Annotated in this window: 90 protein-coding genes and 7 tRNA genes; 34 read left to right on the top strand and 63 right to left on the bottom strand. The window is 33.1% G+C overall.

The window, feature by feature from the left end:
* Window positions 1-84 precede the first annotated feature (84 nt).
* The 8 genes from CCO88_RS01910 to recA all read right to left on the bottom strand — a co-directional run bounded on the left by CCO88_RS01910 (window position 85) and on the right by recA (window position 4,426).
* Window positions 85-161: transfer RNA gene (locus CCO88_RS01910), tRNA-Arg, on the bottom strand.
* Between the two features lie 4 nt (window positions 162-165).
* Window positions 166-242: transfer RNA gene (locus CCO88_RS01905), tRNA-His, on the bottom strand.
* A 24-nt stretch (window positions 243-266) separates the two neighbouring features.
* Window positions 267-344 (bottom strand) — tRNA-Pro (locus CCO88_RS01900).
* Between the two features lie 46 nt (window positions 345-390).
* A complete protein-coding gene (locus CCO88_RS01895; RefSeq protein ID WP_002791653.1) occupies window positions 391-1,230 on the bottom strand; it encodes a DNA ligase in 840 nt (279 codons plus the stop codon).
* Window positions 1,230-1,892: a glycoprotein CgpA gene (gene cgpA, locus CCO88_RS01890; RefSeq protein ID WP_002839178.1), complete on the bottom strand. Its 663-nt coding sequence runs from the start codon at window positions 1,890-1,892 to the stop codon at window positions 1,230-1,232. Before cgpA ends, CCO88_RS01895 begins: the two co-directional genes overlap by 1 nt.
* Window positions 1,882-2,085, bottom strand: a complete 204-nt coding sequence (locus CCO88_RS01885; RefSeq protein ID WP_002839177.1) for a hypothetical protein — start codon at window positions 2,083-2,085, stop codon at window positions 1,882-1,884. Before CCO88_RS01885 ends, cgpA begins: the two co-directional genes overlap by 11 nt.
* Window positions 2,086-2,150: 65 nt before the next feature.
* Window positions 2,151-3,395 carry a phosphopyruvate hydratase gene (eno, locus tag CCO88_RS01880; RefSeq protein ID WP_002839176.1) on the bottom strand — a complete coding sequence of 415 codons (1,245 nt, stop codon included), beginning with the start codon at window positions 3,393-3,395 and terminating at the stop codon, window positions 2,151-2,153.
* Entirely contained in the window at window positions 3,395-4,426 is a 1,032-nt protein-coding gene (gene recA, locus CCO88_RS01875) for a recombinase RecA (protein ID WP_002779414.1), read from the bottom strand. Before recA ends, eno begins: the two co-directional genes overlap by 1 nt.
* Window positions 4,427-4,535: 109 nt before the next feature.
* On the opposite strand from recA, the gene CCO88_RS01870 reads away from it, so the two are divergent.
* From CCO88_RS01870 to CCO88_RS10575, 4 genes are all read left to right on the top strand, one after another.
* Window positions 4,536-5,399, top strand: a complete 864-nt coding sequence (locus CCO88_RS01870; RefSeq protein WP_002780012.1) for a menaquinone biosynthesis family protein — start codon at window positions 4,536-4,538, stop codon at window positions 5,397-5,399.
* A gap of 11 nt (window positions 5,400-5,410) precedes the next feature.
* On the top strand, window positions 5,411-5,680 hold the full coding sequence (gene fliQ, locus CCO88_RS01865; protein ID WP_002779416.1) for a flagellar biosynthesis protein FliQ: 270 nt from the start codon (window positions 5,411-5,413) through the stop codon (window positions 5,678-5,680).
* A complete protein-coding gene (locus CCO88_RS01860; protein WP_002809719.1) occupies window positions 5,677-6,453 on the top strand; it encodes a UDP-N-acetylmuramate dehydrogenase in 777 nt (258 codons plus the stop codon). The genes fliQ and CCO88_RS01860 overlap by 4 nt, the downstream gene beginning before the upstream one ends.
* 108 nt (window positions 6,454-6,561) lie before the next feature.
* Entirely contained in the window at window positions 6,562-6,735 is a 174-nt protein-coding gene (locus tag CCO88_RS10575; RefSeq protein WP_002779418.1) for a hypothetical protein, read from the top strand.
* A gap of 4 nt (window positions 6,736-6,739) precedes the next feature.
* Here the strand turns inward: CCO88_RS10575 and CCO88_RS01855 are convergent, their stop codons facing one another.
* From CCO88_RS01855 to topA, 6 genes are all read right to left on the bottom strand, one after another.
* The gene (locus CCO88_RS01855; RefSeq protein ID WP_002780011.1) at window positions 6,740-7,501 is read right to left on the bottom strand and encodes a hypothetical protein; all 762 of its coding nucleotides are present in this window, start codon (window positions 7,499-7,501) and stop codon (window positions 6,740-6,742) included.
* 36 nt (window positions 7,502-7,537) lie between these two features.
* The gene (locus CCO88_RS01850) at window positions 7,538-8,302 is read right to left on the bottom strand and encodes a 3'(2'),5'-bisphosphate nucleotidase CysQ (RefSeq protein ID WP_002780009.1); all 765 of its coding nucleotides are present in this window, start codon (window positions 8,300-8,302) and stop codon (window positions 7,538-7,540) included.
* A 73-nt stretch (window positions 8,303-8,375) separates the two neighbouring features.
* Window positions 8,376-9,644, bottom strand: a complete 1,269-nt coding sequence (locus tag CCO88_RS01845; protein ID WP_002779421.1) for a citrate synthase — start codon at window positions 9,642-9,644, stop codon at window positions 8,376-8,378.
* 129 nt (window positions 9,645-9,773) lie between these two features.
* Complete coding sequence (locus CCO88_RS01840; protein WP_002780007.1) at window positions 9,774-10,949, bottom strand: cation:proton antiporter; 1,176 nt, start codon at window positions 10,947-10,949, stop codon at window positions 9,774-9,776.
* On the bottom strand, window positions 10,930-11,766 hold the full coding sequence (locus CCO88_RS01835) for a biotin synthase (RefSeq protein ID WP_002780005.1): 837 nt from the start codon (window positions 11,764-11,766) through the stop codon (window positions 10,930-10,932). Before CCO88_RS01835 ends, CCO88_RS01840 begins: the two co-directional genes overlap by 20 nt.
* A gap of 2 nt (window positions 11,767-11,768) precedes the next feature.
* Window positions 11,769-13,871 (bottom strand): type I DNA topoisomerase, encoded by a 2,103-nt coding sequence (gene topA / locus CCO88_RS01830; protein ID WP_002839175.1) that lies wholly within the window; start codon window positions 13,869-13,871, stop codon window positions 11,769-11,771.
* A 228-nt stretch (window positions 13,872-14,099) separates the two neighbouring features.
* Between topA and CCO88_RS01825 the strand changes: the two genes are divergently transcribed.
* Window positions 14,100-15,359, top strand: coding sequence for an MFS transporter (locus CCO88_RS01825; RefSeq protein WP_002785536.1), 1,260 nt, complete (start codon window positions 14,100-14,102; stop codon window positions 15,357-15,359).
* A 61-nt stretch (window positions 15,360-15,420) separates the two neighbouring features.
* Here the strand turns inward: CCO88_RS01825 and secY are convergent, their stop codons facing one another.
* From secY to rsmA, 24 genes are all read right to left on the bottom strand, one after another.
* The gene (gene secY / locus CCO88_RS01820) at window positions 15,421-16,686 is read right to left on the bottom strand and encodes a preprotein translocase subunit SecY (protein ID WP_002779426.1); all 1,266 of its coding nucleotides are present in this window, start codon (window positions 16,684-16,686) and stop codon (window positions 15,421-15,423) included.
* Entirely contained in the window at window positions 16,686-17,078 is a 393-nt protein-coding gene (gene rplO, locus CCO88_RS01815) for a 50S ribosomal protein L15 (RefSeq protein ID WP_002783551.1), read from the bottom strand. The genes secY and rplO overlap by 1 nt, the downstream gene beginning before the upstream one ends.
* Before the next feature lie 4 nt (window positions 17,079-17,082).
* On the bottom strand, window positions 17,083-17,526 hold the full coding sequence (gene rpsE / locus CCO88_RS01810) for a 30S ribosomal protein S5 (protein WP_002779428.1): 444 nt from the start codon (window positions 17,524-17,526) through the stop codon (window positions 17,083-17,085).
* Between the two features lie 11 nt (window positions 17,527-17,537).
* Window positions 17,538-17,894, bottom strand: coding sequence for a 50S ribosomal protein L18 (rplR, locus tag CCO88_RS01805; RefSeq protein ID WP_002779429.1), 357 nt, complete (start codon window positions 17,892-17,894; stop codon window positions 17,538-17,540).
* A gap of 9 nt (window positions 17,895-17,903) precedes the next feature.
* Window positions 17,904-18,440 (bottom strand): 50S ribosomal protein L6, encoded by a 537-nt coding sequence (gene rplF / locus CCO88_RS01800; protein WP_002779430.1) that lies wholly within the window; start codon window positions 18,438-18,440, stop codon window positions 17,904-17,906.
* A gap of 77 nt (window positions 18,441-18,517) precedes the next feature.
* Complete coding sequence (gene rpsH, locus CCO88_RS01795) at window positions 18,518-18,913, bottom strand: 30S ribosomal protein S8 (protein WP_002779432.1); 396 nt, start codon at window positions 18,911-18,913, stop codon at window positions 18,518-18,520.
* Between the two features lie 9 nt (window positions 18,914-18,922).
* The gene (locus CCO88_RS01790; protein WP_002779433.1) at window positions 18,923-19,108 is read right to left on the bottom strand and encodes a type Z 30S ribosomal protein S14; all 186 of its coding nucleotides are present in this window, start codon (window positions 19,106-19,108) and stop codon (window positions 18,923-18,925) included.
* Window position 19,109: 1 nt separating this feature from the next.
* Window positions 19,110-19,655: a 50S ribosomal protein L5 gene (rplE, locus tag CCO88_RS01785; protein ID WP_002785534.1), complete on the bottom strand. Its 546-nt coding sequence runs from the start codon at window positions 19,653-19,655 to the stop codon at window positions 19,110-19,112.
* 3 nt (window positions 19,656-19,658) lie between these two features.
* Window positions 19,659-19,892: a 50S ribosomal protein L24 gene (gene rplX / locus CCO88_RS01780; RefSeq protein WP_002779437.1), complete on the bottom strand. Its 234-nt coding sequence runs from the start codon at window positions 19,890-19,892 to the stop codon at window positions 19,659-19,661.
* A complete protein-coding gene (gene rplN, locus CCO88_RS01775; protein WP_002779438.1) occupies window positions 19,892-20,260 on the bottom strand; it encodes a 50S ribosomal protein L14 in 369 nt (122 codons plus the stop codon). Before rplN ends, rplX begins: the two co-directional genes overlap by 1 nt.
* On the bottom strand, window positions 20,260-20,511 hold the full coding sequence (gene rpsQ, locus CCO88_RS01770; RefSeq protein WP_002825503.1) for a 30S ribosomal protein S17: 252 nt from the start codon (window positions 20,509-20,511) through the stop codon (window positions 20,260-20,262). Before rpsQ ends, rplN begins: the two co-directional genes overlap by 1 nt.
* A gap of 9 nt (window positions 20,512-20,520) precedes the next feature.
* The gene (gene rpmC / locus CCO88_RS01765; RefSeq protein ID WP_002785533.1) at window positions 20,521-20,706 is read right to left on the bottom strand and encodes a 50S ribosomal protein L29; all 186 of its coding nucleotides are present in this window, start codon (window positions 20,704-20,706) and stop codon (window positions 20,521-20,523) included.
* Window positions 20,693-21,118: a 50S ribosomal protein L16 gene (rplP, locus tag CCO88_RS01760; RefSeq protein ID WP_002779441.1), complete on the bottom strand. Its 426-nt coding sequence runs from the start codon at window positions 21,116-21,118 to the stop codon at window positions 20,693-20,695. The genes rpmC and rplP overlap by 14 nt, the downstream gene beginning before the upstream one ends.
* Window positions 21,119-21,120: 2 nt before the next feature.
* Complete coding sequence (gene rpsC, locus CCO88_RS01755) at window positions 21,121-21,822, bottom strand: 30S ribosomal protein S3 (protein WP_002785532.1); 702 nt, start codon at window positions 21,820-21,822, stop codon at window positions 21,121-21,123.
* The gene (rplV, locus tag CCO88_RS01750) at window positions 21,822-22,229 is read right to left on the bottom strand and encodes a 50S ribosomal protein L22 (RefSeq protein ID WP_002779996.1); all 408 of its coding nucleotides are present in this window, start codon (window positions 22,227-22,229) and stop codon (window positions 21,822-21,824) included. The genes rpsC and rplV overlap by 1 nt, the downstream gene beginning before the upstream one ends.
* Before the next feature lie 10 nt (window positions 22,230-22,239).
* Window positions 22,240-22,521, bottom strand: a complete 282-nt coding sequence (rpsS, locus tag CCO88_RS01745; RefSeq protein WP_002779444.1) for a 30S ribosomal protein S19 — start codon at window positions 22,519-22,521, stop codon at window positions 22,240-22,242.
* A 1-nt stretch (window position 22,522) separates the two neighbouring features.
* Complete coding sequence (rplB, locus tag CCO88_RS01740; RefSeq protein ID WP_002825501.1) at window positions 22,523-23,353, bottom strand: 50S ribosomal protein L2; 831 nt, start codon at window positions 23,351-23,353, stop codon at window positions 22,523-22,525.
* 1 nt (window position 23,354) lies between these two features.
* Window positions 23,355-23,636, bottom strand: a complete 282-nt coding sequence (locus CCO88_RS01735) for a 50S ribosomal protein L23 (RefSeq protein ID WP_002779446.1) — start codon at window positions 23,634-23,636, stop codon at window positions 23,355-23,357.
* Between the two features lie 2 nt (window positions 23,637-23,638).
* Window positions 23,639-24,253, bottom strand: coding sequence for a 50S ribosomal protein L4 (rplD, locus tag CCO88_RS01730; protein WP_002785530.1), 615 nt, complete (start codon window positions 24,251-24,253; stop codon window positions 23,639-23,641).
* Window positions 24,250-24,825, bottom strand: a complete 576-nt coding sequence (rplC, locus tag CCO88_RS01725) for a 50S ribosomal protein L3 (RefSeq protein ID WP_002779987.1) — start codon at window positions 24,823-24,825, stop codon at window positions 24,250-24,252. Before rplC ends, rplD begins: the two co-directional genes overlap by 4 nt.
* Window positions 24,826-24,834: 9 nt before the next feature.
* The gene (rpsJ, locus tag CCO88_RS01720; RefSeq protein ID WP_002779353.1) at window positions 24,835-25,146 is read right to left on the bottom strand and encodes a 30S ribosomal protein S10; all 312 of its coding nucleotides are present in this window, start codon (window positions 25,144-25,146) and stop codon (window positions 24,835-24,837) included.
* A gap of 197 nt (window positions 25,147-25,343) precedes the next feature.
* Window positions 25,344-26,105 carry a pseudouridine synthase gene (locus CCO88_RS01715; RefSeq protein ID WP_002839174.1) on the bottom strand — a complete coding sequence of 254 codons (762 nt, stop codon included), beginning with the start codon at window positions 26,103-26,105 and terminating at the stop codon, window positions 25,344-25,346.
* A gap of 35 nt (window positions 26,106-26,140) precedes the next feature.
* Window positions 26,141-28,171, bottom strand: a complete 2,031-nt coding sequence (locus CCO88_RS01710) for a ribonuclease J (protein WP_002839173.1) — start codon at window positions 28,169-28,171, stop codon at window positions 26,141-26,143.
* The gene (rsmA, locus tag CCO88_RS01705) at window positions 28,146-28,940 is read right to left on the bottom strand and encodes a 16S rRNA (adenine(1518)-N(6)/adenine(1519)-N(6))-dimethyltransferase RsmA (protein WP_002783542.1); all 795 of its coding nucleotides are present in this window, start codon (window positions 28,938-28,940) and stop codon (window positions 28,146-28,148) included. The genes CCO88_RS01710 and rsmA overlap by 26 nt, the downstream gene beginning before the upstream one ends.
* Window positions 28,941-29,024: 84 nt before the next feature.
* Between rsmA and CCO88_RS01700 the strand changes: the two genes are divergently transcribed.
* Window positions 29,025-29,561, top strand: a complete 537-nt coding sequence (locus CCO88_RS01700) for a purine-nucleoside phosphorylase (protein WP_002779357.1) — start codon at window positions 29,025-29,027, stop codon at window positions 29,559-29,561.
* 19 nt (window positions 29,562-29,580) lie between these two features.
* Entirely contained in the window at window positions 29,581-30,651 is a 1,071-nt protein-coding gene (gene rlmN / locus CCO88_RS01695; RefSeq protein ID WP_002839171.1) for a dual-specificity RNA methyltransferase RlmN, read from the top strand.
* A 553-nt stretch (window positions 30,652-31,204) separates the two neighbouring features.
* On the opposite strand, the gene CCO88_RS01690 is transcribed toward rlmN, so the two are convergent.
* A tRNA-Met gene (locus tag CCO88_RS01690) sits at window positions 31,205-31,281 on the bottom strand.
* Between the two features lie 104 nt (window positions 31,282-31,385).
* Between CCO88_RS01690 and CCO88_RS01685 the strand changes: the two genes are divergently transcribed.
* From CCO88_RS01685 to CCO88_RS01665, 6 genes are all read left to right on the top strand, one after another.
* Window positions 31,386-31,473 (top strand) — tRNA-Ser (locus CCO88_RS01685).
* 103 nt (window positions 31,474-31,576) lie between these two features.
* Complete coding sequence (locus CCO88_RS10830) at window positions 31,577-32,146, top strand: hypothetical protein (RefSeq protein WP_223207246.1); 570 nt, start codon at window positions 31,577-31,579, stop codon at window positions 32,144-32,146.
* Between the two features lie 14 nt (window positions 32,147-32,160).
* Window positions 32,161-32,541 carry a glycosyl transferase family 90 gene (locus tag CCO88_RS10825; RefSeq protein WP_228476439.1) on the top strand — a complete coding sequence of 127 codons (381 nt, stop codon included), beginning with the start codon at window positions 32,161-32,163 and terminating at the stop codon, window positions 32,539-32,541.
* Window positions 32,542-32,649: 108 nt separating this feature from the next.
* Window positions 32,650-32,725: transfer RNA gene (locus CCO88_RS01675), tRNA-Ala, on the top strand.
* Between the two features lies 1 nt (window position 32,726).
* Window positions 32,727-32,802: transfer RNA gene (locus tag CCO88_RS01670), tRNA-Val, on the top strand.
* Window positions 32,803-33,032: 230 nt separating this feature from the next.
* The gene (locus tag CCO88_RS01665) at window positions 33,033-33,563 is read left to right on the top strand and encodes a GNAT family N-acetyltransferase (RefSeq protein WP_002789817.1); all 531 of its coding nucleotides are present in this window, start codon (window positions 33,033-33,035) and stop codon (window positions 33,561-33,563) included.
* Here the strand turns inward: CCO88_RS01665 and leuD are convergent.
* The 4 genes from leuD to leuA are packed head-to-tail and all read right to left on the bottom strand — an operon-like array spanning window position 33,543 to window position 38,154.
* Window positions 33,543-34,145, bottom strand: a complete 603-nt coding sequence (gene leuD / locus CCO88_RS01660; RefSeq protein ID WP_002779361.1) for a 3-isopropylmalate dehydratase small subunit — start codon at window positions 34,143-34,145, stop codon at window positions 33,543-33,545. The two genes, CCO88_RS01665 and leuD, sit on opposite strands and share 21 nt — an antisense overlap.
* A 1-nt stretch (window position 34,146) precedes the next feature.
* Complete coding sequence (leuC, locus tag CCO88_RS01655; RefSeq protein WP_072216969.1) at window positions 34,147-35,559, bottom strand: 3-isopropylmalate dehydratase large subunit; 1,413 nt, start codon at window positions 35,557-35,559, stop codon at window positions 34,147-34,149.
* Window positions 35,546-36,622 (bottom strand): 3-isopropylmalate dehydrogenase, encoded by a 1,077-nt coding sequence (gene leuB / locus CCO88_RS01650; RefSeq protein ID WP_002785515.1) that lies wholly within the window; start codon window positions 36,620-36,622, stop codon window positions 35,546-35,548. Before leuB ends, leuC begins: the two co-directional genes overlap by 14 nt.
* The gene (gene leuA / locus CCO88_RS01645; protein ID WP_002799916.1) at window positions 36,619-38,154 is read right to left on the bottom strand and encodes a 2-isopropylmalate synthase; all 1,536 of its coding nucleotides are present in this window, start codon (window positions 38,152-38,154) and stop codon (window positions 36,619-36,621) included. Before leuA ends, leuB begins: the two co-directional genes overlap by 4 nt.
* 346 nt (window positions 38,155-38,500) lie before the next feature.
* On the opposite strand from leuA, the gene CCO88_RS01640 reads away from it, so the two are divergent.
* Complete coding sequence (locus CCO88_RS01640; RefSeq protein WP_002805331.1) at window positions 38,501-39,130, top strand: hypothetical protein; 630 nt, start codon at window positions 38,501-38,503, stop codon at window positions 39,128-39,130.
* A 23-nt stretch (window positions 39,131-39,153) separates the two neighbouring features.
* Here the strand turns inward: CCO88_RS01640 and CCO88_RS01635 are convergent, their stop codons facing one another.
* The 3 genes from CCO88_RS01635 to queF all read right to left on the bottom strand — a co-directional run bounded on the left by CCO88_RS01635 (window position 39,154) and on the right by queF (window position 41,108).
* Entirely contained in the window at window positions 39,154-39,798 is a 645-nt protein-coding gene (locus CCO88_RS01635; protein ID WP_002779366.1) for an outer membrane beta-barrel protein, read from the bottom strand.
* A gap of 413 nt (window positions 39,799-40,211) precedes the next feature.
* Complete coding sequence (locus CCO88_RS01630) at window positions 40,212-40,538, bottom strand: PepSY-like domain-containing protein (protein ID WP_002779367.1); 327 nt, start codon at window positions 40,536-40,538, stop codon at window positions 40,212-40,214.
* A gap of 186 nt (window positions 40,539-40,724) precedes the next feature.
* Entirely contained in the window at window positions 40,725-41,108 is a 384-nt protein-coding gene (queF, locus tag CCO88_RS01625) for a preQ(1) synthase (RefSeq protein WP_002779368.1), read from the bottom strand.
* A 160-nt stretch (window positions 41,109-41,268) separates the two neighbouring features.
* On the opposite strand from queF, the gene CCO88_RS01620 reads away from it, so the two are divergent.
* Window positions 41,269-41,868, top strand: coding sequence for an FAD-dependent oxidoreductase (locus tag CCO88_RS01620; RefSeq protein WP_002779369.1), 600 nt, complete (start codon window positions 41,269-41,271; stop codon window positions 41,866-41,868).
* A gap of 4 nt (window positions 41,869-41,872) precedes the next feature.
* Here the strand turns inward: CCO88_RS01620 and CCO88_RS01615 are convergent, their stop codons facing one another.
* The 6 genes from CCO88_RS01615 to ruvC form a co-directional block, all read right to left on the bottom strand.
* Window positions 41,873-42,754, bottom strand: a complete 882-nt coding sequence (locus tag CCO88_RS01615) for a homoserine O-acetyltransferase/O-succinyltransferase family protein (protein ID WP_002779370.1) — start codon at window positions 42,752-42,754, stop codon at window positions 41,873-41,875.
* Between the two features lie 10 nt (window positions 42,755-42,764).
* Window positions 42,765-42,986, bottom strand: a complete 222-nt coding sequence (locus tag CCO88_RS01610) for a sulfurtransferase TusA family protein (RefSeq protein WP_002839165.1) — start codon at window positions 42,984-42,986, stop codon at window positions 42,765-42,767.
* Between the two features lie 9 nt (window positions 42,987-42,995).
* Window positions 42,996-44,030, bottom strand: coding sequence for a YeeE/YedE family protein (locus tag CCO88_RS01605; RefSeq protein WP_002779372.1), 1,035 nt, complete (start codon window positions 44,028-44,030; stop codon window positions 42,996-42,998).
* Window positions 44,031-44,041: 11 nt separating this feature from the next.
* On the bottom strand, window positions 44,042-45,313 hold the full coding sequence (locus tag CCO88_RS01600; protein ID WP_002806248.1) for an aminotransferase class I/II-fold pyridoxal phosphate-dependent enzyme: 1,272 nt from the start codon (window positions 45,311-45,313) through the stop codon (window positions 44,042-44,044).
* 425 nt (window positions 45,314-45,738) lie between these two features.
* A complete protein-coding gene (gene flgE / locus CCO88_RS01595) occupies window positions 45,739-48,279 on the bottom strand; it encodes a flagellar hook protein FlgE (RefSeq protein WP_002839164.1) in 2,541 nt (846 codons plus the stop codon).
* Window positions 48,280-48,459: 180 nt separating this feature from the next.
* Complete coding sequence (gene ruvC, locus CCO88_RS01590) at window positions 48,460-48,936, bottom strand: crossover junction endodeoxyribonuclease RuvC (protein WP_002779934.1); 477 nt, start codon at window positions 48,934-48,936, stop codon at window positions 48,460-48,462.
* 102 nt (window positions 48,937-49,038) lie between these two features.
* On the opposite strand from ruvC, the gene dnaA reads away from it, so the two are divergent.
* The 9 genes from dnaA (at window position 49,039) to CCO88_RS01555 (ending at window position 56,229) form a co-directional block, all read left to right on the top strand.
* Window positions 49,039-50,361, top strand: coding sequence for a chromosomal replication initiator protein DnaA (gene dnaA, locus CCO88_RS01585; protein WP_002799923.1), 1,323 nt, complete (start codon window positions 49,039-49,041; stop codon window positions 50,359-50,361).
* A 164-nt stretch (window positions 50,362-50,525) separates the two neighbouring features.
* Complete coding sequence (gene dnaN / locus CCO88_RS01580) at window positions 50,526-51,593, top strand: DNA polymerase III subunit beta (protein ID WP_002779379.1); 1,068 nt, start codon at window positions 50,526-50,528, stop codon at window positions 51,591-51,593.
* 31 nt (window positions 51,594-51,624) lie between these two features.
* Window positions 51,625-53,937, top strand: a complete 2,313-nt coding sequence (gene gyrB, locus CCO88_RS01575; RefSeq protein WP_002805333.1) for a DNA topoisomerase (ATP-hydrolyzing) subunit B — start codon at window positions 51,625-51,627, stop codon at window positions 53,935-53,937.
* A 162-nt stretch (window positions 53,938-54,099) separates the two neighbouring features.
* The gene (locus CCO88_RS01570; protein WP_002783511.1) at window positions 54,100-54,477 is read left to right on the top strand and encodes a twin-arginine translocation signal domain-containing protein; all 378 of its coding nucleotides are present in this window, start codon (window positions 54,100-54,102) and stop codon (window positions 54,475-54,477) included.
* A 62-nt stretch (window positions 54,478-54,539) separates the two neighbouring features.
* On the top strand, window positions 54,540-54,911 hold the full coding sequence (locus CCO88_RS10815; RefSeq protein ID WP_223208703.1) for an FAD-binding oxidoreductase: 372 nt from the start codon (window positions 54,540-54,542) through the stop codon (window positions 54,909-54,911).
* Window positions 54,912-54,982: 71 nt separating this feature from the next.
* Window positions 54,983-55,141 carry a hypothetical protein gene (locus CCO88_RS10810; RefSeq protein ID WP_223206638.1) on the top strand — a complete coding sequence of 53 codons (159 nt, stop codon included), beginning with the start codon at window positions 54,983-54,985 and terminating at the stop codon, window positions 55,139-55,141.
* Window positions 55,107-55,607 carry a hypothetical protein gene (locus tag CCO88_RS10805; protein ID WP_223209381.1) on the top strand — a complete coding sequence of 167 codons (501 nt, stop codon included), beginning with the start codon at window positions 55,107-55,109 and terminating at the stop codon, window positions 55,605-55,607. Before CCO88_RS10810 ends, CCO88_RS10805 begins: the two co-directional genes overlap by 35 nt.
* A gap of 76 nt (window positions 55,608-55,683) precedes the next feature.
* A complete protein-coding gene (locus tag CCO88_RS10800) occupies window positions 55,684-55,842 on the top strand; it encodes a hypothetical protein (RefSeq protein WP_002779923.1) in 159 nt (52 codons plus the stop codon).
* Between the two features lie 6 nt (window positions 55,843-55,848).
* A complete protein-coding gene (locus CCO88_RS01555; protein WP_038406297.1) occupies window positions 55,849-56,229 on the top strand; it encodes a c-type cytochrome in 381 nt (126 codons plus the stop codon).
* A gap of 118 nt (window positions 56,230-56,347) precedes the next feature.
* On the opposite strand, the gene CCO88_RS01550 is transcribed toward CCO88_RS01555, so the two are convergent.
* Complete coding sequence (locus CCO88_RS01550; protein ID WP_002779919.1) at window positions 56,348-57,994, bottom strand: cation acetate symporter; 1,647 nt, start codon at window positions 57,992-57,994, stop codon at window positions 56,348-56,350.
* Complete coding sequence (locus CCO88_RS01545; protein WP_002779917.1) at window positions 57,991-58,350, bottom strand: DUF485 domain-containing protein; 360 nt, start codon at window positions 58,348-58,350, stop codon at window positions 57,991-57,993. The genes CCO88_RS01550 and CCO88_RS01545 overlap by 4 nt, the downstream gene beginning before the upstream one ends.
* Window positions 58,351-58,580: 230 nt before the next feature.
* On the opposite strand from CCO88_RS01545, the gene CCO88_RS01540 reads away from it, so the two are divergent.
* From CCO88_RS01540 to CCO88_RS01530, 3 genes are all read left to right on the top strand, one after another.
* On the top strand, window positions 58,581-59,882 hold the full coding sequence (locus tag CCO88_RS01540) for a Na+/H+ antiporter family protein (RefSeq protein WP_002797292.1): 1,302 nt from the start codon (window positions 58,581-58,583) through the stop codon (window positions 59,880-59,882).
* A gap of 133 nt (window positions 59,883-60,015) precedes the next feature.
* Window positions 60,016-64,506, top strand: a complete 4,491-nt coding sequence (gene gltB / locus CCO88_RS01535) for a glutamate synthase large subunit (protein WP_002839158.1) — start codon at window positions 60,016-60,018, stop codon at window positions 64,504-64,506.
* Window positions 64,507-64,515: 9 nt separating this feature from the next.
* Window positions 64,516-65,961 (top strand): glutamate synthase subunit beta, encoded by a 1,446-nt coding sequence (locus CCO88_RS01530; RefSeq protein ID WP_002779389.1) that lies wholly within the window; start codon window positions 64,516-64,518, stop codon window positions 65,959-65,961.
* Here CCO88_RS01530 and CCO88_RS01525 read toward each other — a convergent pair whose 3' ends face one another.
* A complete protein-coding gene (locus CCO88_RS01525) occupies window positions 65,962-66,537 on the bottom strand; it encodes a ribonuclease HII (RefSeq protein ID WP_002779912.1) in 576 nt (191 codons plus the stop codon).
* A gap of 37 nt (window positions 66,538-66,574) precedes the next feature.
* Window positions 66,575-67,222 carry a ferritin family protein gene (locus CCO88_RS01520; protein WP_002779391.1) on the bottom strand — a complete coding sequence of 216 codons (648 nt, stop codon included), beginning with the start codon at window positions 67,220-67,222 and terminating at the stop codon, window positions 66,575-66,577.
* A 150-nt stretch (window positions 67,223-67,372) separates the two neighbouring features.
* On the opposite strand from CCO88_RS01520, the gene ilvD reads away from it, so the two are divergent.
* Window positions 67,373-69,049, top strand: a complete 1,677-nt coding sequence (ilvD, locus tag CCO88_RS01515; protein ID WP_002783498.1) for a dihydroxy-acid dehydratase — start codon at window positions 67,373-67,375, stop codon at window positions 69,047-69,049.
* A gap of 46 nt (window positions 69,050-69,095) precedes the next feature.
* Here the strand turns inward: ilvD and CCO88_RS01510 are convergent, their stop codons facing one another.
* On the bottom strand, window positions 69,096-70,322 hold the full coding sequence (locus CCO88_RS01510) for an HD domain-containing protein (RefSeq protein WP_002806225.1): 1,227 nt from the start codon (window positions 70,320-70,322) through the stop codon (window positions 69,096-69,098).
* Between the two features lie 75 nt (window positions 70,323-70,397).
* On the opposite strand from CCO88_RS01510, the gene queC reads away from it, so the two are divergent.
* Window positions 70,398-71,072 carry a 7-cyano-7-deazaguanine synthase QueC gene (gene queC, locus CCO88_RS01505; protein WP_002779268.1) on the top strand — a complete coding sequence of 225 codons (675 nt, stop codon included), beginning with the start codon at window positions 70,398-70,400 and terminating at the stop codon, window positions 71,070-71,072.
* A gap of 20 nt (window positions 71,073-71,092) precedes the next feature.
* Here the strand turns inward: queC and dsbI are convergent, their stop codons facing one another.
* From dsbI to CCO88_RS01485, 4 genes are all read right to left on the bottom strand, one after another.
* Complete coding sequence (gene dsbI / locus CCO88_RS01500) at window positions 71,093-72,610, bottom strand: disulfide bond formation protein DsbI (protein WP_002839155.1); 1,518 nt, start codon at window positions 72,608-72,610, stop codon at window positions 71,093-71,095.
* A gap of 14 nt (window positions 72,611-72,624) precedes the next feature.
* A complete protein-coding gene (dba, locus tag CCO88_RS01495; RefSeq protein WP_002779270.1) occupies window positions 72,625-72,792 on the bottom strand; it encodes a disulfide bond formation protein Dba in 168 nt (55 codons plus the stop codon).
* Between the two features lie 47 nt (window positions 72,793-72,839).
* Complete coding sequence (locus tag CCO88_RS01490; protein WP_002785494.1) at window positions 72,840-73,706, bottom strand: fumarylacetoacetate hydrolase family protein; 867 nt, start codon at window positions 73,704-73,706, stop codon at window positions 72,840-72,842.
* A gap of 120 nt (window positions 73,707-73,826) precedes the next feature.
* A complete protein-coding gene (locus CCO88_RS01485; RefSeq protein ID WP_002820948.1) occupies window positions 73,827-74,723 on the bottom strand; it encodes an RluA family pseudouridine synthase in 897 nt (298 codons plus the stop codon).
* A gap of 79 nt (window positions 74,724-74,802) precedes the next feature.
* On the opposite strand from CCO88_RS01485, the gene purB reads away from it, so the two are divergent.
* Both purB and CCO88_RS01475 read left to right on the top strand, forming a co-directional pair.
* On the top strand, window positions 74,803-76,131 hold the full coding sequence (gene purB / locus CCO88_RS01480; RefSeq protein ID WP_002785492.1) for an adenylosuccinate lyase: 1,329 nt from the start codon (window positions 74,803-74,805) through the stop codon (window positions 76,129-76,131).
* A 14-nt stretch (window positions 76,132-76,145) separates the two neighbouring features.
* Complete coding sequence (locus CCO88_RS01475; RefSeq protein ID WP_002839152.1) at window positions 76,146-78,515, top strand: ribonucleoside-diphosphate reductase subunit alpha; 2,370 nt, start codon at window positions 76,146-76,148, stop codon at window positions 78,513-78,515.
* A gap of 31 nt (window positions 78,516-78,546) precedes the next feature.
* On the opposite strand, the gene CCO88_RS01470 is transcribed toward CCO88_RS01475, so the two are convergent.
* The gene (locus CCO88_RS01470) at window positions 78,547-79,932 is read right to left on the bottom strand and encodes a cation:dicarboxylate symporter family transporter (RefSeq protein ID WP_002839150.1); all 1,386 of its coding nucleotides are present in this window, start codon (window positions 79,930-79,932) and stop codon (window positions 78,547-78,549) included.
* 117 nt (window positions 79,933-80,049) lie between these two features.
* Window positions 80,050-80,673 carry an FAD-dependent thymidylate synthase gene (thyX, locus tag CCO88_RS01465; protein ID WP_002779278.1) on the bottom strand — a complete coding sequence of 208 codons (624 nt, stop codon included), beginning with the start codon at window positions 80,671-80,673 and terminating at the stop codon, window positions 80,050-80,052.
* A 112-nt stretch (window positions 80,674-80,785) separates the two neighbouring features.
* Here thyX and CCO88_RS01460 point away from each other — a divergent pair, with 112 nt between their 5' ends.
* From CCO88_RS01460 to CCO88_RS01450, 3 genes are all read left to right on the top strand, one after another.
* Window positions 80,786-82,420: a CTP synthase gene (locus CCO88_RS01460; protein WP_002839149.1), complete on the top strand. Its 1,635-nt coding sequence runs from the start codon at window positions 80,786-80,788 to the stop codon at window positions 82,418-82,420.
* On the top strand, window positions 82,407-83,978 hold the full coding sequence (recJ, locus tag CCO88_RS01455) for a single-stranded-DNA-specific exonuclease RecJ (protein ID WP_002839146.1): 1,572 nt from the start codon (window positions 82,407-82,409) through the stop codon (window positions 83,976-83,978). Before CCO88_RS01460 ends, recJ begins: the two co-directional genes overlap by 14 nt.
* Window positions 83,979-84,078: 100 nt before the next feature.
* Complete coding sequence (locus tag CCO88_RS01450) at window positions 84,079-85,110, top strand: type II asparaginase (protein WP_079263971.1); 1,032 nt, start codon at window positions 84,079-84,081, stop codon at window positions 85,108-85,110.
* Window positions 85,111-85,202 lie beyond the last annotated feature (92 nt).

The raw sequence follows: 85,202 nt of genomic DNA, 5'->3' as shown, positions 1-85,202 counted from the left end.
CTCAAGAGGATTCGAACCTCTGACCTACGGCTTAGAAGGCCGTTGCTCTATCCAGCTGAGCTATGAACGCATATAAAAATTTGGTGGTGCGCCCGATAGGAATTGAACCCATAACCTACAGATCCGAAGTCTGTTGCTCTATCCAGTTGAGCTACGAACGCTTAGTGGGGTGAGTGATGGGAATTGAACCCACGACCCTCAGGACCACAATCTGATGCTCTAACCGACTGAGCTACACTCACCATTTTGTATAAATTTATAAAAAATGGTCGGGGTGAAAGGATTCGAACCTTCGGCCCCTTGGTCCCAAACCAAGTGCGCTAACCAGACTGCGCTACACCCCGAAAAAAGTAGGTATTATATCAGAAAAAGAAAACAAAGTCAAGAATTTTAATCCCTTATGCGTAAAAAAACTGGAAAACGCGGTAAGGAATTTTTAGTCAACCCATTAAATTTATAAGTAACAATAGAGCCTATTTTAGGTGGATTTTCCCTATCTTTATCTTTTAAACCACTGCCTATTCTAATCACCCTATCATTTGGCATTTGACAGAGTAAAGCGCCGATTTTACCTTGGAATTTACCCTTACCTTCAGTATAACCTATGACTTTACATTCAGCATCTTCATAAGGTTTTAATTTAAAAGCGTTTTTACTTCTGCCTTTTTCATAAGGAGCAAGATCCTTGCGTATAACTACACCTTCGCCCTTATTTAAGACAATATCTTTATAAAATTCTTTTAAATGCTCTTGATCTTTTATAGGAATTTGCTTTATGATTTTTATATAAGGATTGGGATTTTGTTGCAAATACTGCTCTAAAACCTTAAGGCGGTTGCTTAAAGTACAAGAAGTGAGTTTAAATTCTTCACAAGCATTGGGTACATCAAAAACATTATAAGTAACACTTTTCCAAAGGCTTGAGTCTAGATTATCGCCACGAATTAAAGCTGACACCTCATCAAATTTAGCCCTAGCTATCCAAAGCTCCCCATCAAGCTTAAAGCTAGGAAAATTATAAGTAAAATAAGAAGGAGTATAAATTGGATTATCTTGGCGGGTTTTAAATTTTCCCGCTTCCCAAATTCCTCTGACTCCATCAAGCTTTTCACTCATTAAATAGCCATTAAAATTCTTATTTTGAATTTCTTGTTCACTTATCTTGCTTAAAAGTAAAATATCGCTAGCAAAAGCAAAACTAACACACCATAAAAAAACAAAAATTCTCATCACAATAGATTGATCATATATCCTGTAGCATCTTTTTGGATATTGTAATTATAATTTCCATCCAAATATATCACAAGTCTATAATACCCCTTATGAGAGCCAAAATCTATACGCTTAAAAAGAGAATTACTAATGCGTATGTTTTTAGTAGGATTTACTAGATCTGATTTAAAATCCACTACAATTTTACTAGGATTACCTATGGAAAAATCACTAATAAGCTCATCACTAGTATTGAGTTTGATTTTATTTTTATACACTGCATAAGATATAAAATCATAAATTTTATCAACTTGTAGCGGTATTTCTATATTTGCTGTACCATTGGATTCTTTTTTAGAATCATTACGTTCAGGTATGGTTACTGAAACATCAAAAACTTTTGAAGGATCTGGGCTCTTAGTACGCACAAGAGTATAAGTATCGTGCCAATCAATACTTTTATTGACATCTAAATCGATCTTATCTTCACTTCCGTCTAAATTGATATAATTAAAAGTGATGCTTTTTAAAATTCTTGCACTAGAATTAAATTTAACTTCCTCTTTTTGAAATTCAGGTGGAGCAACCAAGGTTATATTTTGATCTGTCTTGAAAGGATTTTCATCAGCATATAAAAGAGAGGTAAAAATAAAAAATATTGCCAAAATTCTAGTTTTCATTTGGGTATAATCCTTTTAATTCAAAATAATCTTTTTGTGCTTTAGCATTTTGTTCTTTGAGCAAAATAATCTTTTTATTAAGCTCTTCTTTGGTATTTTCTAAGCTTAATAAAGTATCTAAAGAATACTGCCCAAAAAACATATTGCCAAAATAAATCGCTCCAATTACAACAAGAAAAGCCCAAAAAATCATTTTTATAACATGGGTATAAAAACTTTTTTTTCTTGTGCTTTCGTCGTATTCTTTAAGTAAATCACTCAGAGCTTTTCTCCTAAGTATTCATCGCTTTCAAGTTCAATTTCAAGTAAGCGATTGTATTTTGCGGTTCTTTCACCTCTTGCTAGGGCTCCTGTTTTGATTTGTCCTGTATTTAAAGCTACAGCAAAATCTGCTATAAAAGCATCTTCACTTTCGCCACTTCTATGACTCATCACACATTTATAGTTATTTCTTTGCGCTAAACGCACAGTTCTCATAGTTTGGGTAATAGTTCCGATTTGATTTGGTTTAATAAGCACAGCATTTGCCATTTTTTTGATGATGCCTTCTCTTAAAATATCTTCATTAGTTACAAATAAATCATCGCCTACAAGCTGAATTTTATTGCCCAATTTTTCAGTAAGCTTGATCCAGCCCTCAAAATCATTTTCAGCTAAGCCATCTTCGATACTGCAAATTGGATATTTTGCACAAAGTTCTACATAGCGTTCGATCAAATCCTCACTTGAAAAAGCCTTGCCTTCCATGTGATATTTGCCATCTTTGAAAAATTCTGTACTTGCTACATCAAGAGCGATTTTTACACGATTTTCATAACCTGCTTTTTTGATACAAGTCATTAAAAGATCGATAGGTTCTGTGTTGTTAGCTAAATTTGGAGCAAAACCGCCTTCATCACCTAAAGCCGTAGAATGTCCAGAATTTGCGAGTTCTTTTTTTAATATCGCATAAATTTCACAAACTGAACGCAAAGCTTCTTTAAAACTGGTAAAACCGAAAGGCATGATCATAAATTCTTGAAAATCTACATTGTTGTTTGCATGAGCACCGCCATTTATGATATTACACATTGGTACAGGTAAAATGCTCGCATTTGCACCACCTAAGTAGCGATACAAAGGCATTCCCAAAGCAGCCGCAGCCGCACGAGCTGTTGCCATGGATACGCCTAAAGTCGCATTTGCACCTAAATTTGAGTAATTATTTGTTCCATCAAGCTCACGCAAAGTATCATCAAGTTGAATTTGATTAAAAGCATCTAGTCCTAAAATTTCATCTGCAATGCTCTCATTGATATTTGCAACAGCTTTTAAAACGCCTTTTCCGCCAAATCTTTCATCATTATCACGCAATTCTAAGGCTTCTTTTGAACCTGTACTTGCACCACTTGGAACTATAGCTGCACCCATACTCCCATCACTAAGTACAACTTCTGCTTTTACAGTTGGATTTCCTCTACTATCAAGCACTTCATATGCCCTAACATCTTCAATTACTAACATTATTCTTCTCCTTCTTCATCTTCGCTACTGCTAATCATGCCTTCTATACCCATAGAATTTTGAATTTCTTTGGTAATTTCATCAGCTATTTCTGGATTTTCTTTTAAGAAAGCTTTTGAATTTTCTCTACCTTGACCCAATTTTTTATCTTTATAAGAAAACCAAGCACCACTTTTATCTACTATATCAAGTTTTACACCATAATCGATCAATTCACCCTCACGGCTTAAACCCTCTCCAAACATTACATCAAATTCAGCTTGTCTAAATGGAGGTGCTACTTTATTTTTTACTACTTTAACTTTAACACGGTTACCAATAGGCTCTTCATTTTGTTTTAAAGTCGCTACTTTTCTAACATCTAAACGCACTGAAGCATAAAATTTGAGTGCATTTCCTCCTGTTGTTGTTTCAGGAGTTCCATAACCCATAGCGCCAATTTTCATACGAATTTGGTTGATAAAAATCACGGTTGTATTCATTTTATGGACAATTCCTGTAAGCTTTCTTAATGCTTGAGACATAAGTCTTGCTTGAAGCCCTACATGCTGATCTCCCATATCGCCTTCGATTTCAGCTTTTGGAGTAAGCGCCGCAACGCTATCTACAACTATCAAATCTATAGCCCCACTTCGTGCTATGGTTTCAACGATCTCTAAAGCCTGCTCACCAAAATCGGGTTGAGAAATATAAAGATTATCTGTATCTACGCCCAAATTTTTAGCATATTTTACATCCAAAGCATGCTCAGCATCGATAAAGGCACAAACCCCACCCGCTTTTTGACACTCTGCTATAATATGCAAAGTTAAAGTTGTTTTACCTGAACTTTCAGGCCCATAAATTTCAATAATTCTTCCTTTTGGAATTCCGCCTATACCAAGTGCAAGATCAAGTCCTACAGAACCTGTTCCTATGCTATCAATCTGCTCTACTTCCTTATCTCCAAGCCTTAAAATAGTGCCCTTGCCAAAAGCTTTATCGAGCGATTTTAAGGCGGCATCAAGCGATTTTTTCTTATTATCGTCCATTATTTTCCTTAAAAATTGCAAATTTTTAGCTAGAATTTTAACAAAATAAAATTAAATAATAGTTTATTTTGATAGAATAAAAATTATTTCATTAAAAATTAGGAAAGCTATGAAAAAAACAATTACAATCGCACATTCACCCGATGCGGATGATATTTTTATGTATATGGCAATTAAACTAGGATGGATAGGGAATGATTTTGACTATAAAAATACGGCTTTAGATATACAAACTTTAAATGATTTAGCCTTAAAAAATGAATTTGATGCTACAGCGATCTCGTTTGGACTTTATCCTTTAATTACTAAAGAATACGCTCTTTTGCGCACCGCAGTAAGTTTTGGTGAGGGTTATGGGCCAAAACTTATCAAAAAACAAAATACACATTTAAAAAGAAATTTTAAAGTTGCATTAAGTGGCGCAAACACTACCAACGCTCTAATTTTTCGTATGAAATATCCAGAAGCTAGAATCATTTATAAAAATTTCTTAGAAATTGAAAATGCAGTTTTAAGCGGCGAAGTGGATGCAGGGGTTTTAATCCATGAAAGCATTTTAGAATTTGACAGTAGTCTTTGTGTGGAAGCTGAAATTTGGAATATATGGCTAGAACTTGCACAAGAAAATTTACCTCTACCTTTGGGTGGAATGGCTTTGCGTCGCTCTTTGCCGCTTAGCGATGCTATCAAGATAGAAAGAGATCTTACAAATGCTGTAAAAATAGCAAATTCTAATCGCCGCATTTTGGCCCCTATGCTAATGGAAAGAAATTTAATCCGCGTTAATGAGGAAAAACTTGATACTTATTTGAATTTATATGCCAATAAAAACTCCATTTGCATGAGCGAAACGCAATTTAAAGCAGTGGATGTGCTTTTTAAACTGGGATATGATTATAAATTTTATGATAAAATCATACATGCTAAGGATTATCTTATCCCGAGCGAGTATGAAGAATTTAGAAATTCTTAAAAAGGATTAAAATGGATGAAAGCACCTTGGTTGCTCTTGGAGTGCAAACCTTTAAAATCACACTTTTGCTTTCTTTGCCCATGCTTTTAGCGGGGCTTATCGCGGGGCTTATTATCAGTATCTTTCAGGCTACAACACAGATTAATGAAATGACGCTTTCTTTTGTGCCTAAAATCATCTTAGTAGTAATAGTCATCATCTTTTTAATGCCTTGGATGACTACGACAATGATTGATTTTACCGAAAATATTTTAAATCAAATTCCAACTTTTATCAAATGATTATCGATTTTAAGAAATATTCATCTGTAAAGATTGGAGGCGAATTTGAGGTCGAAGTTTTAGAACAAATTCGCGAATTTGATGGCTTTTTAATAGGCGGTGCGAACAATCTCCTTATAAGCCCTAAGCCTAAAAATATAGGAATTTTAAGCGATAATTTTAATTTTATTGAAATTTTAGAGCAAAATAAAGACTTTTTACATCTTCGCATAGGTTGTAAGACAAAAGCAAGTCAAATGTATCGTTTTTCCAAAGAAAATAATCTTTATGGTTTTGAATACCTTAGCAAAATTCCTGGTACGCTTGGTGGACTTTTAAAAATGAATGCAGGGCTTAAAGATGAGTGCATCAGTCAGAATTTAGTCAAAATTGCCACTTCAAAAGGTGAAATTTTACGCGAAAATATTGATTTTAGTTACCGCTTTTGCCCTTTAAATATGCCTTTTTTTTGGGCTGAATTTAAACTCGGTTTTGGTTTTGATAAGATAAAAGATGAGAATTTAAAAAATGCAAGAAACAATCAACCTAGCGGAGCAAGCTTTGGCTCTATCTTTAAAAATCCAAAAGGAGATTTTGCAGGAAGACTCATTGAGGCTGTAGGACTTAAAGGCTTTAGCAAAGGAGATGCGATGTTAAGCGTCAAGCATGCAAATTTTTTGATCAATAAAAAAAATGCAAGTTTTGATGATGCTATTTTTCTTATCGAACTTGCCAAAAAAAAGGTTTTTGAGGAATTTGGCATAAAATTAGAAGAAGAAGTGATTATCATTTAAATTAAATTTCTACTTCTTTCTTTAATATATGTTTTTAAAAAGATAGCATTTTTTAATCAAATTCACGCTACAATCAGACAATTTTTTCTTACGATAAAAGGATAATTCATGCAAATAAATATCAACCTAGAAGAAATGACTAAATGGCAAATCACTTACGAGCTTAAAAGAATTTTATCAAGTCTTGATCCTATAACCGCGCATGAAATCGCAAAGGAATTAAGACAAGAATTTTTAAGCATAGAAGAGCTACAAGATCGCATTAGGCAAATCAACGATTAAATTTTTATTGCACTGTTAAATTTAATTTTTCTAACTCTTTGTTTATAACTTCAGCAAGCATATTTGGCATTTGATTTACAAGTTCTTGATAATTTACCCTAGGATCTTGTGCATGAAGTGCAAAATTTAATCTTACATTTTTTGATGTGAGTATTTTACCATTACTTGTAGAAACAACTTTGAAGTTAATATTAGCTACTGCATTTTTGGTTATTGCAACAAAATAATTTGTGATATTTACATAAAAATCATCTAAATTTACCACCACAAGATAGTCTGTAAATTTGGCATAAATTTGACTTTTGTCTTTTTCTTTTTTTAAAAAAGGAGATACATTAAGCAATTTAGAGTCTTTAGGACTAAAACGAGCTAAAGTTCTTAAATCTTGATAAACACCGTTTGCAGCTGAATTTACAAAATTTAATCTTAAATTATCCACTAAATTTTTAGCAAAAAGAGTAGAAAATTCTTTAGCACTTATGTTAAAACCATCCAAAGCATAGCCAAAATTTTGCCTAAAACTCATAGCTATAGCAAAATCAACATCATTATCTTTACGAATGCTTTCTTTCTTACTCATCAAACTAGAGCTATCAAAAATCCCTTTTTGCTGATCTAAGTTTTGTTTTTCAACATTTTGTTGAAGATCTATGATTTCAAAACTTTCTTGCTGTTCTAGTTTAATGATTTTTTTTTGCGAAAAATTATTTGCAAAAAGACTAGAATTTAACAAAATACTCATAAATAAAATAAGAAAAATTTTCATTTTTATCCTTTAAGATTTTAAAATTATATGCTGTTTTTATGTATATATATTTAAAAAACTTTTTTTAGAAACACAAATAAAAGGCTCGCACTTATAATTTAAAGGGGAATATAAAATCATTTCCTTAGAAAAGGTTCCCATAAAACCACCCTTTTGATTGACTAAAAAATCTCCAGCTGCAATATCCCAACTATTTAACTTCTCAAAACGCTTATAAACCCCTGCTCTACCTTCCAAAATAGCACAAAATTTAAGCCCTGATCCTATGTTAATAGGCGTCAAATTGTGTTTTTTAGCAAAATTTTCATCCTCTTTACTAAGATGATTAACACTTAAAAGAGCTTTAGATTGATTGTCTATAAAATCTTGTTCGCTTATATCTAAAATTTTATCATTTTTATAAACTCTAGTATTTTGATGAGCGTAAAAAATATCGCCTTTTGAAGGATTTTTTATAAGAGCTAAAATAGGTCTATCTTCATGAATCAAACTGATCATAATGCAAAATTCATCACTACCTTTTAAGAACCCACTTGTACCATCAAGCGGATCAATAAGCCAATAACTTTGCAAATTTTTACTTTCTTCCTGACTTAGCAAACCTTCTTCAGATAAAATTTTAATATCTGTTTTTCCTAAAATATCGTTTAAAATTTCATTTGAAGCAAGATCGGCTGATGTTAAGGGGCTTTGATCTTGTTTTTGCCAAATTTGTAGGTTTTTTCTTTCTTTTAAAATAGCTTTAGAGGCTTCATTACTGGCATCTATGGCGGTTTTTAGTAAATTATCGAGTTTAAACATTGTAAGACTTTCAAAATATTCTTTTGAAATTATATAAGAAGTTTGTGTGAAAAAGTTAATTTCACACAATCATTTAAATTTTACTGGTTTCTCCAAGGTAAAGCTGTCTTGGACGAACAATTTTTAGTGTTTCTTGCTCTTTTTGCTCTATCCATTGTGCTATCCAGCCTGGTGTACGTCCGATCACGAAAAGCGTTGCAAACATTTCATTTGGAATTCCTAGAGCTTTTAAAATTAAGCCGCTATGAAAATCTACATTTGGATAAAGATTTCTTTGTACAAAATAATCATCTTGCAAGGCAATCTCTTCTATACGAGTTGCCACCTTAATCAAATTCGTATCAATACCTAACTCATCGATTAATTGATCACGAAGCTTTTTAAGTACTTTTGCACGCGGATCAAAATTTTTATAAACCCTATGCCCAAAGCCCATCAAGCGGAATGGGTCATTTTTATCTTTTGCTCTTTTTATAAATTCATCCACCCTATCAACAGTAGCTATTTCCTCAAGCATTCTAATAACGCCTTCATTTGCACCTCCATGAGCATGACCCCAAAGCGCTCCAATACCTGCTGAAATACATGCATAAGGATGCGCATGAGTAGAACCTACGGCACGAACAGTAGAAGTAGAAGCATTTTGTTCATGATCTGCATGAAGCATAAATACAGTATCGAGTGCTTTTACTTCTATAGGTTTAAGCTCAACATGATCATAAGGATAGGTTCTTAACATATATAAAAAGTTCTCAGTAAATCCACGATCTAAATTAGGATAAGCCATAGGAAAACCATTTTTATAACGATAAGCAGCGGCTACTATAGTAGGAATTTTTGCTACAACTCTAGCAGCCATTTCCATGTACTCTTCTCTAACATTCATATTTAAATGATCAGGATAAAAAGCACTAAGAGATGAAACAGCGCCTTGTAAAACGGCCATAGGGTGAGCATTATCAGGGAAAGAATCAAAAAGACGATGCATACCCTCATGTATATAAGAGCGTTTTTTAAGCTCATATCTAAATGCTTCAAGTCTTTCATTGCTTGGAAGTTCTTTATAGAGTAAAAGATGCACTACATCTAAAAAAAGTTTATTTTCAGCAAGCCATTCTATAGGATAGCCACGGTGCATTAAAACACCCTCTTCACCATCAATATAAGTAATTTTTGATTTACAAGTAGCTGTAGAAGTTAAACCTTCATCATAAGCAAACATTCCTGTTTGTTTATAAAAACTCCCCATATCCACAACACTTGGACCAGTAGTACCATCATATATAGGGAATTCGTAGCTTTTACCATTTCTATTGTCAGTTACAGTAACAGAATTTGACATTTTTGCTCCTTTTTTAATCTTTACTTTTAGTAATTCTAGCTAAAAAAGGCGATTTTCAACTTTTTCATTGTCAATAATTTTAAAATTCATTAACCTTTTTGAGTAAAAAAGTAACCTGTGTTATTTAGATTACTTTTTAATATTTGAAATAAATTTAATCGCACTCATCACAACAATAGCTTCAAATAAAGCTGTTAAAATTAGCGCCGAATAAAGTTCTTCGCTGATAACTTTTCCTGAATATCCTAGCGTAGCAGTAGCGATAAGAAGAGTCAAAGGCATAGAGTGACTCAGTCCAAATAAAACCATATTTTGAAAGCCAATTTTTTTCCAAAAAACACTGGCACACAAAATTCTCAAACCTACCATCACAAACATCAGCAAAATAGCATCAAATACGATTTCATATTCTAAAATCATTTTAAGATCGAAAGTAGTTCCTATATGGATAAAAAAAATCGGAATTAAAAAACCATGCCCAAAACTAGAAAGTTTATGCTCTAAATCCTTTTTATGGTCAAAAAAAGTTGCGATAAAAGAACCTGCAATAAAAGAGCCTAAAACGATTTCAAGCTTTGTAATAATCATAGCCACGATAATCAAAATAAAAATTGCCATACAAAATCTTATATCTTTTTCATTTTTATCTTCCCAAGGCATCAGCACGACTTTAAGTTGGGGATACCACCAAAAAAGCACACCTAAAACTTTAAAACCAAGCAAACAAAGCCCTAAAAATATATTAAGATATAAAATGCTTTGTACTACATCGATAATATTTGTCCCCTCGCGTAAAAAAGCTCCAGCTATGGTTAAAAGCACTATGGAAACAACCTCAGCTAATGTTGCTACTATCATAGCTGTATTAAGCCAGTAACACTCTTTACCAAAGTCCTTATAAAGCAAGGATAAGAGCCCCACGCTCATAACCGGAATAATCAAAACAAACACGAAAGAAAGTTCAAAAACCCATACTATAGCCGATGAAAAAGAATAAAGCAATATGATATAAAAAAAGCTTTTTTTGGCAATTTCTTTATCCATATTAAAAAAAGCGCGCAAATTGACTTCCATACCCGCTATAAACATAAGATAATAAAAACCCACATTAGCTAAAATAGTAAAATTTTCACTCTTACCTATAAAACCAAAATACGCCATAAGTGCGCCCAAAATGATTTCAGTAGCTGAAATCGGTAAGCGCAAAATTTTAGCTATATGTGGAGAAAATAGTAAACATAAAGCTATAACAATAAGAATTTGTAGATCAATTAAACCCTGTGAATCAATGACACTCGGATGCAAAAGTAAATCCCATTTCTTTAAGTTTTACTATATCACGACTTGGTTCTTCACCTTTTGTAGTAAGATAATCTCCTATTACAATAGCACCTGCACCTGCTTTAAAAATTTCATATTGTCTTTCTTGCAATACCACCTCACGACCTCCTGCTACCATAACCACAGTATTAGGCAAAGCTTCTTTAGTATCACTTATAATTTTTAAAGCCTCATCAGCACTTAATTTTGGAACTTGTAGTTTTAAATTTTCATTGGCTATAAAAAAATTAATAGGCGTTGAAAAAGGCTGTAATTCTTGCAAAGATTTTCTAAAACTTAGTCTATCTTCTTCACTCTCACCCATACCATAAATTCCACCACAACAAAGCATAAGTCCTGCTTCTTTAGCGTTTAAATTGGTTTGAAATCTACTTTCCCAAGTATGAGTGGTGCAAATTTGTGGAAAAAATTCCTTAGAAGTTTCAAGATTGTGATTATAAGAAAAAATTCCTGCTTTTTTAAGTTCTTTGAGTTGTTCCACGCTTGCCATACCATTACAGGCAATTAAAAGCAAATTAGGCACTTCTTTTTGCACAGCCTTAGCAGCCTCACAAACATACTCAAGCTTTTCATCATCAAGCCCAAGTCCTGCTGTAACCAAACAAAAACCCAAGGCTTCATTTTTCTTTGCCATTTTTGCTTCTAAAACGATTTGTGAAAGTTCTTTACGACGATATTTTTGAATATCTGTTTTTACATGAGCGCTTTGGGTGCAGTATTTGCAATCTTCAGAACAATTTCCACTGGCTATATTTGAAATAGCACAAAGCATGATTTGCATGATTAATCCTTTATTTCTTTTTTAATTTTGCATTTTAAACATTCTAAGAATGTGCCTTTTTTTAGCTCTTTTATCACTAAATTTTCTCCACATTCCTCACATTTTTCATCGCTTGGTTTATATTTACTTATAAAATTACATTTTGGATAAGCACTACAACCATAAAATTTACCGCGTTTTGAAAGGCGCTCTACTATCTCACCCTCTTTGCAACTTGGACAAGTAATGCCTATGCCCTTTGCTTTAGCCTTGCTAACACTTACTTCAGCTTCATTCTTGCTTTCATTTTTTAAATTTCTTGAGTATTTGCATTTTGGAAAATTTAAACAAGCTACAAATTCTCCAAAACGCCCTTTTCTAATCGCAAGTTCACCACCACAATCAGGGCAATTTTCACCCAATTTAGTCACCGTTTTTTGGCTTGCAATTTTTGTTTTTCCTTCTTCAACCTTCCTCATAAAGGGATAATAAAATTCTTTCAAAGTTTCTTGCCAATTAGCTTTATCTTCTGCAATCTCATCTAAAGTATTTTCAAGATTTGAAGTAAATTTACTATCTACTATATCACTGAAATTCTTTTCAAGCACTTCAGTTACACTAAAAGCGACTTCACTAGGAATGAGTTGTTTTTTATCGATTTTTACATAATCACGGCTTGTGAGTATAGAAATAGTCGGCGCATAAGTTGAAGGGCGACCTATGCCTAAGCTTTCAAGTTTTTTCACAAGTCCAGCTTCGGAATATCTTGAAGGAGGTTCTGTAAAATGTGAGTTCATTTCTAAATTTTGTATTTTTAAATTTTCACCTATTTTAAAATTTGGTAAAATTTTATCCTTATCCATATCACCATAAACTTTATAATACCCATCAAAAAGAATTTTCCTACCACTTATCTTAAACACTGCTCTGTCATTTTTTACAAAAACATTTTGAGTTTGAGAGATAGCAGGATTCATCTGACAAGCTAAAAAACGATTATAGATAAGCGTATAGAGCTTTAACTCGTCTTTATCTAAAAATTTAGCTGCGATTTCTGGAGTAAAATTTAAATTAGTAGGGCGTATAGCTTCATGAGCTTCTTGAGCGCCTTTAGCTTTTGTAGTATAAACATTTGCTTTGGTTGGAAGATAGTCTTTGCCAAAATTTGCTTGTATGAATTTTCTTGCATTTTCTACTGCTTCTTTGGCTAAATTTAAACTATCGGTTCTCATATAAGTAATAACCCCCATCACACCCTCATGAGTATTTACTCCCTCATAAAGTTTTTGAGCTATCATCATAGTTTTTTTAGGGTTAAATCCCAAACGATTGCTTGCACTTTGTTGTAAGGTTGAAGTCATAAAAGGTGGAGGTGGAGCAATTTTTCTTTCTTTGCTTTCTATATCGCTTATAGCATAATTTTCATTTTTACACGCTTCAAAAACAAGCTTTGCACGATCTTTATTTGTAAGAGTAAGCTTTTCTATCTTTGCTTTATCAAATTCGACAAGTTCTGCATTTAAATCCTTTTGAAATATCATATCTATACTAAAATATTCCAAAGGAACAAAAGCACGAATTTCTTTTTCACGATCGACTATGATCTTTAAAGCTGCACTTTGAACACGGCCCGCGCTTAAGCCTCTTTGAATTTTTTGCCCTAGCAAAGGACTTAATTTATATCCTACAATACGATCTAATAAACGCCTAGTTTGCTGAGCATTAACAGAATTCATATCAAGTTTTCTAGGATTTTTTAAAGCATTTTCGATAGCATTTTTGGTAATCTCATGAAAAACGATACGCGGTAAGACATTTTCATCTTTGCCTATAGCTTTTGCAATATGATAGGCTATAGCCTCTCCTTCTCTATCCTCATCGGTTGCTAAATAAATCTCTTTTGCTCCCTTTGCTTTTTCCTTAAGTTCTTTAACTAAAACACTATGATCGCTTGTGATTCTATACTCAGGGATAAATTCATCATTTTCTATTTTTATACCAAAACTTGATTTAGGTAAATCTCTTATATGCCCTTTAGAAGCTATGACTTCATATTCTTTGCCCAAAAAATTGCCTATAGTTTTTGCTTTTGCAGGAGATTCGACTATGATCAAATTTTTTTTCATTTGCTACTGCCTTTGTAAATTTCATTAAAAATACTATTAATAATTAAAGATAAATAATTTCTATAAAAAATTAAAAGCTGAATTTAGCTAAAAATTTTTGAAATTCTACTTATAATGAAAGATATTTTATCTATACAAATGAAAAACAGGAGTATAAATTACAAATAGAAGTAATTTTAAATACAAAAGAAAAATTTTTGAGTATAATAAAACTAAAAAGGTTCAAATATGAAGAAAAAATCTTATAAATTTCACCCCAATGATACAAAATTAGATAAAAAAATAGTTGAGATCACAGAAAAATCAGGCTTTAAAATCGCAGTATTTTCCATGGCGGCAATGACTATGCTAGGAAGCGTGGTAATCTCATCAGCACTGCCTGCAATCAATAGACATTTTGAAGATATTTTAATCCAATCAGGTGCAAATATGCAAACAAATTTTACCCTAGCACATCTTGATATTTTAGTGCGTTTAGTATTAACCCTACCTGCTATTTTCGTTGTGATTTTATCTCCTTTTGCAGGAATTTTAATGGATAAACTGGGTAAATTAAAATTTGTTTTTCCTGCAATGATTGTTTGGACACTTGCTGGAGTAAGTGGTTTTTTCTTAAATAATATCTATGCCATACTCACTTCAAGAGCTATTTTTGGGATGGCAACGGCTTTTATAATGACGGGTGCTTCGGCTTTGCTGGGAGATTATTATAGTCGTGGTGGCTTTAACCGTAGAGAAAATGCCTTAAGTCTTCAAGGCTTTTTTTGTGCGGTAGGTGGTGCAGTGTTTATCTCTATAGCGGGCTTTGTTTCAAGTTATTCTTGGCGCTATCCTTTTTTGGTTTATGGGCTTGGAATTTTAATCACCCTCATAGCCATGATTTATCTTTTTGAGCCAAGAAAATTTAAATTTTACAATCATACAAAGATAGAAGAAAAAACTAATTACTGGAAATTTTTTCCTATTTATTTTATAGGATTTTTTATCATGGTGGTTTATTATATATCCCCTACACAACTTCCTTATTATATAGAAGAGCATCTAGGCTTAGATCCTAAATTTATAGGGATTTCAATGTCAATTTCTGCACTTTGTTATGGTATTTTTTCTCTAAGTTACAAATATATCATGCGTTTTTTAAGTATTAAAATGATTTATATTGCTACTTTATTCATTGTGGGCTGTTCTTTTTTGATACTCTTTTTGATTGATGATTTTATCGCTGTTTTATTTGCTTTAGCCTTGCTTGGAATGGGTGGAGGTATCATGCTTGTAAATAACACTGCTTATCTTTTTTCAATCTGTCCTGAAAATGCACGAGCTAGAGCTTATGGAATTTTAGCTAGTTGTATATTTTTAGGGCAATTCTTAAGCCCGATTATCTCTCAGCCTATAGTAAGACAATTAGGACTTGTTGATGCGTTTTTAATATGGGCTATTTTAAATTTTATAGTTTGTATTGTATTTTTATTTTTAAAACAAAGATGAAAAATCGCTTTTTATAGAAAGTATAAAACACAAGGAGATATCTCCTCCTTGTGTTAAAAGTTTATAAACCTATTGCATTTAAGGTTTGGTATTTATTCATATAAATTTGAGCTTCAATTTTTCTCATTGTATCCAATGCAACTTGAACTACAATCAATACAGAAGTACCTCCAAAATTAAAAGGTACACCCATGAATTTAACCAAAACCCAAGGCAAGGTTGCTACAAGTCCTAAATAAATAGAACCCGATAAAGTAAGACGAGAAGCTACTTCATTAAGATAATTTGCTGTCCCTTCGCCTGGACGAATTCCAGGGATAAAACCCCCTTGTTTTTTAAGATTTTCCGCTATATCCTTAGCATTAAATACTATAGAAGCATAAAAATACGCAAAGAAAATCACAAACAAGAAAGTCAAAACATGAAATAAATAACCATTTGGATTCAAAAAGTCATTGATAGCTTGCAAATACGGATTTGTACTTGTTTGCAAAATAGTCGTAGGAAACATTAAAATAGCGCTAGCAAAAATCGGCGGAATAACTCCACTTAAATTGATTTTAATTGGAATATAGTTCATAATACGCTTATTTTGATTTTGCATTACTACTTTACGCGAGTACGAAATAGGAATTCTTCTTTCTCCAAGCTCTACATATATAATCACGCCAATAGTGATTAAAATCAAAGCAAGGATAACAAAAGCGGTTAAGAAATTCATTTCGCCTGAATTTATCTGTCCTACTGTACCCGAAATAGCCCTTGGAATTCCTGAAACAATACCTGCAAAAATAATCAAAGAAATACCATTTCCTATACCTCTTTGTGTGATTTGTTCACCTATCCACATCAAAAGCATAGTTCCTGCGAGCATAGAAATTGCACAAAGCGCAATAAACATATTTAAATTTTCTATCATTATAGCGCCTGCTCCACCTCTTCCATGTAAACTTTGAAGTCCTATAGCCACACCGATACTTTGAACTAAAGTGATTACTATAGTTGCATAACGGATAATTTGCATATATTTTTGCATACCATCGCGTTCTTTTTTCATTTTACCGATATTTGGGAAAGTAGCTGCTAAAAGCTCCATGATAATCGAAGCAGTAATATAAGGCATAATACCTAAAGAAATGATAGAAAAGCGTTCTGCTGCCCCACCACTAAAAACATTAAATAAACCCAAAGCATTGTTTTGATTATTGTTAAAAAATTCCGCAATCACATCAGCATTGACGCCAGGAACTGGCACATAAGCCAGAACCCTATAAGCAAACAAGAAAGCTAAGGTGATTAAAATCTTATTCGTCAATGCCTTATTCATTATTTTGATCCGGTGACGCTGATATTCTCGTCTTTAATTTTTGATGCTAAGTCTTTTGCACTTGCACCGATTAATTTAATTTTAGTAACAGACTTTGAAATTTTATGAACGCTTTTGATGCTTTCAATTGTAATTTCATTAAGCTCTTTTACGGCTGTGATTTTTTCAACATTAATCACATAAGGTTTTGCGATTTTAGAAGTAAAACCAACTTTTGGTAATCTTCTTTGAAGAGGTTGCTGACCTCCTTCAAAACCTCTTTTTTCATTATAACCCTTTCTAGCGGTTTGACCTTTGCCCCCTTTAGTGGCGGTTTTACCCATTCCACTTCCTTGGCCACGGCCTATTCTTTTGGTTTTATGCGTTGATCCCGCTGCTTTTGTCAAATTCATCTTCTTATCCTTTTAGCATTGTTAAAGCTTTGATTGTAGCACGAACCACGTTAGCTGAGTTATTTGAACCTAAAGACTTAGTTAAGATATCTTTAATACCCGCAAGCTCTACGATAGGACGAGTAGAACCACCCGCGATAACTCCCGTACCTTCGCTAGCTGGTTTAAGTAAAATTCTACTTGCGTTGTATTTTACTTCAACATCGTGAGCAATAGTTGATCCTTTAGTTTTTACTTCAACGATATTTTTAAATGCATCATCAACTGCTTTGCGAATAGCATCAGGAACTTCTTTAGCCTTGCCATAACCAACACCTACTAAACCTTTGCGGTTTCCAACAATAACTAAAGCAGTAAATCTAAATCTTCTACCACCTTTAACAACCTTAGTAACTCTGCCGATATCGACGATTACTTCTTCAAATTCTTCTCTATTATATTTTTCCATCGATTTACCCCTTATAGCCTAATACCATTTTCTCTTAAAGATTCAGCTAATGCTGCAATTACTCCGTGATATACATAACCATTTCTATCAAACACAGCTTGTTCTATTTGCTTAGCTTTTAAAACTTTAGCAAATTCAGTAGCGATTTTTTTAGCACCTTCTTTGTTTGCTTTAACGCCAAGTTTGCGTCCATCTACTGCTGCTAAAGTTACAGCTTTAACATCATCAATCGCTTGGATATAAAGAGTTCTATTTGATTTAAAAACAGAAATTCTTGGGAAGTTTTCACATCCTGAAATTTTTGCTCTAATTCTTTTTTTTCTTTTAATTCTTAAAGTTAGTTTTCTTTTTAGTACATTTGCTCTCATTGCCTATCCTTACTTTTTAGATGTCTTACCAGCTTTGCGGATAATGCGTTCATCAGAATACTTAACGCCTTTTCCTTTATATGGCTCAGGTGGTCTAAATTCACGAATTTGAGCAGCAACTTGTCCTACTACTTGTTTATCACTTCCTTTAATGATAACATTGTTTTTATCCACAGTGATTTCAATTCCTTCTGGAATATCATAGTTGATAGGATGTGAAAAACCAAGGCTTAATTCTAAAACTTTACCTTTTAAAGCAGCTTTATAACCCACTCCGTTGATTTCAAGAGTTTTTGAAAAACCTTGAGTTAAGCCTACAACGATATTGTAAGCTAAAGCTCTATAAGTTCCCCAATATGCTCTACTTTGTCTATCTTCACCTTTAGGAGAGAAAAGAATGTTATTATCTTTAATCTCAACATTTACATTTGCTTTTGTATCAAGCTCTTTTGCTAAATTTCCTTTTTTAAATTTAAGCAAATTTCCTTCTAGTTTAACCTCTACTCCACTAGGGATAGCGATTGGTTGTTTACCTATACGAGACATATTTTTCCTTTTTATTTGTCTAGGATATTTCTACTTTTTTAAAAGAATGGATACCCAATGCCATAAAAAGCAGATTTTTACCAAATGGTACATAAAATTTCGCCGCCAACACCTGCTTTATAAGCTTCATCATTTGCTAAAACGCCACGACTTGTGCTAACTACGATAGTACCATAACCGTTTTTAAATCTTTTAATTTCTTCTTTACCCTTATAAACACGACGACCTGGTTTAGAAACTCTTTTAAGTTCGTTAATAACGCTTTTACCTTTTTCATCGTATTTTAAAACTACATTGATAAATTTCTTTTTATCTTCTTCGATAACATTAAAACTTTCAATATACCCTTTAGCTTGGAAAATTCCAACTAAAGCTTCAACAACTTTAGAATGCAAAAGCTTGGTTGTTTCAAGCTTTCTCATTCCGGCATTGCGAATTCTTGTTAGTGAATCTGAAATTATATCATTTATCATTTTATTTCCTTACCAGCTTGCTTTTTTAAGACCTGGAATCAAGCCTTCATTACCCATTTTTCTTAGGCAAACTCTACAAATTCCAAAATCTCTATAAACCGAATGCGGACGCCCACAAATTTGGCATCTTGTATAGCCTCTTACTTTGAATTTAGGTTTGCGTGCCGCTTTTGCAATCATTGATTTTTTAGCCATCTTACTTTCCTTTTGTAAATGGCACACCGATAAGTTCTAACAACTTTTGTGCCTCTTTATCGTTTTGTGCTGTTGTAACTATAGAAATGTTCATACCATGAGTTCTTAAAATTTTATCATACTCAACTTCTGGGAACATCAACTGCTCATCAAGACCGAAATTGTAATTTCCTCTTCCATCAAAACCATCTCTACTTAAACCTCTAAAGTCTTTCACTCTTGGTAAAGCAATAGAAATTAATTTATCAAGAAAAGCAAACATATTTTCTTTTCTTAAAGTTACCATTACACCTACAGGAAAACCTTCACGCACTTTAAATCCTGCAACTGATTTTTTAGCTTTAGTAATCACAGCCTTTTGTCCTGCTATCAAAGAAATAGTATCTGCAACATTTTGCAATACTTTTTGATCTTTAGCCAACTCACCAGCACCTACGCTGATAACTACTTTTTCGATCACAGGGATAAGCATAGGATTTTTAATATCAAATTCTTTAACCAATGCAGGTTTAATGCTTTGATTATATTTTTCTTTTAATCTCATCATCGCTTACTCCTGAACTTTTGCCACATTGGAAATATCCATTGGCATTTCTTTATTGATAAAACCACCATTTGGGTTTTTCTCACTCGGCTTAATAGCTTTTTTAGCGATTTTACATCCTTCAACTACCACTTTAAGTGTTTTTGGATATACCGCTAAAACTTTACCTGTTTTACCTTTATCATCGCCTGTGATAACCTTAACGCTATCACCTTTTTTGATTTTTAATTTAACCGCCATTATAATACCTCCGGTGCTAGTGAAACGATTTTCATAAAGCCACCATATCTAACTTCTCTGCCCACTGGCCCAAAGATACGAGTTCCGATAGGCTCTCTTTTGTTGTCAAGAATAACCGCAGCATTTTCATCAAAACGAATCAAAGAACCATTATCTCTATGAATTTCTTTTTTAGTTCTAACGATAACCGCTTTTACCACTTGACCTTTTTTAACTTTTCCATTTGGTAAAGCTTTTTTAACAGATGCAACGATTACATCACCTACGGTAGCGTATCTTCTTTTGCTACCCCCTAAAACCTTGATACACATTAATTCTTTTGCACCGCTATTATCAGCAACTGCAAGTCTTGTAAAACTTTGAATCATTACTCAACTCCTGTAGCTAATACAGATTTTAAGCGAAATGATTTTCTTTTAGAAAGTGGTCTACATTCAACCGCCACAACGGTATCTCCCACTTTAGCTTCATTTCTCTCATCATGAATTAGATATTTTTTAAAGCGTTTAACAATTTTTCTATATCTTGGATGAACCACTTTTCTTTCAACCAAAATACTCGCTGTTTTCTCACCTGCGATTTTCACAACAACGCCTTGTATTTCTCTTTTAAATGCCATTTTTTATCCTTATTTTAAAGCGTTAATTGCTGTATTGATTCTAGCAATGTCTTTTTTTACTTGGCTAATCTCTTTTGGATTAGTAAGTTGCATTGTTTTTAGCTTTTGTTTTAAAGTGAATAAAAGCACCTTTTTTTCTTTTAGCATTGTTGCAAGCTCAGCTGCTGTTTTATCTTTAATCTCAGTATATTTCATTTTGGCTCTCTCTTGTAACAAACTTAGTTTTAAATGGAAGTTTATGCATAGCTAAAGTCAATGCTTCTCTTGCCATTTCTTCGCTTACTCCTGCCATTTCATAAATGATACGACCTGGCTTGATATTCATTACCCATTCCTCAACAGCACCTTTACCTTTACCCATACGAGTTTCTAAAGGTTTTTTTGTCAAAGGCTTATCTGGGAAAACTCTAATCCAAGTTTTTCCTTGTCTTTTAACAAAACGAGTTAAAGCGATACGCGCTGCTTCGATTTGGCGTGAGTTAATGCGTCCTGCTTCAGTTGCTTTTAATGCAAATTCACCAAAAGTAAATTCTGTTCCACGATTAGCATAACCTCTGTTACGCCCTTTCATCATTTTGCGATATTTAGTTCTTTTTGGCATTAACATGATTATTTACCCCTTCTTGTGCGTCTTGGCTTTTTAGCTGGAGCACTTTCTTCTGTTTTTTCAGTTTGTAAGCCTTTTTGCAATACTTCACCTTTAAAGATCCAAACTTTAACACCTATGTTTCCATAAGTAGTTCTAGCTTCTGCAAAACCGTAATCGATTTTTGCTCTTAAAGTATGAAGTGGCACACGACCTTCAAGATACCATTCAGTTCTTGCCATTTCAGCACCGCCTAAACGACCAGAAACTGAAACTTTAATCCCTTTAGCACCTGCTTTTTGTGCGCCTTGAATTACTTTTTTCATTGCTCTTCTAAAAGCGATTCTTTTTTCAAGTTGAGTTGCAACGCTTTCAGCAGCAAGTTGAGCTGAAGCACCCGCTTTTCTTTCTTCTTTGATGTTGATATTTACATCTTTACCGATTAAATCTTGCAATTCTTTTCTTAAATTATCAACATCGCTACCTTTTTTACCAATGATAATACCTGGTCTTGCAGCTACAACAGTTACGCGAAGCTTTTTAGCAGTTCTTTCTACTAAAATTTGGCTGATTCCCGCATAATAAAGTTTTCTTTTTAAGAAAGCTCTGATTTTGTAATCTTCACCGATATTTTCCACTAAATTTGCTTTAGTTGGAAACCATCTTGATTCCCAGTTTCTATTAATTCCTAGTCTTAGACCGATTGGATTTACTTTTTGTCCCATTAGCTTTCCTTTTCTGCCGTTACTTTTTTAGTACTTGTTTTTTTAACAGGAGTTTTTTTAGCTACTGCTTTTTTTGCTTCAGTTTTAACTTCCGCTTTCGCTACTTCTACTAAGATATGTGAAGTAGGTTTTCTAATACGGCTTGCACTTCCTCTAGCACGCGGTCTAAATCTTTTTAATACAGCACCAGCATCTACACGACAACTTTTTACCACTACTTCGTTCGCTTCAAAACCGCCGTTTGCTACTGCACTTGAAATTGCATTAGCTATATATTTAGCACCCTTGTTTGGCATAAATTTTAAACTAGCCATAGCTAATTCTGCATTCATCCCCTGAACTTCTCTAGCAATCAATCTTGCTTTAGTTGGAGATAATCTTATGAATTTAATTAATGCTTTACTCATATCTTATCCCTTACTTACCAATTTTCTTTTGCACAGAACCTTTATGGCCTTTAAATGTGCGTGTTGGAGCAAATTCGCCAAGTTTATAACCGATATGATTTTCAGTGATATAAACGGGAATAAAACTTTTGCCATTATGAACATTGAAAGTTAAACCTATCATATCAGGAATGATAGTACTTCTTCTAGACCAAGTTTTAATGGGTTTATTATCATTAGCCTTTTTAGCAGCGATGACTTTTTTCATTACATGATCATCAACAAAAGGACCTTTTTTTAGTGATCTAGCCATCTTACTTTCCTTTTCTTCTTGAAATTATTAGCTTATCGCTAGCTTTTTTACGACGAGTTTTCGCACCTTTGGTTGGTTTACCCCATGGAGTTACTGGATGACGACCTGAATTTTTCTTACCTTCACCCCCACCGTGCGGGTGATCTACTGGGTTCATTGCAGAACCACGAGTTTGTGGACGAATACCTCTGTGGCGATTTCTACCTGCTTTACCGATAGTCACATTTGCCCATTCTTCGTTACCTACTTCGCCTATACTTGCCATACATTCAGCTAGAACTTGTCTCATTTCACCGCTTGCAAGTCTTAAGATAACATATTTTTCTTCTTTACCCATTAATTGAGCATAAGCTCCTGCTGAGCGGATCATTTGACCACCTTTGCCTGGCTTTAACTCAACATTATGAACAATAGTACCCACAGGAATGTTTTTAAGTTTCATTGCATTACCTGGTTTAATATCAAGTCCGCTTTCAGCAGCTGCAACGATATCACCAACGCTTAATCCACGTGGTTGAAGAATATATCTTTTTTCCCCATCTTTATAAGCAATCAAAGCAATTCTACAATTTCTGTATGGATCATACTCGATCGCTTCTACTTTACCTTCTATACCGAATTTACGACGTTTAAAATCAATAATTCTGTAAAGTTTTTTAGCACCCGCTTCTTTATGACGACTTGTAATTCTTCCATAGCTGTTACGACCTGCGTGTGCTGGAAGTTTAACAAGTAGTGAGCGTACACTTGGTTTAGCTGTAATATCTTCAGAACTTAAACCTGTAATATATCTTCTACTTGGAGTATATGGTTTATAAGTTTTAATTGCCATTTTAAGCCTCCGCATTTTCTAAGCTAACACCTTCAGGTAGCTTAACATAGAATTTTTTATAATCGTTTCTTTGACCTAAACGACCTCTAAAACGCTTAACTTTTCCATCCATTCTTAAAGAATTGATGCTTTTTGGAGTTACACCAAAATACTCTTTTAAAACCGCTTTTAAGCCTGTTTTAGTCATTTTTGGCGAAGTTTGAATAACTACGACACCTTGCTCTTGCAAATTCAAACTTTTTTCTGTGTAAAGTATAGTCTTTATATCAGTAATATCTGCCATAATTATCCCTCTTTTGTAATAGATTCTAACGCTGATTTTTCCATAATAACAGCATTAAATACAGATACTAAATAAGCATTTACTTCAGTTACATCAACTACATAGCAATTTGCTAAATTTCTGTAAGCTAAAAGTGTTTTTTCATCTAGTAAATCTTTAACGATTAAAGCATCTTTGACGCCAAGTTTTTTAATCACAGCGTTTGCATCTTTTGTTTTACCACTTTCAATAGCCAAAGAATCAGCAGTAAATAACACACCTTTAGCTGCTTTATCTGCTAAAGCTCTTTCAAGCGCCAATCTTTTTTGTTTTTTATTTACTTTTTGGAAGTAGTTTCTTTCATTTGTTGGACCAAAAGCAACCGCACCGCCTACCCAAACGTTAGTTCTTGTTGAACCCGCTCTAGCACCGCCACGACCTTTTTGTCTCCAAGGTTTTTTACCACCACCACTTACATCACTTCTACCTTTAGTATGAGCTGTATTTGCTCTTAAACTTGCAAGGTAAGATTTTACATACAAGTAAAGATTGTGTGAATTTACTTCCGCATATTTTGAAGGTAAATCAAGTTCACCTGCTTTTTCTAATTTATCATTTAAAACAACTACTTTACTCATTTTGCAATCCTTATTTTACCCATAGCACCATTATAACCTGGTACTGCACCTTTAACTACTAAAATTTTGTTTTCAGCATCATAAGATACAACTTCGTTTTTAACGGTCACTTTAGTATTTCCATAGTGTCCTGCCATTTTCATACCTGGTTGAACACGACCTGGCCATTCTCTATTGCCAATAGATCCGTGGCGTCTGTGAAATCTAGAACCGTGACTTGCTGGACCCCCTGCGAAGTTATGTCTTTTCATAACACCGCTATAACCTCTACCTTTAGTGTTAAAGCTTACTTTTAAAATTTTTGCTTCATTTAATGGAGTTTCATCTAAATCTCCTGCTTCAGTATTTGCTACTTCTAAAGTCGCAAATCTATTGTATTCTGCAGAAAGATTATACTTTTTTTGTTGTCCTGCGACACATTTATTACTTGCTTTACCTTTTGGATATGCTACTAAAGCCTTTCCGCCTTCAACTTCACATACTTTTGCATTTACAACTCTTAGTAAAGTTACAGCGATACTTGGATTAGTAATTGTTCTGCTCATTCCGATTTTTTCTACAATATATTCCATATCTTATCCTTACTTACCCATAGCTCTTACTTCAACGCTTACTTCTGGCGCTAAATCAAGCTTAGTTAAAGAATCAACTGTATCTGGAGTCGCTGCTACTATATCTAGCATACGTGCGTGAATTCTTATTTCAAACTGCTCACGAGAATCTTTGTTAATGTGTGGAGATTTTAAAACTGTATAGCGTTTGATTTTAGTAGGCATTGGTATCGGACCTCTGATATCCGCACCTGTTCTTTTAACAGCTTCTACGATTGCTGCAACTGTTCTGTCTAGTACTCGATGGTCATAAGCTTTTAGCTTAAGCCTAATTCTTTCCATAATATTTCCTTTAAAAAGAACTCGTTAGTTAAAAACTAACCAATTTATAAAAATTGAAATGAGAGTATATAAAATCTTGTTTTCAAAGTCAAGGAATTTGATGAAATTTTTCTATTATTTTCCTTTTAAAAAGGATAAAAATAGAATTTTTAGAATTTAAAAATTATCATTATTTTTTAAATTTTTGTATATAATGGTCAATATCTTATTTCATTAAATTTTAAAAAATCTCTTAATTTTTCATATTCGCCATTTTCTAAATAACGATATTTTCCCGCCTTCAACATACCAAGATCTAAAGCCCCAAAAGCAACACGCTTAAGATCCATGACTTCAAGATCAAAATATCCAAAAAAGCGTCTAAGCTCTCTATTTTTACCTTCATTTATAACCACTCTAAGCTTAGTATAGCCTCCACTTGATCCAAAAATTTCAAAGTCTATAAAAGGAGCAAAACTCATAGAGGTAATTTTAGTTTTTGCATGTGCGCCTTTTTTTTCATTTTTAATCTCAAGTCCATTTTGCATGGCTTCGATGACTTGTTTGCTCACCGTGCCTTTAACTTTAAGGTAGTATTCTCTTTCTAAATCGCTATGCATTAAAGCATCGGCAATCACAGGAGAATCTGTAAGCAAAAGTAAGCCTTCACTTGCATAATCCAGCCTACCTACGCTAAGCCAAGTACTAAATTGTCTTGGCAAGGTATCATATATAGTTTTTCTTCCACGATCGTCTTTTTTACTGACAATTTCACCTTTTTGTTTATGGTAGATTATCACGCTAAATTGCGTTCTTTTTTGTACTCTTTTACCTTTAACAAAAACTTTATCATCAAATTTAACTTCATCGCTTAAAAGGGCAATTTTGTTGTTTATTTTTACTAAGCCTTGTTTGATAAGTTCATCGGCTTCACGGCGTGAATAGCGGGTGTTATGGGATATAAATTTATTAATTCTCATTTGATCTTCCTTAAAAAGGGCGTTTTTGCCCTTTTTTACATTACAAAAATAGTTGGAACTATGGTTGGGTATTTTTTAATCTTTCTAAAGATGTGTTTTCTTAAAACTTGGCGGATTTGATTTTCTAAAAATCTTGGATCATTGAGTACTTCATCTTTAACATTGATGAAAAATTGTCCTAAAACTTCAGCCATATCTTTGCTAAAAGCATGATCGTGTTTGTCAGCTACTAGCCCATAGCTAAATACTCTTGGTTTGTTGATCAGTGTTTTTGTAGCTTTGTCAATTTGTGCGATAATAACTACTATACCACTATCTGCAAGTTTTTGACGATCTATAACTACATCATCGGCGATTTGTTTATTGATTTGATTATCTACAAAAACTTTACCTGTTTTTACGGTTTTTATGCGTTTAACATATTTTTGACAAAGCTCTACTTGATCGCCATCGCTCATGAGATAAATATTTTTTTCAGGAATTCCACATTTTATAGCTGTTTCTTTGTGTTTATTGATATGATTGTATTCTCCATGTACTGGCAAGAAGAATTTAGGCTTAACTAGAGTAAGCATTAATTTTTGCTCTTCTATACTTGCATGCCCGCTTACATGAATTTCGCTAAATTCCTGATACGCTACTTTAGCACCCGCTTTTAAAAGATAATCAAGCACCGCTGAAACACTCGCTTCATTGCCTGGGATAGCTTTAGCTGAAATGATGATTTGATCGCTTGGCTTTATTTTTATAAATTTATGCTCATCTGTTGCCATTCTATAAAGCGCACTCATAGTTTCACCTTGACTTCCTGTGGTTACGATAAGCACTTCATTGTCTTTATACTTGCTAACCTCATCTGCATCAATAAAAATTTTTCTATCGAGCTTAATATAACCTAATTCCATAGTGGTATAAAGATTTCTCTCCATAGAACGACCGATAACACAAACTTTTCTGCCGTATTTTAAACCATAAGTAATAGCTTGATAAACACGGTGGATGTTTGAGCTAAAAGTACTCATGATCACCCTACCCTTAGTGCGTGCAAAAATTTGATCAAAAGTCGGTCCTACAGAACTTTCACTTTTAGTATAGCCTTCTTTGTACGAATTTGTACTATCGCTTAAAAGACATAAAACCCCTTCTTCTCCATAATGTGCCAAACGTCCTAAGTCTGTTGGATAGCCATCCATTGGAGTTTGATCAATTTTAAAATCACCTGTGTGGATAATCGTTCCTGCTTTTGTTTTGATCGCAAGTGCTGAAGCATCAATGATAGAATGCGTGATGTGGATCCACTCTATATCAAATTCGCCTATCTCATAAACACGGCGTTTTTCTACAGGGCGAAACCATTTGCGTTCTGCTTTTAAGCCATGTTCTTCAAATTTGTTTGAAATCATTCCTAAAGCCAAAGGTGTAGCGTAGATAGGAAATTGGAATTCTTTAAAGAAATAAGGCACTGCACCGATATGATCTTCGTGTGCATGAGTGATCACTATACCACGAATTTTATCTTTAATTTTTCTTACATAGTCAAAATCAGGGATAATAATATCTACCCCATGCATAGTTCCATCAGGAAAACTCATACCTATATCTACTATAATTGCATCTTTATTGGTTTCAAAAACACTGATATTTCCACCGATTTCCCCTAAGCCACCTAGTGGAGTGATGCGAATTTTATGCTCGCTAGAATTATTGTATTTTAAAGGATGTAAGCGATTTTCATGTGAAACACGATTTGCCTCTATACACTCAGCAAGCGCGATTTGCCAATCTTCATTTCCAGTAAGTTTAGAAGGGAGATTGCGATTTCTTTTTTTCTTTTTCTCACTTGGTTTTTCTACATTTTCACCCTCTAAAGGTTGAGTATTTGTAGAATTTTTCTTGGTATTTATCTTTTCGTTGTTAGAAAATTCATGAGTTGAATTTTGAGAATTTTCACTGATAGAATCGGCTAATTTTTTTCTACGATTTCTGTATTTATAGCGCTTGTTGTTTTTTGAATTTGAGTTAGGATTGTTTGTATTTTCACTATTTCCTTTGTTGTTTTCGTTCATATTCTTCCTTTACTTTTTCGTAAATTTTAAGGTATGAATCGACGCAAAGTTCATGTGGGCGTAAATTTAAATTGAGTTTTAACTCTTGAAAAAGCTCTGTTAATTTAGCTTTATGAATTTTTAAATTCCCTAATAATTGTTTTCTTGGCGCTTTAAAACAATCTTTCAAAAAAGCTTTAAAAGCATGAATTTCACAGAGATCCTGATAAGCTCTGAATTTAATCATTTTCATCACTGCTGATACTACTTTTGGCGGTGGATTAAAACATTCAGGCTCTACATCAAACAGTATTTCTCGTTCACAAATCATAGCACTTAAAACTCCAAGAGCTGAAAAATCACTTTCTCCACTATGAGCACAGAATTTCAATGCCATTTCTTTTTGAACCATTACTATCAAACCTGAGCAATTTTTATCCTCTAAGGCTTGCAAAATCAAATGACTTGCGACATAGTAAGGTAAATTAGCGACCAAAAAATACTTCTTTTCATCAAAACATGCGAGCTTACTTGCATCTTGATGAAGCAAATTTAATTTTCCACAATCAAGTTCTTTTTGAAATTTCTTACGCAAAATAGGTATAAGATCATCATCTATCTCATAAGCCTTTACATGAGAAACTTTTAAAAGCTCTTGCGTCAAATCACCTAAGCCAGGCCCAATCTCTACTATATTTTCAGTATCTTTGGGTATGGCTTGGATGATTTTTGATAAAATACTTTTATCGTTTAAAAAATTTTGTCCGTAATGTTTTTTTGCTTTCATCATAATAGTTTTTTATTTTAGCTAAAAATTCTTAATTTTAAGCCTTTTTAGCTAAAATTCTTGCTAAATTATTTTTAGGATATGTGAATGATAGTTTGTGCGGGTGGAAATGAAAATTTTTCTTTTGCCAAAACCATAGGTATAGGTTTGGTAGAATCAACCTTTCATTTAACACAACTTTGCTTAAAAGAAAAACCTTCAAAACTTATATTTATAGGAACATGTGGACTTTACGATAAAGGAGAAATTCTAGGAATTTATAAAAGTTCTCATGCTTGTAATATTGAATTTTCTTATATTTCTGATCAATTCTACACTCCTGCAAACATTGAAATCAAACTCAACAATCAAAATGTTTCTCGTGAAACAATCAAAGTCAATTCTTCTAATTATATTTGTCAAAATTCAAAAGCAGCAAAAGAATTTGCAAAACTAGGTTTTTTTGCTGAAAATATGGAAGCTTTTTCGATTTTAAGCGTGGCTAAAAATTTAGATATAGATGCAGAATGCATTTTATGTGCGACTAATTTTTGCAATGAAAATGCTCATGAAGATTTTATAAAAAATCATCAAAAGGCAAAAGAAAAACTAGAAGAATATTTAAAAATTAATCATTATATTTAGCAATCAAAGGAAAGCGATCTTGAAAGAACTCATTAATATCTTAGACTTTTTACCTGAAGAATTGGAAGAAAAAATCAAGCCTATGTTTCGCGTGAAACAAATTTATCAATGGATATATCAAAAATATGCAAATAATTTTTCCGATATGTCAAGTCTACCAAAAGATTTGCGTTTAGAACTTGCGCAAACTTACCATTTCTCTCCTCTTAAATGCGTTAAAAATGAACAAAGCAAAGATGGAAGTATCAAATATCTTTTTGAACTTATCGATGGCTTAAGGATAGAAAGTGTACTTTTGCCTATGAAAGAAGAACAATTTGACGAAGAGGGTAAAAGAATTTCACATACAAGATATACTATTTGCGTTTCTTCCCAAGTAGGCTGTAAAAGTGGCTGTAGTTTTTGCCTTACTGCCAAAGGAGGCTTAAAAAGAAATTTGAGCGCGGGAGAGATAGTCGGACAAATTTTATGGATCAAAAAACAAAACAATATCCCCTATGAGCGTCGTGTCAATATAGTCTATATGGGCATGGGAGAACCTCTTGACAATCTTAAAAATGTTTCCAAGGCAGTTAAAATTCTCTCTCAAAATGATGGACTTGCTATCAGCCCTCGGAGACAAACCATAAGCACAAGTGGTTTAGCAAAGCAAATCAAAGAGCTGGGTGAAATGAATTTAGGCGTCTTGCTTGCCATCTCCCTTCACGCGGTTAATGATGAACTCCGAACCGAACTCATGCCTATAAATAAAGCTTATAATATAGCTGCGATCATGGATGCTGTGCGTGCTTTTCCTATAGATCAAAGAAAAAGAGTAATGTTTGAGTATTTACTCATTGATGGCATTAACGATAAACTTGAACACGCAAAAGAACTGGTCAAGCTTTTAAATGGTATAAAAGCCAAAGTGAATTTGATACTTTTCAATCCTCACGAGGGTAGTATTTATCATCGTCCTAAGCTTGAAAATGCGATCAAATTTCAAGATTTATTAAGCACTAAAGGAGTAACTTGCACCATAAGAGAGAGCAAGGGACTTGATATTTCAGCAGCTTGTGGACAACTCAAAGAAAGGGCAAAAGAATTATGACAGCTTTGGATATTTTTCAAATCATTTTTATATTTGTCGTTGTGTTGATAGGTTTTGTGGGTATGATTTGGGTGATTTCTAAAGATAAAAGCAATCGCTAATTGAATAAATCTTTTATTGAAATTTTAAGATATTTAAATTTATAAATAAAACGATGTGCGCTTTGATAAATTTAAATATCAATCAAATTATAATTTTATGATACTATACTCTTATCAAAAGTCTATTTTAAGTTAATTTTATAATAACAAATTCCCCTTGTGTCTTTAAATTTGATTATTTTTTTGATTATTTCGAGATAAATTTTTAAACATTAATCTTTAAAATACAATAATCAAATTTCTATCTTTTATAAAATATACCTTATCTCAAAACCATCTCTTCAAACAAATTTTATTTCAAGCCATATAAAAGATGGTACAAATTTAAATGCCAAAAATTTAAAATAGAACTTAAATTCTAAGATAAAAACAAATTTATAATTTAAAACTATTAAGATAAAATTTGTAATTAAAATAATTTAAGGGTGATTTTTTAAAAGAAGTTTTAAAAATGGTGTCAAGGGGGAGACTTGAACTCCCGACCTCCGGCTTATGAGACCAGCGCTCTAACCAGCTGAGCTACCCTGACATAATAAATCTTTAAAGATCATTTTACAAAATGAAAATGTAATTATACTCTTTTTTACTAAAATTTTATTTAAAGCTTTTTTAGATATAATTTAATTTTTAATTAGACAGGTGTCCGAGCGGTTGAAGGAGCACGCCTGGAACGCGTGTAAAGTGCAAGCTTTCGAGGGTTCGAATCCCTTCCTGTCTGCCACTATTAACTTTTTAACATTAAAATATTATTGTTTTATTAAAAATTAATTTACTACTTAATAATATTTTTGTAAAATATTATAATTTTTTATATGGACTTCACAATGCTACAATCGAGATTATTTATGAATTTAAAAGGCATCGGAATATCTTTTACACCAAGATATTTTTTTCAAACAAAATTGCATAAAATTTTCAATGAAATTTTAAAATATAATGCTAAAGAGCTAGAAGAAATACGAACTCGGGTTAAGTATTACAATCAAATAAATGATTTTTTTACATTAACAGAAAGAGAAAAAATAGGAAAATTTCCTTTTAAAAATACTTCTTATGCTTTTGATGCTTATGAAATTAGTAAATACTTTAATGATGATTTTTTATGGAAAAAAGAATTTGGTGATGTAAAATATACTTTTAAAGAGCCGGCCATTTGTAAATCAAGACCTTTAGAAAATAATACAAACAACATTTTATTAAAACTTGATAAAAATAGGCATTTTTGTTTTTTAAAAGACAATATAAAATATGAAAATAAAAAAGATATAGCAATTTTTAGAGGTGCTGTATATCAAAAACATAGAAAAGAATTTTTTGATTCTTATTTTGGTAGAACTTTTTGCGATATAGGAGATACTTCAAAACAACCTAGCCAATGGAAAAAAACTTTTTAAACAAAAAAGAACAAATGAAATATAAATTTATAATTTCTTTAGAGGGTAACGATGTAGCAAGCAACTTAAAATGGGCTATGAATTCTAATTCTTTAGTTTTAGCTCCAAAAATAACTTGCGAAACTTGGTTTATGGAAGGAACTTTAAAACCAAATTACCATTTTGCTTTAATTGATAATGATAACTTAACTACAGTAATCGAACATTTTATCAGTCATCCAAAAGATGCGCTAGAAATCATTAATAATGCTCATCAGTATGTTAAGAAATTCTTAGATAAGAAAAAAGAATTTTATATAGGGATTTTAGTTTTGACTAAATATTTTTACTATTCTGGGCAACTCGATCTTAACAAAGATGAATGCAAAAGAGAAATTTTAGAATTAATCAAATAATTTAAAATTCTTTTATATTTTATTTTTATAACTTTTAATAAGAATTTTAAATTTGGTTTTCAGCCAAAAAAAAGTAATATTGCGCTAAAATTTTTTAGAAAATTCTAAGGGGCATTAGCTCAGCTGGGAGAGCACAACGCTGGCAGCGTTGGGGTCAGCGGTTCGAACCCGCTATGCTCCACCATGGTTCCGTAGCTCAGTTGGTAGAGCACTACCTTGACATGGTAGTGGCCGTTGGTTCAAGTCCAATCGGAGCCACCATTTTTCATTTCTTTCAATTTCTTCAACTTTCAAAAAATACCTTAAAAGCACTATATATAAACAAACTAAAGGATTTTTGATTTCAATTTATTGCTTTTGTGTTATAATGATTTTCAATTAATTAAAGTTCTTTTTGGGGCTTTTAAAACTCAATAGGGTTTTTTGAAGAAATAAAACTTACAAAAAATATTAAAGTTAAACACTAGTATTTACATTACAAAAGGATTTTTATGCAAAATTTTGTCATAGAAAAAGCTACACAAAAAGATTTAAATTCCATACTTAACATAACAAAAGACGCTCTAAATTCCATGAAAGCTATGAATTTTAATCAATGGAATGAACATTACCCTAATGAAGAAATTTTTAAAGAAGATATCAAAGCACAAGAGCTTTATCTTTATAAAGAAAAGGATGAGATTCTAGGCTTTATTTGCATCAATGAAAAATTCGAACCCGAATTTTACGAGCAAATCAACTTTAAAAAATCCTACAATAATCTAGCTTTTTATCTGCACCGTTTGGCTGTAAAAGAAAATGCTAAAGGCAAAGGCGTGGCGCAAAAGCTGTTAAATTTTTGTGAAACTTATGCTAAAAATGAAGGAAAATATAGCTTAAGAGCGGATACTCATAGTAAAAATATCCCTATGAATTCGCTCTTTAAAAAATTAAATTTTGAGTTTTGTGGGGCTTTTCATATCCCTTGCTATGAAGATGAATTTTTCGCTTATGAAAAAATCCTAAACCAAAAAGCTTTTTGAGTTTTTCTCATAAGCCTTGATTTGTTCTTCATATTTTAAAGTTAAAGCTATATTATCAAGCCCTTCTAGTAAACAGGTTCTACGAAATTCATCCAAATCAAAAGAAAAAACTTGATCTTTAAAAAATACCTTTTTCTCAAATAAAGAAATTTCTATATTTTTATCTTCAGATTCTTTCAGTTGTTTTATAATGCTTACAACCTCATCTTTAGCAAGCTCTATAGTAAGCAAACCATTTCCTAAAGCATTATTTTTAAAAATATCTGCAAAAGAAGGCGCGATAATAGCTCTTATACCATAATCCACCAAAGCCCAAGGTGCGTGCTCCCTTGAAGAACCGCTTCCAAAATTTTCAAAACTTACCAAGATAGAAGCGTTTTGGTATTCTTTTTTATTGAGATTAAAATCCATATTTAAAACGCTTTCTTTATCGTCTAAATAACGCAAATCATGAAATAAATGCTTACCAAAGCCCTGCTTTGAAACAGCAAGTAAAAATTGCTTAGGGATGATTTGATCTGTGTCGATATTGGCATATTCCAAAGGACAAGCTATACCTTTATGAGTAGTAAATTTTTGCATTTTAAACTCCTAAATATTTTCTATTATCACAAATAACGCCTTCTATGGCACAGGCTGCTGCGCTTGCAGGACTCATTAAGTGGGTGATAGAACCTTTACCTTGTCTGCCTACAAAATTACGATTTGAAGTTGAAGCAACTCTTTGTCCCGCACTTGCTTTATCATCATTCATACCAAGACACATTGAACACCCTGCATATCTCCACTCACACCCTGCTTCGATAAAAATTTTATCAAGTCCTAAATTTTCAGCTTCTTTTCTCACTTGCATAGAACCAGGCACGATTAAAGCTTTAACATCCTTGTGAATTTTACGCCCTTTTAAAATATCCGCAGCTATCTTAAGATCTTCTAAACGCCCATTTGTACAAGAACCTATGAAAACAATATCGATTTTTACCCCTTCTAAGCTTTGATCTTGCTCCAAATTCACATAATCTAAAGCATCAAGTAAAGATTTTTGATCGCTTGGATTGATAAAATCGCTGACTTTTGGAATTCTTTCATTTATAGCAATAACTTGAGAAGGATTAGTTCCATAGCTGATTTGCGGTTGAATTTGGCTTGCATCAAGGACTATACTTTCATCATATTGTGCGCCCTCATCGCTTTTTAAACTTCTCCAATACTCACAATGCTTTTCAAATTCTTCTCCCTTTGGAGCAAATTCTTTCCCTTTTATATACTCAAAAGTAATCTCATCAGGAGCTATCATACCGACTTTTGCTCCAAATTCTATAGCCATATTGCAAAGTGTCATTCTAGCTTCCATACTCAAGCCTTCTATCAACTCTCCACAAAATTCTATAGCATAGCCTGTGCCTTTTGCGGTACCGTATTTTGATATAAGATATAAAATCAAATCCTTAGCATAAACACCCTTTTGAAACTGACCCTTGCATTCTATTTTCATAGTTTTAAGTTTTGCTTGTTTTAAAGTTTGCGTAGCCATTACATGCTCGACCTCGCTTGTGCCTATACCAAAAGCCAAAGCTCCAAAGGCCCCGTGTGTTGCAGTGTGAGAATCCCCACAAACCAAAGTTACACCCGGTAAAGTAAAACCAAGCTCGGGACTTACTATATGCACTATACCTTGATTTTTATCGCCTAGGCCTAAAAGTCTGACTCCAAATTCTTTAGTATTTTGCATCAAAGTCGTAATTTGCTCTTTTGCCATACCTGAACAAGCATCCAAATCTGTGCTTTTAGTCGATACATCATGATCTATAGTTGCTAAAGTCAAATCCGATCTTGCCATTTTACGATTTGCCATTTTAAGACCTGAAAAAGCTTGAGGGCTTGTTACTTCGTGGATTAAATGTCTATCGATATAAAGTATAGGAAGTTCATTTTCCTTTTGATAAACCACATGAGAATCAAACACTTTTTCATATAAAGTTTTAGCCATTGTTATTCTCCTTTAAAATTTCTACTATACAATCTCCCATTTCATCGGTGCTTAAATAAGAATTCGCATTTAAATCCTTAGTCATTTTTCCACGCTCTAAAGCTATGGCTATAGCATTTTCTATATCCCTTGCAGCCTTTTCTTCTTTAAAGCTATATTTTAACATCAAAGCAGCACTTAAAATTTGGGCTATAGGATTGGCTATATTTAAATGAGCTATATCAGGAGCTGAACCACCTGCTGGCTCATAAAGCCCAAAACCTTTATCATTTAAACTCGCAGAACAAAGCAAGCCCAAAGATCCACTTATAGCTGCTAATTCATCGCTTAAAATATCGCCAAAAAGATTAGAACAAAGCATTACATCAAAAGTGCTAGGATTTTTAATAATTTGCATAGCTGCATTATCTACATACATGTATTCTAGCTTGATATCTTCGTATTCTTTTGCAATTTGACCTACTACATCACGCCATAAAATAGAACTTGCTAAAACATTTGCCTTATCAATTAGATGCACTTTTTTATTTCTTATTCTTGCACTTTCAAAAGCAAGGCGTGTAATCCTTTCTATCTCTGCTTTAGTGTAAATTTCAGTATCATAAGCACTTTCTTTGCCCAATTCTTGCTTACCAAAATAAATCCCGCCTGTAAGCTCTCTAACGCACAAGATATCCACACCTTTTTGGATAATTTCATCTTTTAAGGGCGAAGCATGTCTTAAGCTTTCATAAATTTTACAAGGACGCAAATTTGCAAATAAATTAAAATGCTTTCTTAAAGGTAAAAGCGAAGCTCTTTCAGGTCTTTGATCTATAGGTAGATTATCCCACTTAGGTCCTCCTACTGAACCAAACAAAATAGCATCGCTTTGCTCACAAAGCTTTAAAGTCTCATCGCTTAATGCTACCCCATAGGCATCTATACTTGCCCCACCTATCTTCGCTTCTTTTGTTTCTAATTTAAAGCCGTGTTTTTGGGCGACAAAATTTAAAATTTTTAAAGCCTCTTTCATCACTGAAGGCCCTATGCCATCTCCTGGCAAAACTGCTATTTTATAAGTATTCATACTGCTTTCCTTTCTTCAACTTTTAAAGATCGATAAATTGCATTGTAAGCACTGATAAAGGCTTGAGCTGATGCTTCTATAACATCTGTTGAAAGCCCTTTGCCATGAAATTTTCTCCCTTTAAATTCTAAATCCACATCCACTTGCCCTTGTGCATCCACACCTGAACTTTTTGCATTAATGCTATATGCTTTTAAAACAGGGTTTAAGCCTGTGATTCTAGAGATGCAATTAAACACCGCTTCTATGGGCCCATTTCCGGTACAAGCTTCAGTTTTTAATTCTTCTTTTATACGCACACAAACACAAGCTGTTGGGATAGTGCCGCTGATTACGCTTAATTTTTCAAGTACTAATTCATTTTCTTCATCATTTTCATAACTTAAAAACATTAAAGCCTCTAAGTCATAATCATAAACCTGTCCTTTTTTATCCGCAAGGCGTAAAAAACTCTCATAAACTTCATCTAAATTATAAGTTTTTTCATCATATCCTAAATTATCAAGACAAGTTTTAATCATAGCCCTACCGCTTCTTGCAGTCATAAGCATACGATTTTCATGAAGTCCTATGCTGCTAGGGCTTATAATTTCATAAGTTTGTCTATTTTTAAGTACTCCATCTTGATGAATTCCAGAACTATGAGAAAAGGCGTTACTTCCTACTATGGCTTTATGTGAAGGTATGCTTTCATTAGTGATAGCTGAAACTAATTTTGAAGTTTTAGAAATATTTTCACACTTGATATCTGTATAAAAACCTTTTAAATAATCGCTTCTTGTTTTTATCGCCATTACAACTTCTTCCAAAGCGCAATTTCCAGCCCTTTCACCAAGCCCATTCATAGTACATTCTATCTGTCTTGCGCCTTGTAAAATAGCACTTAAGCTATTGCCTGTTGCCATACCTAAGTCATTATGACAATGCACAGAAATAACAGCTTTGTCTATATTGGGTACTTTGTTAAATAAAATTTTGATGATATTAGCAAATTCACTTGGCAAAGTATAACCCACAGTATCAGGTATATTGATAGTTCTAGCCCCTGCTTTGATAGCATTTTCTACCATAAAACAAAGATTATCAATAGGAGTTCTTCCTGCATCTTCACATGAAAATTCCACATCATCAGTATAGTTTCTAGCTCTTGCAATCGCTCTTTGTGCCATAGCTAAAATTTCATCAAAATCTTTTTTTAATTTATCTTGTATGTGCAAAGTTGAAGTGGCTATAAAAGTATGAATTCTAAAAGAATCCGCCACTTTTAAAGCCTCATAAGCGGTATCTATATCTTTATCCAAAGCTCTAGAAAGCGCACAAATGGTTGAATTTTTTACTTTTGAGGCTATATTTTTTACCGCTTCAAAATCTCCTTGTGAAGATACAGGAAAACCTGCTTCTATCACATCAACACCTAAATTTTCAAGCGCTAAGGCAATCTGTAATTTTTGATTTATATTTAAAGAACTGCCTAAGGCTTGTTCACCATCGCGTAAAGTTGTATCAAAAATGATAATTTTATTATTCTTCATATTTTAATCCTTAAAAAACGAGATAAACCGAATGAATTTTATTAAAAATTCAAAAACTTAAAAACAATAGTAAAATAAATAAATTTCAGAAATGATTAAAAAAAATAAAAATTTTAGTTTAGGATGAGTGAGAGTTGCAGCATCAGGTTAAAGTGATTTTCTTTATTTTTTTGCTCTTTGACTTGAATTGAATTTGAATTTTTAAAAACCTGTGTCATTGTCGCCTCCTTCATAAAATTATATAGTTTCGAATTTAGCATATTTTTAGTTAATACACAAAATAAAAATTTACAAATTAAGAAATTTATTGTTATAATTGTAATTTTAAGTAACAAAAAGGATGTTGATGTTAAAAGAGCTTTTAGAAATCAAAAAAGAAATGGAGCCTGTTATCCATGAAGCTAATGTAAAATTAAATGTATTGGCTCGTGAAGTAATAGTTCGTAGAAAAGAGTATGAAATTTACGGACCTATGGTAGATCGTGTCTATCTTGATAATGCAATTTATGTTAAAGTTATGGCAAGTGGGCGCGATGTCAAAACTGATAATGTCCCAATCAAAACAGGTTTTTACATGGTTTTTGTTGCTCCTGAAAAAGAAAGTACAAAAGACATCAAAAATAAACTTAAAGTAGCTTATGAAGGACTTGATAATACATTCATTTCAACGCTCATCCGCTCTTGCCAAAGATTTAAAGAAATCATATCTAAAACCCAAGCTACCCTCTCTAAAGCTTCAAAAATGAATGTTTTAATAAAAACCAATCTAGGAGAAGCAAGCGCGGCTCTTAAATTTAACATCACCATAGAATACACCAAAGAAAACCAAAAATTAACACGCGAAAATACAAAATCGGCAGGAAGTTTTAGAGATACTAGAACTTATATCAATCTTGTAGTAGATAAAAATACTGATTCTCAAATTTGTGAAAAATTGCTAGATGATGTAGAAAGATATTTTATCGGTGGGGGTTGAAATCCTACCGATAAAATACTTCATTAGAATTTGTAAGTATAACCTAAATATAAACCATAATTTGTTTGTCTTGGATCATAAAAATTCGACCCTATAGCTTCTTGGTAATAATTTCTAGTATTGTATTCGATTTGTTCTGCTTTAAAACCTACTTCGATTTCATTAGAAGCGCCTAATTCAAATATAGCACCTATTTTTGCTCCGTAAACAAAACCATCAAAATCTTGAGATAAAGATAATAAAGATGTTTTTAAATCAATACTTGTTTTTGCATAGCCTAAATATCCACCCGCAACAGCTCTTACTCTTTTAAAAATTTCTGGAGTAAAATCATAGCCTAGCAAGAATTTATGTGTGTTAAAATCACCCTCTATTCTAAGATTAGGAGTTCTTATAATATCACTAAATTCATCAGAATAATTATAAGCAGCATACAATCTATGTAAATCATTAAAACGATAACCCATTCTTAAACCTAAAATAGGAATGCTACTAGATAAATCACCATTAAAAACAGCACCGGTTTTATTATGTTTTAAATCCCCTTTAACTTTAGTTTGAACATAAGCTGCATCCGCACCTATAAAAAAACCTGATTCTTCTGCAGCTAAAGCTGAACTTGAAAATAGCGCAATACCCACAATTACACTTAAAAACTTTTTATTCATAATTTTTCCTTTAAATTGGTTTTGTAAAACGCATTATATTATATTATATTGATAATTAATATAGTATTATTTTTGTTACTTTTTTAATTTTTTTCTAAGATATGTAAGTATTCTATGGTTTGAGATTGTTTGCAAATTCGAGACGAATCGGCCTTAAAACGCTTATAAATTTGACTTTTTAAATCATATTTTCCATATTTTTAAAGATTTGTTTTTCAAGGAAAGCAAGCTCAACATAAATCACTTAACATCTAAAAATATTAGACTTTTTGCCTCAACGATAGACAACTAATATCAAAATATATAACTTATATTTAAAAAAATGTGCAATTATAATATAAATTTATCTAAAAAAGAATAAAAAATACAAAGAGTAAATTTACTCTTTGTAAAAAAGTTTCAATCAAAAGTGATTAATCATCAAATTTTTGTCCCAAAAAATTGCCATTGCGATCAAAATAAAGCTCCATAAAATTATTGAGCTTAACCTCATAACCATACTCTTCCCAATCCACATCAACAATAAAAGCACCTGGATGTAGATTTTGAATTTGGCTGTTGATATTTTTTGGTAAGCCATTAAAATAATCTTGTGGTGGCATAGCTTGTTGTGGGTATGCAGGATATGGATGAAGTGGGGCAGGTGCGACTGCAGGAGTTTGAGTCGAAGCAGGGACCATGTTCGCACTTGCAAGAATTGCAGAGCATGCTAGAATAGCAGGGATAATTTTTGTTTTCATTATCTAACTCCTTAAAATGTTTTAACAAGTGTAAGTTTATGTTTTTTGTGTGAAGCGAGCGTGAAAGATAAGATAAAAAATATTTAGAAAATAGCTCTATAAATTTAGAATATTGAAAAAATTTTGAAGCTTTTGCACTTTAAAGCTATTTTTTATAAAGCTTTACATGAATGCAAAAGCTTTATTTCATTTTGGCACTACCATATCACTGCGACATTCTATCACTGTGTGCACATTTCCGCGTGGATTAAAATCCCCTACCACCTTAATCCATTTTGGCTTGAGCTTATCTTTTAAGGTATTATAAATTTCATTGATGCTTGCTTCATGTGAAACATTTCTATGCATAAAAGTATTGATATAAAGTTTTATCGCTTTAAGTTCAACCACAAATTGATCAGGTATATACTCAAGATAAATCGTCGCAAAATCAGGATAACCCGAACGCGGACAACAACACATAAATTCAGGTAAGGTGATTTTTATAATATAATCATTCTTCGCATCATTAGGCCAAATTTCCATATTTTCTACATCAAATTCTTTAATTTCTTTTTCACCATAACGCATGAGCTTTCCTTATTGAAAAATTTTTAGAAAATTATATAAAAAATTACTTTTAGAGCAATTGAAAAATAAACATTTTTAACAAATTGTATAAAAAAGATCGATATTAGATTAAATAAAGCTTTTTATACTAGAATAAGACAAATTTTTAAAAAGGAAAAAAATGAGAAAATCAATTGCAATTATAGGCGGTAGCATCGCAGGACTTAGCGCGGCTTTATTTTTCGCTTCAGCTAAAAATGAAGAACTTGACTTTGATATCACTGTTTTTGATGAGGGTAAAGCAGATTTAAAAGCAGCAGCAATTTACAATGTTCCTTTTTTCCCAAAAGGTGCAAAAGCAGATGAAATTTACACTCATATAAAAGAACAAATTGCTTCTATGCTTGAGGTAAAATATATCGATTCAAAAGTAGTAAGCATTAGTGGAGAAAAAGGCGATTTTACGGTTAATGATGAGCAAGGCTTGGGTATAAAAGCAGATTATATCATCGTAGCAACAGGAGCAAGTAAAAGTGAAATCAAAGGACTTGAAGACTTTGTTATACCTCATGAACTTATGCCAAAGCCAAACAAATTTTGCTTCAAACATCACGGGAGACAGATTATCAAAGAAGGAATTTACGCAGCAGGACTTGCTTCAGGTGTTACGACTATGGTAGCTTGCGCGATGGGAAGTGCCAATGAAGCAGCTTGCGCGATTTTAAGCGATATCAAAGGTGCAGTAAGCGTATATCACGATACCCCTACTACAAGAAATTAAATCATCAAAGCACAAAAGGTGTGCTTTGATACACATCATAATTGAGCCAATTTGCAAAGATGGTGTTCGCATTTGAACGCCAATTGTATTTTATATTGCCCTTTTTATCGTAATAATTTTTAGCTTTTTGTATGAAATTATCTCTTACATATTCTTGGTGTAAAGTATCTTTAAAATACTCTAAATGGCCTAAAATAAAAATATTCTTTTCATCTCTTAACAAAGCCGAGCCAATTTTTTTATTTCTAAGCAAAACTTTCAATTTCCCTTGTTTTTGTAGTGCTAAAATTTGCTCTTCATCCATACTAGAATGTCTTGAATGAGGCATTAAAACCTTTTCATCTAAATTCGTTAAAAGTAAATCAGGTGAAATTTTATCATGCTTATAAATTCCAAAAATTTTCTTATCTAAAGCGATTTTATCTACGCCATGAAAATGTTTTAAAGCAGCCATAGCACCCCAACAAATATACATAGAACTTGTTACATTTTGCTGTAAAAAATCAAAAATTTCTAACAATTCTTTCCAGTAAGCAACTTTTTCAAAATCCATTTGTTCCACAGGAGCTCCCGTAACAATAGCACCATCAAATTTGCGTTTTTTAACCTCATCAAGACCTTTATAAAATTTTTCTAAATGAGTAAAAGGAGTGTTTTTACCTACATAGCTAGTAGTAGCTAAAAGTGTGATATTTACTTGCAAAGGAGAATTTGCAAGTAAGCTTAAAATTTGATTTTCTGTTTCAATTTTTTTTGGCATAAGATTGATGATTAAAATCTCTTGCGGACGGATATCTTGATGTTTTGCCCTCCTTGATCCCATGATAAAAGCATGTTCTTTTAAAAGCTCATAAGCGGGTATATTTTCTGGAATAATAAGTGGCATTTTTTCTCCTTTATTTTTTAATAAGCTTTATTCTCCATTCTGCATCGCCTAAAAGTTCAAAATCAACGATCTCATGTCCTTCTTCAGCAGCCCATTGTGGGATTGTTTCTGTAGCCTGTGTACAATCAAAAAGAATTTCTAATTCTTCACCGCTTTTTAAAGTTTGAACCAAATTCTTTGCTTCAATGAGTGGAAAGGGACAAACCTTTCCTCTAGTATCTAAAGTTACCATATCTTATCCTTATATCTTTTGTGTTGCCTTACGCGTAGGCAATATAATTGTATAAAAAGTAGCTATGTAAGCACCTATTAAGAAAAATACCGTAGCAACCCAACCTTTATACGAAAAAAGCGATGTTTCTACCAATCCATTACCTATGGTACAGCCTCCAGCAAGAGAAGCTCCAACCCCCATTAAAATTCCTCCTATGCTTGCATAAGCTAGAGTTTTTTTATCAGGAAGACGAAATCTAAATTCCCCTGATAATTTAGCACCTAAAAAAGATCCAAGTGCGATTCCAAGAACCAAAAAAACTCCCCAATCAACAAACTGAACATCACCTGTACTAAGGTATTGTACAAGATTTGCCGAAGGAGTTGTAATCCCTAAACCATAATTTCTTCCACTTAAGCTTGAAAGAGGCCAAGCTAAAATTGCGATCAATGCAACCAAAACAGCCGTAACAAAAGGATGCCATGATTTTTCAAACAATATGTGTGAAATTCCTTGCTTTCTAGGCTTTAATCTTGCGACTTTAAGGCGTGGCTTGCGTAATTCTCTAATCACAAAAAAGCCAACAACCAAACTCAAGGCAAGCACCAAAATCCAAGGAGAAATTCCCAAGCTTTGATAAAAAGTTCCATCAGAAATTTTAAAAGTATTTAAATTATCCTGCAAAGGCAAAAGAACTCCGTATTTTACAGCACTTGCACTAAAAGCATAAAACAATAAAGCTGCGATAGAACCGATCAAGCCCTCCCCTGCTCTATACCAAGTTCCTGTAGCACATCCTCCTGCTATGACCATACCAAAGCCAAAAATAATCCCACCAATAATCGTTGAAAGCCAATAAAACTCTTGAGGCTTTATCGAAATATATCCTAAAGAATGAAGAGCCCAAACACCAATACTTTGCAATGCAACGACGATAAAAAGCGCTATAAAAATTGTAAATTTTTTACTTAAAAATACATCTCTATAAGCTCCCACAACGCAAAATCGTCCCCTTTGCAAAACAAAGCCTAATAACAAACCAACTATAATTCCACTTAACATAAACACGCTCTTTAACTTTCTATAGCTTGTTTTAAATCCGCTATCAAATCATCGCTATTTTCAAGCCCTATGCTTAAACGCACAGTGGTTTTCTTAATGCCTGCTTTTTGAAGTTCTTCTTCACTTAGTTGAGAATGAGTAGTAGAAGCAGGATGGATAATTAAAGATTTACTATCACCTAAATTTGCAGCAAGTAAGAAAAGTTGAGTTTTATCACAAATTCTTCTAGCATGCTCATAATCCCTAGCTTCAAAGCTTAAAAGTCCACTAGCGAAATTTTTATCAAAATATTTTTTAAATAAATTATGATAAGCATTACTTGCTAAAGTAGGATAATTTACACCCTTGATATCAGGATGAGAATTTAAAAAATTCGCAACTTTTTCAGCATTTTGGCTGTGTTTTTCTATACGCACTGCTAAAGTTTCAAGTCCTTGTAAAAGCAACCAAGCATTTTGAGGCGCTAAACTAGCTCCTAAATCTCTAAGCCAAGTGATGATGATTCTAATGCTAAAAATTGGCAAATCAAGTGTATTTAAATTCAGTCCATGATAACTTGGATCAGGAGTGTTAAAAGTTTTATATCTATCGTTATTTTTAAGCAAGTCATTTAAATCTTTTCTTTCTATAAGCGCTCCGCCTAAAGCACTGCCTTGACCGCTTACATATTTACTTAAACTATGCACGATTATATCCACTCCATGTTTAAAAGGTTGGAGTAAGAAAGGAGTAGCAACGGTATTATCACAAATGGTAGCGATTTTATGTTTTTTTGCTATTTGGGTTATTTTTTCTATATCAGCTATGGCAATTTGAGGATTTGAAAGACTTTCGAAAAAAATCGCTTTTGTGTTTTGATCTATAACTTTTTCTAAGCTATCTAAGTCATCGATATCAAATTCCCTAGCTTCTATGCCAAAATTTTTAAGTGTGTGAGAAATTAAAGTTTGAGTTCCACCATAAATTTTATTTGAATACGCGACATTATCTCCTGAACTTGCTAAATTCGCAAGGGCATAAAAACAAGCTGCCATACCGCTAGAAACAGGAATTCCAAAAGCCCCATCCTCAACATTAGCAAGTCTTTGTCCTAAAACATCGCTTGTAGGATTGCCTATCCTTGAGTAAATATTGCCAAGTTCTTGAAGATTAAATCTCGCTGCAGCCTGATCTAAATTTTCAAAATTATACGCAGTATTTTGATATATAGGCACACTAATACTTCTTTGAGTGTCAAAATTATAAGCTCCATGTAATGCTAAAGTTTCTTTATTAAAATTCATTTTTTATCCTTTTTTGTTAATTAAAAAAATACTAAAAAGCCTTTTATCAGCTTTAAACTAGATTGTTTGGAAATGTAAATTTATAGAATATGAGTATATACGAGTAGATTAAGCGTGCCAAGCACGCATACAGAAAGAAGAAAGCATTAAGTTAAAACTAATATAAGACATTTTTTCTCCTTTCTAAAAAATTATTGGTTATTTTATCTTTAAAAAATAAAAATAAAATTAAATTTTAAAAAATTTATATCACATTGCTGAAAATTTTATTGCAACCCACCCCTAGCAAGAGTGAGTTAGCAATAAATTGAAGGCAGTTCAAGCCTAAGCCTAGTATTACAAGACTACCAAGATAGGCTTGTAAAGCAAGGCTTGCTCCCTTTAAGGGAGCAAAAAACAATATTTTATAGAATGCTAAGCTTAAATTATTGTTTAAGCTGGATTAGAGTTTGAAGCATTTGATCACTCGTTGAAATGGTTTTTGAATTTGCTTGATAACCTCTTTGGATGATGATAAGCTCTGTTAAAGAACGACTTAAATCCACATTTGACATTTCAAGAGCTGAGGTTTTCATCTCACCACGACCTCCTGTTCCTGCTTCACCTACTACTATAGCCCCACTATTTGCAGTGACTTTGAAAAGATTTCCACCGATTTCTTCAAGACCTGAGTTATTTGCTACTGAAGCCATTGCAATTTTTGCTACAGCAAAGGTTTTGCCATTAGTAAATTCACCTAAGATATTACCTTTATCATCCACACGGATAGCATCAGGTTTTAAGTTACCTGAAGTATAACCATCGGTTGCTTGTCCTGTTAGAGTTGAAGCAGAATTTGAGCTTACAAGGCCGTCATTGCTTCCACTTGTTCCAAAGGAAAGTTTGATTTGTTGGTTTGGTGCGGCACCGTTATTGGGTGAAAAATTTAAAGTTTTAGGATTGTAACTAGCTAAAGAGCCATCGTTGTTAAATCTTGCTGTTCCTACGACGATATTGTTTGGTCCTTCACCTGTAGTGTTGATCTCAGCTGGTTCAGGCACACGGATGATCATCTGCCATTCATTACCCCCATCTTGAGTGGTGCTTTGCTTGACAAACTGCACTTCTAAAGTATGTTTTGAACCTAAAGAATCATAAATTTCAAGCCCCGCTGAAAATGCTGAAAGTTTGAGTTGTTCACTTTCTTTTTTTTGACTTCCTGCAGTTTGCACACCATCAAAAGCTTTAAAGATTTTGGTAAAAGCGTCATTTGTGCTAACTTTGCCAAGCGCATCTGTGTAGGCTGTAACATTAAAGCTTAGGTCTTTTGCCGTTGTCGTTACTGCTTGATTTTGCAAGGCATTTGCTGGAATTTGACTATCTTGCTTTGCATTAGACACGGTAAAACGCCCGTCATCACTTACGGTGATGGTTACTTTTTGATTGATGTCTTCTGTTGCAAAAGCACCATTGCCATTATAATCGACCCCATATCTTGCGTCTCTTTGCAAAAGCTCTCTTAAGTCCTCAGTAGTTCTAAACACACGCACATCGGTATTATAAAGACTTCCTCTTAAAGCGTCCCAGTAATTCCCACTGGCTGGATCTGTTGGTTTAGTAGTTGGATTATTGTCATTATCCGTAAATTGCGCACCTCCGTCAGGATTATACATAGGAGGTATATTTTGTGGGGAGCTTGAGTAGGTGTATTTGTGTGCTGTGATAACAACGGCATTTGTTGGTCCTGTGGTTTGGTTACCCGTTCCCCCTGTGGCTGTCCAAACGGAGCCGTTTGTATTAACTTTACCATTACCGAAAGTAAAGTTATTATTACCTTGGTTCCAAGTCGCATTCCATAACTCCCCTGCGGTGTTTTGTGCATTGACAACTAGGTTGATATTTTTCATATTATCCGTTGTGCCGTTTTCATTTCTATTTGTAAATATTATCCCAGTGCCGTTAGCATTTTTACTCGCTACTATGCCTGTGCCTTCTCTACCTTCTTGCGGATTTGTGAAGGTATTAATGTAAGCTATGGCTTGGTCTAAGCTTGTGATGTCGGCATTTTGTATCGCTACGCCGTTTAGAGTGATGTCAAGGCGTGTTTTTTGATTTTCACTTCCCCAAAATACAACATTGTTTTGATTTGTTTTATTATTAGCATCAAAGCCTGTTCTATTAGTGCCATTCGTTGTAAATTTAGAATCTGCAAAACTCATCCAAATCCCTTGCCCCTCTCTAAGATTAAGCCCCTGACCGCTACCATTAAAGAGTGAGCCTGCATCTACGCCCTTTTCAGTTACTTCCATAGAATTTTTAGAAGTGGTGTAAAATTGAGTTATGCCATTATCGTTTTCATCTTTTGTTTCGCCTGTCTTTTTATTAAAGCCATGCACGGAGTCAAGTGCGTAAAGTGGGCGTGCGGCGTTGCCGATATTTAGACCACTATTTAAATTTGCCTTGATAGCAACTTCAGTAGATTTTGCTGCAGGGATATGCATACCTGGATCGATGAAAATATTTTGCGGAGTTCTTGAGCTATCTATACTTTGAGTATCCCAGTTGATATTCCACCCTTGGACAACAAAACCTGCATTATTAACAAAATTTCCATAAGCATCAAGTTTAAAATCCCCATCTCTTGTAAGATAGCGCGTAAGCCCCCCATCATCACTCACCATAAAAAAGCCGTCTCCATTAATCGCGACATCGGTGTTTTTATTTGTTGTTTGCACTGAACCTTGAGAGTGAATTCTAGTCGTAGAACTTACTGAAACGCCAAGACCGATTTGAAGTGGATTAGATCCACCTCTTCCATCAGTTGGAGCTGTAGCGATTTTCACAGTTTGGCTAAACATAGTCCCAAAATCTGCACGGGAGTATTTAAAACCCTTGGTATTAACATTTGAAATGTTATTACCTTCAACATCCATCGCAACTTGATGTGCTTGTAGTCCGCTTACGCCAGACCAAAGTGATCTCATCATCTTAAATCCTTTATAAAATATTGCTTTAAAAAACTTTTGCGTTTATGTGAAGTTTACAAGCAAGTTCTGTTCCAACTTTTGAAATTTTTTATGAATTTTTTAAAAATTTATATAAAAAATTTAAAGGTATTTTAGGAGTTTATGAAGCTTTGGGCTTTTGTGTAATAAAAATTACTAAAATCACACCCTAACTCTTAAATTTGCTGCATGGGTTAAAGCTACTGCAATAGCATCTGTGATATCCAAAGGCTTAATATCTTTACTAAGTCCTAAAAGCCTTTTTACCATAAAAGCAACTTGTTCTTTAGTTGCTTTGGCTTTTCCTGTAACGGCTTTTTTTACTTGTAAGGGAGTGTATTCTGCAAAATCTCCATGAATTTGAAGAATTTTTAAAGATAGGGCTCCGCGAAATTGTGCGAGTTTTAAAACGGTTTTTGGATTGTAAGCAAAAAAGATATCTTCTATAGCCACCTCATCAAAAGAATGATTTTTAAAAATCAAGTCCAAACCCTCACAAAGCTCTGTGATTTGATACTGTAAAGTACTGGGTTTTATCTTTATAAGTCCTGCTTCGATTAGGGTATTTTTACCTTTATTTGCTTCTATGATAGCATAACCACAATTTCTTGAACCAGGATCTATGCCTAAAATTTTCAATCTTCCACCTTAATCAATAATGAAATGCAAAAGCTTGATTTTAACCTTTTTTTATAAAATTTAAGATAAAATTTATAAGCTTACAAAGACTAAAGAGAGATTATGAATCCAAATCAAATACTTGAAAATTTAAAAAAAGAATTAAGTGAAAACGAATACGAAAATTATATCGCTATCTTAAAATTTAACGAAAAACAAAGCAAAGCAGATTTTCTAGTCTTTAACGCTCCTAATGAGCTTTTAGCCAAATTCATACAAACAAAATACGGTAAAAAAATTTCACATTTTTATGAAGTACAAAGCGGAAATAAAGCGAGCGTTTTGATACAAGCACAAAGCCAAAAACATAGTAGCAAAAGCACTAAAATCGATATCGCTCACATCAAGGCGCAAAGTACGATTTTAAATCCTTCTTTTACTTTTGAAAGCTTTGTAGTGGGGGATTCTAACAAATACGCTTATGGAGCTTGTAAAGCTATCTCACAAAAAGACAAACTGGGAAAACTTTATAATCCTATCTTTATCTATGGGCCTACAGGGCTTGGAAAAACGCACTTGCTTCAAGCTGTGGGAAATGCAAGTTTGGAAATGGGAAAAAAAGTGATTTATGCTACGAGTGAAAATTTTATCAATGATTTTACTTCAAATTTAAAAAATGGCTCTTTAGATAAATTTCACGAAAAATATAGAAATTGTGATGTTTTACTCATAGATGATGTGCAATTTTTAGGAAAAACAGACAAAATTCAAGAAGAGTTTTTCTTTATATTTAATGAGATTAAAAATAATGATGGGCAAATTATCATGACAAGTGATAACCCACCCAATATGCTAAAAGGTATCACCGAACGCTTAAAAAGTCGTTTTGCTCATGGTATCATAGCAGATATCACTCCACCTCAACTGGATACAAAAATAGCCATCATACGCAAAAAATGCGAATTTAATGATATCAATCTTTCTAATGATATCATTAATTATATCGCCACTTCTTTAGGGGATAATATAAGAGAAATAGAAGGTATCATCATAAGCTTAAATGCTTATGCTAACATACTTGGACAAGAAATCACCCTTGAGCTAGCAAAAAGCGTGATGAAAGATCATATCAAAGAAAAGAAAGAAAATATAAGCATAGAAGACATTTTATCTTTGATCTGTAAAGAATTTAACATCAAACCAAGCGATGTGAAATCTAGCAAAAAAACTCAAAATGTCGTTACTGCAAGACGCATAGCAATCTACCTAGCAAGGGAACTTACAAGCCTTACTTTTTCACAACTTGCTAACTTTTTTGTGATGAAAGATCACACAGCTATTTCACATAGTGTGAAAAAAATAAAAGAACTCATGGAAGATGATGAGCAAATAAAAACAAAAATCGAAGAATTAAAAAACAAAATTCTTACAAAAAGTCAAAGTTAAGTGAAGAAATGTGAAAAGAAAAAAAGCAAAATGTGAAAAAATATAATTAAGCAAAATATGGTAAAATACAAATTTAATAATTTTTTGCTAAAGAATTTCACAATTTCAATAGTCTTATTATTACAATGAATTTAAATTATATATAATAAAGCCAAGGAGAAAAAATGAAACTAAGTATCAATAAAAATACCCTTGAATCAGCGGTACTTTTATGTAATGCCTATGTAGAAAAAAAAGATTCTAGCACCATCACTTCACATTTACTTTTTGAAGCTGATGAGGATAAACTTATCATTAGAGCGAGTGATTTTGAAATAGGGATAAACTATAAAATAAGAAAAATTCGCGTAGAAAGCGGTGGATTTGCTACTGCAAATGCAAAAAGCATAGCCGATGTGATAAAAAGTTTAAACAATGAAGAAGTGGTATTAGAAACCATAGATAATTTTTTATTTATAAGACAAAAAAGTACAAAATACAAACTTCCTATGTTTAATCATGAAGATTTTCCAAATTTCCCTAAAACAGAAGGTAAAAACCAATTTGACATTGATTCAAGTGATTTAAGTAGATCTCTTAAAAAAATTCTACCAAGCATTGATACTAACAACCCTAAATATTCTCTAAATGGTGCATTTTTAGATATAAAAACAGATAGAATAAATTTCGTTGGAACCGATACAAGACGCCTTGCAGTTTATACTCTTGAAAAAACAAACAATCAAGAATTTCACATCAGCATTCCTAAAAAAGCTATCATGGAAATGCAAAAACTTTTTTATGAGAAAATCGAAATTTATTATGATGAAAATATGCTGATCGCTAAAAATGATAATTTTGAATTCTTTACAAAACTTATCAATGATAAATTCCCTGATTATGAAAAAGTTATCCCAAAAACTTTCAAACAAGAACTTAAATTTTCAACTGAAGATTTTATAGATAGTCTTAAAAAAATCAGCGTTGTAACTGAAAAAATGAAACTTCATTTCAACAAAGATAAAATCATCTTTGAAGGTATAAGCTTAGACAATATGGAAGCAAAAACCGAACTTGAAATCGAAACAGGAGTAAGTGAAGAATTTAATCTTAATATCAAGATAAAATACCTACTTGATTTCTTAACTTCAATCGAAGAAGAACAATTCACTTTAAGTGTAAATGAACCTAACTTAGCCTTTGTAGTAAATTCTCAAGGCTTATCTATGGTTATCATGCCTATGATTTTATAAAAACTTAAAATCTTGAGTTAAAAGGAAAAATATGCAAGAAAATTATGGTGCGAGTAATATTAAAGTTTTAAAAGGCTTAGAAGCTGTTAGAAAACGCCCAGGTATGTATATAGGAGATACCAATATAGGCGGACTTCATCATATGATTTATGAAGTAGTGGATAATTCTATCGATGAAGCAATGGCAGGACATTGTGATACTATAGATATAGAAATCACTACCGAAGGAAGCTGTATCGTTAGCGATAATGGTCGTGGAATTCCTGTAGATATGCACCCTACTGAAAATATGCCAACCCTAACCGTCGTTTTAACCGTTCTTCATGCAGGGGGAAAATTCGATAAAGACACTTATAAGGTTTCAGGGGGTTTGCATGGTGTGGGCGTTTCAGTTGTAAATGCACTTTCTAAAAAACTTGTAGCTACAGTTGAAAGAAATGGAGAAATTTATCGCCAAGAATTTTCAGAAGGTAAAGTCATCAGTGAATTTGATATTATAGGAAAGAGTAAAAAAACAGGAACCACCATAGAATTTTGGCCTGATGATACAATTTTTGAAGTAACAGAATTTGATTATGATATTTTGGCTAAAAGATTTCGTGAACTTGCATATTTAAATCCAAAAATCACTATAAATTTTAAAGATAATCGTGTAGACAAAAGTGAAAGTTTTCATTTTGAGGGCGGAATTTCACAATTTGTTAGCGATTTAAATAAAAAAGAAGCTTTAACCAAACCTATATTTTTTAGCGTAGATGAAGAAGATGTAAATGTAGAAGTAGCTTTGCTTTATAATGATACTTATAGCGAAAACTTGCTTTCTTTTGTAAACAATATCAAAACCCCTGATGGTGGAACGCATGAAGCTGGATTTAGAATGGGTTTAACAAGAGTGATTAGCAACTACATAGAAGCAAATGCTAGTGCTAGGGAAAAAGACTCTAAAATCACAGGCGATGATGTGCGTGAAGGACTTATCGCTGTAGTAAGTGTAAAAGTGCCTGAACCTCAATTTGAAGGACAAACTAAAGGAAAACTTGGCTCTTCTTATGTGCGTCCTATAGTTTCAAAAGCAAGTTTTGAATATCTTAGTAAATATTTTGAAGAAAATCCTATCGAAGCAAAAGCTATTATGAATAAAGCTTTAATGGCAGCTAGAGGAAGAGAAGCAGCAAAAAAAGCAAGAGAATTAACGCGTAAAAAAGAAAGCTTGAGTGTAGGAACTTTGCCTGGAAAATTAGCTGATTGTCAAAGTAAAGATCCAAGTGAGAGTGAAATTTATCTTGTGGAAGGGGACTCTGCGGGCGGTTCTGCAAAACAAGGAAGAGAAAGATCTTTTCAAGCGATTTTGCCTTTGCGTGGTAAAATTCTAAATGTTGAAAAAGCAAGACTTGATAAAATTTTAAAATCTGAACAAATTCAAAATATGATTACTGCTTTTGGTTGTGGTATAGGTGAGGATTTTGATCTTTCAAAACTAAGATATCATAAAATCATCATCATGACGGATGCGGATGTGGATGGTTCTCACATACAAACTCTACTTTTAACTTTCTTCTTCCGTTTTATGAATGAACTTGTGGCTAATGGACACATTTATCTTGCCCAACCACCGCTTTACCGCTATAAAAAAGGTCAAAAGAAAGAAATTTATCTCAAAGATGAAAAAGCTTTGAATGATTATCTCATCGAAACAGGTATTGAAAGTTCTAATTATGAAGGAATTGGCTTAAATGATTTAAAAGATTTTCTAAAAATCGTTGCCGCTTATCGCTCGGTATTAAATGAGCTTAAAAAGCGTTTCAATGTGATTTCTGTGATTAGATATTTGATCGAAAATCCTGACTTTATCAAAGAAAATAATGAAGAACTTTTTAAAATCGTTAAAGCTTTTTTGGAAAAAGAAGGGCATAATATTTTAAATCATTATATCAATGAAAATGAAATTCGCATTTATGTGCAAACTGAAAATGGTTTGGAAGAACTTATCATCAATGATGATTTATTTTCACACCCTCTTTATGAAGAGGCAAATTATATCTTTAATAAAATAAAAGATCGTGATTTGAGCTTTGAAAAAGATATTTTAGATATCTTAGATGAAGTAGAAAAAAATGCCAAAAAAGGTGCTTATATCCAACGCTATAAAGGTTTGGGTGAAATGAACCCTGAACAACTTTGGGAAACAACTATGGATCCAAGCGTAAGAAGACTTTTAAAAATCACTATCGAAGATGCACAAAGTGCTAATGATACTTTTAATCTCTTCATGGGCGATGAGGTTGAACCAAGACGCGATTATATCCAAACACATGCTAAAGATGTAAAACATTTGGATGTGTAAAAATTTTTTAGTGTCAGATTGTAAATTTGACACTAAATTTTATCTTTTTGTTTAAAAATTTCACACTTTGTTACAATAATTCATATTTTATCTTTACTCAAATTATTTTTTAAATTTATAGATTTATAATTTGTAATACTAAATACTTAAAAGGATTAATTCATGTTAGAAGTTTCGCGTAGAAATTTTTTAAAAGCTACGGCTTTAAGTGCTGTTTGTCTTTCTGGTTTGAATGCTTCTTTTTTGGAATTTTCTCAAGCTAAACAAGTGAAATATTTTATCAAAGATAGTGAAATTCCTCATCAAGGAAATTTCATTAACGCGGATGAAATTTTACTTATTGAAAAAGATATCAGCAATATTTACTCACAACTTAAAGAAGCTTTTGAAAATAAAGCACTCATTGGAAGTGTGAGTAGTGGGACAACTTTTTTTGTGATCCGCACTATGGCGGCGGATTATGGTATGCGTGTTGCGTATGAAAAAAAACAAGGTGATTTTTATACTTGGATTTTGGCACCAAAAGGAGTTAAATTATAATTTTACCAAAAAATGTTTCGCAAAGTGATTTTACAGCTGCAGTAGCAAAATTTGAAAAAGCTTTGGGTAAAGAGTGGGTATTTAAAACCCAAGAGGATTTAGATCTTTATAGAGATGCGTATAGCCCGCAATGGGATGATGATGACGAACCTATCCCTTCTTTAGCGCTTGCACCTAAAAATGTGGAAGAAGTTCAAGCTATAGTTAAAATAGCAAATGAATTTAAAATTCCTCTTTTTCCTATTTCCACAGGTAAGAATTTAGGCTATGGTTCTTCTGCACCACAGCAAAGAGGGCAGGTTGTTGTAGATTTAAAAAGAATGAATAAAATCATCGAAGTAGATGATAAAAGAAATTTCTGTATCGTTGAACCTGGGGTGAGTTATTTTGATCTTTATAAGTATGTAGAAAAAACAATCTCAATGTTTTTTTAGATATTCCTGATTCAGGTTGGGGTTCTCCACTTGGAAATGCTTTAGATCATGGTTGGGGATATAGCTATGGGATGTATCGTGATCACTTTGGCTCGCATTGTGGGATGGAAGTTGTTTTGGCTAATGGAGAAATTTTACGCACGGGTATGGGTGCTTTACCAAAAGCTAAGACTTTCGCAGACTTATGGAAAACCGATGAATGCGGAGTTAAAAGGCTATCTTACAAGTAAAAATGGCTTACCTGATATGGATAAAATTCAAAATTATGCTTTGAAAAATAAAATCCCTTATTGGAATATCGATGTTTCAGTTTATGGCTGTAAAGAAGTGTGCTATGCAAATTTAGAATATATCAAGCAAAGATTTAAAATCATTGAAGGTGTAGATATTTCTATCGTTCAAGAATTTAGTTTACCTTTGAATTTGGAGCAAAAAAAGCAGCTTAAACATAAGGTTACTCTTGGAATTCCAAATATGGAAATTTTTTGGCTTAGCACAAGAGGTGAGGTTTTAGAACCAAGTGATGGGCATGTATGGTTTTCACCTATTATTCCACGCGATGGTAAAGAACTTTTAAAATGCCAAGAAGTGTATATGAATTTATTTAGAGAATTTGGGGAAGAATCTCCTATAACACCTTTTTCGCATCCTAGAAGTTGGATGTATCGTGCATTTTGCTTTATGTTAGCCTTTTAATAACTCAAGAACCGATAAAGCACACAATTAAAAGTGCGTAAAATGTATCGTCAAATGGTTCAAACTGCTGCAGAACATGGATGGGGAGATTATCGCGCAGCTTAAAGATTGTATTGATCCAAATGGAATTTTAGCACCTGGTCGTGGAGGCATTTGGCCTAAAAATTTAAGAGATGAGCGTTTTGTTAATAACAAACGCGACGCATTAAGAATGAAAGAAGGTAAAGAAAAATGAAAAAAAATCGCTTTATTTTTTGTTTTATTTGTTTGCTTGCTGAATTTAAATGCTAAGGATAAAGAATGGTTGCCAAAGGGTGAATCTATAAGTGTTTATGAGTATATTCCAAACAATCCAAGATCCCCTGCAGCATTTTCAAGCGTTGATAGTAAAAAATTAAATGCAAATCAAAGAAAGGGACAGCAAGTTTATAGTAAGTGGTGTATAGCATGTCATGGCGAGGGAATGCCTGCGCTTTTAGAAGATAGAACGGATTTAAGCCCTGATTTGGTAACGATTTTTGTGCGTTATGGTAAACATTCAATGCCGTTTTTCCGTAAAACTGAAATCAGCGATAAAGAATTGCAGTATTTAGGTGAGTATTTGGGTAGAAACTACAAATAAAGATAAACTCTAAAGGACTTTATGTTAAGTAAAGTCCTAAAATACTTTTCTAATGAGAATATTTACTGGTTTAAATTTAAAAAAGCTTCTGTGCTAAATGTAAAGAAGCTTTTTTTGTTTAATGCGCCACAGCTTCACTTACTCCCACACCGCTTTGAGCTCTAAAATCTTGTGCTTCAAAACCTTCTTTATCTTTTTTAGCTCTTTTAGAATTATCCAATTTTGAAATGATATAAATGAGTATAAAACTTAAAGGCATTGAAAATAAAGCAGGATGATCATAAGGAAAAATAGCTTCACTAAAACCAAAACTTTTTACCCATATACTAGGGCTTAAAATCACAAGAGCAAGAACGACTATAAGTCCTATAAGTCCACCCCAAAAAGCGCCTTTAGTGGTAAGATTTTTCCAATAAATACAGAGTAAAAGTATAGGAAAATTTACACTCGCAGCAATAGCAAAAGCAAGTCCTACGGTAAAAGCAACATTTTGTTTTTCAAAGACAATGCCTAGCAAAATAGCAAAAATTCCTATAGCTATAGTTGCGATTTTTGTAACTCTCATTTCATCTTCATGTTTGACATCACCCTTTTTGATAACATTGACATATAAATCATGACTTATAGCTCCTGCACCTGAAATCGCAAGTCCTGCAACGACTGCTAAAATAGTAGCAAAAGCTACTGCTGAAATAAATCCTAAAAAGACATCTCCACCCAAAACATCAGCTAAGGTAACTGCTATCATATTACTAGCCCCATTAAAACTTCCATCAGCGTTAGTAAATTGAGGATTACCAAGTAAGAGCGCTATAGCACCAAAGCCTATGATGAAAGTAAGTATGTAAAAATACCCTATAAATCCTGTTGCATAAAATACTGACTTTCTAGCTTCTTTAGCATCTTTTACGGTAAAAAATCGCATAAGTATATGAGGTAAACCCGCAGTTCCAAACATAAGAGCCAAGCCTAAAGAAAGAGCTGATACGGTATCAGGCAAAAAAGTCCCTGGTTTCATTATGTTTTCACCTTTTGGATGATGAGAAATGGCTAAATCAAAATAATATTTTAAATCAAATTTCGTAAGGTATAAAATCATAACAGCCATAAAAGTAGCCCCTGCTAGAAGTAAAATGGCTTTGATGATTTGCACCCAAGTGGTTGCGTGCATTCCTCCAAAGGTTACATAACAAATCATTAAAATTCCGACCAAAACAACCGCAAAAGTGTAAGGTAAACCAAAAAGCAATTGTATGAGTTGTCCTGCTCCTACCATTTGAGCAATAAGATAAAAGATAATAACGCTTAAAGCAGAAATAGCTGATATAACGCGTATAGGCTTAGCTTCTAAACGATAAGCGGTAATATCTGCAAAGGTAAATTTGCCAAGATTTCTAAATTTTTCTGCAATTAAAAATAAAATAATAGGCCAACCCACTAAAAATCCTATAGAATAAATAAGCCCATCAAAGCCATTAGTAAAAACTAAAGCGGTAATTCCAAGAAAGCTTGCCGCACTCATATAATCCCCCGCTATAGCTACACCATTTTGCATTCCTGTGATATTTCCTCCGGCGGTATAAAATCCACTTTTGGATTTGGATTTTTTGTTAGAATAATAGGTGATAAACAAAGTAGCTAAAACAAAGACTAAAAACATACCAACAGCAGTTATATTTATAGGTTTTTGATGAACTTCTCCTAGATCAAAACCGGCGCTTAAGGCTAAATTAAAGATTAAACTTAAAAATATAAAGACTTTCATACTAGCTCCTTATAATTGATTTTTCCATCTTTTAACGCATCAAGCAACCCTTCATTTTCCAAGTTTTTAATCACTTCTTCTTGCTCTTTATCAAGAAAATAATTTGCGATAAAAGTGTAAATTCCTGTGGAAATAATACACAATAAAATCAGGCCAATGCCTACCATAATACCAAGCGTGATGGAACTAGGACCCAGTTTATACCCTAAAATTTCAGGCATAAGTCCTATACCTAAAACAAAGATATAGTAACAAATAAGCACTATCAAAGATAGGTTAAGAGATATTTTGTTTCTAAAAGAAACAAACTTTTTAAATCTCAAAACAGCATTTTTTTGCTCCGCATTTAAATTCATGGGTACTCCTTTCAATGTTTATAATTCAATATAACAAAAAATTCAATGAATTAAGGCTTTTTATTTTAAAAATTTGTGTAATAATAGAATTTTTATCTTAAATATGAAAAAAAGTAACATATATTTATCAATGTTACTAAAATTTACATATTAATTCATTGATAATTTTTATCTCATTTTAAAAAATTTTTCTTTAGAATTAAGCTTTTATAAATTCACAAGGAAAAATTTTGACCCTGCTTACAAATCCTATCATCATCAGTGTAGTTTTGATGACTTTACTTTGTTTATTTCGTTTTAATGTACTTTTGAGTCTTTTGATTTCTGCTTTAGTTGCTGGAATTTTTTCTCATATTGAGATTATGGAAACTATGAGTATTTTAATCGACGGAATGAAGGGAAATTTAAAAACCGCTTTAAGTTATATACTTTTAGGTGCTATTGCTGCTGCGATTTCAAGGACAAATTTAACAGCTTATTTGATTAAGGTAGTCAGTCGTTTTATCTCTCATAAAAAATATCTTTTACTTTTGTCCATAGCTTTGATTTCTTGTTTTTCGCAGAATTTAATTCCTATTCATGTGGCGTTTATTCCTTTGCTAATCCCACCACTTCTAAGTCTTTTTAATAAATTAAAAATCGATCGTAGGGCTGTTGCTTGTGCTTTAACCTTTGGACTTACGACACCTTATATGGTTTTGCCTATAGGTTTTGGACTTAACTTCCAAGATCTTTTAAGAGAAAATTTGGAAAAAAATGGGGTTAATGTCAACTTAGCAGATGTAACAAATGCGATGTATTATGCTGCTATTTGTATGGTGTTAGGACTTTTTTTAGCGCTTTTTGTATTTTATAGAAAACCAAGAGAATATCAAGAAATAGAAATTCAAAAAATGGATTTTGATAATATCAAAATGGGACGCAAAGAATGGGGCGTTTTAGTAGGGCTTATTTTGACTTTGGTTTTACAAATTTTTACGATGAATTTACCTTTATCAGGGCTTTTGGGCTTTATTTCTATGGTGATTTTGGGCGGAGTTGAATATAAAAGTGTCAATGATATTTTTGATGATGGACTTAAATTAATGGGCTTTATCGCTTTTGTTATGCTTGTAGCAGCGGGTTATGGAGAAGTTTTAAAACAAAGCGGTGCTGTAAATGAGCTTGTAAATTCCGTAGTGCCTTGGATGCAAGAAAATAAATTTTTAGCGGTATTTTTAATGCTTTTAATAGGTCTTATTATTACCATGGGTATAGGTACTTCTTTTGGGACTATTCCTATCATAGCTACACTTTTTTGTCCGCTTTGTTTAGAACTTGGTTTTAGCGCAGCACTTATTATATTTATCTTAGGAGTAGCAGGGGCCTTAGGAGATGCAGGAAGTCCAGCAAGTGAAACGACGATGGGAACGAGTGTGGGATTAAGTGTAGATAAGCAACACGATCATATAAAAGATACTTGTATTCCTACTTTTATTTTTTATAATGGGCCTTTGCTGATTTTAGGAAGTATCATAGCGATGTTTTTATAATTTTTATAAATCCATTGAAATATTTTTTAATTTATTTATTTTTAAGATAAAAAATATCTCGATATTAAAAAAATATATGTTATAATCCTTAACAAGCTATCAAATTTAAAATCAATCTTATAAGGAGAATAAAATGGATTTGGAAAATATCTTAGAAAACAATCAAAGCGTAGGTTTATATCACCCTAAAAATGAACACGATGCCTGTGGTATTGCCGCAGTTGCCAATATACGCGGTATTGCTTCTTATAAGGTTATTTGTGACGCTTTAGAAATTTTGATGAATCTTGAACACCGAGGCGGTGCGGGAGCTGAAGAAAATTCAGGTGATGGAGCGGGAATTTTGATTCAAATTCCTCATGATTTTTTCATGACTCAAGAGCTTGGTTTTGAGCTTCCTCAAAAAGGTGATTATGCTGTAGCTCAAATGTTTTTATCGCCTAATGCAGATGCTAAAGAAGAAGCAAAAGCGATATTTTTACAAGGTTTAAAAGATAAAAATTTAGAATTTTTAGGTTTTAGAGAAGTGCCTTTTAATCCTAGCGATATAGGAGCAAGCGCTTTAAAAGCTATGCCTTATTTTTTACAAGCTTTTGTAAAAAAACCAAGCACGGTTAATGCAGGACTTGAATTTGAAAGAGTACTTTATGCTTGTCGTCGTCTTATAGAAAAAAGAGCTATTAATGTGCCTAAATTTTATTTTTCAAGCTTTTCTTCACGCACTATAGTTTATAAAGGAATGCTTCTTTCTACTCAATTGAGTGATTTTTATCTTGATTTTAAAGATGTCAATATGAAATCAGCCATTGCTTTGGTGCATTCTCGTTTTTCGACTAATACCTTCCCAAGCTGGGAAAGAGCTCATCCAAACCGCTATATGGTGCATAATGGAGAGATTAACACTATACGAGGAAATGTCGATAGCATAAGAGCTAGAGAAGGTTTGATGGAGAGCGAATATTTTGAAAATTTAGATGAAATTTTTCCTATCATAGCAAAACCAAGTAGTGATTCTGCTATGTTTGATAATACTTTAGAATTTTTAGCTTTAAATGGACGCACTTTAGAAGAAGCTTTTATGATGATGGTGCCAGAACCATGGCATAAAAATGAGAACATGGGAAGTAAAAAGCGTGCTTTTTATGAGTATCATTCTTTATTGATGGAGCCTTGGGATGGACCTGCTGCTATAGTTTTTACTGATGGGGTTATCATGGGGGCGAGTTTAGATAGAAATGGTTTTCGTCCTTCAAGATATTATCTTACAAAAGATGATATGCTCATACTTTCAAGCGAAACAGGAGCTTTAAAACTTGATGAAAACAATATCAAAGCTAAAAAACGCCTAGAACCTGGAAAACTTTTACTTGTAGATACTGCAAGAGGTAGAGTAATAGCTGATAATGAAATCAAAGAGCATTATGCTAATGCGAAGCCTTATAAACAATGGCTTAAAAATTTAGTAGAGCTTGAAAAACAACACAGCGGGGTTTATAAACATAAATTTTTAAAAGAAGATGAGGTTTTAAAACTTCAAAAAGCTTTTGGATGGAGCTATGATGAGCTTAAAATGAGTGTAGCAAGTATGGCACAAAATGGCAAAGAAGCTTTAGCGGCTATGGGTGTGGATACTCCTTTGGCTATTCTTTCTAAGACTTATCAGCCTTTGTATAATTATTTTAAACAACTTTTTGCTCAAGTGACTAATCCACCTTTAGATGCTATAAGAGAAGAGATTGTTACTTCTACAAGGATATATTTAGGAAGCGAAGGGAATTTGCTAAAACCAGATGAAAATAATGCAAAGCGTGTTAAAATTTCTTTGCCTATTATTAGCAATGAAGAGCTTTTCGAGGTTAAAGCCTTAAACAATTTCCAAGTTAAAGAATTTTCTATACTTTATGATTATTCTAAAAAAACTTTAGAAAAGGCTTTAGATGAACTTTGCGTTAAGATAGAAGATGAGGTTAAAAAAGGTGTTTCTATTATCATTTTAAGCGATAAAGGAGTGGATGAAAAAAACGCTTATATCCCTGCTTTGCTTGCTGTTTCTGGAGTACATAATCATCTAGTAAGAAAAAATTTAAGAACACATACAAGTCTTATCATCGAAAGTGGTGAACCTAGAGAAATTCATCATTTTGCATGTCTTTTAGGTTATGGTGCGACTGTTATTAATCCTTATTTGGTTTATGAGAGTATACAAAAACTCATTGCCAATAAAGATTTAAATTTAAGTTATGAAAAGGCGGTAGAAAATTTTATCAAAGCAAGTTCAAGTGGTATAGTCAAAATTGCTTCTAAAATGGGAGTTTCTACTTTACAAAGTTATAATGGTTCTGCTCTTTTTGAGTGTTTGGGCTTAAGCTCTAAGGTGATTGATAAATACTTTACTTCTACAATTTCACGCATTGAAGGTATGGATTTAGAAGATTTTGAAAAAGAGCTTATTGCTTTACATAAACATGCTTTTAACGATACGCATAAGGCTTTAGATTCTAAAGGAATTCATGGTTTTAGAAGTGCTAAAGAAGAACACTTAATCGATCCACTTGTGATTTTTAATCTTCAGCAAGCTTGTCGCAATAAAGACTATAAAAGCTTTAAAAAATACTCGGCTTTAGTAGATGAAAAACAAGTGAATTTGCGTTCTTTGATGGAATTTGATTTTAGTGAAGCTATCAGTATAGATAAGGTTGAAAGTGTAGAAAGTATAGTTAAACGCTTTAGAACAGGGGCGATGAGTTATGGTTCTATTTCTAAAGAAGCACACGAGTGTTTAGCACAGGCTATGAATAAAATAGGTGCTAAATCAAATTCAGGCGAGGGCGGTGAAGATGAGGAACGCTATGAAATCAAAGATGGAGTCAATAAAAATTCCGCTATCAAACAAGTAGCAAGTGGGCGTTTTGGGGTGGATTTAAACTACTTAAGTCATGCAAAAGAATTACAAATCAAAGTCGCTCAAGGTGCAAAACCAGGCGAGGGCGGACAATTAATGGGCTTTAAAGTTTATCCTTGGATAGCTAAGGCTAGACATTCTACAGCGGGTGTGACGCTGATTTCTCCACCACCTCATCATGATATTTATTCTATAGAAGATTTGGCTCAACTCATTTATGATTTAAAAAATGCGAATAAAGACGCCAAAATTTCAGTAAAACTTGTAAGCGAAAATGGTATAGGAACAGTTGCTGCAGGTGTGGCAAAAGCAGGAGCGAATTTAATCCTTGTTTCAGGTTATGATGGAGGAACAGGAGCAAGCCCTAGAACTTCTATACCGCATGCAGGAATTCCTTGGGAGTTAGGTTTGGCTGAAACACATCAAACTTTGATTTTAAATAAGCTTAGAGATAGGGTAAGATTAGAAACTGATGGAAAGCTTATGAATGGACGCGATTTAGCCATAGCAGCACTTTTAGGAGCTGAAGAATTTGGTTTTGCAACCGCGCCTTTGATTGTTATGGGTTGTACGATGATGAGAGTTTGTCATCTAAATACCTGTCCTTTTGGTATAGCCACTCAAGATACAGAACTTAGAGATCGTTTCAAGGGCAAAGTAGATGATGTGGTTAATTTCATGTATTTTATAGCTGAAGAGCTTAGAGAATATATGGCAAGACTTGGTTTTGAACGCCTTGATGATATGATAGGAAGAGTTGATAAACTCCGTCAAAAACCTATGCAAGGTAAAGCAGGTAAAGTGAATTTAGATAAAATTTTAAAATCCTTACCTACTTATAACAGAACCGCTGTGCATTTTAAAGACTATAAAGACAATAAACTTGAAAAAACGATTGATTATAGAATTTTACTCCCACTTTGTAAAAATGCTGTGGAGAAAAAAGAGCCTATCAAACTTTCTTTAGAGGTAGGAAATCAAAGCCGTACTTTTGCTACTATGCTTTCAAGTGAAATTCTAAAAACTTATGGCAAAGACGCTTTAAGCGAAGATAGCATACAAATTAAAGCCATAGGAAATGCAGGCAATAGCTTTGGAGCATTTTTGTTAAAGGGTATTAAGCTTGAGATTATAGGCGATAGCAATGATTATCTAGGTAAAGGTTTAAGCGGAGGTAAGATCATTGCTAAAATTTCAAATGAAGCCACTTTTTCACCTGAAGAAAATATCATCGCAGGAAATGCTTGTTTGTATGGAGCAACCGAGGGTGAAGTGTATTTAGATGGTATAGCAGGAGAAAGATTTTGCGTAAGAAATTCAGGAGCTAAAGCGGTAGTTTTAGGAACAGGCGTGCATGGTTGTGAGTATATGACAGGGGGGCTTGTCGTAGTGCTTGGCGATGTGGGTGCGAACTTTGCTGCAGGTATGAGTGGGGGTGTGGTTTATATCTTTGGAAGACACAATGAAGCCCATGTAAATACCGAGCTTGTGGATATTAAAGATCTTAGCACTAAGGATGAAAAAGAATTAAAAACGATGATAGAAAATCATATCGCTTATACCAATTCTAAAAAGGCTAAGGACATACTCGAAAAATTTGACAAAAAAGACTTTTTTAAAGTTATGCCAAGAGATTATGAAAAAATGTTAGAGATGATCGAGCTTTGCAAAGATGAAGAAGATCCAAGTTTGGCAGCATTTTTGAAAATCACACAAAAATAAGGAGTAAAAATGGGAAATGCAAGAGGTTTTTTAGATTTTAAAAGGGTAGATTTTAAAAAAGTTGCTCCTAAAGAAAGAGTTTTAAATTTCAAAGAATTTACAACGCTTTTAGACAAGAAAGAACAAGAAATTCAGGGCGGACGATGTATGGATTGTGGGGTAGCATTTTGCCATACGGGTGTGATGAGTGAAGGCAAGGATGTAGGCTGTCCTTTAAACAATCTCATCCCTGAATGGAATGATCTTATTTATCGTTCTTTATGGAAAGAAGCTTATGAAAGACTTGATCTTACCAATCCTTTTCCTGAATTTACTGGCCGTGTTTGTCCGGCTCCTTGTGAGGATTCTTGTGTGTGTGCGATTAATGGAAAAAGCGTAAGTATCAAAAATAACGAGCTAGCCATCATAGAAAATGCTTTTAAAGAAAATTTAGTAAGTCCAAATAAACCTAAACAATACAATGGCAAAAAAATCGCCGTCATAGGAAGTGGGCCTGCTGGACTTGCTTGTGCTAATACCTTAAATTCACTTGGCTACAAGGTAAGTGTTTTTGAAAGAAGCGATAAAGTAGGCGGGCTTTTAATGTATGGAATTCCTGATATGAAGCTTGATAAAAGTATAGTCGATAGACGCGTTGATTTACTCAAAGAAAGCGGTATAGAATTTAAGGTAAATGAAAATATAGACAGCAAAGATAAGGTTTCTAAACTTTTAAAAGAATTTGATGCTTTAGTACTTTGCACAGGAGCGAGCAAGCCTATCGATCTTGATATAGAGGGTAGAAAACTAAAGGGTGTTGAATTTGCTCTTGATTTCTTAACGCAAAATACCAAAACCTTGCTAAAAACAGGTAAGGGTGCTGATACAGCAAAGGGTAAAAATGTCTTGGTTATAGGAAGTGGGGACACAAGTGTTGATTGTATCGCTGTAGCTACAAGACAAGGAGCTAAGTCCATAGTGCGTTTTGAAAGAAGCCCAAAAAGACCTTTACAAAGAAGCCAAAGCAATCCTTGGCCTTTAAAAGCTGATATCTTTACGACAGATTATGGTTTAGAAGAAGCCATTGCTGTATATGGCAAAGATCCTAGAGAATATCAAAAAATGACAAAAAAATTCTTAGGTAAAGACAAAGTAGAAAGCGTAGAAGCATGTGATTTAAAACGCGAATTCAAAGAAGGTAAGGCTATAAATGTCGAACTTCCAAATTCTAATCAAAACTATAAAGCAGATTTAGTACTTTTGGCTATGGGTTTTAGCGGAAGTGAAGATGCTATCGCTAGTAATTTTGGAGTAAGTTTGGATGAGAAAAACAATGTCAAAACAAAGAATTTCCAAACCACACATGAAAAAATCTTTGCTTGTGGAGATGCTAGAAAAGGACAATCTTTAGTCGTTTGGGCTATAAAAGACGGTATAGAGTGTGCTTTAAATATACATGAGAATTTAGCAAAATAGTCATAAAAGTTTAAAACTTTTGCGATGAAGCTTGCAAATTCCAAATTTTGCTATCAATTCCTTATGGGCTTTTGTCCCATAAGCCTTGTTTTTTTCAAACTCATAGCAAGGAAAATCTTTAGCTAAAAAATTCATTACCCTATCTTTGCTCACCTTTGCAAGTATGCTTGCTGCACTTACTTGTTTGATATTGGCATCAGCTTTGATTTGAGTTTTTATACCGCTAATGCCTAAATTTGTATTGCCATCGTATAAGAAATTATTTTCTGTTTTAAAGTGTTTTTTTATGAGTGTTAAACCCATTTTTAAACAAGCGCTAAGCCCTATTTCATCAATTTTTTTTGAAGAAAAAGCAAGTATGAGATAATTTGAATTTTTGATGATAATTTCATAAAGTTCTTCGCGTCTTTTTTCGCTCAATTTTTTAGAATCACAAAGCCCCTCAAGATCTTTATGCAGTTTACAAGCTGCCATCATCATAGGACCTGCTAAGGCACCTCGTCCTGCTTCATCAATGCCGATTAAGTTAATATCAAATGGAGTTAAAAGTTCGTTTTCTTCAAATAAAGTTTTCAAATTTTCTCTAAGAAAGGGCGAAAAATCGCCCAAGGATTTAGCCTAAAAATTCACGCTTAAAGTATTCTTTAGGTGCTTTACATAAAGGACAGGCTGCAGGAGCTTTTTTGCCACGATGGATATGTCCACAAACCTCACAAACCCATAGTTCTTCTACTTCGCTATTAAAGAATTCTTCTTCTTCAAGCATTTTTTTAAGAGCTAGGTATTCTCTTTCGTGTTCTATTTCTACTTTTCCAATCGCAGTAAATAATCTTGCTATAGCTTTTTTACCCTCATCTTCAGCGATTTTAGCAAAATTTGGATACATAGTTGTGTGCTCATAGTTTTCACCTTCTGCAGCAGTTACTAGGTTTTTTGTAGTTACTTCTAAAGGTTTGCCATCAACGATTTCGTGATAAGCTTTAAATTCAGCTCTTGCATGCCATTTTTCATTTTCTGCTGCTTCTCTAAAATGTCTTGCAACCGCATGCCATCCTTCTTCTTCAGCTACATCCGCAAATAAATCGTATTTATTTCTAGCCATTGATTCTCCAGCAAAAGCTTTCATCAAATTTATTGCAGTTAAATCTTGAGTGATACACTCCATCTCAACACCACAACAGCTAAGTTTTCCACCGCCTACATTTTGAACTTCTACTTCATTGCCGCATTTTGGACATTTATAGGATTCATATTGTCTCATTTTGTACTCCTTTTTGATAATCAAAAAGCATTGTATTATAAAAAAATACTTTTGTCAATTGATGAAAATTATACACAGAAAGCTTACTTCTTGCAAGTAAATTTTATAAAAATTAAGTTATAATATTAAAAAAATATTAAGGAGTTTTTAGTGAGAAGTGATGCGATTAAAAAAGGGCATTTAAAAGCACCCAACCGCTCTTTACTTAGAGCATGTGGCTTAAAAGATGAGGATTTTGACAAGCCTTTTATAGGTGTGGCAAATAGCTATATTGATATTATTCCAGGGCATTATTTTTTAAATGAATATGCAAAAATTATAAAAGATGAAATTCGAAAAAATGGCTGTATCCCTTTTGAATTTAACACTATAGGCGTGGATGATGGCATAGCTATGGGTCATGAGGGTATGCTTTATTCTTTGCCGAGTCGTGAAATCATTGCAAATTCAGTTGAAAGCGTTATGAATGCGCATCAGTTAGATGCTTTAATTTGTATTCCAAATTGTGATAAAATCACTCCAGGTATGCTAATGGGTGCTTTAAGGGTTAATGTACCGACTATTTTTGTAAGCGGTGGTCCTATGCGTTCGGGTGTGACTAAAAAGGGTGAAAAAATAAGTCTTAGTTCAGTTTTTGAAGCTGTAGGAGCATATGAGGCCAATAAAATCAGCGAAGAAGAATTTAAAGATATAGAATGTTCGGCTTGCCCAAGTGGAGGCTCTTGCTCGGGTATGTTTACTGCAAATTCTATGAATACTTTATGTGAAGCTATGGGTATAGCTTTAGAAGGAAATGGTACGATCTTAGCACTTAGTAAAGAAAGAGAAGAGCTTTTAAGAAAGGCTGCAAGAAGAATTTGTGAAATCGCTTTAGATGAAAGATTTAAAATCAAAAATATTATCACCCAAAAAGCTATAAGAAATGCTATGGTGGTAGATATGGCAATGGGTGGAAGCACAAATACAATCTTACATATGCTAGCTATTTCAAGAGAAGCGGGAGTTGCGCTTGATATCAAGGATTTAAATTTTATTTCAAGCAAGGTTGCACATATTGCAAAAATCGCTCCATCACTTAATACTGTTTATATGGATGATATCCATAAAGCAGGGGGTGTAAGTGCTGTAATGGCTGAAATTTCAAGCAGAGAAGGACATATTTTAGAGCTTGATGCCTTAACCATCACAGGAGAAAGTTTACAAGATCGTTTAAAAAATGCTAAAATCAAAGATGAAACCATCATTCGTAAGGTAGATAATGCTTACTCTAAAGTAGGGGGGCTTGCGGTTTTATTTGGAAATTTAGCCGAACAAGGCTGTGTTGTAAAAACTGCAGGCATTACAGGAGAGAGAAAATTCAAGGGCAAGGCTGTTTGTTTTAATTCGCAAGATGAAGCTATTAAAGGTATCATTAAAGGTAAAGTGCAAAAAGGCGATGTTTGCGTGATCCGTTATGAAGGGCCAAAGGGTGGCCCAGGTATGCAAGAGATGTTAAGTCCAACTTCACTTATCATGGGTATGGGGCTTGGTGCAGATGTGGCTTTGATTACCGATGGAAGATTTAGCGGTGCAACAAGGGGTTTAAGCATAGGTCATGTTTCTCCTGAAGCTGCTGAGGGTGGACTTATAGGGCTTTTAAAAGATGGTGATGAGATAGAAATCGATGTAGATGCTTATATCATCAATGCAAATTTAAGCGATGAAGAAATCGCAAAACGCAAAAATGACTTTGTAATGCCTCAAAAAGAAGTAAAATCCAGATGGCTTAGAATGTATCAAAAACTTGTAACAAATGCTAGCAAGGGTGCGGTTTTAGATATGGAATGAAAGAGTTTCTTTCATTCCGTTCTTGGAGTTTATAATCAAAATAAGATTAAATTTTAAAATAATCCCTAAATTCTCTACAAATTTCGAGGAAATTTACTCCATCGATTGTAGGGCTTTCGTTGAAAAATCTAAACATATCTTCAAAACCGTTTTCAAGTTCTTTAGACTTTACTCCATAGCTTATGCTAAGCCCTGCTTCGATAAAAGCAGCGATTTTATCGCAGTATTTTAAAGCCTTGCCATCAATTGCTCCAAATTCGTTTTGATTAAAAGAGCTTAAACTTCCGCTACAAAGCTCTATTTTAGCATTTTTATAGGTGCGATTTTCAAATTCATTTTTGACAAAACTTGCTTCATTGCTTCTGCCCTCTCTAATGCCTAAGATATAAGAAAATTCAGCCTTTAGGTTTTCAGGCACAAAGGGTAAAATTCTATCATTGATCAGTTTCATTTCATAATCATTGATGATAGTGTGAAGTCCGTCTATGCCGTATTTTACAGGGCTTATGATATCACGCGTTAAAGATTCAGGTAAATCATGAAATAAAGCGCAATAAAAATTGTTTTCAAGTCTTTTATCGCAAGCTTTGATTTTAAGTGAATAAAAATATCCTAAAATCGCCACTACAAGCATATGTCCTAAAACAGCAGTTTCAGGTATGCGCGGGGTTTGAGCCCAACGCTTTTGAAAACGAAGTCTTCCGCTTAAATCAATTATTTTTGCGATTTTTTGATTAAGAGCGATTTTTCTAGCTCCTATAAGCTCATAGTAATCTTCTAATTCTTCTTCAACTTTGTTTTTAATCTCATCAATATCATTTAAAAAAGCTGAGGTTTGATAAACTATGTTAAATTCCCATCTTGTAGCAAAATATGAAGCTGCTTTTAAGATAAGTCTTTCTTTAGCATAAGCATTACCGTTTAAATACGCTTCAAAACGCTTTAGAAATTCCCCATCTTCTATATCTTCTATCATAGGTTCGATTTTGCTTAAAACCCAAGCATTAACTTCAGCTTTTTTTTGACGCACGATTTCATGATACACATCAGGGCGTATATCAGTTACCACAACACGACTTAAAAACTCAAAAATTCCACCCTCTATGATAATTTTCATATCCACATCTTTTTCCATTTTTGCAATGAAATAAGCTATGATAAATTTATGCGCTTGTTTATCAAGCTCGACTAAATTTGCCATTCTTGGATAATCATTCCAACGACTGATGGAAGCGGCTTTAAAAATGTGTTCTATGAGTTTTATGTTTATCATGCTTTTGCCTTTTTGCAATTTAAATTTAAAAATTTTCGTTAAAATTGTGAAATTATAGCAAATTTAAGGATAAAAATGAGTAAAAAAGCACTTTGTATCATAAGTGGCGGTATGGATAGTACTTTGTGTGCTTATCTGGCCAAAAAAGAAGGTTATGAAATCATCGCTTTGCATTTTGACTATGAACAACGCACTCAAGAAAAAGAAAAAGAATGTTTTAAGCAAATTTGCAAGGCTTTAAAAGTAGAAAAATCTTATATTTTAGATGTGAGTTTTATCAAAGATATAGGGGGCAATGCCTTAACCGATAAAAGTATAGACATCCCTAAAAATGAGCTTTGTACAAGCGATACTCCACCTATCACTTATGTGCCTTTTCGCAATGGAATTTTCTTAAGTATAGCAGGATCTTTGGCTGAAAAGGAAAATTGTGAGAGTATTTTTATAGGGGTGGTAGAAGAAGATGGCAGTGGTTATCCTGACTGTACTGATGAGTTTATACAAAAGGCACAAGAATTTATCAATGAAGGTACGAGTAAGAATTTCAAAGTTTGTATAAAAACTCCGCTTGTTAGACTAAACAAAGCTAAAATTGTAGAACTAGCCTTAAAAGAAAATGTACCTTTAGAACTTACTTGGTCTTGTTATGAGAGTGAAGATGAAGCTTGTGGGGAGTGCGATAGTTGTTTGCTTCGTTTAAGAGGTTTTGAAAAAGCAGGATTTAAAGATAAGATTAAATATAAGTCCTAGTTTTCACTAGGACTTAAAGCTTAGTTTAAAGTATAAAGCTTGTTTGCTCCATCTTGATAAGAAAGAATATTGATTTTTCCATCTTTAAAGAAAATGCTTCTAGCATTAGTGATAGAGCTTGGGAAAGCGATAGTTTTCACTACTTCTTCTTTGACTGGATCAATTACGGCAATCACATTGTGATTTTTGCTAAGTGCATAAATTTCCCCATCTTTAAAAGTCATAGAAGTTACATAAAGATCGCCTAAAGTTTTACCTTCTTTAAGATTTGCTTTTGGAGTAAATTCTCCTGAAAGAACACGATCTTTTAAAGAAACTTTAGAGATTACAAAAGTTTTAGCGTCTTTGTTGTTTGGAACAGTTGCAAGATAAAGATAATTTCCATCTGTAGTCATACTTGCTACATGGTTGAATTTTGCTCTAACTGTATCAAGTCTTCCACGACCTAAATCTTTTCCTTGACCTTCAAATTTATCATTTCCTTTAATAAAATCTGCATATTGTAAAGCTTCGTCCGCATTTGGATTTTTGGCAAATCTTAGGAAAGATTTATTAGATCCCATGAGAAGAAATTTATTTTCTTTATAAGGAATGATACCTATGATAGGATCGATAGTAGCTGAAAAATAAGGATCAAGCTCAAAACCTTCTTTAACGCTAAAATTATTATCTAAGAAAGCCACATCCCATTTAGAACTTGCTACAAATTCATCATTAATATAATCAAGAGTATTGATTGCTTTATCAAAATTTATGGTTTGTTCATTGATAATTTTAAGCTCATCGTCAATTTCTGCAAATGGAGAATTATTTGTATTATTATCAAATTTTATACCCAATTTTTCACTCGCAGGTGCAAAAGCATAATCAGGAGCTTTAACATCACGCTTTCCTAAGAAAGAAATATTTTGCCATAAACCATTCCAACCCTCTGTGCTCCAAATGATATATTTTGGATTAAGACTAAATCTTACTGGATCACCTTGTCCTACATAAGGAGGAATTCCTGTGCTTACAAAAGCTTGAAAAACATTTGATGCAACGATAAGGGTGCTGATTAAAACTGCTGCGAAGCTAAATTTAGTAAATTTTCTAAATTTTTCACCGTTTAATTCTTTGTCAAAAGATCCAAATTTAGGAGCAAAAGCAAACATCACACCCAAAAGCAAGACTACAGCCCAAAAGACTACTTCAGCCCAAAAATAAGTATGGATACCAAAAACTGCCAAACCAAAACCTTGATCTAAATCTCTATGAGCGTGATTGCCATAATGTGCAAAAGACTGATAAAGACCTACTGCAGTCATGATTAAAAGAGCGGCAAGGTATTTGCCTTTCATACCATAACGCACGATAAAAAGTGCTATAACTCCGATAAAAATCATCGCTTCTCTTTGTCCCCAACAAAGAGTGCATGGGCTATCACCCAACATATAACCAAATACAAAATTTGCAATCCCTACAGGCAAAAGAATAATCAAAAAGCCTGCTAAACACATAAGAGTGTAGAAATTTTTTGTTTTATTTATTTCGTTCATTCTCTAGCCTTTCTTTACAGATTCATTATCGTTAAAAGCGCACCTGTTTTGTGGCCAACATAGAAAAAAACCATTAAAAGCCAAGCTACCATTACCAAACCAAAAGCCAAATTTTCTTTTTCTGGTTTTTTGATAATCAGTATCAAGGCGATTAAAACTAATAAAAGCTCTAAGAACTCCATAATTTCTCCTTTTGATTGAACTTATTAAAAATTGTTTTAATAAGAGTTTATGATATTATATTACAAATTTCTCCTAAATTTTCTATTACACAGCGTACTTCATCACCTTTTTTAAGAAAAACGGGCGGATTTAAACCCATTCCTACACCGCTTGGGGTTCCCATTGATATGATGGTACCGGCTTTTAAGAGCATTCCTGAGCTTAGTTCCTCTAAGACATATCCGATGTCAAAAATAAAAAATTTTGTATTGGAGTTTTGTCGTAATTCTTTATTGACATAACTTTTCAAATGAAGTTCAGGTGGATAAGCAATCTCATCAACACTTGTGATATAAGGCCCCATGATAGTACTTCCCTCAAGGCTTTTTGCGCGGTAAAATTGCTTGTGGCGTTTTTGGAGATCTCGTGCTGAAATTTCATTGATGATGGTATAACCAAAAATATAATCCTTTGCATCTTCAGCTTTGATTTTATAAGCATCTTTACTTAAAATGAAAGCAAGCTCGCATTCATAGTCTAATTGAGAAGTAACATCAGCATGTAAAGATATGCTGCCAAAAGGAGCTGTGGCTTGATTGCAGCGTTTTCCAAAATATACAGGATATTCTCTTTCTTCAAATTTTTCGCCTTTAAATTGTGCAGATTCTTTGGCATGATCTAAAAAATTGATCCCAAGACATATGATATCTTGTCGAGGTTCTATGATAGGAGCTAGATAATCTTCTTTTGGAATTTCATAAGCTGTTTTAGAGTCTAAATCTTTAAACTTATGTTTAAATTCATCAAAATTTATAATCAATTCATTCATATCACGAACATTGATATCAAGATCGGCTAAATTTACGACCTTTCCACTTGAGTTAAACACCCCTAGAGTAGCTTTTTGATTAAATTTAAAATTAACAAATTTCATTTATAAAATCCTATATTTTTATTTTTTGATTATACTAAATTTTTAACAAAAAGTAAATTTTTATTTTAAAAATTTTTATTAAAAATGATAGCTTGTTAGATATGAAGTATCGCCTTTATTTTAAAATGCTGCTAAAATTTTTTCCATACCCTTTTTTGAAAAAATATCAAAATTTTCTCCGTTATAGTTAAATTTTAAACGATAAGAATGCAAACACAAGCGTTTAGCACCGCTTAGTTTTATGCGTTCTTCTATGTCCATTTTGTCATCTAAAATTTTTTCTATATCTTTTTTTTCAAGGCCATAGAGTGGATCGCCTAAAATTTTGTGGTTTTTATAAAATAAATGCACTCTAATTTGGTGTTGTCTGCCTGTGAGTGGTTTGCAAAGCAAAAGTGTAGCATTGAGCTTAGGATAAAAGCTCAAAACCTCAAACTCTGTGATTGCTTTTTTTCCATTTTCACAAATTTGCATTCTAGTTTTAACATCATCATAATCTTTTGTTAAATCCATCGCTTGATCGACTATAAAATTTACTTTAATTTCTCCACTTGCAAGGGCAAGGTATTCTTTTTGAATTTGTTTTTTTTCAAACATAGTTTTAAGTTCAATTTGTGCTTTTTTGTGTTTGGCTACGAGTATGAGTCCACTTGTTTCTTTATCAAGCCTATGGGCTACGCACGCTTTTTTACCCCAAAGGTGCCAAATTTCATCACTAAGGCTGTATTTGCAGTGTCTGCCATTAGGATGACTTAAAATTCCACTTTCTTTTTCAAGTACCGCAAAATCTTCATTTTCAAAAACAATTTCTACTCCCTTGGGATTGTTTTCATAGACTATTAATTCTACATCGCCTTTTAAGATTTTATTTTTTTCTTCTACTAAAATTCCATCACAAAAAAGTCTTTTTTTGTCTATGAGTTTTTGGGCTTCATTTATATTGATTTTCAAATTATCTATAAGGACTTGAAACGCCTTTTTTCCATTGTTTGATAGTTTTATTTTTGTGTAAGCCAAACTTAACCTTTCTCTAAATTTTTTTAGATAAAATTCCATTTTCATTTTTAAAAAAATTATAGCTAAAAAGGTTTCAAAGATGGTTGAAAGATATAGCAGAGAAATCATGGCCAAAAAATGGGATATGCAAGCAAAATATGATGCATGGCTAAAAGTAGAGCTAGCTGCTGTAAAAGCTTGGAATAAACTAGGCCTTATAAATGATACAGATTGTGAAAAAATTCTTAAAAATGCTAAATTTGATATAGCTAGAATTGATGAGATAGAAAAAACTACCAAGCATGATGTGATTGCTTTTCTTACAAGTGTAAGTGAAAGTTTAGGAGAGGAAAGCCGCTTTGTACATTATGCGATGACAAGTTCTGATTGTATCGACACCGCTGTAGCTTTACAGATGAAAGAAAGTTTGGATTTGATTTTAGAAGATGTTTCTTTGCTTTTAGAAGTGATTAAAAAACGCGCTTTGGAACATAAAAATACTTTAATGGTAGGTAGAAGTCACGGAATTCATGGAGAACCTATCACTTTTGGTTTAGTACTTGCGATTTGGTATGATGAAATTTTACATGCAAAAGAGCTTTTAGAGCATGCAAGAGAAGTGATAAGTTATGGAAAAATTAGTGGTGCAATGGGAAATTTTGCTCATGCTCCTTTAGAATTTGAAGAAGAAGTATGTAAAAATTTAGACCTTAAACCTGCACCTGTTTCAAATCAAGTTATTCAAAGAGATCGTTACGCACAAGTGATTTCAGCCATTGCGATTTTGGCTTCATCGTGCGAGCAAATTGCTGTTGCAATAAGACATTTTCAAAGAACAGAAGTATATGAGGCTGAAGAGTATTTTAGCGTGGGGCAAAAAGGAAGTTCGGCTATGCCACATAAAAGAAATCCGGTTTTAAGTGAAAATATCACAGGGCTTTGCCGTGTGCTTAGATCCTTTGTAACTCCTGCTTTAGAAAATGTAGCTTTATGGCACGAAAGAGATATATCGCATTCAAGTGTTGAAAGATTTATTTTGCCTGATGCTTTTATCACGGCTGATTTTATGCTCATGCGTCTTACAAATTTGATCGATAAGCTTTTGGTTTATCCTGAAAATATGATGAAAAATTTAAATCTTACAGGTGGACTCGTATTTTCACAACGCGTTTTATTAGAGCTTCCATTTAAGGGCATTAGCCGTGAAGAAGCTTATAAAATAGTCCAAAGAAATGCGATGAAAGTTTGGGCTGATTTGCAAAATGGCAAAGCTGCTATCAATGAAAAAAATGAAAGCTTATTTTTACTTGCACTTTTAGCTGATGAGGATTTGAGAAAAAGCTTGAGTGAAGAGGATATAAGAAAATGTTTTGATTATAATTATTACACAAAAAATGTTGATGCAATCTTTGCAAGAACTTTTAAATAAGGACAAGGAATACAATGAAAGTTATTAAAAGAAATGGTCGCACAGAAGAATTAGACGTTTCTAAGATCAAAAAATGCACCTTTGATGCTATAAAAGATTTAGAAGGCGTTAATCTAAGCGAGCTCGAGCTTGATGCTAAAATTCAATTTCGAGATGGAATTTCAACTGAAGAAATTCAAAAAACATTGATTAAAACTGCTGTAGATAAAATCGATATTGATTGTCCAAACTGGACCTTTGTCGCAGCTAGACTTTTTTTGTTTGACTTGTATAAAAAAGTGAATGGAATGAATCGCTATAATCATTTGCGTGAGTATTTTGAAAAGGGCGAAAAGGAAGGTAGAATTTTACTTGGGCTTAAAGAAAAATATGATTTAGATGATTTAAATGATTATATTAAGCCTGAACGCGATATGCAATTTACTTATCTTGGCATTAAAACTCTATATGATAGATATTTGATTAAAGATAGCAAGGGTATGCCTATAGAGCTTCCTCAGCAAATGTTTATGGCTATTGCTATGTTTTTAGCACAGAATGAATTTAATCCTCAAGAATGGGCAAAGAAATTTTATGATCTCATCTCTAAATTTGAACTCATGCTTGCAACTCCTACTTTATCAAACGCAAGAACAACACGCCATCAGCTTAGCTCTTGTTATATAGGCTCAACTCCTGACAATATCGAGGGAATTTTTGATTCTTACCAAGAAATGGCATTATTGTCTAAATTTGGTGGAGGTATAGGCTGGGATTGGTCTAAAGTTCGCGCAATGGGTGGAAGCATAGATGGGCATAAAAACGCTGCAGGGGGTATCATTCCTTTTTTAAAAATCACCAATGATATAGCTGTGGCTGTAGATCAGCTTGGCACAAGAAAGGGTGCGATCGCTGTTTATATCGAACCTTGGCATATGGATGTAAGTGATTTTATCGATTTGCGTAAAAATTCAGGCGAAGAAAGACGCCGTGCGCACGAGCTTTTCCCTGCTTTATGGATCAATGATCTTTTTATGAAAAGAGTAAGAGCTAATGATAAATGGACTCTTTTTGATCCTGCAGATACAGCGGATTTGTGTGATTTATATGGCGAGGCTTTTGAAAAACGCTATGAAGAATATGAAAAAGATGAAAGCATTACCAAAGAAATCGTAGAAGCTAAAGAGCTTTGGAAGAAAATTTTGCTAAATTATTTTGAAACAGGCTTGCCATTTTTATGCTTTAAAGATAGTGCTAACAGAGCAAATCCAAATGCTCATGTAGGAATTATTAGAAGTTCAAATTTATGTACTGAAATTTTTCAAAATACCGAGCCAAATTATTATCAAATCAAAGTAGTTTTTGAAAATGGAGATGAGCTTCATTTTGATGAAGAACAAAAAGTTGTGATCGATGGGGGATATGAAAAACCAGCCAAAAAAATCTCAACTTTAGACAGCATTGATGGTAATAAAGTTTATATAGTGGAAAAATATAAAAATGATGGAAAAACAGCCGTTTGTAATTTAGCAAGTATAAATCTTAGCAAAGTGTATACTAAAGAAGATATAGAGCGTGTTGTGCCAACTGCTATTCGTATGCTTGATAATGTAATTGATTTAAATTTTTATCCTCATAGAAAAGTAAAAGATACAAATTTAAAATCTCGCGCCATAGGACTTGGCGTTATGGGTGAGGCACAAATGCTTGCTGAGGCTAAGATTCATTGGGGAAGCGATGAGCATTTAAATAAAATCGATGAGATTATGGAGCAAATTAGCTTTGAAGCTATTAATGCAAGCTCAAATTTAGCGATAGAAAAAGGCTCTTACCCTGATTTTGAAGGATCAAATTGGAGTAAGGGGATTTTTCCTATTGATGTAGCAAGTGAAAAAGCCAAAGCTTTAACCCTAAGAGAAGGGTTGTTTAATCAAAGCGAATGTGATTGGGATAAGCTTAGGGAAAAAGTAAAAGAAGATGGTATGAGAAATGGTTATTTGATGGCCATTGCTCCTACTTCTTCAATTTCTATTTTGGTAGGAACAACACAAACTATCGAACCTGTTTATAAGCGTAAGTGGTTTGAGCAAAATTTAAGCGGTATGATACCTGTTGTAGTGCCTAATTTAAGTCTTGAAACTTGGCAATATTATACCCCAGCTTACGAACTTGATCAAAGAATTCTTGTTAAAGCTGCAGCAGTGCGTGGAAAATGGATAGATCAAGGGCAAAGTTTAAATATCTTTTTATCACTCGATAAAGCAAGCGGGGGTTACTTAAATGATATATATCAATTAGCTTGGGAGCTTGGGGTAAAATCGACTTATTATCTAAGAAGTGAAAGCCCTGATAGCGAAAGGATAAATATTGCTGATCGTAGCATAGAATGTGAAGGTTGCCAATAAAGATTTAAACCTATATTAGGTTTAAATCTTTTTAAGAATTATAAATTTCTTTATCTATGGCTTTTAAATTTTTTGCAGTGCAAAGCGCTGAGGTCATAGCCCCTGAAACATTACTGGCTGTTCTTGCCATATCAATGATAGGATCAATAGCTAAAATAAGGCTAAGCATAACAAAATTATCCCCAAATCCAATTCCTGCGAGCATAATAGAAGCTGCCATAGTTGCACTTCCAGGAACTCCAGCAATACCTAAAGATCCAATAACTGCTACTAATACTATCATCAAAGCAAAAGTAAAATCTATAGGCGTGTGTGTAGCAAATGCCACAAAGATTGCTGCCATAGCTGGGAAATAACCCGCGCAACCATTAAGTCCCGTTGTTGTTCCTATAGAGGCAACAAAGTTAGCCACGGCAGGATTTACTCCAAATTTGTTTTGCAAAGTTGAAGTCGTCATCGGTAAAGTCCCTAAAGAAGATCTTGAACTGAATGCAAACAGCCATACAGGAAAAGCTTTTTTTGCGTATTTTATAGGATTTAGTCCTTGAGAAGCAAGAAGTAAAAAATGCACACCAAACATTATAAACATTGCTATATAGGTAAGAATGATAAAAAGTCCTGCAGTTTTGATTGCTTCAAAACCATTGCTTAGTAAAACATTTGCCATCATACAAACTACAGCATAAGGCATAAATCGAATCACTGCAGCCGTCATATTCATCATAATATTATAAAAAACTAAGACAAAATTTTCAAAAGTTTGAAAAGCTTGTGCATATTCTTCTTTTTTTGAAACTTTTTTTGCGCAAATTCCCACAAAAAAAGCAAAAATTACAATGGCTATGATATTTTCTTTATTCATAACAGAAATGATATTGCTAGGAATTAAACCTAAAATAATACTTGAAAAAGTTTGAATTTCGCGAATTTGTCTCGTTCCTTCATAAGCAGTAAAATTATCACCTAATTGAAAATTGTAAGCCAATAATATACCCAAAGAAGCAGCTATAGCAGTACTAAAAAGTATCCAAAAGAGGCTTATGCTAAGCAAGGAAGAAATTTTTATATTTTTATCAATTTCTATAATCACTTTAATGATACAAATACCCACAAGCGGAATAACTAGCATTTTTATAAAAGCTACAAAAACAGAGCTTACAAAACCAAACCAATGTCTTGCTTCATTGTACCAAATGATAGCACTTGCTTCTTTGCTATCTGGAAATTGAGCTAGATATTGCAAAGCAAAACCAAAGCCTAGGCCTATAAAAAGAGCAAAAAGCATACGAAGGGAGAAATTTACCTTTTTATCTCGCATTTTTTTAAGAATGTAAAAAATTACAAAAAGCACAGCAATAATAGCTACAGTTTGTATTTGCGAGAACATTAAAAACATTTGAAAAAATTGTTTATCCATAAAAAGTCCTTTAAGAAACTATATCAAGTATGAAATATATTTAAAGTATGTCCATAAAATCTTGATCTTATGGATGATACCATAAAAATATTATAAATAAGATAAAATTAGTATGATTTAATGAATATCTTTATGCAAACAATGCTCAAAAATAAATTGATGATCTTGTGGCAAGGCTTCAAATAAAGCATTAGCCAAATTTCGAATCTCCCAAAGAGCAGATTTTGAGCTACGCAAAGAAATAAAATTTTGCAAACTTCTAGCATTGATTGTTAAAGTAAGTTCGGTTTTATAACTCTCAGGTAAGCAGTATTTGGCTATATCCAAGCTTATACTTTTTTGTAAAATAAGGCGTAAATTTTCTAAAGCTTGAATGCTAGCATTATCAACTTCTTCATTGCCACAAAGGACAAGATAACGGCTTGCATTTTCAAAATCTCCTATTTTAAATTCACCCTCATTGCGAAGTTCTTTTAGGGTGTAGCGCGTGCTTTTAACGCTAGGACTTGTATGGCGATGTCTAGCAACTTCTTGTAAGCAAGCCCTTGAAATTCCTTGAATATAAAAAGTATAATTTAAATGCTCTAAGGTTGAGGCATGTTTAAATTTATTTCCTACGCGATCGATGAGTTCTTTATCTTTTTCTCCACCACAATCTCCTTTATCAAAACTTTGCCAACAAGTTCTTGTTGCATGCGAACATACAGAAAGAGGGGTATGAAAAAGTAAAGTGATTTGCATAAATTTTCCTTGATAAATTTTTTTATAATTCTTACATTTTTTACTTAAAATTCTAATGAAATAAAAAGTTTTATCGAGTTATAATTAGACAAAAAATTAAGGCTTATTAATAATGAATAAACAAACCAAATATATTTTTGTTACAGGAGGAGTGTTAAGCTCCTTAGGCAAAGGAATAGCAGCTGCTTCTATCGCAACACTTTTAAAAAATTCAGGACTTAAAGTGAGTATTTTAAAAGCTGATCCTTATATCAATGTCGATCCAGGTACTATGAGTCCTTTTGAGCATGGGGAAGTTTTTGTAACTGATGATGGAGCAGAAACCGATCTTGATTTAGGGCATTATGAGCGTTTTTTGGATGAGAGTTTATCTCAAGATAATAATTTCACTACAGGACGCGTTTATCAAAGTGTGATTGAAAAAGAAAGGCGTGGAGAATATCTTGGCAAAACCATTCAAGTTATCCCGCATATAGTAGGAGAAATCAAAGATCGCATTAAAAAAGCAGGAGAGGGCAAAGATATACTCATCGTTGAAATAGGTGGAACTGTTGGGGATATAGAAGGCTTGCCTTTTTTAGAAGCCATTCGTGCTTTGCGTTTGGAGGTGGGTAAAAATAATGCTATGAATATTCATCTTACTCTAGTACCTTTTATTAAAGCTGCGGGGGAATTAAAAACAAAGCCAACTCAACATAGTGTAGGCGAGTTAAGACGCATAGGTATTAGTCCTGATATGATTATTTGTCGTAGTGAAAAAGCTCTTGATAGGGATTTAAAAGATAAAATTGCTATTTCTTGTGGGGTGGAAAAAAATTGCGTGATAGAAAGTGTTGATGCGGCTAGTATTTATCAAATTCCACTTAATTTTTTAAAGCAAGATATTTTAAATCCTATTGCTGAAATTTTGGATTTGAAAAATTTAAAACCTAATATGGAAAATTGGGACTCTTTGGTAAAAAGAGTTATAGCTCCAAGTAATGAAGTTAAAATCGCTTTTGTAGGCAAATATGTGGATTTAAAAGAAAGCTATAAAAGCCTTACTGAAGCTATTATACACGCAGGTGCAGCCCTAGATACTAAAGTGGAGTTAAAATGGGTAGATAGTGAAAAGCTTGAAAATTTAGAAAGTGCTGAAGCATTTAAAAATGTGAGTGGAATTTTGGTTGCTGGGGGATTTGGATATCGTGGTATAGAAGGTAAGATAAAAGCCATTCAATACGCAAGAGAAAATAAAATTCCTTTTTTAGGAATTTGTTTAGGTATGCAGCTTGCTTTGGTGGAATTTGCTAGAAATGTATTAAAACTTAAAGATGCAAATTCAAGTGAATTTAATGAAAAATGCCAAAATCCTGTGGTTTATTTGATTGATGAATTTATGGATACAAATGGAGAAAAACAAATTCGTACTGCAAAAACTCCTTTAGGTGGAACTATGCGTTTAGGGGCTTATAAATGTGATATCAAGGAAAAATCCCTTTTGGCTAAGGTTTATAATGAAGCAAAAAGTGTAAAAGAACGCCACCGCCACCGCTATGAAGCCAATCCAAAATATCGTAAAGAATTTGAAGATAAGGGCTTGATAGTAAGTGGAGAGAGTGAAGGGCTTATAGAAGCTGTGGAGTTAAACAATCATCCTTTCTTTTTAGCTGTCCAATTTCACCCTGAATTTACCTCAAGATTAGAGCGTGTAAATCCTGTGATTTGTGGTTTTATCAAGGCGGCTATAAGCTATGAAGACGATTGATAAAAATGAAATTAGAAAAATTCTAGCTTCTCGTTTCGAAAAAGATTTACATACCAAACTTTGCGATTTACCTTTGCCTTGCTGCTTAAAAGATATTTACAAGGCGGCAAATCGCATTAAAGAAGCTATAGATAAAAATGAAAAGATCGCTATAGTGGGTGATTATGATGTTGATGGGATTATCTCTTGTGTTATTATGGCAGAATTTTTTGATGATATAGGTTTTGATTATACAGTAAGAATTCCCAACCGCTTTAAAGATGGATACGGTTTAAATGCTGAAATTATCAATGAACTTGATGTAAATTTGATTATTACAGTGGATAATGGTATAGCAGCCTTTGAAGCAGCCAAGCTTTGTAAAGAAAAAAATATTGATTTAATTATAACTGATCATCATATGCCTCAAGATACTTTACCCGATGCCTTTGCGATTATCAATCCTAAGCAAAAAGATTGTGATTTTCCAGATATTGAAATTTGCGGAGCGCAAGTGGCTTGGTATTTAATAGCTGCTTTAAAAGAGGTTTGTAAATTAAAATACGATATGGGTAAATTTTTAGAACTTCTAGCTATTGCCATTGTTGCAGATATGATGGAATTAAGAGATTTAAATAGAGCCTTGGTTAGACGAGGGATTGAGTGTATTAACAAATCCAAAAGAGTTGCTTTTAAGGCGATTAAGCAATATTATCAAAAAGATAAATTTGCACTCGATAATATAGGATTTTTAATCGCTCCTCTTATCAATAGTGCTGGAAGAATGGATGATGCAAGCATTTCTTATGAATTTTTACATACAAAGGACTTGGATAAAGCTTCGGCTTATTTAGAGCAAATCATTAGCTTTAATGAAAGCCGTAAAGATGAGGAAAAACAGCTTTTTGAAGATAGTTTAAGTCAAATTGATGAAAATGATTCTTGTATTGTTGTATCGGGTTTAAATTGGCATGAGGGAGTTTTAGGGATAGTAGCAAGCCGTTTAGCAAAACATTTCAATAAACCCGCTTTTGTATTTTCACAAAACGATCAGCGCTTAAAAGGAAGTGCAAGAAGTGTTGGAAAAATCGATATTTTAGCTTTGATTTCTAAGGCAAATTTCATATTGAGTAATTATGGCGGGCATAAGGGTGCTGCAGGTCTTAGTTTAGATCTTGATTCTTTTGAAAAATTTAAAACCATAATAAAAAAAGAATGTATGGAAATTTCTCAAAGCGAATTTTTAGACACAGATGAGATTTTAGGTATTTTAGATCCTAATGAAATCGATTTTGAAATGCTTGAAATTTTAGAATCTTTCGAGCCTTTTGGGCATAAAAATCCGCGTCCTTTTTTTATTTTGGAAAATCTTTATGTTAAAAATAAAAAATTTTTAGGAAAAGATGAAAAGCATCTAAAACTCATACTCACAAAAGATAATAAAACCATAGAAGCTTTATTTTTTAATTTTGACAAAGAACCCCAATTGTATGAAAATATTAGTTTGCTTGGAAGTATTTCTAAGAATGAATTTAGAAGATTGGCAACTCCACAATTTATTATTAAAGAAATTTTGTAAAAATTTATAAAATTTTTATTTAATATTTATTAATATTATATAAGTTTCATCAATGAAACTTAATTTTAATAAATAAGGGGGCTTTGTGAAAAAGTTACTTTTGTGTGTATGGGTATTTTTATCTATAGGAGTATGTATGGCAGAAGCCAAACCAAAAATTGCTATTTTGGCAACGGGCGGAACTATAGCAGGTTCTATTGATAGTGCTGTGGCTACTACAGGCTATACAGCAGGGGTTGTGGGTGTAGATGTTTTAATCAAAGCAGTGCCACAAATTCAAGATTTGGCTAATATCAGCGGGGAACAAGTAGCAAATATTGACAGCTCTAATATGCGTGATGAAATTTGGTTAAAGCTTGCTAAAAAAATCAATAAGCTTTTTGATGAGGGTGTAGATGGTGTAGTCATTACTCACGGTACTGATACCATGGAAGAAACCGCTTATTTTTTAAATTTGACCATTAAAAGTGATAAGCCTGTAGTTTTAGTTGGTGCTATGCGTCCATCAACTGCTATAAGTGCCGATGGCCCAAAAAATCTTTACAATGCTGTAGCATTAGCTGCCGATAAAGAAGCTAAAAATAAAGGCGTTATGGTGGCTATGAATGATAAAATTTTAAGTGCTAGGGGCGTGGTAAAAACCCATAGTTTAAATGTTGATGCTTTTTCTTCTCCTGATTTTGGAGATTTGGGCTATATAGTAGATGGAAAAGTTTTCTTCTATAATAACATAAGCAAAGCACACACAAAAAATAGCCCTTTTGATGTAAGTAAACTCACAAGCTTACCAAAGGTAGATATACTTTATACTTACTCAAATGATGGTAGCGCTATTGCTGCAAAAGCTTTATTTGACAATGGAACCAAAGGTATTGTTGTAGCAGGAAGTGGCGCAGGAAGCATACATGAAGATCAAAAAAATACTTTAAAAGAACTCATCAAACAAGGGCTTGATGTTGTTGTAAGTTCAAGGGTTGCAGCAGGACGCGTTGCGGTGAGTGATGCGGATAAGAAATTGGGTTTTATCAGTGCTGAAGATTTAAATCCACAAAAAGCTAGAGTTCTTTTGATGCTAGCTCTTACAAAAACAAATGATCCTAAAAAAATCCAAGAATACTTTTTAAAATACTGAATTTAGGCATTTCTAAAAGTTTAGAGAGGATATTTATCTTCTCTAAATTCAGTATTTTCATCCTTTTAACCCCCAACCACCCAAAAATAAGG

The sequence above is a fragment of the Campylobacter coli LMG 9860 genome (assembly GCF_000254135.1).
GTDB classification, from domain to species: Bacteria; Campylobacterota; Campylobacteria; order Campylobacterales; family Campylobacteraceae; genus Campylobacter_D; species Campylobacter_D coli.
This window is presented reverse-complemented; position numbering and strand designations above follow the sequence as displayed.

Excerpts from the sequence above, each read along its gene's own strand:
- CCO88_RS01895 (WP_002791653.1), bottom strand. The coding sequence starts at position 1,230 with ATGAGAATTTTTGTTTTTTTATGGTGTGTTAGTTTTGCTTTTGCTAGC.
- cgpA (WP_002839178.1), bottom strand. The coding sequence starts at position 1,892 with ATGAAAACTAGAATTTTGGCAATATTTTTTATTTTTACCTCTCTTTTA.
- CCO88_RS01885 (WP_002839177.1), bottom strand. The coding sequence starts at position 2,085 with ATGATTTTTTGGGCTTTTCTTGTTGTAATTGGAGCGATTTATTTTGGC.
- eno (WP_002839176.1), bottom strand. The coding sequence starts at position 3,395 with ATGTTAGTAATTGAAGATGTTAGGGCATATGAAGTGCTTGATAGTAGA.
- recA (WP_002779414.1), bottom strand. The coding sequence starts at position 4,426 with ATGGACGATAATAAGAAAAAATCGCTTGATGCCGCCTTAAAATCGCTC.
- CCO88_RS01870 (WP_002780012.1), top strand. The coding sequence starts at position 4,536 with ATGAAAAAAACAATTACAATCGCACATTCACCCGATGCGGATGATATT.
- fliQ (WP_002779416.1), top strand. The coding sequence starts at position 5,411 with ATGGATGAAAGCACCTTGGTTGCTCTTGGAGTGCAAACCTTTAAAATC.
- CCO88_RS01860 (WP_002809719.1), top strand. The coding sequence starts at position 5,677 with ATGATTATCGATTTTAAGAAATATTCATCTGTAAAGATTGGAGGCGAA.
- CCO88_RS10575 (WP_002779418.1), top strand. The coding sequence starts at position 6,562 with ATGCAAATAAATATCAACCTAGAAGAAATGACTAAATGGCAAATCACT.
- CCO88_RS01855 (WP_002780011.1), bottom strand. The coding sequence starts at position 7,501 with ATGAAAATTTTTCTTATTTTATTTATGAGTATTTTGTTAAATTCTAGT.
- CCO88_RS01850 (WP_002780009.1), bottom strand. The coding sequence starts at position 8,302 with ATGTTTAAACTCGATAATTTACTAAAAACCGCCATAGATGCCAGTAAT.
- CCO88_RS01845 (WP_002779421.1), bottom strand. The coding sequence starts at position 9,644 with ATGTCAAATTCTGTTACTGTAACTGACAATAGAAATGGTAAAAGCTAC.
- CCO88_RS01835 (WP_002780005.1), bottom strand. The coding sequence starts at position 11,766 with ATGCAAATCATGCTTTGTGCTATTTCAAATATAGCCAGTGGAAATTGT.
- topA (WP_002839175.1), bottom strand. The coding sequence starts at position 13,871 with ATGAAAAAAAATTTGATCATAGTCGAATCTCCTGCAAAAGCAAAAACT.
- CCO88_RS01825 (WP_002785536.1), top strand. The coding sequence starts at position 14,100 with ATGAAGAAAAAATCTTATAAATTTCACCCCAATGATACAAAATTAGAT.
- secY (WP_002779426.1), bottom strand. The coding sequence starts at position 16,686 with ATGAATAAGGCATTGACGAATAAGATTTTAATCACCTTAGCTTTCTTG.
- rplO (WP_002783551.1), bottom strand. The coding sequence starts at position 17,078 with ATGAATTTGACAAAAGCAGCGGGATCAACGCATAAAACCAAAAGAATA.
- rpsE (WP_002779428.1), bottom strand. The coding sequence starts at position 17,526 with ATGGAAAAATATAATAGAGAAGAATTTGAAGAAGTAATCGTCGATATC.
- rplR (WP_002779429.1), bottom strand. The coding sequence starts at position 17,894 with ATGAGAGCAAATGTACTAAAAAGAAAACTAACTTTAAGAATTAAAAGA.
- rplF (WP_002779430.1), bottom strand. The coding sequence starts at position 18,440 with ATGTCTCGTATAGGTAAACAACCAATCGCTATCCCTAGTGGAGTAGAG.
- rpsH (WP_002779432.1), bottom strand. The coding sequence starts at position 18,913 with ATGATAAATGATATAATTTCAGATTCACTAACAAGAATTCGCAATGCC.
- CCO88_RS01790 (WP_002779433.1), bottom strand. The coding sequence starts at position 19,108 with ATGGCTAAAAAATCAATGATTGCAAAAGCGGCACGCAAACCTAAATTC.
- rplE (WP_002785534.1), bottom strand. The coding sequence starts at position 19,655 with ATGATGAGATTAAAAGAAAAATATAATCAAAGCATTAAACCTGCATTG.
- rplX (WP_002779437.1), bottom strand. The coding sequence starts at position 19,892 with ATGGCGGTTAAATTAAAAATCAAAAAAGGTGATAGCGTTAAGGTTATC.
- rplN (WP_002779438.1), bottom strand. The coding sequence starts at position 20,260 with ATGATTCAAAGTTTTACAAGACTTGCAGTTGCTGATAATAGCGGTGCA.
- rpsQ (WP_002825503.1), bottom strand. The coding sequence starts at position 20,511 with ATGGCATTTAAAAGAGAAATACAAGGCGTTGTTGTGAAAATCGCAGGT.
- rpmC (WP_002785533.1), bottom strand. The coding sequence starts at position 20,706 with ATGAAATATACTGAGATTAAAGATAAAACAGCAGCTGAGCTTGCAACA.
- rplP (WP_002779441.1), bottom strand. The coding sequence starts at position 21,118 with ATGTTAATGCCAAAAAGAACTAAATATCGCAAAATGATGAAAGGGCGT.
- rpsC (WP_002785532.1), bottom strand. The coding sequence starts at position 21,822 with ATGGGACAAAAAGTAAATCCAATCGGTCTAAGACTAGGAATTAATAGA.
- rplV (WP_002779996.1), bottom strand. The coding sequence starts at position 22,229 with ATGAGTAAAGCATTAATTAAATTCATAAGATTATCTCCAACTAAAGCA.
- rpsS (WP_002779444.1), bottom strand. The coding sequence starts at position 22,521 with ATGGCTAGATCACTAAAAAAAGGTCCTTTTGTTGATGATCATGTAATG.
- rplB (WP_002825501.1), bottom strand. The coding sequence starts at position 23,353 with ATGGCAATTAAAACTTATAAACCATATACTCCAAGTAGAAGATATATT.
- CCO88_RS01735 (WP_002779446.1), bottom strand. The coding sequence starts at position 23,636 with ATGGCAGATATTACTGATATAAAGACTATACTTTACACAGAAAAAAGT.
- rplD (WP_002785530.1), bottom strand. The coding sequence starts at position 24,253 with ATGAGTAAAGTAGTTGTTTTAAATGATAAATTAGAAAAAGCAGGTGAA.
- rplC (WP_002779987.1), bottom strand. The coding sequence starts at position 24,825 with ATGGAATATATTGTAGAAAAAATCGGAATGAGCAGAACAATTACTAAT.
- rpsJ (WP_002779353.1), bottom strand. The coding sequence starts at position 25,146 with ATGGAAAGAATTAGGCTTAAGCTAAAAGCTTATGACCATCGAGTACTA.
- CCO88_RS01715 (WP_002839174.1), bottom strand. The coding sequence starts at position 26,105 with ATGAGAATTAATAAATTTATATCCCATAACACCCGCTATTCACGCCGT.
- CCO88_RS01710 (WP_002839173.1), bottom strand. The coding sequence starts at position 28,171 with ATGAACGAAAACAACAAAGGAAATAGTGAAAATACAAACAATCCTAAC.
- rsmA (WP_002783542.1), bottom strand. The coding sequence starts at position 28,940 with ATGATGAAAGCAAAAAAACATTACGGACAAAATTTTTTAAACGATAAA.
- CCO88_RS01700 (WP_002779357.1), top strand. The coding sequence starts at position 29,025 with ATGATAGTTTGTGCGGGTGGAAATGAAAATTTTTCTTTTGCCAAAACC.
- CCO88_RS10830 (WP_223207246.1), top strand. The coding sequence starts at position 31,577 with ATGCTACAATCGAGATTATTTATGAATTTAAAAGGCATCGGAATATCT.
- CCO88_RS10825 (WP_228476439.1), top strand. The coding sequence starts at position 32,161 with ATGAAATATAAATTTATAATTTCTTTAGAGGGTAACGATGTAGCAAGC.
- CCO88_RS01665 (WP_002789817.1), top strand. The coding sequence starts at position 33,033 with ATGCAAAATTTTGTCATAGAAAAAGCTACACAAAAAGATTTAAATTCC.
- leuD (WP_002779361.1), bottom strand. The coding sequence starts at position 34,145 with ATGCAAAAATTTACTACTCATAAAGGTATAGCTTGTCCTTTGGAATAT.
- leuB (WP_002785515.1), bottom strand. The coding sequence starts at position 36,622 with ATGAATACTTATAAAATAGCAGTTTTGCCAGGAGATGGCATAGGGCCT.
- leuA (WP_002799916.1), bottom strand. The coding sequence starts at position 38,154 with ATGAAGAATAATAAAATTATCATTTTTGATACAACTTTACGCGATGGT.
- CCO88_RS01640 (WP_002805331.1), top strand. The coding sequence starts at position 38,501 with ATGTTAAAAGAGCTTTTAGAAATCAAAAAAGAAATGGAGCCTGTTATC.
- CCO88_RS01635 (WP_002779366.1), bottom strand. The coding sequence starts at position 39,798 with ATGAATAAAAAGTTTTTAAGTGTAATTGTGGGTATTGCGCTATTTTCA.
- CCO88_RS01630 (WP_002779367.1), bottom strand. The coding sequence starts at position 40,538 with ATGAAAACAAAAATTATCCCTGCTATTCTAGCATGCTCTGCAATTCTT.
- queF (WP_002779368.1), bottom strand. The coding sequence starts at position 41,108 with ATGCGTTATGGTGAAAAAGAAATTAAAGAATTTGATGTAGAAAATATG.
- CCO88_RS01620 (WP_002779369.1), top strand. The coding sequence starts at position 41,269 with ATGAGAAAATCAATTGCAATTATAGGCGGTAGCATCGCAGGACTTAGC.
- CCO88_RS01615 (WP_002779370.1), bottom strand. The coding sequence starts at position 42,754 with ATGCCACTTATTATTCCAGAAAATATACCCGCTTATGAGCTTTTAAAA.
- CCO88_RS01610 (WP_002839165.1), bottom strand. The coding sequence starts at position 42,986 with ATGGTAACTTTAGATACTAGAGGAAAGGTTTGTCCCTTTCCACTCATT.
- CCO88_RS01605 (WP_002779372.1), bottom strand. The coding sequence starts at position 44,030 with ATGTTAAGTGGAATTATAGTTGGTTTGTTATTAGGCTTTGTTTTGCAA.
- CCO88_RS01600 (WP_002806248.1), bottom strand. The coding sequence starts at position 45,313 with ATGAATTTTAATAAAGAAACTTTAGCATTACATGGAGCTTATAATTTT.
- flgE (WP_002839164.1), bottom strand. The coding sequence starts at position 48,279 with ATGATGAGATCACTTTGGTCTGGCGTAAGCGGACTACAAGCACATCAA.
- dnaA (WP_002799923.1), top strand. The coding sequence starts at position 49,039 with ATGAATCCAAATCAAATACTTGAAAATTTAAAAAAAGAATTAAGTGAA.
- dnaN (WP_002779379.1), top strand. The coding sequence starts at position 50,526 with ATGAAACTAAGTATCAATAAAAATACCCTTGAATCAGCGGTACTTTTA.
- gyrB (WP_002805333.1), top strand. The coding sequence starts at position 51,625 with ATGCAAGAAAATTATGGTGCGAGTAATATTAAAGTTTTAAAAGGCTTA.
- CCO88_RS01570 (WP_002783511.1), top strand. The coding sequence starts at position 54,100 with ATGTTAGAAGTTTCGCGTAGAAATTTTTTAAAAGCTACGGCTTTAAGT.
- CCO88_RS10810 (WP_223206638.1), top strand. The coding sequence starts at position 54,983 with ATGTATCGTGATCACTTTGGCTCGCATTGTGGGATGGAAGTTGTTTTG.
- CCO88_RS10805 (WP_223209381.1), top strand. The coding sequence starts at position 55,107 with ATGAATGCGGAGTTAAAAGGCTATCTTACAAGTAAAAATGGCTTACCT.
- CCO88_RS10800 (WP_002779923.1), top strand. The coding sequence starts at position 55,684 with ATGGATGGGGAGATTATCGCGCAGCTTAAAGATTGTATTGATCCAAAT.
- CCO88_RS01550 (WP_002779919.1), bottom strand. The coding sequence starts at position 57,994 with ATGAAAGTCTTTATATTTTTAAGTTTAATCTTTAATTTAGCCTTAAGC.
- CCO88_RS01545 (WP_002779917.1), bottom strand. The coding sequence starts at position 58,350 with ATGAATTTAAATGCGGAGCAAAAAAATGCTGTTTTGAGATTTAAAAAG.
- gltB (WP_002839158.1), top strand. The coding sequence starts at position 60,016 with ATGGATTTGGAAAATATCTTAGAAAACAATCAAAGCGTAGGTTTATAT.
- CCO88_RS01530 (WP_002779389.1), top strand. The coding sequence starts at position 64,516 with ATGGGAAATGCAAGAGGTTTTTTAGATTTTAAAAGGGTAGATTTTAAA.
- CCO88_RS01520 (WP_002779391.1), bottom strand. The coding sequence starts at position 67,222 with ATGAGACAATATGAATCCTATAAATGTCCAAAATGCGGCAATGAAGTA.
- CCO88_RS01510 (WP_002806225.1), bottom strand. The coding sequence starts at position 70,322 with ATGATAAACATAAAACTCATAGAACACATTTTTAAAGCCGCTTCCATC.
- queC (WP_002779268.1), top strand. The coding sequence starts at position 70,398 with ATGAGTAAAAAAGCACTTTGTATCATAAGTGGCGGTATGGATAGTACT.
- dsbI (WP_002839155.1), bottom strand. The coding sequence starts at position 72,610 with ATGAACGAAATAAATAAAACAAAAAATTTCTACACTCTTATGTGTTTA.
- dba (WP_002779270.1), bottom strand. The coding sequence starts at position 72,792 with ATGGAGTTCTTAGAGCTTTTATTAGTTTTAATCGCCTTGATACTGATT.
- CCO88_RS01490 (WP_002785494.1), bottom strand. The coding sequence starts at position 73,706 with ATGAAATTTGTTAATTTTAAATTTAATCAAAAAGCTACTCTAGGGGTG.
- purB (WP_002785492.1), top strand. The coding sequence starts at position 74,803 with ATGGTTGAAAGATATAGCAGAGAAATCATGGCCAAAAAATGGGATATG.
- CCO88_RS01475 (WP_002839152.1), top strand. The coding sequence starts at position 76,146 with ATGAAAGTTATTAAAAGAAATGGTCGCACAGAAGAATTAGACGTTTCT.
- CCO88_RS01470 (WP_002839150.1), bottom strand. The coding sequence starts at position 79,932 with ATGGATAAACAATTTTTTCAAATGTTTTTAATGTTCTCGCAAATACAA.
- thyX (WP_002779278.1), bottom strand. The coding sequence starts at position 80,673 with ATGCAAATCACTTTACTTTTTCATACCCCTCTTTCTGTATGTTCGCAT.
- CCO88_RS01460 (WP_002839149.1), top strand. The coding sequence starts at position 80,786 with ATGAATAAACAAACCAAATATATTTTTGTTACAGGAGGAGTGTTAAGC.
- recJ (WP_002839146.1), top strand. The coding sequence starts at position 82,407 with ATGAAGACGATTGATAAAAATGAAATTAGAAAAATTCTAGCTTCTCGT.